The organism is Paenalcaligenes sp. GW821-LYS-B07-1 (assembly GCF_058803365.1).
Map to the genome: position 1 here is coordinate 2800181 of NZ_CM179516.1, position 115343 is coordinate 2915523.

Genomic DNA, 115343 nt, shown 5'->3' on the forward strand with positions numbered 1-115343 from the left:
TTCGCCACCATAGCTTTCACACGTGGCAGCAGATGCCTCCTGCGCTTCAAAACCGTAGCGAGACCAGAAAGGCGTAGAGCCTTGCACAGCAATCAAACTCACTGATGCAACATTCATTCGCTGCACGTTGTCCATCACATGCTGCACCAATAGATTCGCCACTCCTTTGCCTCGGGCTAAAGGAGAAATCGCTAAATCATGTAAATGCCAACTTTTGATCGGTAAGCCCGCTTGCAGGTTTTCGTGCAAACCTGGAGGCTCTTCGGTATGCCAAGGATGATTCAGCAAATAGCCCAATATCGTATTGTGATCATCTACGCACACCACGTTGTGCTGCGGTGCAGATGCCCATTTGCTGCGTAGTACCGCTTCATCCTCAAGGATATCTGCTGCATACGACTGAGCTTGAATGCGCAAAATATCAGCCCAGTTAGCAGATTCTATGATTTGAATCCTCATAAAACACTCTTCATCAACAACAAAACATGCTGCCTAAACGCAGCCTTACTAGCGATGATGACGTCTTTTATGCTTGTTGTGGTTGTGTTTATGCCAACCGTTGTCGTGTCTATGCCCATGACGCCCCGCACGACGATCTCGATGTGACTCAGACGTTACTACATTACCAAGCAGGCCGCCCGCAGCGGCTGCACCCAATGTAACGCCTGCATCACCATCGGACAGCACAGCACCTACGGCAGCTCCTAGCCCAGCCCCGATCACCGTATTGGCGGTTTTATTAGAGACTGCCAATGCCGGTGTCGCCAACGCCAGCGCCAAACCACCAACCATCATCAACCGTGTACACATTCTCATACTACTTCTGCTCCGTCTACGCACCTGCTGTACCAACTACTACACAGGTGGCAACCGTAGCATGAAGCCCCAAACTCACTATTGCCATTTGAAACAAATCGAATCCAAACGTGTAAATTAAAAAGAAAAACACAGTGCTCAACAGCAGCACACTACCCCTATAGCCCGTAGCCATTACTACCCTCTGATACCAATAGGATACTTCTCTCAACGGTGATAGAGATAGAATGCTAGGCATTCGATATAAGAAGGAATTTCTGTGCTCACACAGCCCACTCGTTCTACGTCTAAAAATGTATCGCAAGCGTTAATTTTGATTGTTGAAGACGAACACGAAATCGCTATCATTTTAGAGGCCTACCTCGAACGCTGTGGCTTACGTACTGCCCACGCCCCTGATAGCCATAGCGCACTGACGCTACATCAAAGCCTAAAGCCTGACCTCATTTTGCTAGATATACAGTTACCCGGCATGGATGGCTGGCAAGTACTGAATGAAATACGTCATAAAAACGATACGCCTACCATCATGCTGACCGCGTTGGATCAGGATGTGGATAAGTTAATGGGGTTGCGCATCGGTGCTGATGACTACATCGTCAAACCCTTTAATCCCGCTGAAGTCGTTGCACGGGTGCAAGCGGTACTGCGCCGTACGCGTGTGCAAACGGTAGACACCCGACAAGTCATACGTGTGGGCGACTTCCAAATTGATCAGGAAAGCCACGAAGCCTGTGTGTTTAAAGATGGGCAAGCCATCACCCTAGATATCACCCTGACTGAATTCAAGCTATTGGAATGCATGATGCGCACACCCAATCGCGCTTTTTCTCGCAGTGAATTGTTAGAAGCCTGCTTGCCTGAGGGAGATTCATTAGAGCGCACCGTAGACAGCCACATCAGCAAGCTGCGCAAGAAAATCGAACAATTAGGTATAGAAGGCGTGCCAGCCAGTGTACGTGGCATAGGCTATAGATTTGGAAATCGCTCATGAGCCAGCGCTTTGGCCTGCGTCGCCTTGCCATCCTCTCGCTGAGTCTACTGGTATTTTGCGTACTCTTACTGTGCTTTGTAGGCTCTTATGTGTTCTACAGCATACTGGCGATCTTTTCGCCAGACAGCATAGACGAAGACACCATGTTTACCAGCGTAGACTTGGCTTGGTTAGGAGCGATCTTCATCATCACTCTAACCAGCGCGACGCTTATTGCCATCAAGCTGTCACGACGTATTTTGTCCCCGCTGGAGTCGGTCATACAAAGCCTGCGCCAAGTAGCCGAGGGCAATCTGCATGTACGTGCCATTTCCAGCAAGAACTCCCCCAATGAAACCTCGCAATTGGTGGATGACTTTAACTCCATGGCCGAGCGCTTAGAGTCCATGGAAACACAGCGCTCATTTTGGAATGCTGCCATTGCGCACGAATTACGTACCCCTGTTACGATTCTGCGGGGACGCTTGCAGGGCCTGACCGACGGAGTATTCACACCTGATGCAACCTTGTTTCAAGGGCTGCTACACCAAGTTGAGGGGCTAAACAGGTTGATTGAAGACTTGCGTATCCTGAGTCTGAAAGAAAGCGGCCGTTTAGAGCTAGACCTCTTTCCTGTCAGTTTAAGTGACGATATAGAGTCAGTAGTACAAATGTTCAAACCCACGCTTGAAGCCAGGGGCTTTAGCGTACAAACCCATTATGAGAATACCAGCGACGTACGGTGCGACCCTGTGCGCATTCGTCAGGCATTAATAGCCTTACTTGAGAACGTACAAAAACACGCCCTACCTGGCGAGGTAGTGGTCAGTGCCTACGCGACTGACTACCAATGCTGCATCAGCGTGGCAGACAGCGGTCCAGGTATAGAACCCGATCAAGCCTTGCACATTTTTGATGCATTTCATCGTGTGGAACCTTCCCGCGCACGCCATAGTGGTGGCACAGGATTAGGGCTGGCGGTAGTCAAAGCTATTGCAGAAGCGCATGGTGGCAAAGCATCCTGCCAAGCCTCGCTCAACCACGGCACCTTGCTGCGTATAGAGTGGCCGCTTTAGCAACATTTCACATGCCAAAAACTAGTGGATTACCCTAGGTTACTGGCGTATCATCGTGCTCTTTCGCACTCAGGCAACGAGTGCAACGACCAGCAAATCGCTCATGACAGCACAGGAACAAGTGTCCTGCGTGCTAAAACTCCATGCCCGAACTGGTCACAATCGTATTTGGTTGTAACAGAAGCCCCCTAAAACACCCTCCAAAAAGCGGCATGCTTATTGGGTGTTATCAGCTAAAAAAACTGTCACTTTAGCTTACACAATAGGGGCAAAGCCGCGACCGAAAACTCCTTTATTCGCCTTCCTTAACGTGTTCAACTGCTACATGGAAGGGAAAGTATTAGGTGAAATGGCCACAGAGTTGCCGCATACAAATCCACTACATATGGTGTATACTCTCATCCGTAAACACTATATATAGATGTATATCTAGTGACCAAGCTTTCCACACAAAAGATGTGCTAACGCGCTGGCCTATTGCTTCCAACGTTCTTTAGGTACACCCGCCTCCTCTGATCGAGGCGACATTTCTTTCTTTTGTGCATCACACAGTCCAAACACATTTTCCAGGTAGCCAAATGAACCAAACCACACAAATGATGGTCACTAAGCGCGATGGACGGGTTGAACCCATCGACCTAGACAAAATTCATCGCGTTATTGACTGGGCCGCCAAAGACCTGAACAACGTATCCGTTTCCCAAGTAGAGCTGCAATCGCACATTCAGTTTTACGATGGCATCCGCACTAACGATATTCACGAAACCATTATTAAGTCAGCGGCAGATTTGATCTCTGAAGAGACGCCCGACTACCAATATTTGGCCGCTCGTTTAGCTATTTTCCACCTACGTAAAATTGCCTATGGCCAGTTTGAGCCGCCTCACCTGTACGATCACGTGAAGCATCTGACTGAAATCGGCAAATACGATCCTCACCTATTGGCTGATTACAGCCGTGAAGAGTTTGATCAGATCAATGACTTCATTGATCACTGGCGCGACATGGATTTCTCCTACGCTGCCGTCAAACAGCTGGAAGGTAAATACTTGGTACAAAACCGAGTCACCAAACAGATCTACGAAAGCCCACAGATGTTGTACGTGCTGGTAGCGATGTGCTTGTTTGCCAAGTACCCTGCCGAGCGCCGTCTGGACTACATCCGTCGCTTCTACGAAGCTATTTCGCTGTTCAAAATCTCGCTGCCTACGCCTATTATGTCTGGCGTACGTACACCTATGCGCCAGTTCAGCTCTTGCGTATTGATCGAGTGCGATGACAGCCTAGACAGCATCAACGCAACCACTAGCGCTATCGTGAAATACGTATCGCAACGTGCTGGTATTGGTATTAATGGTGGCCGCATCCGCGCGCTGGGTAGCGAAATCCGTGGCGGCGAAGCGCAACACACTGGTTGTTTGCCTTTCTTCAAAATGTTCCAAGCGGCCGTTAAATCGTGCTCGCAAGGTGGCGTACGCGGTGGTGCAGCAACGCTGTTCTACCCACTGTGGCACTTGGAAGTTGAATCACTGCTGGTTCTGAAAAACAACCGTGGTATTGAAGAAAACCGTATCCGTCACTTGGATTACGGCGTGCAGATCAACCGTACGCTGTATCAACGCCTGATCAAAAACCAGAACATCACTCTGTTCTCACCGCACGACGTGCCTGATCTGTACGAAGCCTTCTTCGCAGACCAAAACGAATTCGAGCGCTTGTACACCCAATACGAACAAGACAGCTCCATTCGTAAACGCAGCATGCCTGCTGTGGAACTGTTCTCGTTGATGATGCAAGAACGTGCCAGCACCGGCCGTATCTACATTCAGAACGTTGACCACTGCAATACACACAGCCCATTTGATTCCAAAAAAGCACCGGTACGTCAGTCCAACCTGTGCATGGAAATCTTGTTGCCTACCAAACCACTGGAAGACATCAACGATCCAAATGGCGAAATTGCACTGTGCACGCTGTCTGCTTTCAACTTGGGCGCATTGGAATCCTTGGACGAACTGGAAGGCTTGGCCGACCTGATCGTACGCGCTTTGGATGCGCTGCTGGATTACCAAGACTACCCTGTTAAAGCCGCACAAATCTCTACCGAAAAACGCCGTTCATTGGGCGTAGGCGTGATCAACTACGCTTACTACTTAGCGAAGAACAACACACGCTACTCCGATAACAGCGCATTGGGCCTGACACACCGTACGTTTGAAGCTATTCAGTACTACCTGCTTAAAGCGTCTATGCAATTGGCTCAAGAGTTTGGTCCGTGTGAAGCGTTCAACGAAACCAACTACGCAGCTGGTTTGTTGCCTATTGATACCTACAAAAAAGACTTGGATGGCGTCAGTGCCGAAGCTCTGCAATACGACTGGGAAGCACTGCGTGCTGAGATTCTGAAACACGGTCTGCGCAACTCCACACTGACAGCCTTGATGCCTTCGGAAACGTCCAGCCAGATCGCCAATGCCACAAACGGTATTGAGCCTCCACGTGGCGTGGTGTCTGTGAAGCAATCCAAAGACGGTATCTTGCGTCAGGTTGTTCCTGAGCTAGACAGGCTCAAAAACCAGTACGAATTGCTGTGGCAAATGCCTAATAACGATGGCTACCTGCGTTTGGTAGGCATCATGCAGAAGTTTGTAGATCAGTCCATTTCTGCAAACACCAACTACGATCCTCAACGTTTCGCTGACGGTCGAGTTCCGATGCAACAGCTGCTCAAAGACTTGCTGCACGCTTACAAGCTGGGCGTGAAAACGCTGTACTACCACAATACCCGCGATGGAGCAGATGATGCTCAAGGCGTTGCAGCCGAAGACGACTGCGCAAGTGGCGCGTGCAAGATTTGATACTGAGGTACTCCAAAGATGAATGACAGTACTCAACCAAGTACTTATAGTACTTTTTCGCGTAACGACAACGACCAGCTCAAAGAACCTATGTTCTTTGGGCAGCCGGTTAACGTTGCTCGTTACGACCAGCAAAAGTACCCAATTTTTGAAAAACTGATTGAGAAACAACTCTCGTTCTTCTGGCGTCCTGAAGAAGTCGATATCACGCAAGACCGTATCGACTACCAAAAACTGCCAGATCACGAAAAACACATTTTCATCAGCAACCTGAAATACCAAACGCTGCTGGACTCCATTCAAGGGCGTAGCCCCAACATGGCGTTCTTGCCGCTGGTATCGTTGCCTGAGCTGGAAACATGGATTGAAACGTGGGCGTTTTCTGAAACCATTCACTCACGCTCCTACACACACATCATTCGCAACATTGTGAACGACCCTTCCGTCGTTTTCGATGACATCGTACGTAACGAAAACATCAAGCTGCGCGCAGCTGATATCTCGTCCTACTACGATGACCTGATTCGTGATGCCATGTTCTACTCGCAACTGGGTACAGGCAAACACATCATCAACGGTGTAGAGCACGACATTAACCTCTACTCGCTGAAAAAACGCATGTATCTGTGCATCATGAATGTGAACATTCTTGAGGCCATCCGTTTCTACGTGAGTTTTGCGTGTTCCTTCGCGTTTGCCGAGCGCAAACTCATGGAAGGTAACGCCAAAATCATTCGCTTGATCGCACGCGACGAAGCCCTACACCTGACTGGTACTCAGCACATTCTGAACATCATGCGCTCCGGCCAAGATGACCCAGAATTTGCCAAAGTTGCTCAAGATTGCGAACAAGAATGTTTTGATATGTTCAAAGACGCTGCGAACCAAGAAAAGCAATGGGCTGAATATCTGTTCCGTGACGGTTCCATGATCGGCCTGAACAAAGACATTTTGAGCCAGTACGTTGAGTACATCACCAACATCCGTATGGAAGCGGTAGGCTTGAAACCAGCGTTTGAGCGTATCAAAAACAACCCAATCCCTTGGATCAACACCTGGTTGTCTTCGGATACGGTACAAGTTGCACCACAAGAAGTAGAGCTTAGCTCGTACTTGGTGGGTCAGATCAACGCCGAAGTATCGGTAGATGACTTGAGCAATATCGAACTGTGACCACCGTCACCACCAGCAGTACAGTCATCCGTGTCCTAGACGGGGAAAGCTTGCTGGAGGCATTGGAACGCACAGGCCATGAGGTCGAATTCCAATGCCGCAGCGGCTACTGTGGCATGTGCAGAGTTCCGTTAATAGACGGCGAAGTGGATTACCCCGATCCACCGTTGGCTTTCATAGGCCCCTCGGAAATTCTGCCCTGCTGCTGCCGCGTAACCAAAGCGATTACCATAGAGTGCAGAATCACCCGCGTACCCGAGCAATTGCAGTTTGATATGCCCGGTAAGCAGTTGGAACTGCCAGAAGAATAAGAAAAAGCCCTCACAGTTTGTGTAGGGCTTTTTCTTGTGCTGCTACTAAACAGTGCAACCTACTTATCGCAAAAACTCACTTTCCAGCTTACGCATGACGGCGTCGCCTTGTAAGTCCAGAATGTCTTTCACGGTAGGCAGAGTAGCATTCACGTTTTGTATGCCACCATCAGCACGGATTTGGGCAAATACCGAGCGCATGGCTTGCACCGCCGCACGAATGGCATGATTGCCGTAAATCACAATCCCAACTTTCTTCAGATCACGAATGGCCTGCTCCGTTAACTGTGGATAAGCAGTAGGCACCAGCACCAATGGCACTGTGCCTGACCAACCCTCAATGAACTCCACGATCTCGTCCGGCGTTTTCTGCTTAGAATGAATCAAGATGGCATCTGCACCCGCTTCGGCATACGCCTCTGCTCGACGCAAGGCTTCTTCTTGACCCAAGCCGGCAATCAGCGCTTCTACTCGACCTACCACCACAAAGTTAGGGTCGCGTCGCGCCGCACACGCTGCTGCAATCTTTCCTTGGAACTCCTCTATGCGTACTAATTCTTGGCGGCCATCACTGCGTAAGCTCGTGTCTTTGGGGAAGCTTTTATCTTCCATAACAATCGCCGATGCACCTGCTGCTTCGTATTGCGGAATGATATAGCTGACGTTGATGGCATTACCAAAACCAGTATCAATGTCAGCAATCAGTGGGATGGATGTGCGTTGTGCGATAGCGCGCATCATATCCAAATGCTGCCCCATAGATAAGATGTTGGCATCTGGTACAGCAAAGCTGGCAGAAAGCTCGAAACCGCTGCCCCAGATGGCATCAAAACCCGCCTCTTCTGCCAATACAGCCGCCAAGGGATTGTGCGCCGCCATTGCTGTTTGGAAACGGCCTGATGCTAGTGCAGAACGTAGACGTTGGTGTTTAGTAGTAGTCATCATTGGTCTCCTAGAATGACTCGCAGGCTGTTTTAATACGGCTTAGTGCTGCTTCCAAATCAGTGTCTGAAGCGGCATAGGACAAACGTAAGTACCCTGGCAAACCAAAGGCCGAACCCGGCACACCCGCCACGCCTGCTTCACGCAACAAGTACAAGGCGAAATCTTGATCGGTAGCGATCAACTGACCGATGGCATTACGCTGCCCCAATAAGGCTTGGCAATCAATCAACGCATAGAAAGCACCATCAGGTTTCAAGCACGACAAACCCGGTGTTTGCGCTATAGAGTCCAATAGGTTGTCTCGTCTGCGTTGATAGTGGCTGACAAATTTTCCTAAGAAATCCATAGGGCCATCCAACGCAGCAATGGCGGCGTACTGGCTGATGGTGCAGGTGTGCGAGGTCGCCTGTGACTGCACCAAATTCATGGCTTTGATGAGTTCAAGCGGGCCAGCGGCATACCCTACGCGCCAGCCAGTCATCGCAAAGGCTTTGGATACACCGTTAATGGTCAGCGTACGTGCTGCCAAGTCTGGTGCAATAGCAGCAGGGGTAGAAAAGGCAACGTTTTCGTAGCGGATTTTTTCATAAATATCATCCGCCATAATCCACACCTGCGGATGGCGACGTAGCACCTCTGCCAGTGCGTTCAGCTCTTGCTTGGAGTACACCGCGCCACTGGGGTTAGACGGTGAGTTCAGCATCAACCATTTCGTTCTGGGTGTGATGGCCTCTTCCAGCTGTTCTGGGGTGAGCTTAAAGCCCGTATCAGCACCACAGCGCACCAGTATAGGTTTACCGCCCGCCAACACCACCATCTCCGAATACGACACCCATGCGGGTACAGGAATCACAACTTCATCACCTGCTTGCACAGTCGCTTGCAACGCGTTGTACAAGGTTTGCTTGGCCCCGCACCCTACTTGAATCTGGTCTGGGCTATACACCAGCCCATAATCACGTTCGAACTGACGACTCACCGCCTCACGCAGCGCCAGTAATCCGGCGACTTCCGTGTAGTAGGACTTGTTTTCATCAATGGCTTGCTTGGCCGCATCCAACACATGCTGCGGTGGAGCAAAGTCTGGCTCACCTTGGCTTAAGGTAATCACATCACGACCTTCGCGGCGCAATTGATTGGCTAAGCGGGTCATTTCTTTGGTTGCGGACGGTTTGGCTGATAACACCCGTTGGGCAAAAAACCCGTTGTCCTGATAACTGGAACTGTGGTCCATGGGAGTCCTATATTTTTAATCTACAAACAAAACGAGCAAACAATAAGGGGATAAAAATAGTGAGCAGCAAAATAACGCTGTATGCGCTGGCTTGTGCCAATCGCCCACTATCCACCAATTGAAAAATCTCAATGGGCATGGTGTTCATGCCACCGAAGTACAGCACTACTGTTGCCGACAACTCAGAAAGCGTAGTGATCCACATCAGCACTGCCGCCGCCCAAACGGCTGGCATCACTAAGGGCAGCACCACTTTCACAAAACTACGAAACGGTGATACGCCCAAGCTGATAGAGGCCTCTTCAATAGAGGATTTCAGGTTAAACATGGGCCCCATCGCTGCACGCACACTGGTAGGCACACGGCGTAAGAAATACGCCAAGCCCATAATCATCCATGTACCGGTTAGCACTAACCAACCGCTGTTAAAGGCATTAATCAACGCTATACCCAGCACCGTGCCGGCAATGGTCAATGGCAACATGACAACGGCATCCAAACAATGCGTTAACCACGAGCGTCTCTTGGTAATCAGGTACGCCGTCAACACCGAGAACACCACACCGCCAACAGTGGCAATAGTGGCTAGAAATAAAGAGTTGTACAAAGGTTCAGGCGCGCGCATCAACGCGTGTTCCATGTGCTGCCATGTCCACGAGCCATACCGTAAAACTGGCCCCATAGACTTGGTGAACGCCGTAATACACACCACCACAACGGGTACGATGGATACCAGCACCACGCCACACACAAAGATCACAGCCAATGCAGACGGCAGCCCTGAGATGCGGATGGTCAATGGAGTACGGCCAGACTCCATTTGATACTGGCGGCGTTCTACAACGCCCTTTTGCACCATTAGCACCAGCAGGCCCAACACAATTAACACTGTCGCTAAGGTGCTTTGCATTTGCGGGCTACCGCCCATTTCACTCACAAACTCGTTGTAGGTTTTGACGGCTAATACCGGGGTATGTGCCCCCAATAAAGCTGGTACGCCAAAGTCACCAATCACATGCATAAAAACGATTAAGGCACCTGCGCCTATGGCGGGCAGCATCAACGGTTGCGTGACCGTCAACAGCACTTGCAAAGGAGGTCTACCCAAACTGCTAGCGGCCTCTTCCAAAGACCTGTCCATGCTTTTTAAGCCGGCCAAAATAGGCACAAATGCATACACATAGTTGGTGAGCGTCATCACGAAAATCAGCCCCCACCACGAGAACAAGGAAGGCAGTTGCACATCCCATGCGCTTAACCAATTGTTGACTAGGCCCTGTTTACCCAACACCACTATCCATGACGCGGCCACCACCACATCCGGTACAACTAACGTCAACAACGGCAACGCACCAATTAACGCAGCAACCGGGAAAGACAAACGCGCCAACACTACCGCCAACCCACCACCTAGCAACACGCTAGAGCAGGTCACAGCCACGCCTAGAATCAACGTATTGACCAAGGCATCACGGTAAGAAGCTTCAGACCAAAACCGTTGAAACCCATTGAACGACAACTGACCAGCGTCATCTCGCCATGCGTCCATCATCACGCCTAGGATGGGCCACAACAAAAAATAGCCCAACACCACTAGGCTCAATAAGGCCCACGCTAACCAAACAGGATCGCGACGTAACGGGCCTAGCAATGCAGATACCATCATGAGCCCCTTACCAAAACCGCATCGGCGGGTATAGCTAACCACACCTGGTCATGTACTTTCTTGCGCTCGCCATAGGTATGACTCCACGCATTCAGCCACACCTCACCACATGCTGTGCGTACTTTGTAGCGGGTCAACGCACCCAAAAACTCTACCGTCTGTATCTGCCCTGCAATAACCGCCTCTTGCTTGTCTGCAGGCTCTACAAAGCGCAGTTTTTCTGGTCGCACTGCCAAACATAAACCTGGCTCCCACGGCCTAGAATGCTGTGAGTGCAACACACCTGCGCTGCTACTAAAACGCCTGATTTCAGAAACGTTTTTAATCAACTCTTGCTGCAACGGAATGATGTTTGCACCACCTACAAAGTCTGCCGTAAAACGCGTTTCTGGTTGTGCATAAATAGCGTGTGGCGTGCCCACCTGTACGACTTCACCACTGCGCATCACGGCAATATGATCCGAAATAGATAAGGCTTCTTCTTGGTCATGGGTAACAAATACCGTGGTTAACCCAGCCTCTTTTTGTAGCTCACGTACCATGTCGCGAAGTTCTACACGCAGCTTCACATCCAGCGCAGACAACGGTTCATCCAGCAGTAAGATGCTGGGTTTGATCACTAGAGCACGCGCCATCGCGACCCGCTGACGTTGGCCACCAGACAGCTCGGACGGCATACGATCTGCCAAGGTCGCCAAACCCACGCGAGCCAACATTTTCAGTGAAGCTGATTTCGCATCAGACTTGGAATAGCCACGCGCCCATAAGCCATAGCTCACGTTATCCAACACTGATCTATCGGGGAACAGGGCATAGTCCTGAAACACCATCCCTACATTACGTTTATGCGCAGGAATACGGGTAACGTCTTGGTCACCAAAATAAATTTGCCCTGCATCTGGACGCACAAAACCGGCCAGCATCCGCAACAAGGTGGTTTTACCGCACCCAGACGGCCCCAAGAGGGTGAAAAAGGAGCCGCTGGGAATGGTCAACTGCAGTTCGTTGAAAAGCTGCTGCTGACCATAGGACTGCGAGATGGAAGAAAACACTAAGTCCATACTGTCCTCAAGTTAACGCGCAGCAACCAATGCACGCCACTCCGCCAGAAAAGCCTCTCGCTCTTCGCCCATCTTCTGATCGCTCAACTCAAACTGTTTGATACTGCCCAGATCAGGTAAACCCACCACTGCATTCACCGAAATATCGTCGCGTAATGGACGACGAAACGCAGTTTCTAGCACCAGTGTTTGTGCATCTTTAGACGCTAAGTAGTCGTAGAACCTCTTGGCGTCATCACTATTTTTACCGTCCTTAATCAGCGCCATTCCCTCGGGGGACAGGAACGTACCTTCAGTGGGATACATCAACTTTATCTCGTCCATGCCTCCATCTACATATTGATAGGCGGCGTATTCCATCGTGACCCCCACAGGGAACTCACCCAACGCCACTCCTTCATATGCACCCGCTGTAGTACCTACAAACACCGCATTCTGTACTACCTTTTTGTAGATATCTTCACCCATCAGCGCTTTCAAACCGTACAACGCCACATACGAAGAACTGCTGCGCTCGGGGTCTGGAATCACAATTTTGTTTTTCCACTCGGGTTGCGCTAAATCTTCCCAGCTCGTGGGTGCTTTCAAACCATTGAGCTGTTTGTCATTCACCATCAATACGCTGACATGCGTATTGGTGCCTAGCCATAACTGCTCAGGGCCATGAAATGCGGCAGGAATCTGCCCAGCTTCGGCTGTTTGGTAAGACTCGAAATACGGTGCGTATTGCGACAAGGTAGAAAACCCGCCCGACCAGAAAATGTCGCCCAACGGATTTTGTGCCTCTGCCTTAATGCGTTGCATCAACGCGCCGCTACCTGCACGCACGACTGAAACTGAAATATCGGAGTGTTTTTTGGTGAACTCATCAATAACGCGGTTCACTACTTCTACGTTATTAGAGGAGTACAACACAACTTCTCCAGCGTGTGCAGAGCCAAAAGCCCCTGCCATAACCATGAGTAAAACTGATAGCTTGCGTGTGATTTTTTGCATGAAAAACTACCTTTTTCGCAATTGAAACGAGATTTTCATACATGCTATATAGGCTATATGACTAGGAAGTTACATCCCACCTTCACTATGCGCACAGCGCTATCAAGGATGAGTTTTAGTCATGATGAAGGATCTACCGCTCACGGCATTGCGCGTTTTTGTAGTTGTTAACCAATACGGCAGCTTCACCAAAGCAGCCCATGCTTTGGGTATTACACAAAGTGCCGTGAGCAGACACATTGCTCACTTGGAACAAGTGTTCAAAGCCCCTTTATTTTTACGGCAAGGCCCTCGTATAAGCCCTTCCATCATCGGGCAACAATTACATGACAATATCAAAGATGCCATGATGACCATCGAGCTTACGGCCCAACAACTGGCGCAAAAAAGCCAGCATCACAACCGCCTGCAAGTGCGTACATCCACCCCCAGTTTGGCTATGACCGTCATCGTGCCTATGCTAGGTTCGTACACCCAGCAAACTGGTGTACAGATAGACTTAATCACCTCGCTCTCAGCACCCACCATGCAAGACAGCTATGACGTGCTGATTAGTCGAGACCTTCATTTAGAGGGTTGTGAGCATTGGGAACTGCTGCAAGAAGAGTTGGTGTGCGTAGGTAAACAAGAGCAAATTACGATGGTGCAGAATTTGCCACCGGCGCAATGGCCTTTAGTGACATCCAGATCTCGCCCCGATGTGCTCACCCATTGGTCTCTCACCTATGGTGTCAGCCCTGATCAGCTACAGATATGCGCCACCTATGATCATTTGTTCTTTGCTATTTCTGCAGCCATTGCTGGATTGGGGCTATTAGTAGTGCCTAAAGTGCTGGTGTTGGAAGCCTTGGAAAATAACAGCCTACTTATCGCCCCTGTAGACATACATCCGACTGGTGCCTGCTATTCCGCCTACATCAATCATCAAACTCAGCATCTAGACACTGCACGGCATTTTTGTAGATGGCTCAAAGCTAGCCTCAAAGAGCGCAGCGCTACCAATACATAAAAAAGCCCCCCTACCTTGTTTAGGTGAGGGCAGAAATATCTCGTGCAGTAAAAATTACGCGGCAGTGGCTACTGCCTCAAGCGGTGTAGAGGCTACAACCTCTGACGGCTGTTTAGCACTTTGACGGCGCTGGCGCATACGCTCCCACAACTTATCGTGCAGCGGCATTAATGTCACATTGCAAATCGGCTCAACCACAGCCGCCACCCCACCCACCGCTAGCGACCCCGTGAACGCATAGGCCACGGCAAAGGCCACACTCATGTGAAGACATATTTGGCTGGTTTTAAAGGCGATGAGTTGCATGTTCTGCTCCTAAGACAATGATTCTATTTTAATGAGAATAAATCTTATTTGCAGTAAATTATTTTTACTACGCCTATAGGCACAGGCTATGAGCGTAGTTCCTAACAGACACTTTTCGGGCGACATACGGTATGCGCTGCTAAATCAACCACTTAACATTGCATTAAATATTTCAAACTTAAAACAATAAACAGCTGAAGCTATACCACAGCGGCAATATCCAAAGGGTGTAAATAAAAAATAACCAATATCTCTTATTTTCTAAATCAATAATAAAACAATCTCTATATCCATAATAAATTAGAAAATTAATTATTACCTATTAATTTATAGGCATGGATTACGTATAGGCCATTATTTTTTCGCCCTCTACACCGCGCTCGCCTTACACGCCAAACTCTAACCTACAAGCCCATCTTCCCTAGAAAATCGCTAGGCTTAGATCATCACACTGTGACTTACAGACTGAAATCATCAACAATTGTGAATCTGTAATTCAAAAAATCTGATTTAACAAAAATAATTGCTAAACCTGTCGCCGCGGCCAATACTCCTGATCCCTTATCACCCGTAAAATTTAAGTAATTATTGTGGGTTTATATTGCGCTATTCTCCCACCCAAATATGGCGTAATCCTTACGGAGCGTAGTAAATGGCTGTAGATACGGTTTTAGTAAACAATGTTTCAGGTAATGCTTGGGTGCGCCAAGCTGACGGTTCTCTGCTGGCCTTGCGTGCTGGAATGCGTGTCCCTGTAAACGCTGAAGTGGTCACAGACAGTGGTGCAAATGTACAACTACAAGCAGATGGCATGCCACCGTTGATGGTGGGTGAAAACCGTCAACTCCAAGTAACAAACGATCTCTTCAATGATGATGTGGACCCCAGCGGTCAAACCATAGCAGCACAAGTAGACCCAGACATTGCACGTGTACTCGCGGCAGTACAAGCAGGTAAAGATCCTTTTGAACAATTAAACCCCACTGCCGCCGTGACTAGCGGCGGTGGCGATGGTGCAGGCGGTAGCAGCTTCACACGCTTGATGAGCGTCGTAGAAAGCACTTCTCCGTTAGCATTGGCCTATCCTAAACCCATCACACCAGCCGGCGAACTGCCGCGCATGGGTGGCTATGGTCGTGCAGACGGCACCGATAACGCCGAAGAGCCTACTGCTCCTACCGCACCAACGCTCAAAGTCACCATCAACAAAGATGGCACCGTAAGCTTTAACTTTAGCGAGAAACCTGCAGGCTTCGACGCGACAGACGTACACGTCTCAAACGGCGGCCGCATTGAAAATCTGCGCCCAGACCCAACCGACCCAACCAAATGGGTGGCCGATTTAATCGTGCCAGACAACTACGAAGGCGATATCGTAGTGCGCGTGCCTGATGGCAGCTACACCAACGAAGCTGGCGTACCCGGCTTAGGCGATCAAGACACCACGACGGTAGACACCTTAGCACCAGAAGCGGACATCACCATTGATGTGATCGCTGGTGACGATGTGATCAACAAGGCGGAGTCTGAAAAAGACGTGACCATCACTGGTACCGTTGGCAAAGACGTTAAAGCCGGCGACACCGTGACTGTGACCGTGAACGGCAAAGACTACACGACCACGGTAAACACCGACGGCCAAACCTGGAACGTAGATGTTCCGGGTGCTGAACTTGCCAAAGACACTAACGTTCACGCTAAAGTCGACACCAAAGACGATGCGGGTAACACAGCCTCGGCTGAAACCGACCGCGGCTACAGCGTTAACACCACAGAGCTTGAAGCTGAAATCACCATCGACACCATTGCTGGTGACGACGTGATCAACAAAGCTGAGTCTGAATCTGATGTGACCATCACTGGTACCGTCGGCAAAGACGTTAAAGCGGGTGACACCGTCACCGTAACCGTTAACGGTAAAGACTACACCACTACCGTTAACACCGATGGCAAAACCTGGACCGTAGACGTTCCGGGTGCTGAGCTCGCGAAAGACAGCAACGTTCACGCTAAAGTCGACACCGAAGACGACGCTGGTAACACAGCCTCGGCTGAAACCGACCGTGGTTACAACGTGAAAACAGGCTTGCCTGAAGCCGAGATCACCATCGACACCATTGCTGGTGACGACGTGATCAACAAAGCTGAGTCTGAGTCGGATGTAACCATCACTGGTACCGTCGGCAAAGACGTTAAAGCGGGCGACACTGTCACCGTGACTGTGAACGGTAAAGATTACACAACCACAGTAAACGCTGATGGCAAAACTTGGAATGTAGATGTTCCGGGTGCTGAACTCGCCAAAGACACCAACGTTCACGCTAAAGTCGAGACTGAAGACGCAGCGGGCAACACTGCATCGGCCGAAAACGACCGCGGCTACAGCGTTAACACCACAGAGCTTGAAGCTGAGATCTCCATCGACACCATTGCTGGTGACGATGTAATCAACAAAGCCGAGTCTGAAAAAGATGTGACCATCACTGGTACTGTTGGTAAAGACGTTAAAGCGGGCGACACCGTGACTGTGACAGTGAACGGCAAAGACTACACCACCACCGTTAACACCGACGGCAAAACCTGGAACGTAGACGTTCCGGGTGCTGAGCTGGCCAAAGACACCAACGTTCACGCCAAAGTCGATACCAAAGACGACGCTGGTAACACAGCCTCGGCTGAAACCGACCGCGGCTACAGCGTTAACTCGGCAGAGCTTGAAGCTGAAATCACCATCGACACCATTGCTGGTGACGACGTGATCAACAAAGCTGAGTCTGAATCTGATGTGACCATCACTGGTACCGTCGGTAAAGACGTTAAAGCGGGCGACACTGTCACCGTGACTGTGAACGGTAAAGACTACACCACCACCGTGAACACCGACGGTAAAACCTGGAACGTAAACGTTCCAGGCGCTGAACTCGCTAAAGACAGCAACGTTCACGCTAAAGTCGACACCGAAGACGATGCGGGTAACACAGCCTCTGCGGAAGCCGACCGTGGTTACGACGTGAAAACAGGCTTGCCTGAAGCCGAGATCACCATCGACACCATTGCTGGCGATGACGTGATCAACAAAGCCGAGTCTGAATCTGATGTAACCATCACCGGTACCGTGGGCAAAGACGTTAAAGCTGGTGACACCGTGACTGTGACGGTCAACGGTAAAGACTACACCACCACCGTTAACTCCGATGGCCAAACCTGGACTGTAGATGTTCCCGGTGCTGAGTTGGCCAAAGACACCAACGTTCACGCCAAAGTCGATACCAAAGACGACGCTGGTAACACAGCCTCGGCTGAAACCGACCGCGGCTACAGCGTTAACACCACAGAGCTTGAAGCTGAAATCACCATCGACACCATTGCTGGTGACGACGTGATCAACAAAGCTGAGTCTGAATCTGATGTGACCATCACTGGTACCGTCGGTAAAGACGTTAAAGCGGGCGACACTGTCACCGTGACTGTGAACGGCAAAGACTACACCACCACCGTGAACACCGACGGTAAAACCTGGAACGTAAACGTTCCAGGCGCTGAACTCGCTAAAGACAGCAACGTTCACGCTAAAGTCGACACCGAAGACGATGCGGGTAACACAGCCTCTGCGGAAGCCGACCGTGGTTACGACGTGAAAACAGGCTTGCCTGAAGCCGAGATCACCATCGACACCATTGCTGGCGATGACGTGATCAACAAAGCCGAGTCTGAATCTGATGTAACCATCACCGGTACCGTGGGCAAAGACGTTAAAGCTGGTGACACCGTGACTGTGACGGTCAACGGTAAAGACTACACCACCACCGTTAACTCCGATGGCCAAACCTGGACTGTAGATGTTCCCGGTGCTGAGTTGGCCAAAGACTCTAACGTTCATGCCAAGGTCGAGACCGAAGACGACGCTGGTAACACGGCTTCCGCGGAAACCGATCGTGGCTACGACGTAAAAACCGACCTGCCCGAAGCCGAGATCACCATCGACACCATCGCTGGTGACGACGTCATTGACCAAACCGAATCTGAGTCCGAAATAGAGATTACCGGTACCGTAGGTAAAGATGTCAAAGCGGGCGACACCGTGACTGTGACCGTGAACGGCAAGGACTACACCACCACGGTTAACAGCGACAACAAAACATGGGGTGTTAAGGTGCCAGGCTCAGAGTTGGCCCAAGACACCAATGTACACGCCAAAGTCGAGACCGAAGACGCAGCGGGCAATACTGCCTCGGCTGAAAAAGATCGTCCATACACTATTGATATGGACACGGGTGGCGAAGTAGGCTGCAACGGTAACGTAGTCTGCAGCACTAACTACCTAGGCTACAGCAAGAACCCTGATGCAGACCCAGATGGCAGCTTGAACCCAAGCAAAGACGTAGGCTTGGACAATTACATGGAGTTCTTGGTCACGCTCAACAAGATTGAAGAGCGCAATGGCGAACACTTTGTGGCCGGTAAGGACGGTAAACCTGTCTTCACACAGAAACTTCTGGGCGGCGAGCATGAGTACATCAAAATCTCCTTGCACGCATCCGACAAGATTTTTGGTAACGCCCAAAATGAACTCAACCGCACAGGCGTTGAAACCGAGACCGATGTTACAGTCAGTGGCGCCTCTCGTTCAAATGCCATTAACGATGGCGAATACCCTGAGCTGATTCAAGGCGTAGGCGATAAAAGCAATGAGGTTTATGTGCGCGTTGACGTTTGGAATCAATACGCCGACAAGGGCCTCAATGTAAACGTCAACCACGATGGCGGTAAATACTTCGAGGAAACCGAGTGGAAACTGGGCGCACGCTACGAGCCTGACATCAACAATCCTCAAAAAGATGAGGATGGCAACGTCAAGTACCCACTGGATAACCACCCAGCCAATGGTGCTGAGTTGGATAATGGTAACCGCGTCATGGAAGGCAATCACGATTCGCAGTACGCCTTCTCTGAAACCGTTAACCTGAAACCTGTGGCCATAGAGATGTCTAGCGTCGACATCAGCCTGACTCACGTTGACGTGGTAGAAGACAAGAAAATTGAGATCCCCATCAAGGATGGTACCGTTATCATCCCCGGCGATCACAGTGGCATTGACAGCAACGGACTCAAAATCAGCACCGTTGTACCAGGCTCGTTCGTCAGCCAAGGCTCTGAGCTTATTTACGCAAAGGGTATACACCATGTAGGGTCTATTGATGGCCGCTATGAAGGTGCAGCAGGTAAAGGCTTTAACTACTTGGTACTGGAAGGCGATCCTAGTCGTTACCAATTCTCAGACGTAGACTTCAAATCACCCAAAACAGATACGGCTTGGGATATGAAGTTTTACGGTGGCCGCGTTACAGACACCCAAGGCCAAGAAGGCTTAAATACAACCACCTTCAATCACATTAAAGGCATCATCTTTACCGACGGTACTGTGATCGAAGACGGTACCATCACCAAATACGGCTCTTCCTTTATGGAGTATGACTTTACGTTGGCCGCCGTATTGGGTGACGACGTTGGCACAGACACTGGAGTATTCCTGTCGTTCACAGGGCTGACACTGGAGCAGATCAGCAAACTGTCCATCAGCAAAGATGGCCAAGAGTTGCAGTGGGAAAAACAAGATGGCAAGGTGTTTATCCCTAATGCTTCCGGTGAGGACTTGGAAGGCATCAACATTCATGTAGTAGTGCCTAAAGCGGATCAACCTACCGACTGGTCTATTTCGGCTGAGTTGCAGGCTAAGGATGGTAATGGCGATCCTATTGCCTCTGACAGTGCCTCTACTACCGATGCGCTGGCACAAGCCCTGTCTCTGTCTCATGAACAACTGGATGAACTGTCTCCAGCTCACTTGTTGCACGAAGAAGATGCGTTGGGGCTGTTCCTGTCTAACCATGCTGAACACGACAACGCCTCGCAACAAAGCGAGCCGTTCAGCCTGAACCATGATGAGAGCGATGCAGCAAACCGCCTCAATTTGGCAGATATTCTGGGCACACCTAAAGGCGTGGAAGGTTTAGAACCCACCACAGCCCCAGGGGATGTACAGCGCACTGCTGAGACAGTTTCTCAGGATCAAGACAAAGGTCGCGCTGCAGAAACAGGATTGCACGATGACGATCAACCTAGCTTGATGCAAGAGTTAGGCAGACGTTTGATGGATGAAGGCCAAAAATTGAATAATCCGGATCTCTAATCCGTTTTAGTCATGCGTAAAAAAGCCCCCACTCTCCAAAAAAGAGTGAGGGCTTTTTGTTCTATGCTCAAACGCCCTGCACCGCACGACGCCGTACACCACCTAACCACACTAGACTCAAACCTCCTGCGGCTAACACCGCACCCGCCAACGGCACGGCCATATAGCCCAAACCTTGCTCGATCACGACGCCACCCAACATTGCCCCTACTGCATTACCCAAGTTAAAAGCACCCACGTTCACTGACGAAGCTAAACCTGGCGCCTGTGCAGCTGCCTGCATGACTCGCATTTGTACTGGTGGCACGATACCAAAGGCAGCAGCACCCCACACCACCAAACTAATGCCAGCACCAATTTTTGTTGTCATCATGAAAGGCATCACTATCATGATGATAGTCAGCGCGGCAAGAATCAGTTTGGCTGCACCATCCAGAGACCAATCAGCCAACTTCCCACCTATGCTATTGCCTAGGGTGAAACCAATACCAATTAACACCAGAGCAAAAGCCACAAAACTTGGTTCTGCATGAGTGATCTCAGCCAATACAGGTGCCACATAGGTGTACAAGGTGAACATCGCGCCGGCACCCAACACGGTAGTACCCATGGCCAATAACACCTCGGGACGACTCAACACCTTCAGCTCACGGCGAACATCAGGGCGCTGACCAGGCTCGCCTTTGGGTAAGGCCAACCACAGCGCGACGATAGTGATTAAGCCCAGCGCAGCCGTACCACCAAAAGCAGCACGCCAACCCACCTGCTGACCAATCCATGTAGCAGCAGGTACTCCGCCCACATTCGCAATAGTCAGGCCCATGAACATCGTAGCAATTGCACTGGCCTGTTTATCTTTAGGCACCACACTAGCCGCCACTACAGCACCTATGCCAAAAAAGGCGCCGTGGTTCAAACTGGTGATCAAACGCGATAACAGTAACGTTGTATAAGTAGGGGCGAAAGCCGATAGCAAGTTCCCTACGGTGAATAGCACCATCAATGCCATCAACGCACCACGTTTCCCGAAGCGGCTAAATAGCAAGGTCATAACCGGTGCACCCACCATCACACCAATGGCGTAGGCTGAAACCAGCATACCGGCAGTAGGAATACTGACTTGCACTCCATCAGCGATCACGGGCAACAGGCCCATGGGGGTAAACTCGGTAGTACCGATAGCAAATGCACCGATGGCGAGAGCAAGTAAAGCAAGAGACATGATGACAATCCAATGTGTTTTTTCCAATGGAGTAGATTGTCTCAAGTTAATATTTGCAGATTAAGCCGTACACCTAGGAAATACTATTGAATTTTTCTCAATAATAAATCGTGCTATTAACGCATGAAAAAGCCCCTAGTCTTGGATAAAACATCCAAAACCCAAACGCAAAAAAGCCCTTGATTGCTCAAGGGCTTTTTAAATTCTGGCGGACAGGGGGGGATTCGAACCCCCGATACGCTATAAACGTATACACGCTTTCCAGGCGTGCGCCTTCAACCACTCGGCCACCTGTCCTATCTGTTACTGCTAAGCCTGCTATTATAGCTAAGATTACTAAAAAAGCAAACCTTCCTGTAAAGTATTCCAACGTTGAGTATCACGTAGCAATAAACGTACATCTTTTCCTAGTCGTTGCGCATCGCAGAACTCAAAACGCTGCGCCAAGCTCAATTGCTGCAGCTCAGGCAAAGCGACTATAGGCTGCCCTGGCCCCAACAAAGTGGGTGCCACGTAACTGAGAATTTGGTCCACACGACCGGTTTGCAGCATGGCACCACTAAAGAGCCCACCCGCTTCCACATGCACTTCATTAATGGCTTGCTCATCAATGAAGGCCATCACCTCGGTTAAGTCGGCATGGCCTGAGGCATTCTGCCCTACCTGAATCACCTGAGCGTTTTTATCAGCAAGCTGTTTAGTCTTGACCGTATCGTTGCTCGTGGTGAAGACCCAAACCGGATCACCATTCAGCAAGTTCGCATCAACGGGCAAGCGTAGATGTGTATCGACGACGGCACGAATGGGCTGCCTAGGTGTTTCTATACCCCGCACATTCAGGAGGGGGTTATCAGCCAATACCGTGCCAATGCCTGTTAGCACCACACACGATCTCGCGCGCCATTGATGTCCATCCTGCCTAGCTTCTGACCCGGTAATCCACTGCGACTGCCCATTTAGCAAGGCACTGCGACCATCCAAAGAGCCAGCTAACTTCAACCATAACCATGCTTGCTTACGCAGCATACGGGATACAAAACCGGGGTTTTGTTCTAGCGCTGCCTCAGCACAAACGCCTGTTTGGACAGGAATATTGGCTTCTTGCAAAGCACGTATACCACGGCCTGCCACCAATGGGTTTGGGTCTAGTAAGGCAACCACCACACGCTGTGGCTTAGCCTGGATTAAGGCTTGTACGCACGGTGGGGTACGACCATAATGACTGCAAGGTTCAAGCGTGACATACACCGTACAACGCGATAGATCTATCTGCCGCTCACGCGCTTGCGCCAACGCCATGACTTCAGCGTGCGGGCCACCCGCTTGCTGCGTAGCCCCTGCAGCCACCACTTGACCATCTTGAACAATGACGCAACCCACACGAGGGTTGGGCGAGGTCAAATGCATGACGGATTGCGCTTGAGCCAGTGCCTGCTGCATCCACTTCACGTCATCCACACTGCTCACCGGTATGCCTTTATTCTGGGGAATGGTTCACCGGGCCATCCTGCATTTCTTGGATAGTCCGCATGAATTCATGAATATCATTAAAACTTTTATAGACGGAAGCAAAGCGCACATAGCCCACTTGGTCTAGTTGCTTCAGCTCGTCCATGGCCAGATCGCCTATATGTTCAGTAGAGATTTCTCGCTCGCCACTGACCATCAAGCGTTCTACTATGCGACGCACAGCAGCGTCTACATCGGCACTGGCGACAGAACGCTTGCGCAATGCCAGATCTAAGCTGGCACGCAAGCGTTTGTCATCAAATTCCATACGGCTGCCATCACGCTTGACCACCGCAGGCATCAACAACTCCATGCGCTCGTATGTGGTGAAGCGACGATCGCAGGCCGCGCAACGGCGACGGCGTCGAATAGAATCGCCTTCTTCTGATACGCGAGAGTCTACGACCTGGGTATCGCTATTTCCACAAAACGGACATTTCATCGTTTAAAAAGGCCCCTTACGGGGCCAGTAGTGATATTACTTAGCACTATACACTGGGAAACGCGCCGTGAGTTCATTGACTCGTTGGCGAACTGCCTCAATGTTGGCTGCATCATGCGGATTATCCAACACATCTGCAATCAGGTTAGCCGTCAACTCAGCTTCAGCTTCTTTAAAGCCACGAGTTGTCATTGCAGGCGCACCCAGACGAATACCGCTGGTCACGAATGGAGACTCAGGGTCGTTAGGGATGGCGTTTTTGTTCACAGTAATGTGCGCTTCGCCCAATACGCGCTCAGCATCTTTACCGTTAATGCCTTTAGCACGCAGATCCACCAACATAACGTGGCTTTCTGTACGGGAAGACACAATACGCAGACCACGTTTAACCAAAGTTTTGGCCATTACGTCAGCATTTTTCACGACTTGTGCAGCGTATTCTTTGAAGCTAGGCTCCAGAGCTTCTTTGAAAGCAACGGCTTTAGCAGCAATCACGTGCATCAAAGGACCGCCCTGGATACCGGGGAAGATCGCAGAGTTAATGGCTTTTTCGTGCTCAGCTTTCATCATAATCACGCCACCACGAGGACCACGCAAAGATTTGTGCGTAGTAGTGGTTACGAAGTCAGCATGAGGTACTGGGTTAGGGTATGCGCCACCAGCAACCAGACCAGCGTAGTGAGCGATATCTACCATGAACAATGCACCGTTTTCGTGTGCAATGCGAGCCATACGTTCGAAGTCGATACGCAGGGAGTAAGCAGAAGCACCACCAACGATCAATTTAGGCTTGTGCTCTTTAGCCAAAGCTTCCAACTGGTCGTAGTCCAGTTCTTCTTTTTCGTTCAAACCGTAAGGAATGAAGTTGTACAGTTTGCCAGATGCGTTCACTGGGGAACCGTGGGTCAAGTGACCGCCTTCAGCCAAGCTCATGCCTAACACGGTGTCACCGGGTTTCAGCACAGCCATGTACACGCCTTGGTTAGCTTGAGAGCCGGAGTTAGGCTGTACGTTAGCAGCTTCTGCACCGAACAATTCTTTCAGACGCTCTATAGCCAAGCGCTCAACTACGTCCACGTACTCACAACCGCCATAGTAACGACGACCGGGATAGCCCTCTGCATACTTGTTAGTCAGTTGGGTACCCTGCGCCTGCATCACTGCAGGGCTAGCGTAGTTTTCCGAAGCAATCAGCTCAATATGCTGTTCTTGGCGGGTGTCTTCTTTCTGGATAGCATCCCAAAGAGCGGGGTCTACAATATCCAGCGTACGTGAACGATCAAACATGAGAGATCCTAAAAAATAAGGAAACTAAAATGAAGCTGTCATTTTAGCGCCTAAGCGTTGCCTAGGGCTGAAATAAGGCAAAGGTGGCACTCAAACCAACAACCTTCTTCAAAAAAAAGACAGTTGTGTGAAAGAGTGCCACCCTTTAGGTGAATATTTTTCAACCTGTTTTTTCAAAACTGCTTATAACAGTTTCTCATTCAAGGTGTAGGTACCCGTCAAACTGGCTTGCGCCAGAATGTGGCCTTGCATCACTGCCTTGGCCTCTGCCCCACCAAATTTGCCTTCCAATGGAAGCTCTTCCAGATCCAGCGCATAAATGGTGAAGGTATAACGGTGCTGCAAAGCGTCGTTCCACGGTGGACACGGGCCATCGTAACCAAAGTAATCTCCGCTCATGTCACGATCATGTGCAAAAAACTTACTGTAGTCATTCAAGCCTTGGCGTGTACCGCTAGGCGCTAATGGGCCCGCTTTGCCTCGTGGGGTAACCCGATCCGAATACACCCCTTCGGCGATTTCACGAACATCGGCAGGAATATCCACCAATACCCAGTGATAGAAATCAACTCGCGGCGTATCGGCTGCTACCTCTTTGCCCAACTGGTTTACATCATCCAGCACAGCAGGCACATCATGGTCTACACACAATACAACGAAAGAGCGGGTTCCTTCTGGAACATCCTCCCAGGCCAGATGCGGGTTGGCATTACCTGCCAATGCCACTTTTGTTGTGGCATCTGCTCGGCCAAAAGCCAAACGCTCTGGGATCACAGCCTGATCAGTAAAAGAGTCACTGCGTAACTTCATAATCCGCCCTCACAAACAGTCAAGAGACACTTACACGGGCAAAACGTCGCTTGCCCACTTGCAGCACATACGTACCGGCAGCAAGTTCTAAGGCCTTATCTTCAACCTTCACACCATCAATGCGAACACCACCTTGCTCAATGCTGCGGTTCGCTTCGCTATTTGATGGAACCAGTCCTGCTTCGCGCAATAGTTTTACTATACCAATTGGCGCACCATTTACGCTAACTTCTGGCATGTTCTCGGGGATTTCACCATGACGAAAACGTGCGTCAAAATCGCGTAAAGCGTCTTCAGCGGCTTGGGCCGAATGGAAACGTGTAATGATCTCTTGCGCCAGTGCCACTTTAATGTCGCGTGGGTTTGCACCCTGCTCCACACTGGCTTTCAATGCATTGATGTCTGCCATGCTCTTGAAGGACAGCAGCTCGTAGTACATCCACATCAAGGTATCAGACACAGACATGATCTTACCGAACATGGAATCTGCATTTTCAGTGATACCGATGTAGTTGCCTTTGGACTTGGACATTTTTTCTACGCCGTCCAAACCTACCAGCAACGGCATAGTCAGAATACACTGCTGTTCTTGACCATATTCTTTTTGCAGCTCACGACCCACCAGTAAGTTAAATTTCTGATCTGTCCCCCCCAGCTCTAGATCAGCTTTCAACATCACGGAATCATAGCCCTGCAGCAAAGGATACAAGAACTCGTGTACTGAAATAGGTGTGTGTGACTGGAAGCGTTTGGTGAAATCGTCACGCTCCATCATACGAGCCACGGTATAACGTGACGCCAGTTGAATCATGCCGCGAGAACCCAGCTGATCACACCACTCAGAGTTATATCGCACTTCCATGCGACTCTCGTCCAGGATCAGTTTTGCCTGATCGTAATAAGTCTGCGCATTTGACTTGACCTGCTCTGGGGTCAGTGGCGGACGAGTAGAGTTGCGACCACTAGGGTCACCAATAGTGGAAGTGAAATCACCAATCAGGAAAATGACGGTATGACCTAGGTCTTGCAGCTGACGCATTTTGTTCAGCACTACGGTGTGACCCAAGTGAATATCAGGGGCGGTAGGATCCAAGCCCAGCTTGATACGCAGAGGTTTGCCAGATGCTTGGCTACGCGCCAACTTCTTAGCAAACTCAGCTTCTACAATGAGTTCGTCACAGCCACGTTTGGCAATATCAAGTGCAGCTTGCACTTCTGGAGTAATAGTAAATTCGGGGGAGGACATAATCTGCCTAATTTTTTCTCGAAAAAACTCGATAAATTGAGTCAAATGCGCTAGGATACTAGTGTTTATCAGATCATCACGAATGATCAGTGTAAACCCCCATATCTTAACAGAACGCTAATCAGCTTCGCTACGAAGAATAATTTAACGTTCTGACTCCCTGCTACGTTACTTGCATTGCTAGGCTGTATGCCCTGCGACAGGACATATTTTCTGCAATGCCAACCGCTAGGTTTTGCTTCAATGCTAGAAAAAGAGATCAACGGAACCACCACCGCCACCGTCCGCAGCAAACGCACAACCAGCACCGCACGTCTGATACAAAAAGGCCTGTTAGTACTTGCCCTTGGCATGTTCGCAGGCGCCGCTGCTATTGCTGTTAACCCGTCTTCAGGTGATGACAGCAAACCAGTGCTTTATCAGGCTCGCACTACGCTGGACTTGCCTTTTTCTGTTGAGTCACTGGATAGCAGCTTCTCCGACCCCTTTATTCAGGAAACCCGTATACGTCGTGGCGACACACTGGCCTCGGTGTTGCAACGCCTGAATATTCGTGAAGAAGGCCTGCAACAATTCCTGACGCATGACAAAGATGCGCGCTCAATTTACAAGCTGTACCCAGGTCGCACTGTACGTGCCGCTCTGGACGAAAACAATCAACTGCAATCGCTAAGCTATTTCCACACCCCTTCCAGCACAGAAAATGGCAAACCTGCCTCACGCTGGTTAGAGGTTCGCACTAACGGCGAAGGGGGATTTGTAGCAAGCGAGGAAGTCTCTGTCGCTTCCCCAAACATACAAATCGCTGAGGCCGAAATTCGCACCTCGCTTTTTGGTGCTACCGATACCGCTGGCATTCCTGACAGTATTGCTTTGCAGATTCCTGAAATCTTGGGCAGTAAAGTAGACTTCATTAAAGATTTACGCACCGGCGATAAACTGCGCGTCATCTACGAAACCTACAACCTAAATGGTCAACAAGTAGGTTCTGGACGTATTTTGGCCCTGGAATTTGAGAACCAAGGTAAAACGCATGAAGCCCTGTGGTTTAGTGAATCCAACTCCAGCAACGGCGGCAGCTATTACGATGCCGACGGCCAAAACTTGCAAGGACAAGGTTCTTTCTTACGCAACGCGCTGAAATTCACACGTATCAGCTCCACCTTTGGTGGCCGCCGCCACCCAATCAGCGGTAAATGGCGTGGCCATAAAGGCGTAGATTACGCAGCACCAAGCGGTACACCTATTCATGCTACAGCTGATGGCGTTGTAGAGTTTGTAGGCGTACAGAACGGTTACGGTAACGTCATCATTCTGAAACACCACAGTAACTACAGCACCCTGTACGCTCACCAAAGCCGTTTTGCCCAAGGCTTACGCAAAGGTGATCGCGTAGAGCAAGGCCAATTGATTGGCTACGTAGGCTCCACAGGTTGGTCCACTGGCCCGCACTTGCACTACGAGTTCCGTGTAGATGGCACCCCTGTGGATCCATTAGCGATAGACTTACCAGTCGCTCGAAAACTGGAACCCGTTCGACTGCAAGCCTTCCAAAACCAAGTAAGCCAGTACAAAACACAACTGGCTTTATTACAAAGCCGCCAAGAACTGCTTGCCGCCAACAGCAACTAACTCTCACTACACTAACGGCACCGATAGCGGTGCCGTTTTTTTATGACCATGTCGCAACCAGAACTGTATATAGGCTTAATGTCCGGCACGAGCACCGATGGCGTAGATGCTGTATTGGCTCGCTTTGATAACAACCAAACACCCGTGATTGTGGATGCTGCTTCGTGCGAGCTTCCGCCATCGTTACGGCAACAGTTGCTAGACTTAAACCGGCCTGGCGATAACGAACTGGAACGCGCCAATCTAGCCGCCATTGAATTAACACACTGTTATGCCAGCGTGTGCCACCGCTTGCTAGAACAACAAAATCTAGCAGCCAGCTCGGTGCGTGCGATTGGTGCTCATGGTCAAACCATACGCCACCGTCCTGAACTAGGCTTCACCATTCAGTTAAATGCCCCTGCCCTGCTAGCTGAGTTAACCAACATTGCTGTTATTGCCGATTTCCGTAGCCGCGACATTGCTGCAGGCGGACAAGGCGCACCGTTAGTTCCCCGTGTTCACCACGGACTTTTTTCAAGCGATCATCCCCGCGTCATTTTGAACTTAGGCGGCATCGCCAACATTAGCATTTTGCACCCCAACCAACCGCTACGCGGTTTTGACACAGGGCCTGCCAGCATGCTAATGGATTACTGGATAGGCAAGCATCACGGCCTGCCCTATGATGCCTCTGGCGCGTGGGCCAGCAGCGGCAAGGTGATCCCTACTCTGTTAGATACCATGCTTGCTGAGCCTTGGTTTAATCTTGCCCCACCCAAATCTACGGGACGCGACCTATTCCATGCAAACTGGCTAGAACACCATATAGCGCAACAAACCCCAAACGCTAGCCCTGAAGATATTCAAGCCACCTTATTGGAACTTACCGCCCAAAGCGTAAGCCAAGCCATACAGCGCTATGCTGCGGGCACAGAAGAAGTCATAGTCTGTGGTGGTGGTGCATTCAATCACGCGTTATTACTGCGTATTACACAACTCATAGGCGTTCCTGTACACAGCACCGATGTGCTGGGATTACATCCCCAGCATGTGGAAGCGTTGGCTTTTGCGTGGCTTGCTCATGCCCATATGCACGGCATCAAAGCAAATGCCCCGGCGGTTACCGGGGCACATCATGCGGTAATGCTTGGAGCGTACTACCCTGCCTAATTGGTGGGGTTTTACGCCGTACAGCGTTTATACCGAGAAGGAAGATCCGCAACCACAGGTGGTGGATGCGTTAGGGTTACGAATAACGAATTGAGCACCGTCAATATCGTCTTTGTAATCGATTTCAGCTCCAACTAGATATTGGAAGCTCATAGGGTCGATCAGCAGTTGCACGCCGCTTTTATCGATGGTGGTGTCATCATCGTTCACCACATCATCAAACGTAAAGCCATACTGAAAGCCGGAACAACCACCGCCCTGCACGAATACGCGCAGTTTCAAATCGGGGTTACCTTCTTCCAATAACAGCTCACGTACCTTTTCCACTGCTGAATCACTAAACAGCAACGGAGCAGGAGGCGCCTGCAAATCAATAGTTTCGGTAAGGGTACTCATACAATACTCCAGCAATGACCTTTGTCATCTATTTTAAGCTTTTACGATTCGCTTGTCGCCTCTGTGGTATTCAGCTCCACTTTACGGGAAGCTCGCACCGTTTTTCCTTCCAGAATACTCATGGTTAATGCCTGAATATGGAAGTCATCGGGTAATACCAACCAGCCTTGCTCTCTATTAAACTGCTCGAAGTTCAGGGGAAATTGGTTCTTCCCAGCTGTGACTGCAGCGTTAGCGGTGTCCAGCTCTTGACCTTCTGCCAATTCTGCCGTGGCTTCTTCAAGCGTAATAGAAACAGGCTCACCGTTTTGCAGCCCTTCTGCAGTAAAGTACATCGTACCTTCAAAGGGCTTTCCGTTCACCATGCTACGTTGCAACAATACCTTATAACGTAGCAAAGGTCCCATCATTTCCACATCAAATGCCCGGATACTGATGGTACCTTGAGGCCCTGGCGGCAATAGCGTTTCGTAAAACGCCAGTTGCTCACCCAAGCGGCTTTTTTCCAACTGCATCTTTTGCAGTTCGCCTTCCAAGCCTTTAATCGTGCCTTGCTCTACCTGCAACTGCCCTCGCAGCCTATCTGCCTCTAACTGCTCTTGTGACAACCGCTGCTGCAACTGCTGCATCGCCACTTGGGATGCGTAGTCTTGAGTAGTAGAAGGCTCTGGCAGTACCCAGTCGTCTATTGCCATCCCGCCAGCCACGCCTAATAAGAGCGCGAAACACCAGGAAAGGATACGACCAAAACCACCAGAACGAGGGGCGTGTAATGAGGGAGGGACTGATTCTTGCATAGTCTACAGACCGTTTTTCATAGCACAAGTTCCCTGCCCCTGCTGCATCAAGGCAGAATAGCAACCAGCTCCAAACCGGTAGATTCTGGCAAATCAAACATCACGTTCATGTTTTGCACAGCCTGACCCGCAGCGCCTTTTACCAAGTTATCTTGCACAACTAAGATAATCAATTGATCACCATTACCTGGTCGTTGCACAGCAATACGCACATTATTCGAGGCTTTAACAGTGCGCGTTTCTGGCAAGCGGCCAGCAGGCAACACATCAATAAAGCGCTCGTTGGCATAACGCTGTTCGTACAAGGCTTGGAAATCAGTATCCAATGCTTCAGGCAAAATACGTGCGTAAATCGTAGAGAACATACCACGAATCATAGGCACCAAGTGAGGCACAAATGTCAGCCCTACTTCGGAACCATAAATAGTTTGCAAGTGCTCGGAAATCTCTGGGTGATGTCGGTGACCTGCTACGCCATATGCCTTGAAGTTATCGCTGGCTTCGGAAAACAAGTTAGCTTGCGAGGCTGTACGCCCTGCACCCGACACACCAGATTTACAGTCCGCAATAATGCGTGATGTATCAATCAGTTTTTTACCGCCTTCCAACACAGGCAACAAACCTGTGAGCACTGTCACAGGGTAGCAACCAGGGTTACCGATGATTTTTGCCGAACGGATTTTCTCGCGGTTCAGCTCAACCAAACCGTACACAGACTCGTCTTTAAGCAGATCTGGGCACTCGTGTGGCATTTTGTACCACTGTTGGAACACGTCTGTATTTTGAATACGGAAGTCTGCTGCCAAGTCGATGACTTTTACACCGTGCTCTAGCAACTTACGGGCTTCCTTCATGGCTACACCGTGCGGCGTAGCAAAGAATACCACATCGCATTTTTCCAGTTGTGCAGCATCTGGCGTTTGAAACACCACATCAATATGGCCACGCAAGTTCGGGAACATGTCAGCCACAGGCATGCCATCTTCTTGGCGCGATGTTACCGCAACTACTTCTGCGTTAGGGTGCAGCGCGAGCAATCGCAGCAATTCAACCCCTGTGTAACCCGTTGCCCCAACAATCCCTACTTTAATACGTGTCGCCGTATCGGATGCAGCCATATCACTAACCCTGAAAAATGCGTAAAAGACAATGAACTATTATGCAGTAAATTGAAGCCTAATAAGGCAAAGCGCCCTCAAAGAGCTCAGCGCTGTTGCCATACAACAAAACCCCGGCATAACCGGGGTTTTGTTGAGGTGGGCATAGCAAGCCATGCCCAAGCCATAAACAAGATTAGCGTTTGCTGAACTGTTTACGACGACGTGCTTTGTGGAAACCAACTTTCTTACGCTCAACTTCACGTGCATCACGTGTTACCAAGCCAGCTTGTTTCAGCGTTGTTTTCAACGTTTCGTCAAAGTTGATCAATGCACGTGTCAGACCGTGGCGCACTGCACCAGCTTGGCCACTGTTACCGCCACCGTGTACGTTCACTTTGATGTCAAAGCTTTCCAGGTGGTTTGTCAGTACCAAAGGTTGACGAACGATCATGCGACCTGTTTCACGAGCGAAGTACTCGTCTACAGGTTTGCCATTGACCACAATAGCGCCGGAGCCTTTTTTGATGAATACGCGAGCTACCGAAGATTTGCGGCGGCCTGTACCGTAGTTCCAATTACCGATCATGATCTGTCCTTAGATTTCCAGCGGTTTAGGTTGCTGAGCAGTATGTGGGTGCTCTGCACCAGCATATACCTTCAGTTTTTTGGCCATGGCGTAACCCAGAGGACCTTTTGGCAGCATGCCTTTAACCGCTTTCTCCATAGCACGACCGGGGAAACGCTCTTGCATGGTTTCGAAATTAGTTTCGCTAATACCGCCCACGTAACCGGAGTGACGGTAGTATTTTTTGTCCTGAGCTTTGTTACCCGTTACACGGATATCAGCTGCGTTGATGATGATGATGTAATCACCGGTATCAACGTGAGGAGTGTATTCAGGTTTGTGTTTGCCACGTAGGCGACGTGCGACTTCGCTGGCCACACGACCCAGGACTTTGTCCTTGGCATCGATCACAAACCACTCACGGCGAACTTCCAGCGGCTTAGCCACGAAGGTTTTCATGATGGTTCCTAAGTATAAAAGGTCGCAAAATAACTTTTGCAACAGTGCTGCTTTCCACCCTAGCCAAGACGTTATTATTCGCCCGTGCCAAAAGCAGATAAGCCAAAGCAGAAGATGTTAACACAAAAAAGCCCCAAAAGCATAGACTTAAGGGGCTTTTTGCCGTATCAACGCAACGCTAATTAGGAGCGTCGGCGATTTGCCAGGGCCATACCTAAGTAGTTATCGTAAGCGCCTTCAGCTACGCGGAACCAAGGCACCAGCTCATCACGGAAGGCCATGTAGTTGTCGTAAATTTTCTTGAAGCCTGCGTTTTGGTCGCAGAATTCTTTGTACACAACTTGAGAAGCCTCGAACGATGCATCCATTACGTCACGTGGGAAGGCTTTCAGTACAGCACCTGAAGCGATCAAACGACGCAATGCACCTGGACCTTGTGTGTCGTATGTGGTCAGCATTTTACCGCTGGCTGCACGGGCACAAATCGCGATGATATCTTGGTAGTGCTTAGGCAAGGAAGCCAACGCATCTTGGTTGATGTACAGGGATACCTGTGCGGAACCTTCCCACCAACCGGGGTAGTAATAGTATTTAGCTACTTTATGGAAGCCCAGTTTTTCGTCGTCCACTGGACCTACGAATTCCACAGCATCCAATGTACCTTTTTCCAAGGATGGGTAAATATCACCTGGAGGTACTTGCTGAGGCACCACACCCAAACGCGCCAATACTTCGCCAGCAAAACCCGCTGTACGCATTTTCAGACCTTTAAGGTCTTCTACGGAGTTGATTTCCTTACGGTACCAACCGCCCATTTGCGTGCCTGTGTTACCTAAAGGGAAGTTCACGATATTACGTGTAGCAAACAGCTCACGCATCAACTTCATCCCGTCGCCTTCGTACATCCAGGCTTCCATTTGACGTGCGTTCAGGCCAAATGGCACCGCAGTATCAAACGAGAAAGCAGGATCTTTACCGTAGAAGTAGTAAGACGCAGTTTGACCTGCTTCTACCGTACCGTTACCCACCGCATCCATTACTTCAAAGCCGGGAACAATTTCACCAGCTGGGTACAGACGGATCTGGAAGTTGCCTTCAGTCGCCTCTTCTACCATTTTAGTAAACAACTGGGCAGTGCCGAACAATGCTGGCAGTGAAGGCCCATAAGTGGAAGTCATCTTCCAGTTAATTTTTGGATTGCTTTGTGCAATCGCTGGTGCGGCAAAGGCTGCTGTAGTCCCTGCAACGGCCCCTACACCCGCTTTCTTCAGAAATGAGCGACGCTCCATGTTTGCTTTCTCCTTGGCGTTCTTAGCATAGGCAAGTGTCTACTGAGCACACCTGCCGATTCGGTGATAATACACTGTCTTAAAACTCTCTGTGCAACCACACCGCACTTTATTGCACAGACATGACGAGTATCATGCGTTAACTGCCCGCAATCGCCATTTTGCTGATTAATACAGAGCCTGTAGCCTTGGAGCCTTTATCAAACACATCGGCACCCACCGCCACAATGTCCTTAAACATCTGCTGCAAGTTTCCGGCAATAGTGATTTCTTCTACGGCATGTTTAATTTCGCCGTTTTCTACCCAGTAGCCAAACGCACCACGTGAGTAATCGCCCGTCACGTAGTTAATGCCCTGACCGATTAGCTCAGTCACCAGCAATCCCGTGCCGAGTTTACGCAGCATCTCTTTAAAGTCGTCTTCAGGACGTGTTTGACTAGAGATCAGCGACAAGTTGTGTGATCCACCCGCATTACCGGTAGTAGTCATACCCAATTTGCGAGCAGTGTAGGTAGACAAGAAGTAGCCTTTGAGCTCGCCTTTGCTGATGATCTTACGACGTTGTGGTGTCACGCCTTCGCTATCAAACGGGGAACTACCAAACGCACCCAAGCGGTACGGATCTTCAATCACACTTAAATGTTTAGCAAAAATATCTTTGCCCAGTGCATCGACCAAGAAAGACGTTTTTCTATACAGCGCACCACCACTGGCTGCCTGCACCAACGACCCCAACAAACCCACCGCTACAGGCGCTTCAAACAGCACAGGGTAGTGACCAGTTTTGATTGCTCGTGCCGACAACCTAGACATAGTACGGTCTGCCGCGTACTCACCTACTGACTCTGGGCTTGCCAAACGGCTGGCACAACGTGCAGAGGTATACCAGTAATCGCGCTGCATGTTGTCGCCACGACCCGCAATAGGCAACACCGACAAGCTGTGACGACTATAAGGATAGCCGCCCATAAAACCTTTGCTGTTCGCCAATACAAAGTGGCCTTCCGAGCTATTGACGGAAGCACCTTCACTGTTGGTAATAATGGGGCTACGTTCCAGTGCCGCGATTTCAGCGCGCAATGCTAAACGTCGTGCTTCCTCTGCATCCACCATCCAAGGCGAATACAGTTGCAAGTCTGGGTACTCCATGGCCAACAGTTTTTTCTCTGGCAACCCAGAGGACTCATCGGTAGCCGTGTGACGCGCAATATGCCATGCAGCCTCTACCGTTTCTTGAATGGCTTTAGTCGCAAAATCCGAAGTGGAGGCCGAGCCACGTCGCTGTCCATCAAACACTGTGATGGTCAAGCCACGATCTCTAGTCTGCTCTACGGTTTCCAGATCTCTGTTGCGTACAGACACCGAGAGCCCTTTGCTTTCGGAAACCTCTACAGCCGCATCAGAAGCACCGCGTTTCTTCGCGTATTTCAACGCCTCTTCAGCCAATTCGGCGAAGTGCGACTGATTTTCCACAATGGGCAAACTGGAAATTGTTGATGTGGTCATTGATACTCTTTCCGCTCAGGCGGTTATGATAGCCAATTAATGAATAACTCTTTGCTCTATTATGTCTGATCCTACTCTGGAACCCGATGAAAACGGCTACTATGGCCCCAGCAAATCCCAAGTCAAACGCGAAATGCATGAACTGGTGGATCTTGGCAAGGAGCTTATCACGCTGCCGGATAGCAAGCTACGTCAACTAGACCTTGGCGAGAAACTGCATGCTGCCATTAAAGAGGCACAACGCATCAGTACCGCACGCGAAGGCAAACGACGCCAAATCCTTTACGTAGGTAAGCTGTTACGCCAAGTCGACGCTGATGCCATACGCCATCAGTTGGACATCTGGACCAACGGTTCCAAGGAGCAGGCACGTTCCATGCATAAACTGGAAGCATTACGCGACCTACTCATGCGTGATGATAATGCCTTAACCGAGTTCTTGAACACCTACGGCCAAGATCAGGCGCAAGAATTGCGTACGCTCATACGTCAAGCACGTAAAGAAGCTGAGCAAAACGCCGTGCTACCAGAAGGCAAAGAACCTTCTCGCAAACACTTCCGTAGCCTGTTTCAAGCCATCAAATCCATCGTTGCGTAACTGGAGCCGTTATGACCCCTTTACTTGAGTGCATTGAAATCGAAACCGCCCCCAATCCAGAGTTTTCTGTCATCTGGTTGCATGGGTTAGGTGCTGATGGCAACGATTTCGCACCCGTCATTCCTGAACTGCATCTGCCCAAGCATTTGGCAATACGCTTTATTTTTCCTCATGCCCCAGTACAGCCAGTCACCATTAATGGTGGAATGAGCATGCGCTCTTGGTACGACATCTATACCTCTGACTTGGTACGCCATGAAGATGAAGGTGGTCTACGTGCATCACAAAGCTCGGTACAAGATTTGATTGCGCGTGAAAATGCACGCGACATCCCTACAGAACGCATCGTACTGGCTGGTTTTTCACAAGGCTGTGCCATGACGCTGCAAACAGGCTTACGCCTAGAAGAGTCTTTGGCTGGCATGATTTGTTTGTCTGGCTACCTGCCTCTGATAGACAAAGTGGACAAAGAACGCCACAAAGCCAACCAAGACACCCCCATTTTCATGGGGCACGGCACACAAGACCCGGTCGTGCTGATTGACCGAGCACTGCAATCGCGTCAACGTTTGCAGGAGTTGGGCTATCACGTGGAGTGGCACAGCTACCCCATGATGCCGCACTCGGTATGTGCCGAAGAGCTGGCTGACATCAGCAACTTCCTGCAACGCGTACTAGTGAAGTAACGCGTCACAATTGGGGGGCTAGGCCACAGGCCAACCGCCCCCTAATGCCCTATACAAATCCATCACCGCCCACAAACGGGCTGCCTTGTGCTGAATCACGACATCACGCGCTTGGTACCATTGCCGCTGCGTTTCTAACACGCTTTGCGCTGTTTCTGCTCCAGCCTCATAACGTTGCTGCGCCAACTGCATTGCCTCGGATGCCAACAGCACGATTTCTTGCTGCACCGCCTCTTGCTTCGCCAACCCAGCCACAGCCTCCAGCGCTACCTCTACTTCCACAAAAGCCTGCACAATAGACTGCTGATACAGCATCAATAATTCTTGCTGCTTCGCTTGTGCCAACGTATACCCTGCCTCTAAACGACCAGCATTAAAGATAGGAGCCAACAAATTGGCAGCCGCGTTATACAAAGGATTACGCAATACATCACTCAAGCTACCAGCCGAGCCCCCCGCATACAGCGACAGATTGAGCTGCGGCAACATGGCAGCTCTAGCGACGTGTACATCAGCTTTGGCAGCCTGTAACTCAGCCTCGGCAGCCAGCAGATCAGGCCGGCGTACCAACAACTGTGATGGAACACCACTCTCCACCGTAGGCACAGGAACCCGCTCTAAGCTGCTCGCGATACCCGCCCCAGACGCCCCTAAGTTACCTGTCCAAATCTGTAATCTAGATTGTGCTTGATGCTGCTGCTGAGTCAGCATTTCCACCTGCTGACGTTGCTCCGCCCACAGTTGCTGTTGCCTGACCACGGCTAACTTATCCTCAGCACCTGCTTCAGAACGATGCGTCATCCATTGCAGTAACTCATACGCTACTGCTTGATTCTGCTGTGCGATCTGCAAGCGTTCATTCAGGCTCAGTACGTCCACCCATGCTTTGGCAGCCTCAGTGCTGACTCTAAGTTGCGTGGCCTGCAACAATGCCCGCTGCCTCACCAACCTGCTCGTGGCTGCATCACTGCCAGCTTGCACGCCACCCCACAAGTCCACCTCATAGGCGGCCCGCACACCAGCACCGAATCGCCCCCCAGCATAATTCGCATCGCCACCTAAGCGCCCTTCTCTGGAGGTAGATAGCTCTAGCTTCACGTCTGGCCACAAGGCGGCACCCGCACTTTGGGCTTGCGCCTCGGCCTGTCGTATACGTGCTGCGGCAGCTTCCACATCCCAGTTTTGGGTTTGCACTTGCCGCAACAGCGACAACAGCTCAGGGCTTTGGAAGCTTTGCCACCACGCTGCACTAGGCAACTCGCCGGTCTGCCCCTCAGGTATCGGCGTGCTTTGCCAGGCCGTGGGCAAGCTGACGGTTTTCTCTGCCTCATCCGCAGGCAGGGCTGCGCACCCTGCTAGCCACAACGACCCCAGCATTACATAGACTGTCTTCATGTTTTACTCACCTGCCAATGCCACCACAGGATCCATTCTGGCAGCGGTACGTGCCGGCATAAATCCAAATACCAGCCCCGTTATCACGGCGCACCCAAAAGCCCCCACAATGGCACTAACAGAAAACACCATGTCCATGCCCACCAAGGCCAAGCCAATGCCCAGTAACGCTGCCAATGCAATGCCGGTCATACCGCCACTCACCGTCAGCACCATGGACTCCGTCAGAAACTGACGCAAAATATCGCGCTGTCTTGCCCCTGTTGCCATGCGTATACCAATTTCTCTCGTACGCTCTTTGACGGACATCAGCATGACGTTCATCACACCTATGCCCCCCACCAACAACGATACGGCGGCAATTAAGCCCAACATGATGGTCATGCTACGACGTGTGGACGCTTCTGCCTGCAAACGAGCAGCGGCATTCCCTATGCTGAAATCCTCTCGGTCACCATGCCTAGCCATCAATAAATCATGCACCGACCGCTCTGCTTCAAACACTACATCAGACGATGCCGCTTCCATCACTACATAGTCAGGCTGCGTCTGCGCTTGATACACACGAGCTCGCCCTGCCTGATAGGGAATGAACACCATATCGTCATAACTTTGCGCACCTGAATCTGCGCCCCGCTCTTCCATCACGCCAATGACTTCAAAAGGCGAATTGCCAATGAGCAATAGCTCACCCACCGGGCTTTTATCCTCAAAAAACCGTTTACGCATGGCAGCCCCTAGCACCACGACGGGAGCCAAGCTTTTATCTTCTTGGGCGGTGTAATAACGCCCCTCAGCCACACGCCAATGGTGCATGCTGGGCATTTCCTCGTTAGCGGCAAACACATACACCTGCAAACTCACGTTCGCAAAGCGCACGGTAATAGGATCGCCAATCACCGGCATTACTCTGCTAATTTCTGGCAAGGTACGTACCGCATCTAAATCTTCATCGCTAAGTATGCCGCGTGGTCCACCCGTCACTGGCTTAGTACCGCTCATGTACATGATGGTGGTACCCATGGTGCCCATTTGCGCCATCACCCGTTGTCGTGCCCCTTCGCCCACCGCCATCATCACAATCACCGATGCCACACCAATGATGATGCCCAGCAAGGTCAGCAAGGTACGTGCTCTATTCACGCGCATGGTACGCCATGCGGCTCGTAATGCCTCGCGTAACTCTTCGCCCTGTACGGCACGTTCAGTGGGCTGCGCAGTAGGTTCCCAAAAGTTGGCTAACGCATCAGGCGTAGGCGCTTGGGACTGTACAGCTCTGCCCGAGTCACCCACGATTTGGCCATCACGTATTTCGATGACACGCCTTGCTTGTGCTGCTACCGACCTATCATGCGTAATCAGAATGATGGTGTGCCCGGCATCCGCCAACTCGTGGAATAAGGCCATCACCTCTTTGCCACTTTGCGAATCTAGCGCACCAGTGGGTTCATCGGCCAAAATAATATGGCCGCCATTCATTAAGGCCCTAGCGATAGACACACGTTGCTGCTGACCGCCAGACAGTTGGTGTGGCCTGTTTGCCTGCCTTTCTGCCAAACCCAAACGCTCTAATAACGCACTGGCTCTAGCATTACGCTGTTCGGTAGGCGTACCGGCATACACAGCCGGCACTTCTACGTTTTCCCGAGCGCTTTCGGTAGGAATCAGATGGTAGCCCTGAAAGACAAAACCAAAGGCTTCTCGGCGTAAACGTGCTAAGGAGTCCGCATCTAAACGCGCAACGTCTTTACCTTGGAAAAAATAATCACCACTACTGGGGCTATCTAAGCACCCCAGTATGTGCATCAAGGTGGACTTCCCCGAACCAGATTGCCCCACAATAGCTACGAACTCGCCCGCGTGTATGCTCAGGTCTATACCATGCAGCACCTCAACTACGGGTGCCCCATCTTGCCCACCATACTGTTTACGAATAGCCTTCAGCTCAATGAGCGGCGTGACGGCTTCTACCATTGCAGCCAGCTCCAGCTTTGCTCTGGCTCATTTTCTCGCAATACGATTTGGGTGCCTTCACTTAAGCCATCTAGCACTTCCACCAAATGGCGGTTGCGCACCCCTACTGTCACATCTTGCCTAACGGGTTTATCGTTAGCCGCCATGCGCCATACCCATGGCTGGCCTGCATCACGCTGTAATGCCACAATCGGTATGCTCAATACGTTATCAGCCTGCAAGACAGTGAAGGTCACTTGCGCCGTCATTTGAGACATCAAGGCTGCATCGGCGTTATCCACATCAAACAGCACTGTATAGGTCACTGCCTTGTCGGATTTGGCTTCAGCCCCTTCGGTAGCTGCCTGTGGCGGTGCAGGTAACACCTGACGCACTTTGCCATGCCAACGTCGCGGCTCTTCCTCTATCCCCAGCGTCGTAAAAGACACGGCTTGCCCTGGCTGCACCTGCCGCACATCGGCCTCGGACACATCCGTCCATACCGTCATCACCGATAAATCGGCAATACGCAAGATATCTGGTGTTTGGTAGGTAGCGTTCAAGGTTTGGCCTTCGCGTGCTTTCACGCTCACTACCGTACCCGACATAGGCGCATAAATACGGGTGTAACCCAACCGCGTTTCCTCGGCACGCTGACTGGCTTCACTTTGCGCAATTTGCGCGCGCAAGTGTTCTACCTTTGCTGCGGTAACCGATAGCTCGGCTTGTGCTTGTTGCAGCGACTCTTCCCGCGTCGCCCCTACCTTATGCAAACGCTGTTCACGCGCCAGCATTTGGCGTGCTAACAAATTCTTGGCTTGTTGCTCTTGCAGTTGCGCCTCTAAACCTCGTAACGCTGCTCTGCCGGCATCCACCACAGCTTGCTGCACGCTAGGATCAATTTCCACTAACAATTGGCCCTGCTCTACTTTGTCCCCAGGCTGCACGGGCAGATGCATAATCTGCCCGGACACCTGAGCACCTACATCCACATACTGGCTGGGTTGTAGCGTGCCAATGGCATTTACGGTGATCGCAATATCGGCGCGTTGTGCCACAGTGGTTTCCACCTGTTGTGCCGCCGAAGATTGCCACCCTATATAGCCCCCACCTGCCACCAGCAACACTGGCGCAGCAAACAACATGCGCTTGCACCAGCGCCCACATCTCCCAGCTTTCTGCATTTAGCCGCCTTGCAAATCAATACGTACGATGCTGTCTTGTGCGTCTTGGCGCCATGCAGGATGATCCTTGCCATGTGGCACTTTCACGGTCACATAAGCTGTCTGGCCATTGGCTGACAAGGCAACGCTATTAGGATGCACGGGCAAATCCACACGACGGTTCACACTGTAGTTGGTGCCATCAATCACTGTCAGGCTACCTGTGCCGGCAGGACTGCCACGAGACACACCGCGGTTAGTGGCTAGAATTTCATTACGCTGTTCGCTGTAGGCTATATCCAGCAAACCTTCACCCACAGGAACAATCTGCACCACTTTGCCATTGCCCAAATCAAACACATACACCGAACCTGTGTTGGCATCGGCAGCAAACAAGCGCTGGTTTTTCTCATCAATCGCTATGTTCACAAAGAAGTGCTTGGACTCTTTAGGATTGGTGCTGGTGGTATCACCTGTGGATAACGTATTAACGATCTCACCACTTTCTGGGTTGATCACCACCACTTCATTTAGCCCACCCTGGCCTACGTACAAGCGATTATTTGCACGATCAAATGCGGCACCTGCTGGCCATGGACCATTGGTCTCTACGGTGTGAAGCACGCTATTTGTAGCGCCATCTACAATCCACACTTTGCCTTCACTATCTGGGCTAGTCACAAAGATCTGATTGCGCTGAGCATCCACCACCACTTTACGTGTATGCGGCGCAGACACTTGGCCTTTGCCATCCACGACACGCTCACCCAATTGGATCATGCCTTTCACAGCACCGCTCTTCGCATCCACAACTGTCAGCGAACCATCCAAGGTGTTGCCCACATATAAGGTGTTCAGAGTGGGGTTAACGCCCAATGCAAACGAACGACGTGGCAACTGAATACTCTGCACGATTTGCAAGCTACGTGGATCCAGTCTGTGCACCACGCCACCAGAGTTAGGCTCGAATGCAGGCACAGCAGCAACAAACACGCTATCCACACTTGGGGACACCGCGACTTCATACGCACCAGCAATGGTGTCTTGACGTAGCATAGGTACGCTAGACAACTGCTCAATAACAGTCTGTTGACGCGCTTCAGGCACGCTTTGGCAACCTGCCAACACGCCCATAGAAGCCAGCACTACTGTTGCTACCAATGTTTTTTTGAATGTCATCATCAGTACTTCCTTAGAGAAACATGATTTGGTCGTTAGAAACGGTGGCTAAGCGACAGCATGAAGGCGCGCGGCTGGCCGTAATAACTATTGCCGGTACGCGTTCTATAGCGCTTATCCAAAACGTTGTTGATATTCAGTCCTACTGTGGTGGATTTTGTCACGTCATAGCGCGCCATCAAATCCACAACCGCATATGATTTTTGTTCAGACTCTACTTTCTTACCATTGACGGTTAGGTCACTGTAAATACGGCTTTGCCAACGCAGACCACCACCCAGCGTCAAACCATCACCCACACCGTCTACCCTATAGGTAGTAAATAGCTTAAAAGTGTTGCGCGGCAAGTTAGTGTTTAAACGCTCACCGGCACGGTCTTTTGTGCTATTTTGCGCAAAGCTAGCGGCCAGTTCCCAACTGGGGGTCACCATACCAGCTACCTCCACCTCAAAACCACGGGTACGTGTACCCGACTTCCCTTCATAGGCTTGTGAGCCATCGGGTGCTTTCTGGTCAATGAGAGCTACGGCCTTGTTGTCTTCCTTAACTTGGTACACCGCACCCGACACATTCAGGCGCTCATCAAAGAAGCTACCTTTTAAACCCACCTCATAGCTCTCGCCAGATAAGGGATCAATGTAGGAACCATCTACTTTCTTGTAGTCTTGGGGGGTGAAGATGGTGGTGTAACTGGTGTAGGCCGTCCAGTTATCTGACAAATCGTAGGTTAGGCCAAAGTACGGCACCAACTCATATTCGGTACGACGCAATGACGTACCTGATTGCGTGGCATAGCTATAACTGCCTGTAGTACGGCGCCAATCCACATAACGGGTACCTGCAATAATCGAGAAACGCTCTGTAGGGCGCAACCGTATAGACGCATACGCCCCGAGGTTCTTCTCGTTCATTGAGTGCGTGCCAACTGATGGGTTGTCAGGCATACCAGGACTGCTGCCATCCCATGTAAACAAATCATCAATACGGTAGTCCCACCCTGGAATATTCCAATTAGTGTAAGACGGTGACTTGTTCGTTGAGTACGACCACGCCAAGCCCATTGCCACTTCGTTTTCACGACCAAACATATCGAAGCTGCCTTTAACAGCCACATCCACCGAATCTTGCTTAGGTTTGTACTCCCAGCGAGTAGTCCAAATACCACCACCTGCGCCAGTGACTGGATCAGGGTTGCCGCGCCCCGCATAGCCCAAGAACTCGTCAGAGTCAGTCCAAACCCTAGACGCGTTCACACGCAAAGACCACTTATCTGAAAGTTGATGCTCTAGCTCACCAAACAAGGTAGTGCTACGTCGCTCTGAGTATGCCCACTCAGCGGCAGCTGACTGTGAACGCCCCCAGCTTAACGGATTACCATGACTATCAAAGGCAGGTAAACCACTGTCAGACTGACCACGCAAATCGTGACGTTGATGGCTAATACCACCGCGAATCACCGTATTCTCACCCACATCGGCTTCAAGCACACCATAGAACACTTTACGCTTGGCATTAAAGCGCTCAACGTAGGCATTGGTATCTTGCGCCACGGCGATCATACGGCCACGCACAGAACCAGACTCATTCAACGGCGACGAGATATCGAACATACCACGCCTATTAGCCCATGAGCCCCAATCTAGCTGCACTTCTGTACGGAACTCATCCAACGGGCGTTTGCGCACCATATTGATCGCACCGCCAGGGTTCCCCATACCATTCATTAAACCTGTAGCACCACGCACCACTTCCACACGGTCATACAAGCTCATGTCTTGTGTTAAGAACATGTTGTTGTAGTTAGAAACCATGCGCACGCCATCCACCATGATGGTGTTGACCGCAAAGCCCCTCGCATAAATAGTTCGGTCTGAGCCCCCCATACCTGACTCAGACAACGTCAAACCTGCCGTATTTTTAGCCACGTCTTCCAGCTGCATCAGATTCTGATCTTTCATGCGCTGATTGGTCATCACACTAATAGACTGTGGTGTTTCGCGTAGCGATAAATCCAATGCCGACGACAATGCACTATCGCCGGTCGCCGTGTAGGCGCCGCTGTCTTCTGTCGTGGAATCCGTACGCCCTTTTACTACCACGGCGCCTAATTGAGTAGGACTTTGCGGCGTGCGCGACAATGACACCTGACTACCATCGCGACTAAACCCTATGCCAGTGCCAGCCAATAAACGCTGCAACGCTTGGTCTGGAGTTAACACACCGGATACCGCCGGAGCCTGTAGCCCACGCACGGTTTCGGGTAAATAGAAAATCTGTAGCGACGCCTGTTCACCTAACTGTATTAAGGCTTCACTTAAGGATTGTGCTGGCAAATTAATCTGCACGGGTGTGGTCTGCGCCTGTACTGTACCGGCCACTGCAGGCAAGCCCAACAATGCTGCCGTTAAGCACACCTCCCGTCCCACCTGCCCCAACTTACTTGACCGTTTTATCCAACCCTGAATTATTGTATGTTGCGTGTTCATTGCACCCGTTCCAGACATCATGTAGTAGTGACTGCATTCATCGCTACCCTCTTGATGGGGTATGCAGTGTCATTACTAAGACGCTGTAACGAGAATTATTCCGCAATGATTCTCATTATTAAATAGTAACTAAATGTATCAATACTGTAGAGATTTAGCTAAAACCTCGAATAACCGCGCATCATCCGCTTGGGCAATATTGAAGCGCAGGAAGTCTTCAGCTTGGTGTGATTGGCTAAATGCATTGCCCGGGGCCAGCACCACATCGTGCTGCAAACAATAGCGTGCCATGCGTGTAGCATCAGCACCTTCCGGCAGCCTACACCACACGAAGATTCCCGCTTGAGGCACTAGCCATGGCTCAATCCCCAGCTTACGTAAACGTGGTAATAAACGCTCTAACGCCTGCGCTAGTCGGGTACGCACTGTTTCCATATGACGTCTATAGCCACTGCCGGTTAGCACATGCAAGGTGACTTCTGCTGCCAGCCTACCGCCCCCAAAACTGGTGGCTATACGTAAATCAGTCAGCCCACTGATCCATTCTGGCTTGGCCGCAATGTAACCACACCGTAATGCGGCAGATAAGGTCTTAGAAAAACTGCCTATGTGTATCACCCTATCCAACCCATCAAACGCTGCTAAACGCGGAGCGGACTGCCATTCGAAATCGGCAAACAGGTCATCTTCCACAATGGTCAAATTGGCATGCTCAGCCAACTGCAAAATACGGTGTGCGGTGACCGACGACAATACGCTGCCCGTAGGGTTATGAATACCGGAATTCGTAATGTACAGACGCGGTTTGTGCTGCTCTATGATCTGTTTGAACACCGCTACATCAGGCCCTTGCGGGGTATAGGGCACCCCCACCACATTGACCCGGTGCGCACGTAGCAAGGCATGAAAATTAAAATAGCAGGGGTCATCCACTACTACAGTATCACCCGCTTCCAACAGAAAACGGCAAATCAAATCGATGGCTTGTGTGCTGGAATCCACCAGCATGACCTGCTCTGGTGTGGCCTCAATACTTAAGCCTGCCATGCGGCGCGCCAAAACTTGTCTAAGCGCAGGCAACCCCTGAGGCGTACCGTAATCCACCAAATTACTAGTCTCACCTCTGGCCATATACCGTAACGCACGCCGCATCCCTTCTTCGTACATCCACGAAGGCGGTAGCCACCCACAACCCGGTTTCAGTGTGGTGGCATTGGTCTCCAACGACTGACTGGATAACCACAATGGGTCTATCTCCCTATCCAACCTAGGGCCCAATTCTGAAAGATCTAACGGCGCAATCACACCCGCCACATAAAACCCCGACCCCGCCCTAGCTTTGACCACGCCTTCGGCCACCAAACGCTCATACGCCTCTACAACTGTAGAAACAGAACAGCTCATGGCTTTGGCTTGTGCGCGTACAGAAGGCAGTCTAGAGCCTGGCACATACTGGCGTGCGGCAATACGACTACGCACAGCTTGCATCACGATTTCGATGCGACTGGGAGTTTTAGTAGTAGTGTTCATGCATCTACTGTACTGCCAAATTAACCAGTACAGTTATTAAAAACCGTACTGTTCCGTATATGGAGTAGTAGCGCTACCACATGGTTTACTGTATTCCTATCCCTGAGGAGTACGTATGAACACATCCACCCGTGGCTGGGTCAATGGCTTAATTGGCGTTGTCATTTTTGCTGGCTCCATGCCCGCCACACGCGTTGCCGTTGTTGATATCCCGCCGTTATTTTTGACGGGTATTCGTGGCTGTATTGCTGCTGCCTTAGCCATACTCTTGTTAGTCACATTCAAGCAACCGCGCCCCGTCCGCTCTGACCTGATATCTCTGATCATCACAGCAATAGGTGTGGTACTGGGCTTTCCTTTGTTTTCTGCCTTAGCGCTGCAATATATTAGTGCAGCCCATGCCTTAGTGTTTGTTGGATTGCTGCCCATGTGTACCGCTATTTTTGGCGTATTACGTGGCGGCGAACAGCCACACCCAGCTTTCTGGCTATTCTCTCTCTTAGGCAGTATTTCGGTGATTAGCTATGCAGCATTAGGTGGTATCGCCATGTCCATCGAGGGCGATTTGCTGATGTTGGCAGCCGTTGTGGTATGTGGTTTGGGCTATGCTGAAGGCGCTAAATTGTCACGCCGTTTGGGTGGTTGGCAGGTCATTAGTTGGGCGTTAGTCATCTCACTGCCTTTAATGCTGCCACTCGCTGTGTTTTACTGGCCCGACAACCTCAGTGACGTATCAACCACCGCTTGGATTGGCTTGTGGTATGTATCTATTTTCAGCATGCTGGTGGGCTTTATCTTCTGGTACAAGGGCTTAGCACTGGGCGGCATTGCTGCCGTAGGCCAATTGCAGTTGTTGCAACCTTTTATGGGCTTAGGTTTGGCTGCTGTTCTGCTGCACGAGCAAGTCAGCACCGCCATGATTGTGGCTACCTGTGGCGCTGTATTCTGCGTAGCGCTTGCTAAACGCTACGCCTAAGCGCTAGCTAGCCACCAAGAGGCAAGAGAAATACCCCTTGCTCCGGTACGCGCACAACGCTGACCGGAGCAATTTTGGGCAAAATATCCAAAATCGCATCTGGGTTTTCTACACTCACTGTACCCGACACCCGCATACGTCCTAATGCTTTGTCTTGTACCTGTATGGGCTGCGCCATATACCTATTCAACTCGCGCACCACTTCTGACAACGCATTGTCTTGGAAAACCAACCTGCCACGCTGCCACGCTAATACACTTTCCACAGCGACTTGTTGTGGATTACCTATAGCGGTTGCAGATGCAGCAACCGTATAACCAGCCGATAACCGCACCCCAGTTGAACCTGTAGAGGTGCTAGGAAACACCTCCACTACACCCTCGCGCACCACCACAGAGGTTTGACTACGCTCTTGGCGCACACTGAACTGTGTGCCTACAACGTGCACATCCAACTCGGTACTACGCACAGTAAAAGGTCTATGCACATCGGGCAGCACGCTGAATAATGCTTCGCCACGCACAAACTGTATGTCTCGTCGGTCAGCATAGTAAGCAATAGCCACTTCGGAATCTGTGTTCAACACAATCTTGGAACCATCCGGCAGCATCACTTCACGCCGTTGCCCTTTGGCAGATGCCACTACATCAGTGAACAACGGTTGAGCCGGCCACACCAAGGGTAAAACCGCCCCCACACTTAGCATTGCCAATGCACCACCGCCCCACCCCAGTACACGACGACGGGTCTGCTTTTTAGCATGCTGTTCGTTATGGCGTAACCAGCGGTGCATGGCCATTTTAGGCAATGCATCGGCCAGTTTCCAAGAAGCTTCCAACGCCTGATACGCCGCTTCATGCTCGGGATACTGCTCACGCCACTGATCCCGTTCTTGGCGCTGCTCAGCACTGAGTGAGCCCAAACAGGTACGCGTGAACCAATCTAGGGCTTGTTCCTGGATGTCTTCCTGCGAGAGCGGACTGTGCTTAACGATGCGGTCCATAGTCCTGCAATTGGTGTTGGATGTGGCGCAATGCCCGTTTCATATGCTTTTCTACAGCGCTAGGCGTTAATTCCAAACGTCTGGCGACCTCTTCTTGTGTGTAACCCTCTATCTTATTCCATAGAAAGACTTGCTGACACTTCAGGGGTAAATCTTGTAGCGCTTCGCACAGTGCATCCAACAACTCTGTGGTCTGCAGCGACATATCCACATCCCCGGTTTGGGGGTGCTCGTGCTCCAACAACGAGTCTAATGAGGTCTGCTCGTGACGAGACTGTCTACGGATTTCGCTAACCAACTGATTCTGTGCCGCCCTAAACAAATAGGCTTTGGGATCTTGAATACTGTCACGCTGATCCGCCAACACGCGCATGATGGCATCTTGGGCAGCATCCTCAGCATCGTGCTTCAACGCATTGTTTTTCACCCAAGACCCCAACAGGTCGGTGTAATACGATAACCAGCCTTTGACTGACAAAGGACGGCTATGCATGGCAGGAAACAGGCAACATGAGAAACTTAAAAACAGACAATCACATCAACAATAATAACAATAATTCTCATTATTAATTTGTGATTAGGGAATCGTGCAAAAAATGACACACTCCCTACATCGTTTTTACTAGACTTATTTATCCCCACAGCCTGTGTATAAGCTTGAGGAAAAGCCGTGCGCTCCTTGCCATACACTAGCAAACTCAAGCCTTCACAAGGTGCTGAGCAAAGAATAGCCAGCTAGTTCTACCGCACAGCCATCAGCGCTTAAACACGCTATTTAGGAGGCCGACGCTGCCCCATACTTCTGGGCTAATTCAATAAAGGCTCGCATAGCTGCCGACTGATATGCCCCTTTACGCTGCATCAAGATGGCACGTCGTCTAGGTGGTGTAGGATCTAAACCTATGGCTACCAAATGCTCATCGTTCATCGCAATAGCGGCTGGCAGTAAGGTAGCAAGCCCTGTACGCCGTACGATTTCCATCACAGCATTCAGCGAGTTGGACTCCATCTGTACATGCAGCTCTAGTTCATGCTGCTGACAGTAGCGATCAATTTGTCTACGTGTCGCGAACTCAGGTGTTAACAGCACCAATGACTGCTCTATTAACGTACCTCGTTCTACCATGCGTTGATCAGCAAGCGGATGCGTCACACTCACAGCCAATGCTAATGTCTCTACCAATAATGGGTGCGATTCAACTGCGCTAGACGTAGGTTTATCAAACGCAATACCTATGTCTAACTCATCTTTCACCAGTTGAGTTTCCACGTGCTCTTGCAGCATTTCACGAATCATCAAGGTCACGTTGGGGTAGCGTCGATGAAAAGACTCTACCAATGGGCCAATCAAATACGAAGCAAAGGTGGGCGCCATCGCAATACGCAGCGACCCTCTACTTAAATCGCTAACATCGTGTACTGCACGTCGCCCTTCCTCTAAGTCTTGCATGGCTTGGCGGGCAAATCGCGCATAGACCTCACCCGCATCGGTAAGCTTGACCTGCCTATTGCTACGATCCAGAAGTTGCGCCCCCAAACTTTCTTCAAGCTGCCGTATTTGCTGCGACAGCGCGGGCTGTGACACGTGTAAAGCATTGGCTGCACGCGTAAAACTTCCATACTGCACTACTGCTAGAAAATAAGTCACATGGCGTAAGATCATCGCTATTCCATAAGTAATAATTATAGAACTTATCAGAAATCAGTATTTTACCTTATAAATAAGACGGGTTAAGCTTCAGCTATATTGTTCGTATAACCATAATAGTTGCCATGAAAGAAATCATTGAGGGCTTTCTCAAGTTTCAAAAAGAGGCCTACCCAAAACGTGCCGGTCTGTTCAAAGACTTGGCCCATCAGCAAAATCCCCGTGCTTTGTTTATTTCCTGTTCTGATAGCCGTTTGGTGCCAGAACTGGTCACTCAGCGCGAACCCGGTGATCTGTTTGTGATCCGAAACGCCGGTAATATTGTGCCTTCCTACGGCCCAGAACCAGGCGGCGTCACGGCCTCGGTAGAGTACGCTGTTGCAGCACTGAAAGTATCTGATGTCGTGATCTGTGGTCACTCTGACTGCGGTGCGATGACTGCCATTGCTAACTGCCAGTGCTTGGAACACATGCCTGCTGTTGAACACTGGCTGCGCTATGCTGACTCGGCCCGTTTGGTCAACGAAGCTAAACAACACAAAAGCGATCGCGAGCGTGTAGCCTCTATGGTGCGCGAAAACGTCATTGCCCAGTTAGCCAACATTCAAACGCACCCCTCTGTACGTCTTGCCATTGCTGAGGGTAGACTAACCCTACATGGTTGGATCTACGATATTGAAACCGGCTCTATAGACGCCTATGATGGGTTGTCCATGAAATTTGTGCCGCTGGCTGATAATGTAGATACGCGCGTTGCACCGTTGCAGCGCCCAGCAGCCTAAACGAGTAGTCCCTGGGGCCAAGAGCGAAGCAGAGTCCGCGCTTGGCCCCTTTTATATTCTGTACCCTACCCTACACCTACTTCTCGTCATACTCGCTCGTTGTTATGCGCTGGGAAATGTAAGGTGAATTGAGTCTCTGCTTCTGTACTACTTACCATGACATCGCCACCATGCATTTGCATGATGGACTTCACTATTGCCAGACCTAATCCACCGGAATCATCGGGTCTAGAACGCGACGCATCACAACGATAAAAGCGATCAAACAATCGAGGCAAATGCTGGCTATCTATACGCGCCCCTTGATTGCTCACTATCACATCCACACCGTTATCACTGACCACCGAGCGCAGCACAACCTCACTATCTGGCTCGCCATAACGAATGGCATTAGCAAGCAAGTTCGCTATTGCACGACGCACTAATAGCGTATCGGCATAAAGCACGCCCTTTGCCTGTGACGCTATACGCATTCCACGCTCTTGCGCCATACCTTCAAAATAAGCAGCAAGCTGTTGCGATAAGCTAAACAGATCCACCTGCTCACGCTTCAACACCGTATCTTGCTTTTCCGCCCTAGCCAGAAACAGCATGTTATCTATCATCCGCGATAATCGCTCGTACTCCTCTTGCTGCGAATCCAAGAGTTGCTCGTAACCCTCCAAGGTAGGTAATTGGGACAAGGCCAGTTGATTCTGAATCATGAGCGTATTGAGTGGCGTACGCATTTCATGCGCTAAGTCCTCAGAAAACTGCGAGAGCCTGGCATAGCCCTCTTCTAGCCGTGACAACATCAGATTCAATGCTACTGTCAGGGCTTGTAATTCGTGAGGCTGACTACGTTCATCCAATCTTAACTTGAGATCGCGTGGGCCTATAGCCGCTGCGCGAGCACTCAAATAGTGCAAGGGTTTTAGCCCTCGGCGCGCCACCTCCCAGCCCACCACAAAAGTTAACAACACCCCAACCAGCCACGCTGTTATCAGGTTATGGCTATATGCAGCCATCATACTGTTGCGTTCTGTTAGAACTTTGCCTGCAATCACAAACACACGTTTATCACCCTCGCCTACTTCTGCCCATGCCATGCGTGCGGGCTTTGGCATCAATGCCGTAAACAACATAGGTGCAGTCAATGTACTGGGTGCTGGCATGGTGGCATTGGCCGGATTCACTTCAATCAACACCGTAGCATCGGCATCTACTATCCACAGCAAGTTCTCTTTATTGCCCATCATGTTGTCGTACAGTTCAGGCTGACTTTTTAATGACTCTATATTCTGATTGTCGTTGAGGATGGCGGTGATTCTTTCTACACGTCCTAGCAAAGATTGATCATCGCGATGCGACACTTCGCTTTCTAGCGAGCTATACACGTAGGTTCCCATCAATGCGAACAAGACCGCACTGATCAGCGAAAACAGTATCGCCAACCTTAACCGTAAGCTGATATTCCTTTTCGCGCGCTCAATTCTCATCTTCTATCCTGTAGCCCATGCCGCGCACTGTCTGAATCAGTTTGGGTTCGAAATCATCATCTATCTTGGCTCGCAAACGGCGTATGGCTACATCTACCACGTTCGTATCGCTATCAAAATTCATGTCCCACACCTGAGAAGCAATCTGGCTGCGGGACATCACTTCACCTTTGTGCTGCAACAATAGGAGCAATAGCGCGAACTCTTTATTGGTCAGATCAATACGTTGCCCACCTCTGATCGCTCGACGCTTTAAGACATCAACCTCTAAATCTGCCAACGTAAAAAGCTCTTGCTGGCGTATCGGCTGTCGGCGCAATAATGTACGCACACGTGCCAGCAGCTCCGCGTACGAGAAGGGCTTAATCAAATAGTCGTCTGCGCCTAACTCTAAGCCCTTCACCCTGTCCTCCACCGCATCTCGTGCTGTCAAAAACAACACAGGAACCTGACTGGACTCACGCAGCCTACTGATAACGCCCCAACCATCCAGCCCAGGCAGCATCACATCCAGAATCAACAAATCGAAATCAGTCGCGCGTGCCATAAATAGCCCGTCAATACCATCGTGAGCAACGTCCACCTGATACCCAGACTCTACAAGCCCTTTTTTCAGGTACTGTGCAGATTTGATTTCATCTTCGACAATTAAGATTTTCATAGTTCATTATGTAAGGTCTTTGGCTGATTCTACTGAAGTTAAGATCAGAAATTACATACATTACAAAACTGTAATGCCCACGCAATCCTTAGGTTATGCACAATAAGGACAATGACCCTTATCCTATAAATACAGAACACCACTGTTTTACTCTGGGACTCGGCAATGAAAAAACGCAACGTCACCCCCTTGTTTACGCAACCTTTACCTAGTGAGATCACGCCTCCAGAGGTAGTTGCCAACCGTCGTAACATACTCAAACTACTCGCAGCAGGTGCCGCTACCCCTGCGTTAGCTTACTGGGCCATGCGTGATGCCAAAGCAAGCATGGTGTCATCCTCCGATGCTCGCCAACTGCTTAGCGGCTCGCCCAGCAGCGTAGCCGGTGCCAGATTGGATGACGCACTGACCCCCTATGACGACGCTACCACCTACAACAATTACTATGAGTTTGGCTTAGACAAAAGGGACCCTGCTGAAAATGCTGGTGCCATGCCTATCAGACCGTGGAGTGTCAACATAGAAGGCTTGGTACATAAACCTGGCGTCTGGTCCTTAGAAGACTTGCTTGGGCTGTCGGCAATGGAAGAACGCATCTACAGACTACGCTGCGTGGAGGCCTGGAGCATGGTTATCCCATGGGTAGGCTATTCACTTGCCGAACTCATCAAACAAGTAGAGCCTATGGGCAATGCCAAGTATGTAGAGTTTGTTACCATGGCCGATCCACAAACCATGCCCGGGCTACGCAGCGGGGTATTGGATTGGCCCTATACCGAAGGGCTACGCATGGATGAAGCCATGCACCCACTAACGATGCTGGCCTTTGGTATGTACGGTGAAGTATTGCCCAATCAAAACGGTGCACCAGTACGGTTAGTCGTACCGTGGAAATACGGTTTCAAAAGTGCCAAAAGCCTAGTGAGCATACGCTTCGTAGAAGAAATGCCTGCTACCGCATGGAACAAAGCAGCCCAACACGAGTACGGCTTTTACTCCAACGTGAACCCCGACGTACCACACCGTCGATGGAGCCAAAGCACTGAGCGCGTGATTGGCCAAGGGGGGATATTCTCACCCAAACGCAAAACCCAACTGTTTAACGGTTATGCCGAACAAGTAGGCCAGTTGTACGCCGGAATGGATTTAAAGCGTAATTTCTGATGAATGTCACTAGCGTAAACCGAGCACTGCTGCACAGCATCACAAAACCCATCATCTGGCTCCTGTGCTTAGCACCTGCCACATGGTTAGTCTATGGTCTTTTTGCTAACACCCTAGGGCCCAACCCCGCTGAAGCGTTGATTCGCGGCACCGGCGATTGGGCACTGCGCATGCTGTGTCTAGCCTTAGCCATCACTCCTATGCGACAGATATTCAACCTGTACGCACTGGCAAAAATCCGTAGGTTAATTGGGCTATTTGCCTTCTTTTATGTAGTGCTACATGCTGTGTGTTATGCCTGGTTCGACATGTACTGGCAATGGGCAGATATCTGGCAAGACATACTACAACGTCCCTTTATCTTAGTAGGCATACTCACATTCTGTGTGCTGTTGCTCATGACCTTAACCTCCCCAAAAGCTGTACTCAAAGCCATGGGGGCCAAAAATTGGCAGCGGCTGCATCGCTGCATACACCTTGCGGCATGGTTAGCGTTGTTGCATTTCTATTGGATGCGACTGGGTAAGAACAACCTCAATGAAGTTTTTATCTACGTGGCTATAGTCGTAGCACTGCAGGGTTGGCGTGTGTATAAATACACTCGTCCTACACCTCGTCAACAAAAGACTGCCTAAATATATTGCAGCACACAACGCGGATTTTCTACCACATACCCATTTACATACACATCGTATGTAAATATGATCTTAAACATACGTAATGTATGTATAGATCATCTGGAATTTAAGTATGACCTCCGCACCACTTGCACAATCCCCTGCCACCACATCCTCACAGTGGTTAGCTGTCATCGCTGTAGCACTGGCCACTTTCTCCGTCGTCACGACTGAAATGCTGCCAGTAGGCTTACTCACCGTTATCGCTAACGACTTACACACCACTACTGGAACAGCTGGCTTAATGATTTCTTTGCCAGCCTTATTAGCCGCCCTCTTTGCGCCTGCCGCGGTGATCGCTGCGGGAAACATTGATCGACGCACTATACTCAGTGCTTTATTGGGCTTGTTAGCACTGGCTAATCTCGCCTCGGCACTTGCTCCTTCGCTAAGCTGGATGCTCGCTGCTCGTATCGCTGTCGGGTTTTGCATGGGTGGGATCTGGGCTATAGCGGGCGGCTTGGCAATACGCCTAGTCCCAGTACCCACCGTAGGAGTAGCCACCTCACTCATTTTTGGTGGCGTAGCCGCCGCCTCTGTGTTGGGCGTACCACTGGGCGCATTAATCGGTGATTTTGCAGGATGGCGCTGGGCCTTTGGCTTCATGGCAGGCTTTAGTATTTTGGTACTGATCTTGCAATGCATCGCTCTTCCTGCATTGCCCGTAGCTCATTCTGTCACGCTATCTCAGTTCACCACACAGTTGCGCAATCAGTCTCTGCTCGTTGGCTTATTGCTCACGCTACTGATGGTAGCCGGTCACTTTATGACCTTTACCTTCGTGCGCCCACTCTTGCTATCACTATCAGGTTTTTCTACGGAATGGATTAGCGCTCTACTGTTTGCCTACGGCATGGCCGGTATTGTGGGTAACTTTGTAGCTGGCACTATCGCTGCCACACGTACACGCTTGATACTGAGCAGCATCGCGCTAGGCTTGGCGCTTCTGCCTTTATTCTTTCTGTGGCTGGGAAACAATCAACTAGGTGGTGCGAGTTTACTGATTGTGTGGGGCATTATTTATGGTGGCGTATCTGTCAGCCTCATGACATGGGTGATGCACGCCGCACCCAAATCCATAGAGGTTGCCACGGCCTTATATGTAGGCATATTTAATATAGGTATTGCATCTGGCTCGTGGGCAGGAGGTCAACTGGTTGATGGCCTAGGCTTACACAGCATATTGTGGGTGGCCAGCCTACTTGCCAGCGCAGCGTTCATCCTGACTTTGGCATTGCCTATTTTGAGTAACAATCCACCTAATAACACAAAGAAAGCATGACAAGAACCACATATTTTTGATAAGCACTTGCCTAAACACATAAGTAATCACTAATATGTTTTCATGATTGAAAATGATATTTTTAAGGCACTGGCCGACCCTACACGCAGAGCCATCTTCGAAAAACTCGCTACAGGCAGCATGAATGCGAGTGCCTTACGTATTGGCATGGATATTAGCCAATCTGCCATGTCACAACATCTGGCGGTATTACGTAAGGCCAGCCTAGTGCGGGAAGAAAAACAAGGGCGCTTTGTGAATTACGAAGTAAACCCAGAAGGCTTAGCACAACTGGCCAACTGGTTTACCAAGTACCACTCTTATTGGCCAGCGCGAGTTGAGGCCTTGCAAGCATTACTCAAGGATATGGATCAATGAGTGACATCACTACCGAGAGCACCGATGACAAGTTGATATTTGAGTTCCAACTTGAGGCACCACCCGAGAAAGTCTGGCGGGCCATCAGTATTCCCGAATTTCGTGAGCAATGGCTGCCCAGTGATGTTTTGATTGATAGCGCTCCCATCCTCATCGTGCAAAATGAAGAACTGCATTACCGTATGCGTAATGATGAGTTTCCACTACTAGAAAGCGTCGTTATTTTCCAAGTGATGCCACACGAAGCAAATAAAAGCATCCTACGAATCACGCACAAAGTCTCCACCATAGCCACTACACAGTGCTCACGTGCAGCTAATGACGCATCACCATACCTAGCGCTCGCTGCCTAGTTATCTCGCAAAATAGAATACGAATAAGGAACCGCCATGCGTGAAACCATGCAACTTATTCCCACGGTCATAGAGCAATCAGGTCGTGGTGAACGCTCTTTTGATATCTACTCACGGTTACTACGTGACCGCATCATTTTTCTAAATGGTGAAGTCAATGACAACGTGTCTGCTCTTCTGTGTGCGCAGCTACTATTTCTAGAGTCCGAAAACCCTGAAAAGCCCATACATCTCTACATCAACTCACCAGGTGGTATGGTGACTAGCGGTCTGGCTATTTATGACACCATGCAATTTATCTCTGCGCCGGTGTATACCTTATGTATGGGTACCGCCCGCTCTATGGGGTCGTTCCTATTAATGGCTGGTGAACCCGGTTACCGCATGTCACTACCCAATGCCAGCATACTAGTTCACCAGCCGTCAGGAGGCGCGCAAGGCCAAGCCTCTGACATTCTCATTCACGCCGAAGAAATTCAGAAAACCAAACAGCGCATGACTAGGCTATATGCAGAACATTGCGGTCTCAGCTACGCCGAGGTAGAAACTGCGTTAGATAGAGATCGCTTTTTAACAGCAGAAGAAGCCCTAGAATGGGGCTTAATTGATGGTGTTTTGGATAAACGAAAAATGGCTGCCTAATACCATTACCTCTGACAACACACCACTGCCTGAATTAGATTTTAGGCAAAACAAAAGGGGCATACAGCCCCTTTGTCTTTGATGACGGCAAAGCGCCTTGTGATCACGCTTACACGTTAAACAAGAAGTTCAGCACGTCGCCATCTTTCACGATGTATTCTTTACCTTCAGCGCGCATCTTGCCGGCTTCTTTAGCACCTTGCTCGCCTTTGAACTGAATGAAATCATCGTAAGCAATAGTTTGCGCACGAATAAAACCACGCTCAAAATCAGTGTGAATCACGCCAGCCGCTTGGGGAGCAGTAGCGCCCACAGGCACTGTCCATGCACGTACTTCTTTCACACCTGCAGTGAAGTATGTTTGCAAACCCAGCAATTTGTAGCCAGCACGAATCACACGATTCAAACCAGCCTCTTCCATACCCATATCTTCCAAGAAAGCGGCTTTATCTTCGTCGTCCAACTGGGCGATTTCAGCTTCCACGGCAGCACATACCGCTACAACTGGAGATTTTTCTTTCTCAGCGTATTCGCGTACTTTGTCCAAGAATGGGTTGTTCTCAAAACCGTCTTCTTTGACGTTCGCTACGTACATAGCTGGCTTAGCAGTAATGAAACAGAACTGCTTCAAATCAACCAATTCAGCTTCATCAAAATCCAATGCGCGTACTGGTGTGCCTTGGCCCAACGCTTCAATGATGCGCTCTAGTGATTTGCACAAACGAATCGCATCTTTATCACCGGAGCGTGCGGTACGACTATTACGTTGCAATGCACGTTCAGCACTAGCTAAGTCGGCTAATGCCAATTCAGTGTGGATCACTTCCAAGTCGTTCAGTGGGTCGATTTTACCGGCCACGTGAACCACGTTCTCGTCTTCGAAACAACGCACCACGTGCACGATAGCATCCGTTTCACGGATATTGGCCAAGAACTGGTTGCCCAGACCTTCACCCTCGGATGCACCAGCTACCAAACCCGCGATATCCACGAACTCTACCACTGCAGGCAAAATGCGCTCAGGGTTAACGATTTTAGCCAGCTCACCCAAACGAGCATCCGGCACTTCCACAATCCCTACGTTAGGCTCGATCGTGCAGAACGGATAGTTTTCTGCAGCAATACCAGCTTTGGTAAGGGCGTTGAACAGAGTAGATTTACCTACGTTGGGCAAGCCAACAATGCCGCATTGAAGTGACATGACGTTTCCGAAAACAAGAGAAATTAAAAGGAGTATTGTAGCGGCTTAGAGGCCATTTCCGAGCATTTACAACATTTGCTCTGGCAAAGTACTGACAATGATCCAAACCAGTAGCAACGGGCCACTATTAAAAATGGCATGCAATGCCATAGAGGCAGCAATACCGCGTCGTACGCGCAACCACGCCAACACCAATCCGGTGACCAACTGTGGCAGTACCAATAGCGGTAACAGCAACCATGGTCCATTACCAAAATTGAAATTATAAAGATGCAAACACGCAAAAGCGATGGTTGCTAAGTACATCACCCACGCGAAGTAGCGCACATACAAACGCGCAAACTTTATGGGCATAGGCTGTTTACCACTAAGTCGTTGCATCCACAAACGCCAGCCTGTAGCCGTTGTAGCACTGGCGCGCAGTGACGCATTACTCCACGCAGGTTGCATCAAGAGCAACACCAATAAGGCGACTAAGGCAATGCTGTACCACACAGGACCACTAAACAAACACGTTACTACTATAGGTCCTAACCAAACAAACTGTAGTGGCCTACGTAAACCGTACCTAAAGACTAATTCTTCTACGATGGGAGCCCAGATCAGGGCCTGCAACCACGGAAGATTAGTGATATCCAAACGATGTTGCGCACCTGTAGCCCCAGCCACCGATGCCGCCAAGGGGCCAAACAACGCCATGTTGATCGCCCACAAACACACAGCCCAACATAACAAACGCTTAAACGTTGCCGCGGCAAACCAATCCACTTGCACCGCATTACCTGTTCTACGAATCACATGACGACGACTCAGCGTTGGCCGTCTTAAGAAGGCAAAGAAATCCTTCAGCTCATCACGAAAACGCACAGGTTTGACTCTCATTAGGGACGGTTCTCACTATGCAGTTTAGCGGTTGCTATATCCATTTTCCCAGCCAGGATGTCGGGCAAAATAGCATCGCATCGATACAGCACATCCTCAATTTGAGACAACTCTTCTTTACGCGGTGCATTCAATACAAAGCCAGCCACCTGTTGAGCCAAGCCCAATGTGCGTGGGTGTCCTATACCTATACGCAAACGCCAATAATCTGGCGTTCCAAACACTTGGTGTATATCACGCAAACCATTGTGTCCAGCGTGGCCACCTGCAAACTTCATTTTTACTTGACCTGGTAATAGGTCTAGCTCATCGTGCACGACCAACACTTGGTCTGGCGTGAGCTTATAAAAGCGCATTAACGGACCTGCCGCCTGACCTGAACGGTTCATGTACGTCATAGGTTTAGCGATGATCACTGCCTCGCCCTCAAACCTACCTTTTGCTACCCATGCATTAAAGTTTTTTTCTAGCGTGAATGAAGCATGTAGTTGTTGCGCCCAGCGGTCAGCCAGCCAAAAGCCCGCGTTATGGCGAGTTGCTTCATATTCTGGGCCGGGATTTCCCAAACCAATAATCAAACGTATTGCTTTAGACATTGTTTATAGGCCTACAACAAACTAACTAGATCAACAAAAACAAACCCCCGACAGAATTTCTGGCAGGGGTTTTGTACTGCAATAGATCGTGGAGATCTAAGGACAGACTTAAGCTTCTTCGGAGGACTCGCCTTCTTCGCCTTCGTCTTCAGCCTTAGCACCGCCAACAGCCAAAGCTGCTGCCAATACTGGATCTTCTTCAGTACCTGCGTACTCAACACCAGCTGGCAATGTGATTTGGCTCAGCAACATGTTAGCGTTTTCGCCCATTTCACCCAAATCTACTGTGATTTCAGTAGGCAGGTTTTTTGGCAAGCAAGTGATTTCCAGGTCAACAGCAACGTGGCTGATAACTTGGCTGTGCAGTTTAACTGCTGGGGATGCATCACCGTTCAAGTAGTTCAGTGGTACACGTGTAGTGATTTTCTCGCCAGCCATAACGCGCTGGAAATCAACGTGCATAACTTGCTGTTTGTATGGGTGCCATTGCACAGCACGTACCAGTACGTCTTGAGTTTTACCGTCCAGTTCCATTGTCAAAATGGAAGCGTGGAAAGCAGGTTTGTTCAAGTCGTGGTAAATCTGGTTGTGGTCCAGAGCAATTACTTGTGGCTCAGCGTTACCACCGTATACAACGGCAGGCACCTGACCAGCGCGACGCAGGCGGCGGCTCGCACCCGAACCCTGTACGCTACGCGAGGAAGCAGCAAATTTCATGTGAGACTCCAATATGGCCATAAGGCCGATTCAAAGACGTCGTTCAGACGTCGACAATTAGGGCTGCCGCGACCAGCAACCCTAGAAAATCAATCTACAAACAGTGAGCTAACCGACTCAGCGTTATAAATACGCATCATTGTTTCGCCCAGCAAAGGCGCACAGGACAACTGGCGGATTTTGCTGCATTCACGTGCTGCGGCGGACAGAGGAATCGTGTCAGTAACTACCAGTTCGTTCAACTGGGAGTTGCTAATACGCTCAATGGCTTCACCAGACAACACAGGGTGTGTGCAGTATGCGTATACGGCGCCAGCACCACGCTCTTTCAGAGCTTCGGCAGCTTTACACAGCGTACCGGCTGTATCAACCATGTCATCCATGATCAAACATGTACGACCGTTTACATCACCAATGATATTCATCACTTCGGACACGTTGGCACGAGGACGGCGTTTATCGATAATCGCCAGATCAGCTTCCAACTGTTTAGCCAAGGCTCGAGCACGTACCACACCACCGATATCAGGAGACACCACTACCAAGTCTTGGTAGTTACAGCGCCAGATATCACCCAACAAAATGGGGGATGCGTAGATGTTATCTACGGGGATATCGAAGAAACCTTGAATTTGGTCAGCGTGCAGATCCATGGTCATGACTCGATCTACACCAACCACTTGCAGCATGTTTGCTACGACTTTGGCGGTAATAGATACACGCGCAGAACGAGGACGTCGGTCTTGGCGGGCATAACCAAAATAAGGGATTGCTGCTGTAATGCGGCCTGCGGAAGCACGGCGTAGTGCATCCACCATCACCATGATTTCCATCAGATTGTCGTTTGTAGGCGCGCAGGTGGGCTGAAGCACGAAAACGTCACGACCACGCACATTTTCATTGATTTCAACCATCACTTCCCCGTCGGAGAAGCGACCCACTGTCATTTTGCCCAGAGACATATCCAAATGATTGACAACGTCTACAGCCAAACGAGGGTTGGCTGTCCCAGTGAAAATCATGAAGCGGTCGTTTGCCATGAGATGTGCTGTGTAGGTGATGCAAACAAAAAAGCAAAGCTGTTGGCCGCAGCCCTTCGGGTACGACACAACAGCTTTACGATTTCAGGTTTTAACCTGAGTGATTTGGCTGGGGAAGAAGGATTCGAACCTTCGCATGCTGGAATCAAAATCCAGTGCCTTAACCAGCTTGGCGATTCCCCAAATTCTATTTTAACCAGGAGTATAACGGGTGATAATCAAGCCCTTGGCATAACCATTGACCTTTTACCAGCAACTTCCTGTCATGTGTCAGGTTTAGTAGTTTACCGCTAATTCTTCTGTTTTGACTAGTGGCAGTGGTGAAATTGTTATACTGCACAAAAACACACGAACCAGAGCCTGTCATTCTAACATGTAAATTATTGTTTCGCAAGACCCTGATTACTGCATCTAACGCCACATGTTTTTTACATGCGATGGGCTCCATGTCGTTTCTCCCAAAAAGCAAAGAAGAAGTTTCTTTTTCACTTTCATTATGGGAAGCAACTTGCCATCCATCAAAGAACGTAATTATTACACTCTTAGAATTACGTGTCAACCCTTTGTCGGCAAAAATTTCCGCAGTACTCACAAATGCATTAGGTTGCACCACTGTGTACCAAGCTGGGGGCAGCGTCACGGCCCGCAATTGCTCGCCTATGCCTGTAGCAAACGCATTTTGCCCAAACACAAACACAGGGACATCAGCTCCTAACTGCACAGCCAAGCGCATGAGCTGCACCCGATTCAAACCAGTTTCCCATAGCTTGTTCAGGGCTATCAATGTACTGGCAGCATCGCTAGAGCCACCACCCAAGCCACCACCGGCGGGAATACGTTTAACACAGTCTAGCTCTACACCGTACGAGGTACCTGTAGCTTGCTGCAATAAACGCGCAGCTCTCACCATTAAGTCATCTTCCGCAGCCAAGCCGCTTAAGGTTTCTTGGGCTCGTACGATTTGACCATCGTTACGTCGTTCAAAATTCAACGTATCTTGAAGGTCAATAAACCTAAATACAGTTTCTAGCTTATGGTAGCCGTCTAGCCTGCGCCCAACCAAGTGCAAAAACAGGTTGAGCTTAGCTGGTGCAGGTACATCGTATAACGCTTTGCCCATGATATTTACCTGTCTACCACCAAGCGCACACTGATATCACGCTGAGCATCGTTGCGATTCAATTGCAGTAGGCGTGGTCCAGTTTGGTCGTAACGCTGCAGACGCACACGCCAGCCATCCTGCACAAAAGCCTCAGGCCGACCTTCAGCATCACGCTCAGCTGTCATACTAGTTTGCCCTTGCAACCACGCACGTAAATACGCGACTGGGATAGGGCTGCCCAACAACTGCTCTACCAATTCATCAGGCCCTGTTGCATATTCCATGCTGCCATCAGTACGCTGCAAACTAGCACCTTGAGGCATGACCAGCACTCGTGCCAATACTGTACCCATAGGGTTGGTCAAATCTATCTGCAAAATGCCTTGTTGATCTAACCATGTAAAGCCGCCCTGCACTGCTTGGCGCTCACCTGCAAACTCTTGCATGGTGACGGCAAACCTCCCACTGCGCTCAAATGATTGAGCCAGGGCTACCTCACCGCCCCCATCAGAAGATGATGGTAACGGTGTCGCACATGCACTCAATAACGCGGCAAGTGCCACCCATGCCAAATGTCGCCAAGAGCGGAAAAAAGAAAATACAACGTTCATGATGAATTAAGGCAGTGTAACGCCCAAGCGTTTCAAAGTATTGAGCAAAGCTTCATTCGTAGGATCGTGCGCCAAGGCCTCTGCCCAAACCTGTTTAGCCTGTTCTGGACGACCATCCACCCAGTACACCTCACCCAAATGTGCCGCTACATCAGCGGAAGGCATGAGCGCATAAGAACGCTCTAGGTATTCGGCCGCAGCTTGGTAATCGCCCACACGGAACAAGTACCAACCCACACTATCCAAAATATAAGGATTGTTTGGCTCAAGCTCCATGGCTTGTTCTAGCAAATCTTGCGCTTCATCCAGATTACGATTCTGATCCGCCAGGGTGTAGCCCAACGAGTTATAAGCATTAGCCTCAGAAGGCTCTAGCTCTATTACTTCACGCATAAGTTTTTCAAATTCAGGATAACGCCCTTGGCGTTCGTACAGCATTGCCAAGTCGTACTTGATCTCGGCAGTATCCGGTAATTCTTTATTGGCGCGCTCCAACACCGTTGTTGCCGTATCGGTACGGCCTGCTTCACGGTAAATAGATGCACGAGTCAGTGCCACCACGGCTTGTTCTTGGCGATCCTGTGTACCCAATGCATCTAGAGTGCGCTGCGCTTTTTTCAGATCACCCGATCGCGCTTCCAATACAGCACGGTGTACACGCGACTGGAATCGCAGCATTGGCTCTTCAATAAGATCTAGCTGTCTGATAGCTTCTGCATAATCTTTGCGCTCTTCTGCAATGCGTACCAACAACAAACGCGCATCGGAAATGCCTGCCAATGCATCGCTTACGCCATCATTCACACTACGTCTACGTTGGCTTTGTACACTGATGAACTCATTCAGCCCTTCTATAGCCTCATCATAACGTTGAGCACGCAACAGCACTTCTGCCTTGGTGTACAGCAAATCAAAATCTTCAGGGTTGCGAGCCTGCATGCTATCAATCAAGGCCAACGCCTCGTTGAATTTACGGTGATCCACAAACCGGCTGATCAGCAACAGCTGCAATTTACGCATATCTGGATTGCGTTGAACGACTGCTGAAGCTTCTTTTAGTGCGGTTTCTACATCCACGTGCAAACCGTACTCCAACACACGCTGTGCAGCGGCTTCGGAATCAGGAGAGCGTTCTAGTGCTTGTCTCGCCTCGTACAACGCACGCGCTGGACGCTGCGCTGCCCATGCCACATCCGACAACGCCAAATGCGATACCGTTAATTGACGTAGATCGGGTGGAATGGCTTCTTCTAAGACTTCCAACGCCAAGCGTGGATCCACCATGCGTGCTGACAAAGACATTGCCTGAATAATGGCCTGCTCTTTGTTTTTAGCGCTATCAATACGCTGACGCAATGCTTGCGCCATGCCTCTGGTGTTACCGGCAGAGGCTTCCAGCGCCAATACCGTGGCTTTAGCTTCTGGATTTTCGGGCGCTAAACTGTTCCACTCACGTGCTGCACGCAGCGCACGAGACTGGTTGTAATCAATCATAGAGAGCTGAAAGGACTTTTCAGCAAAACGGGGATCTAAAGTGTCTCTGGCCAAATCTAGAAAAGTTTGGCTCGCTGTATCAAAATCACCTGATTGTGCCGCTACTTCTGCCACCAAGACTCTATACATGATGTCAGCACTCAGGCTGACTTCTGGCAACTCTCCACTGCGCAAGTAAATATGCTCAACCTGCTGCTCGGGTGCGAGCGGGTTTGGAGCGGCATGAAGCAGCCCCGAATAAAGAGGAGCAAGCAAAAAGGAGCCAAATACTAAGGAATACAGATTCATCCAGAAAAACCGTCGCAAAAGCGCGTAAGATTAAGCAGTCAGATGGCTTATTGAGGCCGCCCCGTTCACCAAATGTTAGCACCCCACTATGCCTGAATTGCCAGAAGTTGAAACAACTCGTCGCGGAATTGCGACGGTTATGACTGGCCATACGCTACGTACTTTGATCGTACACGAACCTAGAATGCGTTGGCCAATTCCCGAAGAATTGCCCGAACTTGTACATGAACAACCTGTGCTGGCCTGTGGTAGGCGCGGCAAGTACTTGTTAATACAGTTTCCCCACGGCACGCAGCTTATTCACTTGGGTATGTCTGGTTCGCTGCGCCGTGTGGCCTTAGACGCTCCACGTTTAAAACATGACCATGTGGAGTGGTTGTTCGACGAGTCCAGATTCCTGTTACATGACCCTAGACGCTTCGGTTCTGTGTTATGGCACCCAGCTCAAAATGGCGATGTGCTTCAACACCCTTTGTTACAAAAACTAGGCGTAGAGCCCCTAGGAGATGACTTCACTCCTGCTATGCTATTTGCCCATTTGCAGAAACGTAAGCTCGCCATTAAGCCCACACTACTTAGCGGGCAGATTGTCGTTGGCGTAGGCAATATCTATGCGTCAGAGTCTCTCTATAAAGCAGGCATACACCCTGAAGCACCTGCCAATACCATTTCTAAGCCTCGAGTTGCCAAACTGCATACTGCTATTGTTCAAACCTTGAGTGATGCCTTGGCATCTGGCGGCAGCACCCTTAAAGATTACGTAAATGCTAGCGGTACGCCCGGTGCGTATTTCGAACTGCACTCCAAGGTGTATGACAAAGAAGGCAAGCCCTGCCCTCAATGCCAAAAGCCCATATTACGTCTAGTACAAAGTCAGCGAGCGACCTACTTTTGTAGTCGCTGCCAACGCCGTTAACGCTCTTGCAATACCTTGCCTGGATTCATCACACCATTGGGATCCAAGGCTTGTTTGATTTTATGCATCAGTGCCAACTCTACGGGATCTTTATAGTGTGGCAGTAGATCCCGCTTAAGCTGACCTATACCATGTTCTGCACTAATAGAACCATGGAAAGCATGCACGCTGCCGTGCACTAGTTCATAGATAGCCTGCTGTTTGCTTAGTAGCTCATCTTCGTCATACGCCGTGCCACGCGCTACGTTGTAATGCAAATTACCATCACCCAAGTGCCCAAAGATCACGTGCTCTACACCAGGAAACTGTTGCTGCAGCATGGCGTTGGTTTTTTCTACAAAGGCTGGAATAGACGATACCGGGATGGACACATCGTGCTTCACACTTTTGCCAAAGCTTTTCTCTGACAATGGAATGCTTTCACGCAAATGCCACAGCGCTTTGCTTTGTGCCACGCTTTCAGCAATCACCGCATCTTGCACAATACCGGCTTCAATAGCATCACTCAGCACCACCTCAAAACGTTCACGCGCATGCGCTTCGCTTTCGTTATCAGACAACTCTAACAAGGCAAACCACGGAGATTGAGAGCCTTCCTCGTCAAAGGGTAAGCGTTGCTCAGGATAGCAACGTATAACACCATCTAAGCAGTTTTGACGCATCACCTCGAACCCGGTCAGGCTAGCCCCAAAACCCGCTCTGGCTAGAGACAGCATTTTTACAGCATCCTCCAACGAGGCCAATGTCAGCATCGCTGTACATTGCGCCACAGGAAGTGGATAGAGCTTTAGGGATGCGGCGGTAATAATACCCAACGTCCCTTCACTACCTATGAACAAGTCACGCAAATCATAGCCAGTATTGTCTTTACGTAGTCCACGCAAACCATGCCAAATCTGGCCGTCTGCACACACCACCTCTACACCTAAACACAGCTCACGCGTATTACCGTAACGCAGCACCTGGGTACCACCAGCATTAGTGGCCAGATTACCGCCAATGGTGCAACTACCTTCCGCAGCCAAGCTTAACGGAAATAACCTACCCGCTTGCTGTGCTGCTTCTTGTACATTTTGCAGAATGCAGCCTGCCTCTACGATCATGGTGTCATTATCGGTATCCACATGGCGAATACGATTCAAACGGGTCAGCGACAACACTATTTGGCGTCCACGGTGATCGGGTGTTGCGCCTCCACATAAGCCCGTATTACCACCTTGCGGCACGATACTGAACCCATGCTCTACACACCACCGTACAACCTTAGCGACTTCCTCGGTGCTGCCTGGACGTACTACTGCCTCTGCCTCGCCGGAGTAACGTTCTCTCCAGTCGGTCAAAAACGGGGCCATCGCGTCGCCCGTCAACACATTATCCGCATCTAATAAAGACCGTAAGCTAGCCAACTCTGCCATGCAATGCCTCTAAAAAAACCAAAGCTGTGTTTATCTGTTTCATAGCATACTCCCATGAGCGATAATAAGGGGTTAATCATTGCCTTTCATGAGGATTTTCATGACCTCCACACTTTTGCCTGATGCCGTTTTCAAGGCCTACGACATACGGGGAACCATCCCTGTACAACTCAATGCCACCTTTGCTCACTTACTGGGGCAAGCATTGGGGACAGAAGCACTGAAAAACGGTGTTGAAAGCGTTGTCGTTGGCTATGATGGCCGACACAGCAGCCCTGAATTGGCCAAAGCCTTGCACGCTGGTATCAATAGCGTAGGGGCAAACAGTATTGATCTGGGTCTAGTTCCTACACCTCTGGTGTACTACGCCGCCCACGTACTAAAAACAGGTACAGGCGTTGCCATTACAGGTAGCCATAATCCGCCAGAGTACAACGGCTTCAAGATGATGATGGCTGGCCGTACACTGCACGGCGAAGACATCCAACAACTCAAGCATGCTATGCAAGCTGGTTTTACCCCAGCCGCCACTCCCGGTGAGTGCACACAGCAAAGTTTGCTGGATCAATACATAGAAGAAATTCATAACAGCGTACGTTTGGTACGCCCCATGAAAGTCGCCGTTGACTGCGGCAACGGTGCCGCTGCCATCGTGGCTGAAGCCTTGTTCCAGTCTCTAGGCTGCAAAGTAGACATGTTGTACGGTGAGGTAGACGGCGATTTCCCTAACCATCACCCCGATCCCGCAGACCCCGCCAACCTAGCAGACCTGATCCATCACGTAGAAAACAGTGATTGCGAACTGGGTCTTGCCTTTGATGGCGACGGCGACCGCTTAGGCGTAGTCACCAAATCTGGCGAAATCATTTGGCCTGATCGTCAACTGGTGCTGTTTGCTCGCGATATTTTGCAACGTGAACCTGGTGCATCCATTATTTATGATGTGAAATGCAGCCGCCACGTTGGTCTAGAAGTTGGCAAAGCAGGTGGTACTCCGCTGATGTGGCAAACTGGTCACTCACTGATTAAAGCCAAACTTGCTGAAACTGGTGCCCCTCTGGCTGGCGAAATGAGTGGCCACATTTTCTTTAAAGAGCGTTGGTATGGCTTTGATGATGGCCTGTACACCGGTGCCCGTTTATTAGAAATTTTGGCACGTAGCCATGAGCCATCAGAAACACTGGAAGGCTTGCCACAAGACTTGTCCACACCAGAGCTAAAGCTACCTATGAACGAGGGCGAACCGCATGAGTTTGTTGCTCAACTACAGCAATCTGATGCCTTTGAAACCGCTCAAGAGCGCATCACCATTGATGGTATTCGTGCCGAATATGAAGATGGCTTTGGCTTGGCTCGCGCCTCCAACACAACACCAGTAGTAGTGCTACGTTTTGAAGCGCAAAACGAAGAAGCACTAGTACGTATTCAAAATGAGTTCCGTACTGCTATTCAACGTCTGCGCCCTGATCTAGCTTTACCCTTCTAAGCGCTGAGGACTAGGGGCTGGCTGCTCTGTTGGCACGGCCCCTAATGCTTTATAGACCTCTAGGTGTTGCAGCACAATTTTGTGTACATCAAACACCTCTTCTGCCAGTTGCCTACCCGCTTGCCCCATTTGTTGACGCAAGGCTTTATCTTGCGCCAAAGCTTGCACCGCCAACCATAAGGCTTTGGCATCTTGTACGGGCACTAACACGCCACTCACACCGGGCTCGATAGCATCTCTACAACCTGCCACGTCGGTAGTCACCACTGGAATCCCTGCTGCTGCCGCTTCCACCAAGGATTTAGGCAAGCCCTCACGATAGGACGGCAACACAGCAATGTGACTTTGTGCGTACAACGTGGGGATATCAGAACGCTCACCCAGCCACTGCACAATACCCTGATCGTGCCATTGCTGCATTTGCTCTTTACTAACACTAGCAGGATTACCCGCATCTGGGCCGCCCGCAATACACCACACGATGGCGTCATCGGCCTCACCGCTTAGGCGCGCCGCTTCCACGTACTCGCGCACCCCTTTATCATTCAGCAGCCTTGCTACCATCAACACCTGAACAGGTGGTTCTGGTGGGCTAGGGTGTGGCGGGAATTTCTGCAATTCCACACCAGAACCACGAATCATCACTACCTGACTTTGGCGTACCACTTTGGCCTGCAATAAGACGTCTCTATCACTGGCGTTCTGGAAAATTACCCTGCTGTTCTTATGCCCCAACGCCACGCGGTACAACATGATGGCTAATTTACGTACCAGACCAGCTTGCTCGTTAATGAACACATACCCCAGCCCCGACACCGCCGCCACAAAAGCAGGCACTCTGGCCAGTCTAGCTGCGATACCACCATAAATAACAGGCTTGATAGTTACAGCATGCACCACTGCTGGTTTTACCTTGCGAAACAGCTTGTACAACACATGCAGAGTTTGCAGCTCTTGTAATGGATTCTTGCCGCTACGGCTCATCGGTAACACATGATGAGTGAAACCCAAGGCACGTATTTGCTGTACCGCCTCACCCGCCATTGTCGCGACGTGCACCGCATACCCCTGCCGCTTCGCCTCCATCGCAATCTGAGCACGGTGCGACAAAAAGAACGCTGGGTTATTCACCACCATCAAAAGTCGACATTCAGCTTCTACTTTTGGCGCACCATCTTGCCACAATGTGACGTAACGCTGCACCATTTTGTCTAAGCCAAACTGCTGCACGCGCAACAAGGCTTGGTCGCGTTGTTTTTGTCGTTCAGACGAATGCACATCACCCAGCACTTGGTTAATGCCTTGTGCCAACGCTTTGGCATTACGAGGAGGCACAACCACACCGGTTCCTGCCAAAATACTGGCGGCATCCCCCACATCCGTGACCACGCAACTTACGCCTGCAGCCATGGCTTCGCACACCACATTAGGAAAACCTTCTGCTTGGCTAGACAACACATGAATATCTAACGCCGCCATAATGGCGGGAATATCGTCCCTACGCCCTAATAGCAGTACCTTATCCACCAAACCATGTTGCTCTAGCAACGCCATAACATTGACGTTATCAGCGCTTAACCCCTCGCCCACCAATACACAGCGTGCTTCGGGAAAGCTCTTTACCACTTGTGCAAAAGCGGCCAGTAAATTGGCATGATCTTTGAGTGGGTTCCATCTAGCAATAGCACCGATCACTGGCTGATCTAACGATAGCCCTAGCTCATGGCGCATTTGCTCACGCGTACCTTCTGGCACTTTCCAACGTCGCAAATCATAGCCATTAGGGATCACTACCATCCTGTCGGCGTCATAACCCCATGCTTGATGACGTTGAGCAGCATTTTCTGCACACGCCACAATCGCCGTAGGAATACGGGCAGAAAACTTGGCACACACCCACGCTACTACTCGGGACTTAGGGCTACCTTTGTGCAGGTTTTCACCCGAGTTACGTATGCCCCATACGATACGCTTCACGCCCGCACTACGTGCTGCCATTCCACCTATCAGATCAGCATGGTACATCCACGTTTGCACCACATCGGGGCGCAAGGTTTTCAGCAAATTACGCAGTTTAAAAAAACCCGGAATCAGCCCTAGCACACCGCCCATCTGCAAGCAGTACACCGTGATGCCTGCCTGACGCAACCGCTCACCGTAAATATCTTCACCGCCCATGGAAATCACGATGTGTTTCACATTAGGATTAGGAGACGTCACCAAACGGAACAGTACGGCTTCTGCACCGCCCTGCCCTAGACCAGAAATAATATGTACAACGACTAAAGGGTGTGTAGCGTCTTGGTTCATAGCACTACTCTTTTTGCATAACCTGTTTGAATACCTGATCCCACTGCTTCAAGACTACGTCCAGTGCATAACGATCACGTACGGATTGCGCTGCGCGTTGCCCTAATGCACCACGCAAACGCCTGTCATCCATTAACTCTGCTAACGCTTGTGCCATAGCGGCTTTATTACCTACTGGCACTAATCGTGCATCTTTGCCTTGCTGCGAAATATCGGCTGGGCCACTAGGACAATCAGTAGTCACGCATGGCAAGCCCAACGCCATCGCCTCTAGCAAAGCATTAGGGAAACCTTCGTACCGTGAACTCAATACAAAAATCTGCGAATGCGCTAATTCATGCCAGGGGTATTCAGTACGACCAGGAAGATGAATACGATCTTTCAAACCCACTAGCTCGGCTTGTCGCTCTAGCTCTACACGCTGTGGGCCTTCACCGTGTATGTATAAATGCCAATCAGGGCGCTGTTCAGCTACGTCCGCAAAAGCATTAATTAACAGTGAAAAACCTTTGGCTGGCACGAGCCTACCTAACGCATCAATGCGCGCAGGCGTTTCTTTTTCTACAGATTCCTGGCGCTGAATATGCCAAATATCATTGGGCAATGGGTTGGGGATAGCAACCACAGCAGGCAGACGTTGCACCATAGTACGCAAGGCTTTTTCAGCATCGGAAGTTTGCACGCATACGGCAGACGCATTGCCATAGTATCTACGTCGCAACCAGCCTAATACACGCCCCACGTTGGTAGCGTGTGCCGGATTAGTACGCTCGCACACCACTACAGGCACATTCAACCCGCGCAAACTCAGCAACGTAGCCACATTTACGTTAGTCAAAAAACTCAACACTACGTCAGGTTTTTCTTGGCGCACCACACGGCGCATTCCCAACCATTTACGTAGCACACTGGGCACCGGCAACACGGGCAAATGCTGCTTTAGCCAATGCACCCGTACGTTGTCATTAATGGGATAAAAACTACGAGAAGAGCCCAAATGGGTGGGCACTAACACCACCTCATCACCACGCGCTGCCCACGCATTGACTAACGTGGCTGCTACTCGTTCAGCCCCGCCAGCATTCATTGCGCCCACAAAAAAAAGTATTTTCACTCTTACACCCGTAGAGTTCTCAACGTTTGGTTCGCGTTGGTGCCTTCAGCAATTGCTCCCATTGTGCCATGATCCTAGCCGCTGAAAAACGATCACGCACATCCACAGCACGGCGCGAAAATGCCACGCGCTTCAACGGGTGCGCCATCATGTCGGAGAGGTGTGCGGCCAAAGCTTCTGGGTCTTCAACAGGTTGCACCAAGACACCATCCAAGTCGGCTCGAATGATTTCGCGTGGGCCGGTATCACAGTCAAAAGCAACAGCGGGCAAACCGCATGCCATGGCTTCCAACAAGGTGTTAGACAACCCCTCGGTGCGAGAGCTCAGCACATACAAATCAGAGGCTTCGTACCACTCACGTATGTTGCCTGCCCTACCTACTAAAGAAATACGCTGCCCCATATGCAAACTATCAATCTGTGCTTGCAAAGCCTCACGCTCAGCACCTTCACCAACGATAGCCAAATCCCAATGAGGGAAATATTTGGCCAGCAGAGAAAAAGCCTGAATCAGTACATCAAAGCCTTTCACTGGATGCAGTCGCCCTACTGCCAATAACCGCTGCCTACCTTCACGATCAGGTGGCGTAATCACTGGTTGCGCATCTGGCAACGGCCAGCGCACTGAGTTAGGAATAATCACCACATTTGAGCCGGGTACGTTTTTCTGTATCCAGCTAGCTGTGCCTGAGGTTAGCGCCACAACAGCCTCTGCACGCGGGTAGGCCCACCGACGCAGCTTCTGCCACACTTCGGGCAGCTTCTGATAAGGCGGATGCGTATGCTCCGACACAATTACTTTGCACGGCAACTTCTTGGCGGCGGCAACCGCCAATACAGATGACGTCGTCATCATGCCCAGCACACAGTCTGGTTTTTGTTTACGGAAAATTCGGCGTAATTTACGTATGCGTTTCCAGTTGGCCAAGGCACCACGCCAACCGCCACCAGAATCACCTGCTGTGCCCAACACAAAGCGCTGCACACTATCCGGCAGGCTATACACATCCGACTCGCGCGTACTTTGCGTCACCAAGGACACTTTGTGCCCAAGCTTCTGCCAGTATGTGGCTAGATCCACCGCCACTCGTTCTGCACCACCCCCGCCTAGGGAGTGGATGACAATCATTATATGCATCATGCGATCAGAAATAGGTCACAGAAATTTTAGTTAGTAGTCGCTTTTACGGGGCGACTGGCCACCAGAAAATAGCATACAAATGAGCTGGTATACATCAAACTGGTGGCCAGCATAATACCCTGTACGCCTAAGCGCGGAGCTAGGGTTAAGGTCAATATGGCCTTCACCACAAAATTTAATACAGCAATGCTGGCCATCAATCGGTAACGCTGCTGACTGGCCAGCAACTGCACTAAGACTAGAACGCCAAAATAAAATGGCAACTGCATCACGCCCCAGCGTAATACTTCAGCCACTTTAGCGGTATCTGCAGCCGTAAAAGCACCACGTTCATACAGTAATGCTATACCCCACGGCGCCACCACCCATGCTACCAACGCCACTACCAAACCCGCTAGCACCATCAACAATGACCAACGCAAGGCCATTGCTCGTGCTCGTTGCGTATCGCCTTGGCTAATAATGTCAGCCAATACTGGTAATGCTGCACGACCTACCGAGGCTGCACCCACCCCCAGCATTAAGGAGATAAAACGGTTGGCATAGCCAAATGTCGCGTTGGCATTACCGCCCAATTGTGCCGCAGCATACTGATCCACTGGGCCCACAAAGCTCATGGCCACCTGACCAATCAGCATGATGGTGGCAGCTTGCATTAATGCAGGCCATTGTTCGGCCTGCCAACCCCATTGCGGACGTACCGAGATTTGGTCGGCTCGTTGCGCCAAGATATGCAGCCATACGCACTGCACTATATAGCCTAGCAACGTACCCCATAGCAGTGGCCCTGCCATAGCACCCGGCGGTGCCAGCAGTACCCAAATTAGTATAGAAAACGCTGGCACACTGTCCAGCAATGTATTGATGTGGCGCTCTCTGGCGCGCAGTCGTGCCGCACTAAGACCAATCAATAGCGTAAACAAAGCCGCTGGTGCAAATGCATGAATAAGCTCCATGCTCATGGCTTTGGTACCGGCATTTAAGCCCGTACCCATGATTTGCATCACCCACGGCCAGCAAAACCAGAGTAACGTCGCCAATACCACGCCCAAGAGCATCGTGCTGGTTAACAGCTCACCTAGGAATCGTTGACGTTGTGCATCCGACTGATTACGTGAACGCACCAGTACGGGAATCAGCACTACCGACATGGCACCCACTAGCGTAACGGGTAGCCAGTTCGCCATCACCATCGTGAATTGGTAGGCATCCACCACATCACTGATACCGTAGCGATACGCCACGGCCATTTCTTTTAATGCACCTGCAAACTTACCGAGCAGCAAAAAGACCGCCACGCGCATTGCCCCTCTGGCAATGCGGTGGTGGTCTGTATGCATTGCGCTCCAGCGCTGCCACAACCGTTTAAATATCACCCCAAGAACCGCAAGTACCAGGGCATAGCTTGTGCTAACCCTTGCTGGATCGTGAAGGCAGGTGCGTAGCCCAGCAAACGGCCTGCTTTAGAAATATCCGCTTGAGAATGGCGTACATCGCCTGGACGGAAGTCGCCGTGTACTGCATCCAGGGTGTAATCCACACCATTGGCTTTCAACTCGGCTTTCAGATAACCAAACAGTTCATTCAGCGTAGTTCTGCCACTCACAGCAACGTTGTACACCTGAGCACGTGCCTCACCTTCGGCCAACGCCGCCAAAATATTGGCTTGGATAACGTTATCGATATAGCAGAAATCACGGCTGGTTTCGCCGTCACCATTAATGGTGACAACGTCGCCTGCAACCATAGTGGCAATCCAACGAGGGATCACCGCCGCGTAGGCACCGTTAGGATCTTGTCGGCGGCCAAACACGTTGAAATAACGCAAGCCCACACTGCTGAAACCGTAAGCACGGTTAAACACATCAGCATAAAGCTCGTTCACGTATTTGGTCACAGCGTATGGCGACAATGGCTTACCAATGGTGTCTTCCACTTTAGGCAAACCAGGATGATCGCCATAGGTAGAGCTGGAGGCGGCGTACACATAACCTTTTACGCCAGCATCACGCGCTGCCACCATCATGTTTAAGGCACCGCTGATGTTCACCTCGTTGGTGGTCAGTGGGTCATTTAATGAACGAGGCACAGAACCCAATGCGGCTTGATGCAACACGTAATCTACGCCTTTGCACACTTGCTGGCAGGTTTCTGGGTGACGAATATCACCTTCAATGAAACGGAAACGTGCCCAGTTTTCTGGGCCCACGTTTTGCTGCACGCTATCCAAATTGTGCTGGTGCCCGGTAGCAAAGTTATCCAAACCCACTACCTTTTGTCCGTGCTGCAACAAGGCTTCCAATAGGTTGGAACCAATAAACCCAGCACACCCCGTCACCAACCACGTACGTGGTTGGGCTTCTAAGGTCTGCCATGCTTTTTGCAATGCTTCACTCATGATGTGCTCTTTGCCTTATAGACGCAGATCGGACGCGTCTAGTGGAAGTACATATTTCAAGTCGTACAGTACATGATCGGCTTTACCCAAGGCACGCAAACGTGCTGCGCCCATTTCCACGAACTGTTTATGGGCCACAGCGATGATCACGCCATCATACTGTCCATCATCCAGCTTGCTTACTACGTCAACACCGTATTCACGGTGAGCTTCGTCGGCTTCCACCCAAGGATCATATACATCAACGTTCACATCGTACTGAGCCAGTTCGCGAACAATATCCACCACACGTGTATTACGCAGGTCTGGACAATTTTCTTTAAATGTCAGCCCCAACAGCAATACGCGCGAACCTTGCACTTGGATACGTTTTTTGGTCATTGCTTTGACCAACTGGGATGCCACATACGCACCCATGGAGTCATTCAAACGTCTACCAGCCAAAATCACTTCGGGGTGATAGCCGATAGATTGCGCTTTGTGCGTGAGATAGTAAGGATCCACACCGATACAGTGTCCACCCACCAGACCAGGTCTGAAAGGCAAGAAGTTCCATTTAGTACCCGCCGCCTCCAATACTGCTTGCGTATCAATACCCAGCTTGTTGAAAATCAGCGCCAATTCGTTGATCAACGCGATGTTGACGTCACGCTGCGTATTTTCAATCACTTTGGCGGCTTCAGCCACGCGAATAGACGCTGCTTTATGCGTACCAGCAGTAATAATTTCGCTGTACAAGCTATCCACCAGATCAGCCACTTCAGGTGTGGAACCGGACGTTACTTTGCGGATGCTAGGCAAACGGTGAACTTTGTCACCGGGGTTAATACGTTCTGGGCTGTAGCCCGCGTAAAAATCCTCGTTGAAACGCAGGCCGGAAACCTGTTCCAGCACAGGCACACACACCTCTTCGGTAGCGCCTGGATACACCGTGGACTCATACACCACGATATCGCCTTTTTTCAGCACTTTCCCAATGGTTTCGCTGGCGCGTACCAAGGGGGTTAAATCCGGCTGTTTGTAATCATCAATAGGGGTAGGCACCGTCACAATGAACACATTGGCCTCAGACAATTGAGCTGTCTCATGAGTGAAGCGCAAATGAGAGGCTTGTTTCAGCTCCTCGGGTTCTACCTCTAGAGTGTGGTCTTGGCCGGCACTCAATTCAGAGATACGTGTAGTGTTGATATCAAAACCGATAACTGGACGTTTTTTGCCAAACTCAACAGCCAGTGGCAACCCCACGTAACCCAGTCCGATCACAGCGAGTTTAATGTCCTTCACTTGCAAAATGCTCTCCCCTGAGGATCAATAATCAATACACATTTGTCATTCTACTGCTGTCGTTCGCGACGCGCGCGTCTAACCGATGGCAGCAATAACCAAGCCGGTCTACGCCAATGTACCAGTCGAGCATACAGCCAGACATAACTACAGGCAAAGGCCAGAATACTAAGCGCTAACACCCACGTGTTGTCCCACCAAATGGTGGCAGGAATCAACCCCACCAATGCAATACCCCACAAATACGGTGAAGCCATGGCATTAGACATAGGTGGCACATGACGACGCCCAGAGGCCACTACGCTCACTCGCACCATTCTGCGGAAAATCAGCTGGTGCAAGTGCAACGCATCAGGCCTGTCCACAGGCACACCACGTTTAAACTTTCGACGCCAAATCGTGAATAAGGTTTCAAATACGGGATAAAACAATACGGCCAGCGCATAGAAAGGCGATACGGTGGGGTTGCGAATCACCAGTTGTACAGCCAGCTCGGCCAACATAAAGCCTAAGAAATACGCACCGCCATCCCCAAGGAACACACGTCCAAAAGGAAAGTTCCACGCCAAAAAGCCTAACGTAGCTGAGGCTAGTGCGGCAGCAATCAGGAAAATGGGATAGTCGCCCACTTGCCAAGCGACTAGCGATAAAGAAATGGCCATCAGGATGGCGATCATGCCAGCCAGACCATTAATACCGTCAATAATATTGAGAGCGTGCGTACAGCCGCCCACCGCAATCATGGTAAATAGCAGGGAAATAGGCCAGAAGTCTAGGATCCAGTCTACCCAGAACACGCCCACACGAGATACGCCGCCTAACAGCCACCATGCAATGGCAGCCGAGGCAAAAGCAGCTAGCAGCCGCTTCATGGAACCCACATCTTTGGTGATATCTTCTACCAAACCCGCTACAAACACCGGCATGGCAGCCACAAACAATACAGGCCACAACCAGCCCAAGGTCATGTGAGCAGGCCCCAGCACGAGCAGCCCAGCTAACGTGCCTGCCAAAATGGCCAGCCCACCTACCCGCGGCGTAGGACGCAAATGCGTTGCCTGCGGTTTGCTCATGTCGCTATCGCCAGTCAGTTTTCCATGCCAGCGTTCGGACATCACAATTAGCCCACCCACTAGGAATGCTACGGCGCAAATCGATAGCATTGTTAGCGGATCCCATACTTGCAGCGAGCTCACTTCTATTTCCCTCGGGAATCTATGCTAGGGACGTCATCATACCGCGCTTTACTATGCACAAGCAGTGCTGTCCTGAACATTCTTTGCATTTAATGCCCCGCCACATTCCCCCAACAAACGCCGCAACCAGCGATGGCTGGGAGAGTGCTGATGGCGCTCATGCCAAAGCTGGTAAAAACGCATAGGGGGAAACTCTACCGGGGCCTCTAAAATGGTTAACGGCAGTAAACGTGCATAATACTCCGCAAAGTGGCGGGAGGTGGTGAAAACCAGATCAGTATTCTGTAACAAATAGGGAGCAACTGAAAAAGATTGCACCATCACGCTTTCCTCTCGGCGCACGCGTAAGGTGGCCAAGGTCGCATCGATCACACCTCGCTGATTAATGGCATACGGCAAAGGCACTACATGCCTGGCTTTAACGTAGTCATCTAAACTTAACCCCGCCTTTCTGCGCGCCAACGGATGGCTATTTGCCATCAAGCACACGATTTCGTCCTCTAACAGCATGGATAAGTGCATGCGATCGGGCGGCTCTGGCCAGTTGCCAATCACGATATCCAACTCACCTTCAGCCAGTGCACGCTCGAAATCAGATTGCGCATCCAAGGTATGCAGACTCAATCTGGCTTCGGGGGCTTCTCGGCGCAAGCATTCCACAACCCTACTAACAAACACGGGTGCCAAATAATCGGGAGAGCCTATATGAAATTCATTTTTGCTGGTTTTAGGATCGAAGTTCTCCGAGACATTCACCATGCATTCGATTTCAGACAACGCCCCTTTAGCGTGCGCCAAGAGCGACAATGCCCGCTCTGTGGGGACCATCCCCCCTTTTTCGCGTACTAAGAGTGGGTCGCCAATAATGTCGCGCAGCCGTTTCAATGCCGCACTCACTGCGGGTTGTGACTGATTCAATTTAAATGCTGTACGCGATACGCTGCGCTCAGAAATCAACAAACAAAACACGCGTAACAAATAGGTATCCAGCGGATTATCATCGCGCTTGGTAGCCATTACTGCCTCCTCCTACATATATGACTATCAGCCAGACCACACTACGATCAGTCAAGATAATCGGTGACGTATATATGTTATACGTTTTATTCTATTTCAAACGAAAGCAAAATACTTAAACTGTTATGACGCTATACAATAAAGTCTTATACAGGGATCTACCGCCATGACTGCATACGCCCACCCTGAGCATGCTATCACTCAGTTATCGCACCAATCACAGGCTGAATTCATTGCCAGCTTGGATGGTATTTTCGAGCACTCTCCATGGGTAGCTGAACGCACTTGGGAGAAACGTCCGTTCGCTGATGTAGATGCCTTGCATCAAGCCATGTGCGATGTGATGCTCAACGCCCCCAAGTCAGAACAACTCGCATTGATCTTGGCTCACCCGGAGTTAGCGGGTAAAGAAGCCGAGGCAGGCACCCTCACCAAAGAATCCACTGGCGAACAACGTGGCGCCGGTTTAGACCAATGCACCGCGGAAGAGTTAGTACGCCTACGCAGTCTGAATGCACGATACAAAGAAAAATTTGCGTTCCCCTTCATCGTTGCGGTGAAAGGCATGTCACGTCACCAAATCATGGATTCCGTGGAAGAGCGTCTGCAAAATAACGAAGAACAAGAGTTTCTGCGCTGCTTGACCGAAATCGGCAAAATTGCCGGCTTCAGACTACACGCTCGCTTTGGCGAAGAATAACTTCTGCGCGCGCCACTATCCTGCCTTGCCAAAACGCACTGGGCCTGTCACTGTATGTTGCAGGCCCTCGCTTTTGCCCCCTGCTTAGCTTCACTCTAGGATCACATCATGACCCTTACTTTACGCTTAGAAAAACTGGATCGTGACACGTTTGCCCCTTTTGGCGACGTGATTGAGGCCTCTGATAAAGCCCAACACTTTTCCATTAACGAAGGCAACACCGAACGCTATCACGACTTGGCCAATATTGAGCCCGGCCCTGACGGCAAAGCCATTGTGTCTATCTTCCGTGGCCAGCCTCGTACCCTGCCGTTTACCGTGACCATGATGGAACGCCACCCCAAAGGCAGCCAAGCCTTCATCCCGTTGTCAGGCTTACCTTATCTAGTCGTCGTGGCTGAAGCTGGCCCTACACCTGAAGTCAAAGACCTGCGCTTATTCCTCGCCCAAGGCAATCAAGGCGTGAACTACGCTACTGGCGTATGGCATCACCCGTTGCTGGGCTTAGATGAGGTGGTAGACTTCCTGGTGATTGACCGTAAAGGCCCCGGCGATAACTGTGATGTGATCACGTTGGCTGAGCCTGCACTGATCGCTGCGCCCTAAGAAAGTTAAGCCGTTACGATACAAAGGCGTGTGCATAGCACACGCTTTTCGTCGTTGAGTCTTCAGCAGCAAACCGTTATCCTGCGTACTTGTGACCTTGATAGGAGTCATCATGCCTGCCATTACGATACGCGTGCCTGCTGAGCTAGACACCCAGACCAAACACGAGCTGGCACAGGCTTACACAGCCGCTGCCTGCCGTGTCTTTGATTGCCCACCCAAGGCAGTGTATGTGCGTATTGAAGAGGTGGCGCGCCACAATTGGCTATCTTCCGCCCCTTCAACAACGCAGTCAGAGCAGCCTTAGCGCATAGGCGGTACTTCGCCTTCCCAATAGCCTGGCTGGTTGTACACCACACGCAAATAGTCGATAAATGCACGCACTTTGGCGGGTAAATAACGCTGCTGCTGGTACACCGCTTGTATGTCATAGCTAGGCAAAGAGTAGTCATCCAACACAGTCACTAACTCACCACGCTTAAGCTCGGCTTGAATTTCCCACGTTGAACGCCAGCCAATACCCCAGCCTTGTTTGACCCAGCCGTAGAGCAGCTCACCATCGTTGCAGTCCAAATCGCCATCTACGCGCACCGCAAATGGCCTACCATCGCGCATAAAGGACCAACCGCGCTGCTGTCCACCCTGCAAGTTAAACGCCAAGCAGTTATGTCGTGCTAAGTCTTCTGGCACTCTAGGCACACCATAACGCTCAAAATACTCGGGCGTACCGCACACTACGCGACGATTCGGGAACAAACGCACCGCCACATAGTTGGGATCCGTCACCTCACCAATACGCAAGGCCATGTCGTAACCTTCGCGCACCAAATCCACCACGCTATCCGTGAAGTTGAAAGATAACTTCAGCTCTGGGTAACGCTTGCGGAAGTTAATGACGTGTGGCGCCACATGCTGACGACCAAATGCTGCTGGTGCAGACACCACCAAGTGTCCTCGCACCACTGTACGCTGTGCGCTGATGCTGGCTTCTGCCGCATCAAAATCTTTAAGCAGTTGACGACTTTGCTCTAGAAACTGCTCCCCCAAATCGGTAAGCGTCAATCCACGCGTAGAGCGGTGCATCAAGCGCACGCCCAAACGTTTTTCTAGAGCATCCAGCCTACGCCCCATCACCACGGGCGTCACGCCTTCAATGATGGACGCGGCGGCAAAGCTCCCTTTCTCTGCCACCAAAACAAAACTTCGAATTTCCGTATATCGACTCATTCAATACTCCTAGTATCGGCAGAAGCAATATTATCACCTCTTTTAAGCGATGACAGCCATACCTATCATAACTAAAACTATCGTTTACACATAGAACCAACAAAAGGAGATCACTATGGCCAGAATGCGTGCCGTTGACGCCGCCGCCGCCGTTCTGCGTGCAGAAGGCATCAGTACAGTCTTTGGCGTACCAGGCGCCGCCATCAATCCGTTTTATTCTGCAATGAAGAAAAACGGTGGCTTCGAGCACATTCTGGCTCGACACGTAGAAGGCGCTTCTCACATGGCTGAGGGCTACACACGTGCTGCTCCTGGAAATATTGGTGTATGTATTGGTACGTCTGGCCCAGCCGGTACCGACATGATTACAGGTCTGTACTCTGCTTCCGCAGACTCCATTCCTATGCTGTGCATTACAGGCCAAGCGCCACGTGCACGGTTGTACAAAGAAGACTTCCAAGCTGTAGATATCGAGTCTATCGCTAAGCCTGTGACCAAATGGGCTGTGACGGTACGTGAGCCAGCGCTGGTACCTTTTGTGTTCCAACAAGCCTTCCACATCATGCGCTCTGGTCGCCCCGGCCCTGTGCTGATCGACCTGCCTATTGATGTGCAGATGGCTGAGATCGAATTCGATATAGACACCTACCAGCCATTAGAGGTGTACAAACCAGCCGCTACACGTGCTCAAGCCGAAAAAGCGCTGGAAATGCTGAACAGTTCTGAGCGTCCATTGATCGTAGCAGGTGGCGGTATCATCAACGCTAACGCCAGCGACAAACTGCAAGAGTTTGCCGAGCTGACCGGTATTCCTGTGGTACCTACATTAATGGGCTGGGGCACTATTGCTGATGACCACCCGTTGATGGCTGGTATGGCTGGTTTGCAAACCTCACACCGCTACGGTAACGCTACTGTACTGGCCTCTGACTTTGTGATTGGTATTGGTAACCGTTGGGCTAACCGTCACACTGGCTCGGTAGAGGAATACACCAAAGGCCGTCGATTCATTCACATTGATATTGAACCCACTCAGATTGGCCGCGTATTTGGCCCTGACTTCGGTATTGTGTCTGACGCAGGCGCCGCGCTGGAACAACTGTTAGCCGTTGCTAAAGAAATGAAAGCAGCCGGCAAACTCAAAGACCGCTCCGCATGGGCTGCTGAGTGCCAAGAGCGCAAAGCCACCATGCAGCGCAAGACACACTTTGATGTGGTACCAATGAAACCGCAGCGTGTGTACGAAGAAATGAACCATGCTTTCGGCCGTGACACGCGTTACGTCACTACTATTGGTTTGTCGCAAATTGCTGCTGCACAGTTCTTGCATGTGTACGAGCCACGCCACTGGATCAACTGCGGTCAAGCTGGCCCATTGGGTTGGACTATCCCTGCTGCTCTGGGTACAGTTGCTGCATTGCCAGGTAAAGAAGTAGTGGCTATTTCGGGTGACTACGACTTCCAATTCATGATCGAAGAATTGGCCGTGGGCGCGCAATTCGGCCTACCCTATATTCACGTGCTGGTGAATAACGCCTACCTGGGTCTGATCCGCCAAGCACAGCGCGGCTTCGAGATGGACTACTGCGTACAGTTGGCCTTCGATAACATTAACGCCCCCGAAACTGAAGGTTACGGCGTGGATCACGTTGCTGTAGCAGAAGGCTTGGGCGTGAAAGCCATCCGCGTACGCAAACCAGAAGACATTCAACCAGCTTTTGCTCAAGCCCGCGCTTGGATGAAAGAATTCAAAGTGCCTGTGGTCATTGAACTGATTCTGGAACGTGTCACCAATATCGCTATGGGCACCGAGCTGCATAACGTCAACGAATTTGAAGCCTTGGCTGAATCTTCTGCTGACGCGCCTACCGCTATTCTGCCCATTCAATAAATACGTTTTACATCGGAGACCCTCATGCCAAAATTTGCTGCCAACCTGACCATGCTTTTCAACGAAGTGGACTTTCTAGACCGCTTTCAAGCAGCTGCTCAGGCAGGCTTCAACGCCGTGGAATATCTGTTCCCCTACGATTTTGATAAGCAACAGCTGGCAGACTTGTTGAAACAACATGGCTTGACGCAAGTTCTGCATAACCTGCCCGCAGGAAACTGGGCGGCAGGAGAGCGAGGCATTGCCTGCTTGCCGGATCGCGTAAACGAGTTCAAAGAGGGCGTAGCACGTGCCATTGAGTACGCCACTGCGCTGAACTGCAAACAAGTGAACTGCTTGGCTGGCTTAGTACCTGCTGGTTTGGACAAAGCCGTCGCCCACAAAACCTTTGTGGAAAACTTGCGCTACGCCGCCGCAGAACTGAAAGCCGCCAACATTCGTTTGCTGATCGAGCCTATCAACAGCTTTGATATGCCTGGCTTCTTCCTGAACTACACCGCTCAAGCCGCGGCCATTCTGGACGAAGTAGGTTCTGACAACTTATTCATTCAGTACGACATCTACCACGCACAACGCATGGAAGGCGAACTGGCGAACACCATCAAAGCCCATCAGTCCCGCATTGCCCACATCCAGTTGGCAGACAACCCTGGCCGTAATGAGCCAGGCACAGGCGAGATCAACTACCCCTGGTTGTTCCGCTATCTGGATCAAATTGGCTATGACGGCTGGGTAGGTTGCGAATATAAACCAGCAGGTGTTACCACCGATGGTTTGGGCTGGATCAAAGCTCTGACGAACTAATAGCACGTACTACAAGAATTTTTAAGGAGAATACTATGGCCAAGATTGGTTTTATTGGTTTGGGCATCATGGGCACACCCATGGCTATCAACCTACTCAAAGGTGGACACGAGCTGTATACCTACACTCGTGGTACTACCCCTGACAGCATTCCTGAAGCTGGTGCTACCGTATGCGCAAACGCTACCGAAGTCGCACAGAAAGCAGACATCATCATCACCATGGTGCCAGACACACCACACGTTGAAGACGTACTGTTTGGTGAAAACGGTGTTGCCGCAGGTTTGAGCGCCGGCAAAATCGTGGTGGATATGAGTTCCATCTCCCCCGTAGCAACTAAAGAGTTTGCTAAACGCATTACTGAATTGGGCGCTGAGTACCTAGACGCTCCGGTATCTGGCGGTGAAGTAGGTGCTAAAGCTGCATCCTTGACCATCATGGTGGGCGGTAAGCAAGCTACTTTTGACCAAGTAAAACCACTGTTTGAGCTGATGGGTAAAAACATCACTCTGGTAGGAGGTTATGGCGACGGCCAAATCACTAAAGTTGCTAACCAGATCATCGTTGCGCTGAACATTGAAGCAGTAGGCGAAGCCTTGTTGTTGGCAGCCAAAGCTGGCGCTAACCCAGCCAAAGTTCGTGAAGCGTTGATGGGTGGTTTCGCAAACTCTCGCGTACTGGAAGTACACGGTGAGCGCATGGTGAAACGCACTTTTGATCCAGGTTTCCGCATTGAACTGCACCAGAAAGACCTGAATTTGGCACTGACTACAGCACGTCAATTGGGCGTGGCATTGCCAAATACTGCGTCTGCACAAGAGCTGTTCAACACATGTTCTGCTCACGGTGGTGGCGCATGGGATCACTCTGCTATCGTGCGCGCGCTGGAGATCATGGCAAACTACGAAATCGGCCAATAATCCTCTTTCGCTGCATTGAGGAAGGTGGGTGTCATACCCACCTTTTTCATCCGCGCCCAACTGGGATTACGGTCTTTTCTACTTGTCATATACCTAGCACTAACAAAGGAACAAGCCCCATGACCACCACACCACGCGAACTTCTACAGAACATGTTTACCGCTGCAGTTCGTGCTGCATTGCCTGAAGCCTGCATTCCCCCCTTTCTCCCTGCCGCCCCCAAAGGCCGCACTATTGTGATTGGTGCGGGTAAAGCATCGGCAGAAATGGCGAGAGCACTGGAAAAGCATTGGCCCGGTAAGCTAGAAGGCGTTGTGGTCACACGTTATGGCTATGCTGTTCCATGTGAACATATTCGTATTCTGGAAGCTGCTCACCCGGTTCCCGACGAGGCAGGGTTACAGGCCGCTAAAACGTTGCTGGAAACCGTGAGCAACCTGACTGAAGACGATCTGGTGATTTGTTTGATCTCGGGTGGTGGTTCATCGTTACTACCTTTGCCCGGCCCCGGTATTTCGCTGGAAGACAAACAACACATCAACCGTGAGTTGCTGCGCTCTGGTGCCAACATCACCGAAATGAACTGCGTGCGCCGTCACCTCTCCCTCATTAAAGGGGGCCGTTTGGCTGCTGCATGCTACCCCGCCAAAGTCGTGAATCTGCTGATTTCAGATGTACCAGGCGATAACCCAATTGATATCGCCTCTGGCCCTACCGTGCCAGACCCCACCACCTGCGCAGAAGCATTAGAAATCGTACGTCGCTACGGTATCAAACTGCCTGAGGGCGCGCGCCGCTTTTTAGAGTCTGGCGAGGGTGAAAGCATCAAAGTAGACGATCCCCGACTTGCACATGTCACTACGCACTTGATCGCCACACCACAATTAGCGCTACAAGCCGCGGCCAAAGTCGCTCAAGACGCTGGTGTAACTCCAGTATTACTGGGCGACAGCATTGAAGGCGAAGCCCGTGATGTGGGCAAAGTCATGGCTGGCATTGCGCTCAGCGTACGTGCCCACAACCAACCTGTAGCCGCTCCTTGCGTGTTGCTGTCTGGCGGTGAAACCACCGTCACGATCAAGGGTACAGGTCGAGGCGGCCGTAATGTGGAGTTCTTACTTTCTACCGCCATCGCATTGAATGGTGCCGAAGAGGTCTACGGCCTTGCCGGCGATACCGATGGCGTTGATGGACAAGAGGAAATTGCAGGCGCAGTCTGCACCCCTGATACACTAGCACGAGCTTGGAAACTAGGAATACGTCCACGCGATAGTTTGGACAACAACGATGGGCACGGTTTTTTTGAAGCGCTTGGCGATTCTGTGATTACCGGCCCTACCCTGACTAACGTCAACGATTTCCGAGCCATACTAATTCTTTAACTTTTGCTAAGAGAGTATCTGTCCATGAAAACCGTTCAACAACTGACACTGGATGACCTGAAACGTATTGCTCAGGCCGCTGAACAAAAAGCTCAAGAAAACCAGTGGAAAGTCAGTATCGCTATTTGTGATGCTGGTGGTCACCTACTTTGGCTGCAACGCCTTGATGGCGCTCCAGTTATGAGTGCCACCATTGCACCCGATAAAGCCCGCGCCAGTGCTCTGAGTGGCAAACCCACCAAAGCATTGGAAGATATGGTCAACGGCGGTCGTGTTGCTGCTTTGGCTATGCCTATCAAACCTCTAGAAGGTGCCGAGCCCATCATTGTTGATGGCAATGTTATCGGTGCGGTAGGTGTATCCGGCGTAGCAGCGGCTGACGATGCCCGCATCGCTCTTGCAGGCGTAAACGCCCTGTAATTTTCATCAAAGGATCCATCATGAGACGTCAACGACGTGCACGCATTCTCGCTACACTAGGGCCAGCCAGTTCTACACCGGAAAAAATCCGTGAGCTGTTTGAAGCTGGTGCGGATGTTTTCCGCTTAAATTTCAGCCACGGTACCCATGAGGATCACGCAGCCCGACTGCGTATCATCCGTGAACTAGAAATGAACAGCGGTCGCACTATTGGCGTCCTGATGGATCTACAAGGCCCCAAACTCCGTGTTGGTGCCATGGCAGGCGGCAAAGTCATGCTAGAGAAGGGCCAAAAATTCCGCCTCGATCTAGATACTAGCGAGGGCGATAGCACTCGCGCTTGCCTGCCTCACCCCGAAATTTTTGCTGCACTGGAAAACGGCACCGACTTGTTGCTGGACGATGGCAAACTGCGCTTACGCGTAGATAGCTTCGGCCCTAACTTCGCAGAAACCACCGTCATGGTGGGTGGCGCATTGTCGGATCGCAAAGGCGTGAACGTTCCCGGTGTGGTACTACCTATCTCCCCACTGACCGAAAAAGACCTTAAAGATTTGGAATTCGGTTTGTCGTTGGGTGTAGATTGGGTGGCGCTGTCTTTTGTACAACGCCCTAGCGACATCGAAGAAGCACGCAAACTGATTGGTAACCGTGCTTGGATTATGTCCAAACTGGAAAAACCAGCAGCACTAGATCATTTGGATGAAATCATCCGCCTAAGCGATGGCGTGATGGTTGCCCGTGGTGACTTGGGCGTTGAAGTACCTCCACAATCCGTACCGGTACTGCAACGTAGAATCGTGAAAAAAGCCCGTGCGCATGGCCGTCCTGTGGTGGTCGCAACGCAGATGCTGGAATCCATGATCACATCACCTGTACCTACACGAGCTGAAGCCTCTGACGTGGCAACCGCGATTTACTCTGGCGCTGATGCCGTGATGCTGTCTGCTGAATCCGCTTCCGGTCAATTCCCACAAGCTGCTGTACAAATTATGGATAGCATTATTCAGGAAGTGGAGCACGACCCCGAATGGCGTAAAGGTTTGGATGACAACCACAGCAATCCAGACGAAAACACACCCGATGCTATCTGCTGTGCATTACGCCGTGTCACGGATATCTTGTCACCAGCGACGACTATTGCTTACACCACCAGCGGTTTCAGTGCCCTGCGTGCGAGCCGTGAACGTCCACATGCAGCCATCATGGCCTTGACGCCTAGCCTGCACACTGCACGTCGCTTAGCATTAGCGTGGGGTGTACACCCTGTACCCTTTGAACACGTATCTGACGTCACGCAAATGGTGCACCACGCCACACGCATTGCACAGCGTTACGAGTTCGCCAGAGTCGGTGATACCGTTGTGATTATTGCTGGCCTGCCCTTCGGGCATAGCGGCAGTACCAACTTGCTGCACGTTGCAACGATTACTGAGTAATGCGCTGCAATGTCATCACAAATGGGGCTGAGTCACATCAGCCCCCATTTTTTGCACAAAAAAAAGCCCGAGATCTGTAGATCTCGGGCAAATCCACCAAAGGAGGAGGGTGGAGGAGACAACCGGGGCATGTAGGGCTACTAAGGATTTACCTGAGCCTAGAACGTTAGGGTTATTACTCTTGCGTTCTGTTCTACATCCATTTGTTATTAGTGTATACCCTAGTTTTGTGCATTGCAAGAAGAACGCACATTTCCCACCACTTTGTAGTAAAAATGCGGCACCGCAACATTTACCTAAATATAGTACGCCGTGCCCGTCATTACCTTAGACATACAACGCATGGCAAAACGTACAGGCCCAGGCAATGCTACGGCCCCATTGGCCTCGGCACTCATTCTATGCCCTGCTTCGTCTTTGAGCATCTGCTCCAAAATAGGACGACTGCGGTTATCTTCGGCAGGTAGCTGTTGTAAGTGGCTATCCAAATGCTGCTCTACTTGACGCTCAGTTTCAGCCATAAAACCCAAGTTGTACGGCGCTCCTGCTTTGCTGGCAATTACCCCCAAGCCAAACGATGCAACATACCAAAAAGGGTTAAAGATACTAGGTCTATTGTTCAGCTCTTTTAAACGCTCGTCACACCACACTAAGTGATCTACTTCCTCTACTGCCGCCTCGCGCAACAACTGACGCAAAGACTCTTGCTCACTTAATAAAGCCTGCCCTCTATACAAAGCCTGAGCACACACTTCACCCACATGATTGACGCGCATCAACCCTGCGACGTGACGTGTTTGCTGTGCATCCAAGGCGCCATCCGTGTCGGTTTTCTTACCCGCTGGATTAGGACGTGATGCTTGAGCTGATCGGCTTAGTACCGACAAAGCAGCATTCAATTCACCCATCATGTTGTCTAAGAAGGTGTTTTGACGAATTAAAGGCTTATGGGCTGGACGTGCAGAGTGGTGCGCCACCAACGCCTGCTCTGTATTAACAAGCTTTTCTGTCATATTTATATATCCTCAAACGCATTACGCGAATAGCACCAATCTTAACACTGCCCTGCTACGCTGCTTTGCATAACCCATACACCCGTCATCTATTTACCTACGCCGTTCGCACCCATATACGTGCCTGACGGACAGCGTCTGAAACGGTACAATAACCAGCCAGCAGGCAGGCAATACTGCCAGAAGACTTTCGGAGATTTCACACATGGAATGCACAATCAACTGGGGTGGCCCAGAAGGTATGCTTTTTGTTGCTACTACTGGTAGCGGTCACGTTACTGCCATGGATGGCGCTCCTGAAGGTGGTGGTCACAATTTGGCCCCCAGACCTATGGAAATGCTGTTGGCAGGTACAGGTGGCTGTGCAGCCTATGATGTAGTGCTCATCCTGAAACGAGGTCGCCACGATATTCAAGGCTGCCAAGTCAAACTGGCAGCCGAACGTGCTGCCACCGATCCTAAAGTGTTCGAACGTATCCACTTCACCTTTATTGTGAGTGGCAAAGGCCTGACTGAAGCAGCTGTAGAGCGTGCTGTTAAGCTATCTCACGAGAAGTACTGCTCAGCATCGGCGATGTTGGCTAAAACAGCCGAGATCACCCACTCCTTTGAGATTCGCGAAGTCTAATCGCTATGGCCACTAATCAATACGAACAACTGATGCGTCATGTGTATGAGCATGGCACCGAGAAAGCCGACCGCACAGGCACTGGCACACGCTCGGTATTTGGCCATCAAATGCGCTTTGACCTGCAACAAGGCTTCCCGATGGTCACCACCAAGAAACTGCACACCCGCAGTATCTTCATTGAACTGCTGTGGTTCTTGCGTGGCGACTCTAACATTGCTTGGCTTAAAGAAAACAACGTCAGCATTTGGGACGAATGGGCAGACGCCGATGGTAATCTGGGCCCTGTGTACGGTGTGCAGTGGCGCTCTTGGCCCACCCCAGACGGCGGACATATTGACCAGATCAGCCAAGTGGTAGACCAAATTCGCAACAACCCCGATTCCCGTCGTCTGATTGTATCGGCATGGAACGTGGCAGAAATCTCTAACATGGCGCTGCCTCCGTGCCATGCATTCTTCCAGTTCTACGTGGCTGATGGCAAACTCTCTTGCCAGTTGTACCAACGCAGTGCCGATATTTTCTTGGGTGTACCGTTCAACATTGCTAGTTACGCTTTGCTGACACACATGGTGGCTCAACAATGTGACCTAGACGTAGGTGATTTCATCTGGACAGGCGGTGACTGCCACTTGTACAGCAACCACTACGAGCAAGTAGAACTACAACTGTCACGCGAGCCTCGCGCCTACCCAAAACTGAATATCAAACGCAAACCAGCGTCGATTTTTGACTATCAATTGGATGATTTCGAAATCGTTGATTACGATCCACATCCACACATTAAGGCACCGGTAGCCGTATGAGTTCTGTACGCCCCCACATCCGCATGGTGGTTGCCTATGCGCGTAACCGCAGCATAGGTATGGACAATCAGTTGCCATGGCGACTGCCTGCCGATTTGGCACACTTTAAAAAGCTCACGCTAGGCCTGCCTATTATCATGGGTAGAAAAACCTGGGAAAGCTTGGGCCGCCCGCTTCCTGGCCGTCCTAACCTGGTGATTAGCCGTAATGCTACCTACATGGCTGATGGCGCCAGTGTGCACAGCAGTCTAGATGCAGCCTTGGCTGCCTGCCAAGACACTGAAGACTGCTGCATTATTGGTGGCGAACAGATTTTCACCCAAGGTCTGGACGTTGCCGACGACATCTATGCCACCGAAGTACAAGCCGAGGTAGCGGGTGACACTTTCTTTCCCGAACTAGACCCAGCTGTGTGGCAAGAGGTTTCACGTAGCCCGCAGCCAGAAGAAAACGGCTACCGCTACGACTTCGTGCATTACACCCGCAAGCGTTAACAAACTCGCTGCGCCCTACTTTTTTGCGAACGCCTACGTTAGCTGCTGCACACCAGGGATATGTTGCATACAAAAAACCCCTACGCTGCGATAACGCAACGTAGGGGTTTTTATTGGTAGCGTGACTAACCGCTGACTACACCGTTAGCACCACCGGCATCCTATATTGAGCCGTCTACCAGCTCAACACAGCCGTACTACTTAGTTATCGTCTTTCACTGCATCGTACTCATCCGCATTTAGCAGACTCTGCACATCTGCCATGTTTTGCGGACGCAGTTTAAAGATCCAGCTTTGGTATGGCTCGGTATTCAACAGCTCAGGCTGATCAGACAGCGCTGTGTTGAATTCCACCACTTCACCCGCTACAGGCGCATAAATATCCGATGCGGCTTTAACCGACTCCACCACACCCGCTGTATCACCAGCCGACAAAGTTTTACCCGTAGCAAAATCACCCACAAACACCAAATCACCCAGCTGCTCTTGGGCGTGATCGGTAATACCTACCTGCAATAGGCCGTTGTCTTCCAATACCCATTCGTGGGTAGGCGCATACTTGCGATCTCCAGGCAGATTCATGCTGTTCCCTTTTCTCTATAGTAGTATTTATGCGGCATACTTTAGGTCACGCAGTTGGCTGTAGTGCTCGCCCACACGCCACGCCTGATGCCCAAGCCCACTGAAAATTATAGCCGCCTAACCAACCCGTGACATCCACGGCTTCACCAATAAAATACAACCCCGGCACAGAACGTACCTGCAGACTGCGCTGATCCAGCATGGCGGTGTCTACACCACCGCGCATCACTTCTGCTTTTTTGTAGCCAGCCGTACCTGAAGGCAGTAGCTCCCAGCGATGTATAGAAGCGGCTAATTGCCTTAATACCTTATCGGGCACATCAGCCACACGTTGCTGCAACAACCCCTCAGGCAACTGTGGGTGTGCTGGCAACCAATGCTCTACCAATCGCTTGGGCCAATGCTGGCTCAATAAATTACCTACTTGCTGCTTACCGCCTGACTTGGCTTCCAACAACAGCGCTTCCATATTTGTATCAGGTGCCAAATCAATGGCTAAGGCTTCGCCTGGTTCCCAGTAGCTGGAGATTTGCAAAATACCAGGGCCTGATAAGCCTCTGTGAGTAAATAGCAAATCTTCATCAAACTTCATTCTAGGCTTAGCTACAGCAGGCACACTCAGGCGCACAGGCGACGACATGCCGCTCAGCGTCACAAAGGGCTGCCACTCACCACCATCGAACTGCAACGGCACCAACGCTGGTCTAGGTTCTATTACTTTCAGATCAAATTGGCGGGCCAATTTTAAAGCGAAGTCAGTAGCCCCCAACTGTGGAATCGCCATACCACCCGTTGCAATCACCACTTGCTTAGCCGCAATTGTGCCGTGACTAGAACGTATAGCAAACCCATTTTCCTGTTGATCTATGGCATCTACTGTACACGGCATGCGCCAAGACACCAGCCCTTTCTCGCACTCTTGGCGCAGCATCTGGATAATGTCTTCCGCTGAGTCGTCGCAGAAAAGCTGGCCCTTATGCTTTTCGTGCCAGGCAATTCCGTACTCTTTGAGCAACCGCAGAAAGTCTTGGGGAGTATAGGCGGATAGCGCCGACCTACAGAAATGCGGATTCTTAGAAATATAGTTGGCTGGTGTAGTGCCCACGTTGGTGAAGTTACAGCGTCCACCTCCCGAGATACGGATTTTTTCACCCAGCTTGGTGGCGTGGTCAATTAAGACCACACGCAACCCACGCTGACCAGCCACACTGGCCGCCATCATGCCGGCAGCACCGGCACCGATGACGGCTACATCATAAACAAGAGCAGCCATTAATACTCGCGAATGCAATCCACGTAATAACGGGAATTGCCGTTCTCGTCAGTATCTTGAGCCAACCCATGTACATACGTTTCAAAGCCAGGGAACTGGGCATTGAATTCACGTGCGAACTTCAGGTAGTCCACAATCATGCGGTTGAAACGCTCGCCAGGGATCAACAGAGGAATACCGGGTGGGTACGGTGTCAACAATACACCGGTCACACGACCTTCCAACTCGTCAATACCTACACGCTCTACTTCACGGTGGGCCATTTTGGCGTAGGCATCTGATGGCTTCATGGCAGGAACCATGTCACTCAAGTACACCTCAGTAGTCAAACGTGCCAGGTCGTACTTGCGGTACACCTCGTGAATGTGCTGACACAAATCACGTAGACCAAAACGCTCGTAGCGTGGATGCTCTTTGCAGAAGTCGGGCAGAATACGCCACAACGGTTGGTTTCGATCGTAGTCGTCTTTGAACTGCTGCAAAGCGGTCAACAACGTGTTCCAACGGCCTTTGGTAATGCCGATAGTGAACAAGATGAAGAAGGAGTACAAGCCGGTTTTTTCCACTACCACGCCGTGCTCAGCCAAGTATTTGGATACCAATGCCGCAGGAATACCCGTATCAGCAAACGTACCGGAAATATCCAGGCCTGGAGTCACAACAGTAGCTTTGATTGGATCCAGCATATTGAAGCCATCAGCCAAATCACCAAAACCGTGCCATTCGTCATCAGACGCCAGCAACCAGTCTTCGCGTGTACCAATGTCTTCGCTCACCAGATGGTCAGGACCCCATACTTTGAACCACCACTCATCATCACCGTACTCGGCATCCACTTTACGCATGGCGCGGCGGAAGTCCAGAGCTTCTTTGATGCTTTCCTCTACCAGAGCAGTACCGCCGGGAGGTTCCATCATGGCAGCAGCCACATCGCACGAAGCAATAATGGCGTACTGTGGCGATGTGGATGTGTGCATCAGATACGCTTCGTTAAACACGTTGCGATCCAATGGACGGTCTTCCGCATCTTGTACCGTAATTTGCGACGCTTGCGACAAACCAGCCAACAGCTTGTGGGTGGAGTGCGTAGCGTAAATCATAGTGTCTTTGCTACGTGGACGGCCCGGGCCAATTGCGTGCATATCACGATAGAACTCGTGAAACGCCGCGTGCGGCAACCATGCTTCGTCAAAGTGCAAAGTATCCAGCGTAGAACCCAAGGTCTCTTTGATCATCTCTACGTTGTAGATCACGCCGTCATACGTACTTTGTGTCAGAGTCAAAATACGTGGGCGTTTGTCAGCAACGAGGCTTGCAAAAGGGTTAGCTTCGATTTTGCGCTGAATGTTCTCTGGGTGGAACTCTTCCAGAGGAATAGGACCAATAATCCCTAAGTGGTTACGCGTTGGGCGCAAGAACACAGGGATAGCACCCGTCATGGTGATCGCGTGCAAAATGGATTTGTGACAGTTACGGTCTACCACCACGATGTCATTGTTGGCCACGTTCGCGTGCCACACAATTTTGTTAGAAGTAGAAGTACCGTTGGTCACAAAAAAGCAGTGATCCGCATGGAAAATACGGGCGGCATTACGCTCGGCTTCGGCCACAGGCCCCGTGTGATCCAACAACTGGCCCAATTCGTCTACCGCATTACACACGTCGGCACGCAGCATGTTTTCACCAAAGAACTGGTGGAACATTTGACCTACAGGGCTTTTCAAGAACGCCACACCGCCAGAGTGACCGGGGCAATGCCAGGAGTACGAACCATCAGAGGCGTACTTCACCAGTTCACGGAAAAACGGTGGTGCTAAGCTATCCAGATACGCACGAGCTTCACGGATAATGTGGCGCGCTACGAATTCTGGCGTATCTTCGAACATGTGGATGAAACCATGCAGCTCGCGCAAGATATCGTTAGGGATATGCTGCGAAGTACGTGTTTCACCGTACAAATAAATAGGGATATCTTCATTGCGAAAACGCAATTCGCCAATGAATTCCCGCAAATTCTGAATGACTGCTGCGACGTCTTCCCGCGAGTCCACACTGAACTCTTCGTCATCAATGGAGAGAATAAATGCGCTAGCACGACTCTGCTGCTGCGCAAAAGAACTAAGGTCACCATAACTGGTGACCCCTAACACTTCCACCCCTTCGGCCTCTATGGCATCGGCTAATGCTCGAATGCCCAGGCCGGAGGCGTTTTCGGAACGATAATCTTCGTCAATAATGACGATAGGAAAACGAAATTTCATGCCACAGCTCCTAAGTGCGAGGCAGGGTTACACCACGCTGACCTTGGTATTTACCACCACGGTCTTTGTACGACACTTCACAAACTTGATCGCCACCTACGAAGAGCATCTGTGCACAACCCTCACCTGCGTAAATTTTGGCAGGCAACGGTGTGGTGTTAGAAAACTCTAAAGTGACGTGACCTTCCCACTCGGGTTCCAGTGGTGTGACGTTAACGATGATACCGCAACGTGCATACGTGCTTTTGCCCAAGCAGATGGTCAATACATCACGGGGAATACGGAAATACTCCACGGTACGAGCTAATGCAAAAGAGTTCGGCGGAATAATGCATACATCACCCACAAAATCCACAAACGAACCCTCGTCAAAGTTTTTAGGGTCCACGATGGTGGAGTTAATGTTGGTGAAAATCTTGAACTCGTTGGCACAACGCACGTCGTAACCATAACTACTAGTACCGTAGCTTACAATTTTCTCGCCATTTATCGCACGCACTTGGCCTGCTTCAAACGGCTCAATCATGCCATGTTGTTCAGCTTGTTCACGAATCCAACGATCACTTTTAATACTCATATTTCCCTCTATGATGTAAGGCGCTATTTTATGCTGTTACAGCACAAATGCAGCATCACAACATGAATAACCTTTAATCCGTGGAAGAGAACCAACGGTACACCAACGCCAAGCCGTTCACCGTACCCACATTCAGTTCTGCTGTCAGTCTGCGTGTGAGCTGGTAACTGGCTCTACCTACCGTTCCGGTGTCGGACAGTGCCTGCTGCAAACTCAAGGTAATGTTAGACCCTATCTGTTTACTGATCTGCAAGAACTGGCGCTCCATATCGGTGGTACCACTATCAATGCCACCAATGGTGCTCTCTACCGGCAAAATACTACCCGCACTGCCTAGCTCACCGGACTTCATGGTGACTTCATCAACACCGAACTTACGGTAGAACGGCTCACCCGTATCGTCACCGCCAATAAATGAAGCCCCTACCGAGAACAACAGCGCCAAATCGCTGCCGTTATCATCGGTACCATGACCGAACAACAACCACGACAGCTTCTCTACGTTATCTACATCTGGGTACGATACCAAATCAATACGTGGTTTACGTGCAGTACCCACCACTTTAACACCCGCCTGCACAGCCAAACCTGTACGTAAGGCTTCTATATCCAAAATAGGATTAGTGATGTCGCCTTGGAAGGTGATAGAACCTCGGCGCAACTGCAAGCGCTGACCGTATTGTTCGATTGCACCACCACGCGTACGCAGCGCACCAAAACCATTCAGCTGGCCATCGAACATACTGACTCGCAGTTGCCCTACCAAACCTGAGTTCACCCCATAGCCGGTCAGGTAGAAACGTGGCCCCAAATCGACTTCCACGTTCATACTGAGATCTGTCGTACTTGGCGGAGGCTGATCTTCTATAGTTTGCCCCGCTCGCAGCACCACGATATCGCCATCAATAGTAGGAATGCCGCCCAGCATATCTAGGTTAAACCAACCCGCATCTACCACGACCTTCCCGGTAAGCGCGATTTGCGGCATCACCAAATTGGCCTCGATATTACCACTCACCATCGCATATCGGTCCGCACGCTGCAAGATAGGGTAGCGGAACAGCTCTGTCAGGAATTTACCCGTAGAGTTTTCCAGATCCCACTCACCAGAGACCTTCAAAAAGCCGCCCTTCGCTTCTGGATTTTCACTAATCCAAGTTGCTGTACGCCACTCTTTAGGCTCTACACGCAGTACCGCTGGGAAATACAACTGATCCAGAATAAAACGCTGGTCATCAATACGTGCATCTAAACTACCATCCAGCAGACGAATACCATCGTCCAGACGTGTTACGCGCAGTTCTCGGCCTTGGATTTGACCTTGGCTGGAGAAATACCCAGATGGACGCATTTCCATGTCCAACTTCGCATTTAAGCGGCCACGCAATTCCATGGCATCGCCCAGAATTAAGTTCGTCCACCCCAAGTCTGCCACATTAGCTTCTACCGATGCTTTGACCAAATCGGAGTCACGCAAGTGAAAACCTTGTTCTGGTGTGAAGCGCAATAACGCATTCACATCCCCTAGCACTTCACCCATCTTGCTAGTTTTAATTGCTAACTTAGCCTGCACACGACTATCGCTACCGGTAGGTACCAAATTCACTTGCAAGCCTAATTCTGTCAGCCCCAATGGGAAGGAGGGCTCGGCAGGGATCATAATGTCGCCCGCCAAGTGGCGCACAGAAATTTGACCACCCAATGCACCTTGGAAACGGATGTTCCAATCAGCCTCCATGCGCAAATCATCTAGCCTATTGGTTTGGCTGCTGGCGCGCATGTCTTTCACGCCACCACGCTGCTCTGACTCTTTATCCAAGCCTAATTTTGTCTGCAACACTTTCAACCGTGCTGGAGAAATAGAAAACGGCTCTAAACCACCAGCGGTTTGCCAGTTCTCACCATCTACGGCGGACAACTGGTGCACCAGCGTCACCCACGGTTGATCATTCAGGAAACTTTGTATGCGCGTGGCCTCAGCCTTGAATTGCAACGGCTGTTCGCCCTCGGGTAGCTGCAAGAACAATGGCCATTTGCTCAGCGTTTGTATACCAAACCCCGAGTGATTTACTTTCAAACGCTCTACTGCAGCACGCCACTGTATGGGTTGATCTGCAACGTAGTTCAAGTTGCCATCCAGCGCCACATCTACGTCTACAGGCCCTTGCCCTAGCTCTTGTCCGGAAGCATCGCCACCTAAGTCGTACTTAGCTTTCAATGCCAAACTGTGTTGAACAATGCCGCCTTTAATCTGACCTTGAACGGTGGCCGCCCCCACACTACTTAAACTAGCCAATATTTGCTCTGCCGCAGGCAAAGCCACATCCAGAGTCAAGACATCTGTAGTCTTACCAAAACCACCTGCCAAGGTGACGGTATTACGACCCAAACTCAGTTGTATATCGCTATTCACCAGTTGGTAGCCAGCCCATTCAGGCATGCCGCTAGGTGCAGTACTCGCTTGTGCCTCTACTGCCACCTTGCCACGCAACGGTTGACCATTCCAACGCGATCCCTCATGCACTGCTAAATTTAACTTGGCATTATCCAACTGCATTTCTGGCTGGAAACGCACATCGTAATCGGCATCTAAGCTCAACAAAGCTGGTAACGATGCATCTGCCAATAAGGCGGCCACGTCTAGATTTTTACTGTGCACCGTGCCTTGTATGCGATCTGTACCATTGTCATCAGACCAATCCAACTTAGCCTGCAACTCGGTCTCACTGCCTATTTGCAAACTGACTAGCGCTTGGCGTAATGGCATGGCTGCTTCAGGCAGCAAATCGGCAGCAGCCTCAAGGCTTACGCCTTGTCCTTTACCATCCACATTCACGTTCAGACCTTGCAACGAGCCCTCTAGCCCTGCTTGCAACTCAAACTCACACGCCACCGCGTCAGCAGACTCTGTTGTAGGCGTTTTACCAGCCAAGCCCGGCAAGTATTGCTGAGCACAAATCACGGCATCGTGCTGTTCGGTGCTTGCTTTCACACTCAAAGCGGCCTGTACAGGCCAAGGCGCTGCCAGTTTTTCGCTACGTGCCTGCAACTGAATAGCAGCATGAATCTGCTCGTAAATCACATCCAGACTACGCACCGACACGCTGGCCTGCCCACCCTCTAAACTGGCAGCCGCTGTCAAACCACCCACAGTAATGGGCAGCTCTATACCATCTTGTTTGAAATCCAAGGTGCCTAACGCCAACTGATCTACCTGAATATTCACAGGCAAGCTGGGCATTTCAAATGGCGCATCTGATGGCGGTTCAGGCTCTGCGTCGGGTAGCGTTTCTAACGCCACCGCCAAATCACCTACCGATAATTCACGCACATGTACTTTGCGTTGTAGCAAAGCAGGCCATAACACCTGCAGCTTGGCATCCCGTGCAGCAACTTTAGTGCCCGGGATATTGATGTCCAAACTGTCTATTTGCACACCATCCCACAGCGAACCACGCACCCCACGTACTTCACCATCAACAAAAGACACCGCTGTACGTAACAGCCATTGCGTTCCTGGTTGTGATGCCACGGCCCAATACAGGAACCCGCAAATCATCAACAGCAACATCACTACGATGGGGCCTACCCAAAAAACCAAACGCCACCAGAAGGATTTTTTGCTTCGCTTGCTCAAAACGCGATCCCCAGCGCAAAGTGTAGACGTAGTTTGTGGTCACGCTGGCCATACGCCAGGTCCACATAAATAGGGCCTGCTGGTGTACGAACCGCAGCACCCAAACCGTAACCCAAGTAGGCTTTCATAGCACCAAAGGACTCTGCCGCATCACCCACATCCACAAACGCGGTCATACCAAACATACTGGTGAAGTAGTGCGTATATTCAACACTGGCCAATGCTAACGCCGGTGCCCCCACTGTGGCATCACCCTGCTTCAGACCAATACTTTGATAGCTATAACCACGAATGCTACGTGCGCCCCCGGTACGGAAACCAAAATCAGGCGGCACGTACTCGGTATCTTTCCAGACCTTGCCTACCTCTCCTCGTATGGTTAGCACGTCATTATTGCCAACAGGCCACCATTGCTGAGCTCGCAAGCTTGAGCGATAAAAGGGCTTCTTATTCTTTAAACTCACACCAGTAGCGAGATTCAAGTCTAGCAAGTTACCGGATGTGGGGTCATACAGACTATCCACATCACGACGCAACCACTGCCATGTGCCTATGACCGAAGGCGTTTTAAAACGGCCCACACCGTCAATACGGTTTTCATCCCACGAACCGATCAGGCTCCACTGCACTTTGTAGTCCACACCTGCTCGGCTTTTATGCTCATGGCTCAGCTTCCAACCACCCGCCAAGCGTGTAGTTTCCAGACCTTGAATGTCTTCGTGTTGAACCAGAACCCCTAGGCTATTCTGATAACCGCCAATGGTAGGAGGCAGGTAAACGTCAGTAAAGAAACGCTGACGATCTTTATCCACCCCAATCCCGGTTTCTGTCCACACGGGCAAACCAAACACTACGTTCTGTCGGTATAGCCCTTCCGCACGTACACCGTGATCACTGTCTGCACCTAATGAGCCCGTGAAACGGCGCGCTGGCGCTTCGGTCACTCGAATACTCACTGGGATTTCCACTTCACCATCGGCACGTACCCGCTGGTTAGGCGAGGTATCGTCCATGGTGACAAAAGCCCCCATAAAGAAACTGGTGTTTTGTAGTGCTTGCTGCCACTCGTCAAGCTTATCTTGATCGTAAGGATCGCCTGGGGTGTACCGCACATAACGTTGAATTAGACTTTCAGGCACACGCTTCAAACCCGAGGTATAGAGTTGCCCCATACGTACTCTAGGCCCACTGCGTATAGCCAACTCTAGATCGGCCTTACCCTCTTCGGCATGTACCACTGCACGTGTTTGTTCATAACGTGCGAAATAGAAATCTTTGCTTTTCACGCCCAGCAACAAATCTTGCTTTGCGCTAGACCATTTATTGTTGAGGAATACATCCCCTACTTTCAGCGGCAAGTCGGCACGCAAACCCTCTACCCGCACCGCAAATTCAGGCTGGTTAATTTGTCCGCTGAGTTTGATATCTACCTTGTCCACTAGGGTACGCACACCCGGTTGGATCAAGATATCCCATGTCTCTTGCTCGCCGATTTCACCAATCTCCACCGTCACAATGGAATCGTAATAGCCTTGCGTTTGCAAAGCAGAGACCGTGGCGTCATGCGCCCTGCGGCGCAGACGTGAAATCTCAGATAGATCCTGGTCTTCTGCTAGGCGGGTAATGGCCTCCACGGCACCATGGATAACGCGTAATGCTTCGGGGCCTACGCCACCAGGATCAATCACTACCTCAGGCACCATTGCGGCGCTTACGCTCTGACTACATGCCAGAGCGAGCATCCATCCCGCCGTGCGTACACCCATAAAAACCCGCCTGTACCAGAATTATCTTACAAAGCTCGGGGCACGACCTTTGGACGTTGCGCCGACGTATCCACAGGCAGTACCGCGACATTAGCAGCCACACGGCTAGCGATTTCATGATAAATCGCCGCTTCTCTACTTTGTGGCGCTGCCAAAACGGTAGGTAAACCCGAGTCAGTTTGCTCCCGAATACTCATTGCCAAAGGCAGCGCCCCCAGCCAGGGTACATTGTACTGACTTGCCATATCACGGCCACCATGTTTACCAAAAATTGCTTCTTCGTGACCGCACTGGCTACACACGTGCACCGACATGTTTTCAACCACACCCAACACTGGCACATCTACCTTTTGAAACATCTTCAACCCTTTACGGGCATCGATCAGCGCCATGTCTTGTGGTGTGGTCACGACGACCGCTGCCGTCAGTGGCACTTTCTGTGACAAGGTCAGTGCGATGTCACCCGTACCCGGAGGCATATCGATGATCAGGTAATCCAAATCTTCCCACGCCGTTTGCGTCAACAACTGCAACAACGCTTGGGTGACCATAGGACCACGCCAGATTGCCGGCGCATCGTCATCAATCAAAAAACCAATAGAATTTGCCTGCAACCCATGGCCAATCATCGGCTTCATCAGGTTCTCAGGCGTCATTTGCGGCTTGCCGCTTAAACCCAACATAGTAGGTACGCTAGGGCCGTAAATATCCGCATCCAGCAACCCTACGCGTGCGCCTTGCATATGCAGCGCCAACGCCAAGTTCACCGAAGTCGTACTTTTACCCACACCGCCCTTACCAGAGGCCACTGCAATAATATTGCGCACATTGCCCATAGGTCGTAGGTCGGGTTGCACTGCGTGTGTCAGCACTTTCAGCCCCAGAGTAAGTTTGCCCAACGTTACTCCTACGCTTTGCAATGCCGGAACCAAGCGTTCCTTGAACTGTTCTTGACCACTACTGTCTGTGGTGTAACCCAAGTTCAATGCAATATCTGCCACCTGCCCATTCAGCGTGACACAGCAACTTTCAGGGCTAACTTCCAGTTTTTTACGTGTATAGGGATCCGTTACGTTACGTAACGCATTCACCACATCAACTGTGTTTACATTCATTTAATCATCATCCTGCACAGATACGTGCTAACACTACAACAACCGCCACCGTAAAAATAGCGGAACGAGGGAATTTTTTGCATCAAAAGCTGTCATACTTAATGCTATGAATACATTTACTCAAATACTCCGAGCTGTACTATTCGCAATGCTGACTGTCATAGGCATGATTATGGCGGTTATTTTCATGGCGTCTACAGCCTTAGCCATTGCCATCCTATACATAGTTGCGCGTATTAGTGGCCGACCATTTGGTATTCGCTCTTACTGGCAAAACCGCCGCCGTCCAAACCCTGCTCAAGCTTTCCAAGAGCGACAGCAAAACAAGGCGCGACCACCCAAGCCAGAAAACGTCAGCGACATAGAGATGCGCGAACTCAACTAGCAGATTTTTACCACAGCATCTGCTATCCTTTCTGGGCTCCCCTCAGCAGCATGAGGGTATACCCTTCTTTAACCCTAGATAAAGCATATGTCACGCACGATTTTCGTTACTACGGCCCTACCCTACGCCAATGGTTCTTTTCACATCGGCCATATCATGGAATACATCCAAGCCGATATCTGGGTCCGGTCAATGCGAATGTCGGGCCACACAGTGCACTTCGTAGGGGCTGATGATGCGCACGGCGCACCAATCATGCTTAAAGCTGAAGCCGAAGGCATTACGCCTGACCAGCTTGTTGAGCGTATTGCATCTGAGCGCCCTCACTACCTAAACGGGTTTCATATCAAATTTGATCACTGGCACCGTACCAACTCGCCAGAGAACAAAGAGCTTTCACAAAGCATCTATAAAGAGCTAAAGGCTGCTGGTTTCATTGAAACCCGCACCATTGAACAGTTCTATGACCCAGTCAAAGGTATGTTCCTGCCTGATCGCTACATCAAAGGTGAATGCCCTTCATGTAGAGCTAAAGATCAGTACGGTGACTCCTGTGAAGTATGTAGTTCGGTGTACTCCCCTACTGATCTGATCAACCCATACTCCACACTGACTAATGCTACGCCTGTAATGCGTAGTTCAGAACACTTTTTCTTCCGTCTGTCCGACCCTAAATGTGTGGCCTTCTTGAAAGAATGGACCACCGGTGTAGACCGTCACGGCAACCCACGCCTGCAATCCGAAGTACTGGGTAAAACCCGTGAGTGGTTAGGTAAAGATGACGACGGCGAAAGCAATCTGAATGACTGGGACATCTCGCGTGATGAGCCCTACTTCGGCACGCCTATTCCTGATGCACCCGGCAAATACTTCTACGTATGGCTGGATGCACCTGTAGGTTACTTGGCCTCTCTGAAATCCTACTGCGAAGTCAAAGGCATGGACTTTGACACATTGATGGACCCCAATGGTGACACCGAACAGGTGCACTTCATTGGTAAAGACATCGTGTACTTCCACGCCTTGTTCTGGCCTGCCATGTTGAAATTCTCTGGCCGTAAAACACCAGACTCCTTGAACGTGCACGGTTTCATTACCGTTAGCGGCGAGAAAATGTCCAAGAGCCGTGGTACAGGTATTTCGCCACTGCGTTACTTGGATATAGGCATGGACGCCGAGTGGATGCGTTATTACATCGCCGCCAAGCTGAACTCTCACGTTGAAGACATGGACTTCAACCCAGATGATTTTATCGCACGTGTAAACAGCGACTTGGTGGGCAAATACGTCAACATTGCTAGCCGTGCCGCGAGCTTCATTAGTAAGCACTTTGATGGCCAACTAGCTTACGTGGGTGACACAGCTGAAATGCAAGCCAACTTCGCTGCAGTGGCCGATACCATTCGTGCTGACCTAGAGCGTCGTGAATACGGTCGTGCTGTGCGTCAAATCATGGCTTTGGCTGACCAAATCAACCAAGCCTTTGATAACGCCAAGCCATGGTTGTTGGCCAAAGGTATTGCTGAAGCATCTGCAGAGCAAAAAGCAGAACTGCAAGACATCTGCTCACGCGCTTTGGCTGGTTTCAAAGCCTTGTCCGTAATGCTGTCCCCAATCTTGCCGCAGTTGAGCCAAAAAGTGGCCCGCGAACTGCTGGAAATGGACCGCGACTTCGTGTGGACCGACGCCGCCGAACTGCCTACACGTATTGCCGCATTCAAGCACTTGCTGCAACGCGTAGAGCCCACCAAACTGGACGAACTATTAGCCCCTCCTGAGGCGCCAATCGTAGAGCCAGGCGGTGAAGTCATTGCTGACACCATTGATATCAAAGATTTCGGCAAAATCGATCTGCGCGTAGCCAAGATTGTGAACTGCACCGAAGTAGAAGGCTCTGACAAACTGCTGTGCCTAACTCTGGACTTGGACGAAGGCCGCCACCGCCAGATTTTCTCCGGCATTAAGTCCGCCTATAAACCTGAAGATCTGATTGGCAAGCTAACCGTGGTAGTGGCTAACTTAGCCCCTAGAAAAATGCGTTTTGGCGTGTCCGAAGGCATGGTATTAGCAGCCAGCCACAATGACAGCAACGTGAACAACGGTCTGTTTATTCTGGAACCACACAGTGGCGCCACACCAGGTATGCGCATCAGCTAATTTCTGCTGATACCTACACCGCTTAAGGGGGAAAGCATACCGCTTTCCCCCTTATTTTTTAACTGCCCACCACCGCGCTACGCTACGTAAAGAAACCCCTGCAACACCTACAACTTCGTACAATAGAACCTTATCTATTACTTCAGTGCCGCATCACCATGAATCTACGTTTTCTAGAAACGTTTATCTGGATCGCCAAGCTAGGTAGCTTTAAAGCCGCCGCCAATAAGCTACACCTAACTCAAGCCGCCATCTCTAGTCGCATTGCTTCGCTGGAAAGCGACTTAGAACAACAACTCTTTGAGCGCGGCAAACGCGGTTTACTGTTAACGTCTGCAGGGCAGAAGCTACTGGGCTACTCCAAACAAATGCTGCACTTAGAGCAAGAGTTGCTTAAAGAGCTGAAAGCGCCGGTTACCGTGCGTGGCCGTGTCAGACTAGGTATTATTGATTCTGTGGTGCACACATGGTTTACCTCGTTTATCAGCACCCTACACGAACACCATCCTGAAATCGAAATCGAGCTGACGGTGGAGTCCAGCATGCGTTTGCATGACCTGCTCAAACGCGGACTGATAGATGTGGCCTTGCAAACCGACCCTATTCTTGCTGAGGGAGTGCATAACGCCCCTGTAGGCACCATGAAAATGGGCTGGATTATTGCTTGTACTCAGTTGCCCCAGCAACCAGTTAAACTGGCCGACATTCTGCAAAACAGTTCTATAGTCACCTTCCCCAGACACTCTCAGCCGCATTTACTGCTGCTGAACATCCTGGAACAAGAAGGCTTACAGCACACCAAAATTCACCACGTGTCTTCTATTGCGGCAAGTATGTACTTATTGGAAGCTGGAATTGGTGTGGGAGCTGTACCGCTGGCGGCGTATCGTAGCGGCTTTTTAGAAGGGCGTTTTTGTGAACTGAAGTGTGATATCAGCTTACCTGATATGAGCTTGGTCGCCAGTTGGCGTCCTGATGTGATTGCATCGCTCACCAATACCATTGTGAACGCTGCAATGCAGGAAATGCGCCGCTTTGCGGAGCTAAATCCTGCAGACTCTAAAGCCAGTTTAGATGCTAGCGTGTGGCTAAGCAGTTAAGACGTACCGGGTACGTCTTACTCTAGACGTACGCCTTCGTGCAGCGCAGCGATGCCGGCTGTCAGATTGAAATACTGCACACGCTCCAAACCCACAGAACGCATCATTTCAGCCAAGGTATCTTGGTCGGGGTGCATACGAATGGATTCTGCCAAGTAGCGATAGCTTTCTGCATCGTTCGCCACAACCTGACCTACTTTAGGCAGGATGTTAAACGAGTACCAGTCGTAGGCTTTTTCTAGTGGCTTAGCAATGCGCGAGAACTCCAACACCAACAGCTTGCCACCGGGTTTCAACACACGACGCATCTCAGCCAAGGCTTTGTCTTTGTGCGTCATGTTACGTAAGCCAAAAGCCACCGTCACACGGTCAAAGTAGCCAGATGGGAAAGGCAGGAATTCGGCATCACAGACCGCAACGGGTAACACCAACCCGTTATCCAACATACGATCGCGGCCAACCCCCAACATAGAGCTGTTGATATCCGTTAACCATACTTCGCCAGATGGGCCTGCTTTTTTGGCCAATGCTTTGGCAATATCACCTGTACCCCCAGCGATATCCAGTACTTTCATCCCCGGGCGCACATCAGCTCTGCCCACCGTAAAATGCTTCCATATACGGTGCAAGCCGCCAGACATCAAATCGTTCATGACGTCGTACTTAGTGGCTACAGAGTGAAATACCTCGGCAACGCGTGAAGCCTTTTCAGCTTCGCGTACCGTCTGAAATCCGAAATGCGTAGTGCTTTCGTTTGGAGGGGTTTGGTGATTTTTTTCCATGATGCGTATCGTACCTCAAAAAGCGCTTCTGGCGTTACTTCGCCACCAAGAAAAGCCGTAAAAAACCATTCACTTCATAGACTCCGGTTTTCGTCACAAACCTGAAATATAGACGCCATATCATATGGGCTATGATCCACGTTATATGCGTGCAAACCACTGTTTGGAATGAAGAGTATGAGTACGACTATTCTTGTTGTTGAAGATGAGCCGGCGATCCAAGAACTGATTGCTGTTAACTTGAGTTTTGCAGGCCACAAAGTGTTGCGTGCAGCCGATGCTGAGCAAGCACAGATCCTGATTAATGCCGAGTTACCTGACTTGATTTTACTGGATTGGATGCTGCCTGGCGCATCCGGTATCAGCTTGGCCCGCAAGCTACGTACGGATGAACGTTCCCGTGAAATTCCTGTTATCATGCTCACCGCAAAAGGTGCCGAGCTGGATAAGGTAGAAGGACTGGAAGCTGGGGCGGATGACTACATCACCAAGCCCTTTTCCCCCAAAGAACTCTTGGCCCGCATCAAAGCTGTACTGCGCCGTCGCGCCCCTCAGCTTACCGATGACCTGATCCAAATAGGCTCTCTGCAACTGGACCCTGCCACACACCGCGTAACAGGTAGTGAGCAGGTACTAAATATCGGACCTACAGAGTTTAGACTGCTGCACTTCTTCATGACTCATACTGAACGCGTTTTCTCTCGCACCCAGTTGCTGGATCAAGTATGGGGTGACCACGTGTTTGTGGAAGAGCGCACCGTAGACGTACATATACGTCGCCTGCGTAAAGCACTGGAACCTAGCGGTCACGATGCACACATTGAAACCGTACGTGGTGCTGGCTACCGCTTTTCTGCAGTGCTTCCCGCCAGCTCCGGCAAATCATGAACAAAACGCTTTATTCCATTGCTGCTTGGGCCATCTTGGCCGTGTTATTAGGCTCTTGGCTAGGCAGCACCATAGGCTGGGCTGTGTTTGCCCTAGGCCTGCTGTTGATGGTGTTAATCAGCGGCATGCAATTACAAAAAATACGAGGTTGGGTGCGCGCTTTGCATCAACCTCCTCCAGTCTCTATTGGGCCATGGGATGAAATTCTCGCTCCGGTCTATAGGCAGCTCAAAGCTGACCGTGAGCAAATCGCGTCGCTGAATCGTGGCATCGAAGCCATTATGCTCGCGGCAGAAGCCCTGCCTGATGGTGCGATCACCTTAGATGAAAGCATGGGGCTGCAATGGTGCAACCAAACTGCCGCAGAGCATCTAGGCTTGAACCTAGAGACCGACATGCACCACAGTATTTTCAATATTCTGCGTGCACCGGAATTCACGCAATATGTGAATCAGAATAAATGGGATAGCCCGCTGTTGCTACATACCGAGCAAGCTGGCTTAGATAAATCTCTGCTCATACAGCTTAGCCCGTATGGATTTGGACAGTTCTTGATGGTGACCCGTGACGTCACCCAAGTAGAAAAACTGGAAACCACCCGCAAAGACTTCGTCGCTAATGTATCGCATGAGTTGCGCACACCGCTGACCGTACTGTTTGGTTTCTTAGAAACCTTACGCGAACACCCTGCCGACAGTTTCAGCGTAGAGCAACGAGAGCGTTACGAACAAATGATGTTCGAACAAGCGCAGCATATGCAGGCTATTGTGGCAGATTTGCTTACCCTATCTACGTTGGAATCCTCCCCTCCTACAGAAGGCAGGCCAGTACGTGTTAGCTTGATTATTCAACACGCCTTGGAACAAGCCAAAGCGCTTTCCAACGGGCAACACCAATTCGTCGAAAACATTGACCCAGCCTTATGCATTGTGGGCTCTGAAAATGAATTGACCTCGGCCATTTCCAACCTGCTGACTAACGCTATTCGCTACACCCCTAAAGATGGCACGATCACTGTCAGTTGGTACAGCACTGAAGACGGCGGTGCCTGTTATTCAGTACAAGACACCGGCATAGGCATTGCCCCACAAGACATTCCTCGCCTAACCGAGCGCTTCTACCGTGCCGACAAAGGCCGCTCCAGAGCCACTGGTGGCACAGGCTTAGGCTTAGCCATCACACGCCACGTAGCCATGCGTCACAACGCCGAACTGTTGATTCAAAGCCAGTTTGGTACGGGAAGCATGTTCACGCTACGGTTTGCCCCGTTACGGGTCCGTACCCTATAAAAAAATGCACCCACTAGGGTGCATTTTTCGTTGTGCCGTATAGACGCGACTCTTACAAAAACATCTTGTACACAGGATTGTGCGTCTCACGCCAGTGCGGATAACCCAACGTGTTCACAAACTCTTTGAACGCTTGTTTATCGGCTGGTGGTACCTGCAAGCCCACCAAAATACGACCGTAGTCATCACCTTGGTTACGGTAGTGGAACAGGCTGATATTCCAGTTAGGGTTCATGCTGCTCAAGAAACGACGCAATGCACCAGGACGCTCTGGGAATTCAAAACGGTACAGTTCTTCATGCTCAGCCAATGGTGATCTGCCACCCACCATATAACGAATGTGGGTTTTAGCCATTTCGTTATCAGTCAGATTTAAGGTTGGGAAACCTTTGCGCACAAAGTGATTTTCCAGCTTGGCAATATCGGCTTCTGATTGAATCTGCAAACCCACAAACACATGGGCTTCTTTAGCGTCAGAGATACGGTAGTTGAACTCAGTCACGGAGCGATCACCCAATGACTCGGTCAAACGACGGAAACTACCCTGCTCTTCAGGCAAACTCAATACAAAGACGGCTTCACGCGCCAACCCCACGTCTGCACGCTCTGCTACAAAGCGCAGACGGTCGAAGTTCATGTTCGCGCCAGAGGTAATGGCAATCAGCGTTTTGTTTTTCAGCTTATGCTCTTGCGCATAGCGTTTCAAACCTGCCAAGCCCAATGCACCTGCTGGTTCCAACACGCTGCGTGTTTCTTGGAACACATCTTTGATACTCGCACAGATGGCATCAGTATCTACCAACACGAAATCATCCACGTATTCACGGGCGATACGGAAGGTTTCCTGACCTACTTGTTTCACAGCGGTACCGTCTGAGAACAAACCCACGTCTGTCAGGTTCAGTCTGCGGTTCGCTTTGACGCTACGCGCCATCGCAGCGGAGTCTTCTGTCTGTACACCAATAATTTTGATTTCAGGACGCAATTGCTTGATGTAAGCCGCCACACCCGAAATCAAACCACCACCACCAATAGGCACAAATACGGCATCTATAGGACCTGGGTGTTGATGCAGAATTTCCATACCAATAGTGCCCTGCCCCGCGATCACATAAGGATCATCAAAGGGGTGCACAAAGGTGAGCTTCTCTTTCTTTTCCAGCTCTTGCGCATGCGCGTAAGCATCAGAATAGCTTTCGCCTGCCAGCACAACCTCACCACCGAAACGTCGCACGCCATCGATTTTTAATTGTGGGGTGGTCTCAGGCATCACAATCACAGCACGTGTGCCCAAACGTTTGGCTGAGTACGCTACGCCTTGCGCATGGTTACCCGCCGAGGCCGCAATCACGCCACGCTTCAACTCTGCAGGGGTAAGGTGAGCCATTTTGTTGTACGCACCGCGCAACTTGAAGCTGAACACATCCAGCTGGTCTTCTCGCTTGAGCAAAATTCGGTTGTTCAACCGCGCCGATGCCAAAGGGGCATGCTCAAGTGGTGTTTCCCGCACCACGTCATAGACTCTAGAAGTTAGAATGCGTTTAAGATAGTCGTTGGACATAATACTGACTGCCGAAACCCCGCGACAGATATAAAAATAGAGAAGAAGAAAAAAAGGATAACATAGAGTGCCATAAAATCAGCGCCCGTGGCACGCTATATACAAGGTACTCATTCCCCTATGGAAGCATGGCTACAAACATCCATCAACTGGTTGCTACAAACTTTGGCTTTGCCCGAGATAGGACTGACAGCCATTTTCATGGTCAGTTTTGTTTCAGCAACACTGTTGCCACTGGGCTCTGAACCCGCTGTTTTTGCTTACGTCACAGTTTCACCCCATATGTTTTGGCCTGCAGTGGTCATTGCTACTATCGGCAATACCTTGGGCGGCGTAGTCAGTTACTGGATGGGGTCTGGCGCACACCGTGCCTACGAGGCGTGGAAAGAAAGCCACCCACAAGCCGATGACGACGAAGAGCAGCACAATGCACGCACAGGTCGCTGGCATCAAACCGTACAAAGCTGGTTAGATAAACTAGGGCCTCCGGCACTATTGTTGTCATGGTTACCTGTGGTTGGTGATCCCTTATGTAGCGTCGCTGGTTGGTTACGTTTACCGTTAGGCCCATGCATCGCGTACATGGCTATAGGTAAATGTTTACGCTACATCATCATGACCACCTTCTTGCTGTGGGTGTTTCCTATGCTGGGCTGGGGTGATCTATCGTTACCGCAGTCATAATAAAGGCAGCTGTAACCGCAGCATCTTTGCTCTATGCGCATAAGCTGTTCACCCTGTGAGCCTTTTTTCTACTTGGGCTGAACTGACAGTAAAGAATGGTAAAGCAGCCACAGTTTGACCCGTTTTAGCCCCTAGAACTGTCAAACCACACACTTAGCCAAGCCGAACACCAACGAATGAATTAAACTAAGACGTTCAGTCAATCCTTGTTCGCCTTGTAGGCCACACCAGATTTTATGAACGCCCCCATCGCCAGCCAGTATCTTGCCGCCCATTCCTCCACGGTGCTCAATACACGCCTGCGTGAAATCCCCTACAACTACACTTCTTACTCCGATCGCGAAATTGTTTTGCGTCTACTCGGGGATGAAGCATGGGAAAAACTCAGCGAGCTACGTTCCGAACGCCGTACAGGCCGTTCTGCCAAGATGCTGTTTGAGGTGCTAGGCGACATCTGGGTAGTACGCCGCAATCCCTACTTGCAAGACGACCTGCTGCACAACCCAAAACGTTTGCACCAGTTGATCGAAGCCTTGCAACACCGCTTGAACGAAATCGACAAGCGTCGTGATGTAGACGTTGCTGAACGCGACCAGAAAGTACAATTTTTGCTGCACAGCGCTAAAGCCGCTGTCACCGCCTTTGAAAACGAATTCACCACGATGCGCGACCTACGTCAGCGCACGGTGAAACGTCTAGGCGCCATCACGGCGGCTGACAACATCAAGTTTGATGGTTTGTCTCGCGTTTCTCACGTGACCGACGCCACCGACTGGCGTGTGGAGTACCCCTTTGTTGTACTGACCCCAGACCACGAAGCTGAAATGGCCGCGTTGGTACGTGCCTGTATGGAATTGGGTCTGACCATCATCCCTAGGGGGGGTGGCACTGGCTACACCGGTGGTGCTATTCCGCTTAGCCCTCGCTCTGCGGTGATCAATACCGAGAAACTAGAAGCTCTGGGCCCTGTTGAAGCCATCGCCATGCCCGGTCTAGACACACCTGTACACACGATTTTGTCCGGTGCTGGTGTAGTGACCCGCCGTGTGGCCGATGCCGCTACGGCAGCAGGCCGTGTATTTGCGGTTGATCCTACCTCTATTGATGCCTCCTGTGTGGGTGGTAACGTTGCCATGAACGCCGGCGGTAAAAAAGCCGTGCTCTGGGGTACTGCGCTGGACAACCTCGCTTGGTGGCGCATGGTAGACCCAGAAGGCAACTGGCTGGAAGTCACCCGCGTTAATCACAATCTGGGCAAAATCCACGAAGTAGACGAAGCGGTTTTCGATCTGCAATGGTTTGATGGTGCTTTTGCACCCGGCGCTAAACTGCTACGCAGCGAAACCCTGCGTATCAAAGGCCAGTCTTTCCGTAAAGTGGGTTTGGGTAAAGACGTTACTGACAAGTTCTTGTCCGGCTTGCCCGGTGTGCAAAAAGAAGGCTGTGATGGCCTGATTACCTCTGCACGCTGGATTCTGCACCGTATGCCTGAACACACTCGTACCGTCTGTATGGAGTTCTTCGGCAGCGCACGTAATGCTGTGCCTTCCATCGTGGAAGTGAAGCACTACCTAGACACCGACGGTAAAGAGCGTGGTGCATTATTGGCGGGCTTGGAACACTTGGATGAACGTTATCTGCGTGCGGTAGGCTATGCCACCAAGAGTAAGCGCGGTGTACTGCCCAAGATGGTTCTGATTGGCGACATCGTGGGTGATGATGCCGATGCTGTTGCTCACGCTGCTAGCGAAGTAGTACGTATTGCCAACAGTCGTCACGGTGAAGGTTTCGTTGCTGTTAGCCCCGAAGCCCGTAAGCGCTTCTGGCTGGACCGCTCCCGTACTGCGGCCATTGCCCGTCACACTAACGCGTTCAAAATCAACGAAGACGTGGTGATTCCACTCAACCGCATGGGCGAGTACACCGACGAAATCGAACGCATCAACATTGAGCTGTCCACACGCAACAAACTGCGTTTGCTGGATTCGCTAGAAGAATTCCTGCAAGGTGATTTGCCTATAGGCAAACTGGCTGACCCAGCCGATGCAGATCACACACGCGAAGAAGTGCTGGAAAACCGTAGGCACGATGCCTTGGCTACCCTACAATCCGTGCGTGAACGCTGGAGCTGGATGCTGCAAAACCTGGATGCACCTGTTGCCGAGCAACTGGATACCTTGCGTACCCACGGCTTGGAAGCGGTGATCCCTGCCTTGCAAGAGCGTATTGCCGCTCAACCCGATGCACGCATTGTAGAAATGCTGCAAGACCACACACTACGTATTTCGTGGAAAACCGAAGTGCGCTCGCGTTTGGAAGAACACTTCCCCGGCGCAGACTGTGCAGCGGTATTGGCAGAACTACAAGCCATTCACGACAAGGTATTGAAAAGCCGTGTGTTTGTCGCTTTGCACATGCACGCCGGTGACGGTAACGTGCACACCAACATTCCGGTCAACTCTGATGACTACGGCATGTTGCAAGAGGCCAATGAAACCGTAGAGCGCATCATGCAAATCGCCCGCCGTCTGGATGGTGTGATTTCTGGTGAGCACGGTATTGGCCTGACTAAGTACGAGTTCTTAACACAAGAAGAACTGCAACCTTTCCAAGATTACAAACGTCGTATCGACCCGCAAAACCACTTCAACGCTGGCAAACTAATGCCCGGTGCTGATTTGAGTCGC

100 protein-coding genes and 2 tRNA genes (2 of these 102 running past the window's edge) are annotated in these 115343 nt (G+C 50.6%); 40 read left to right on the top strand and 62 right to left on the bottom strand.

What is annotated here, in order from left to right:
* Nucleotides 1–459, bottom strand: partial view of a GNAT family N-acetyltransferase gene (locus AC3QL0_RS13530; protein ID WP_493008947.1) — the 5' portion only. The gene continues 30 nt to the left of window position 1, outside the view; only the first 459 of its 489 coding nucleotides appear in the window; the start codon lies at nucleotides 457–459; the stop codon falls past the left edge of the window.
* Between the two features lie 48 nt (nucleotides 460–507).
* Nucleotides 508–816, bottom strand: coding sequence for a glycine zipper 2TM domain-containing protein (locus AC3QL0_RS13535; RefSeq protein WP_493008948.1), 309 nt, complete (start codon nucleotides 814–816; stop codon nucleotides 508–510).
* A gap of 259 nt (nucleotides 817–1075) precedes the next feature.
* On the opposite strand from AC3QL0_RS13535, the gene AC3QL0_RS13540 reads away from it, so the two are divergent.
* The 5 genes from AC3QL0_RS13540 (at nucleotide 1076) to yfaE (ending at nucleotide 7207) form a co-directional block, all read left to right on the top strand.
* A complete protein-coding gene (locus AC3QL0_RS13540; protein ID WP_493008949.1) occupies nucleotides 1076–1810 on the top strand; it encodes a response regulator in 735 nt (244 codons plus the stop codon).
* Nucleotides 1807–2865 (top strand): ATP-binding protein, encoded by a 1059-nt coding sequence (locus AC3QL0_RS13545; protein WP_493008950.1) that lies wholly within the window; start codon nucleotides 1807–1809, stop codon nucleotides 2863–2865. Before AC3QL0_RS13540 ends, AC3QL0_RS13545 begins: the two co-directional genes overlap by 4 nt.
* 596 nt (nucleotides 2866–3461) lie before the next feature.
* Complete coding sequence (nrdA, locus tag AC3QL0_RS13550) at nucleotides 3462–5723, top strand: class 1a ribonucleoside-diphosphate reductase subunit alpha (protein ID WP_430223714.1); 2262 nt, start codon at nucleotides 3462–3464, stop codon at nucleotides 5721–5723.
* Between the two features lie 18 nt (nucleotides 5724–5741).
* Entirely contained in the window at nucleotides 5742–6896 is a 1155-nt protein-coding gene (gene nrdB, locus AC3QL0_RS13555) for a class Ia ribonucleoside-diphosphate reductase subunit beta (RefSeq protein ID WP_493008951.1), read from the top strand.
* Nucleotides 6893–7207, top strand: a complete 315-nt coding sequence (yfaE, locus tag AC3QL0_RS13560; RefSeq protein WP_430220810.1) for a class I ribonucleotide reductase maintenance protein YfaE — start codon at nucleotides 6893–6895, stop codon at nucleotides 7205–7207. Before nrdB ends, yfaE begins: the two co-directional genes overlap by 4 nt.
* Before the next feature lie 63 nt (nucleotides 7208–7270).
* Here yfaE and AC3QL0_RS13565 read toward each other — a convergent pair whose 3' ends face one another.
* From AC3QL0_RS13565 to AC3QL0_RS13585, 5 genes are read right to left on the bottom strand one after another with little or no spacing between them, the layout of a single operon-like run.
* Nucleotides 7271–8149, bottom strand: a complete 879-nt coding sequence (locus AC3QL0_RS13565; protein ID WP_493010998.1) for a phosphonopyruvate hydrolase — start codon at nucleotides 8147–8149, stop codon at nucleotides 7271–7273.
* A 10-nt stretch (nucleotides 8150–8159) separates the two neighbouring features.
* On the bottom strand, nucleotides 8160–9386 hold the full coding sequence (locus tag AC3QL0_RS13570; protein WP_493008952.1) for a pyridoxal phosphate-dependent aminotransferase: 1227 nt from the start codon (nucleotides 9384–9386) through the stop codon (nucleotides 8160–8162).
* A gap of 7 nt (nucleotides 9387–9393) precedes the next feature.
* Nucleotides 9394–11052, bottom strand: a complete 1659-nt coding sequence (locus AC3QL0_RS13575) for an ABC transporter permease (RefSeq protein WP_493008953.1) — start codon at nucleotides 11050–11052, stop codon at nucleotides 9394–9396.
* On the bottom strand, nucleotides 11049–12113 hold the full coding sequence (locus AC3QL0_RS13580) for an ABC transporter ATP-binding protein (protein WP_493008954.1): 1065 nt from the start codon (nucleotides 12111–12113) through the stop codon (nucleotides 11049–11051). Before AC3QL0_RS13580 ends, AC3QL0_RS13575 begins: the two co-directional genes overlap by 4 nt.
* Nucleotides 12114–12125: 12 nt before the next feature.
* On the bottom strand, nucleotides 12126–13109 hold the full coding sequence (locus AC3QL0_RS13585) for an ABC transporter substrate-binding protein (protein ID WP_493008955.1): 984 nt from the start codon (nucleotides 13107–13109) through the stop codon (nucleotides 12126–12128).
* Between the two features lie 121 nt (nucleotides 13110–13230).
* On the opposite strand from AC3QL0_RS13585, the gene AC3QL0_RS13590 reads away from it, so the two are divergent.
* Entirely contained in the window at nucleotides 13231–14118 is an 888-nt protein-coding gene (locus tag AC3QL0_RS13590) for a LysR family transcriptional regulator (RefSeq protein WP_493008956.1), read from the top strand.
* A 54-nt stretch (nucleotides 14119–14172) separates the two neighbouring features.
* Here the strand turns inward: AC3QL0_RS13590 and AC3QL0_RS13595 are convergent, their stop codons facing one another.
* Nucleotides 14173–14424, bottom strand: a complete 252-nt coding sequence (locus AC3QL0_RS13595; RefSeq protein ID WP_493008957.1) for a DUF2061 domain-containing protein — start codon at nucleotides 14422–14424, stop codon at nucleotides 14173–14175.
* Nucleotides 14425–15076: 652 nt separating this feature from the next.
* Between AC3QL0_RS13595 and AC3QL0_RS13600 the strand changes: the two genes are divergently transcribed.
* Nucleotides 15077–20614, top strand: coding sequence for a retention module-containing protein (locus tag AC3QL0_RS13600; protein WP_493008958.1), 5538 nt, complete (start codon nucleotides 15077–15079; stop codon nucleotides 20612–20614).
* 67 nt (nucleotides 20615–20681) lie between these two features.
* Here AC3QL0_RS13600 and AC3QL0_RS13605 read toward each other — a convergent pair whose 3' ends face one another.
* The 7 genes from AC3QL0_RS13605 to tyrS all read right to left on the bottom strand — a co-directional run bounded on the left by AC3QL0_RS13605 (nucleotide 20682) and on the right by tyrS (nucleotide 27130).
* The gene (locus AC3QL0_RS13605; protein WP_493008959.1) at nucleotides 20682–21836 is read right to left on the bottom strand and encodes an MFS transporter; all 1155 of its coding nucleotides are present in this window, start codon (nucleotides 21834–21836) and stop codon (nucleotides 20682–20684) included.
* A 206-nt stretch (nucleotides 21837–22042) separates the two neighbouring features.
* Nucleotides 22043–22133 (bottom strand) — tRNA-Ser (locus tag AC3QL0_RS13610).
* Between the two features lie 39 nt (nucleotides 22134–22172).
* Complete coding sequence (gene ribD / locus AC3QL0_RS13615; protein WP_493008960.1) at nucleotides 22173–23303, bottom strand: bifunctional diaminohydroxyphosphoribosylaminopyrimidine deaminase/5-amino-6-(5-phosphoribosylamino)uracil reductase RibD; 1131 nt, start codon at nucleotides 23301–23303, stop codon at nucleotides 22173–22175.
* 10 nt (nucleotides 23304–23313) lie between these two features.
* Nucleotides 23314–23787, bottom strand: coding sequence for a transcriptional regulator NrdR (gene nrdR, locus AC3QL0_RS13620; RefSeq protein WP_135863710.1), 474 nt, complete (start codon nucleotides 23785–23787; stop codon nucleotides 23314–23316).
* A 36-nt stretch (nucleotides 23788–23823) separates the two neighbouring features.
* Nucleotides 23824–25074, bottom strand: a complete 1251-nt coding sequence (gene glyA / locus AC3QL0_RS13625; RefSeq protein ID WP_493008961.1) for a serine hydroxymethyltransferase — start codon at nucleotides 25072–25074, stop codon at nucleotides 23824–23826.
* A 183-nt stretch (nucleotides 25075–25257) separates the two neighbouring features.
* Entirely contained in the window at nucleotides 25258–25884 is a 627-nt protein-coding gene (locus AC3QL0_RS13630) for a YbhB/YbcL family Raf kinase inhibitor-like protein (protein ID WP_493008962.1), read from the bottom strand.
* Nucleotides 25885–25903: 19 nt separating this feature from the next.
* Entirely contained in the window at nucleotides 25904–27130 is a 1227-nt protein-coding gene (gene tyrS, locus AC3QL0_RS13635) for a tyrosine--tRNA ligase (protein WP_493008963.1), read from the bottom strand.
* Nucleotides 27131–27373: 243 nt separating this feature from the next.
* On the opposite strand from tyrS, the gene AC3QL0_RS13640 reads away from it, so the two are divergent.
* A complete protein-coding gene (locus tag AC3QL0_RS13640; protein WP_493008964.1) occupies nucleotides 27374–28762 on the top strand; it encodes a M23 family metallopeptidase in 1389 nt (462 codons plus the stop codon).
* 48 nt (nucleotides 28763–28810) lie between these two features.
* Entirely contained in the window at nucleotides 28811–29914 is a 1104-nt protein-coding gene (locus AC3QL0_RS13645) for an anhydro-N-acetylmuramic acid kinase (protein ID WP_493010999.1), read from the top strand.
* Between the two features lie 27 nt (nucleotides 29915–29941).
* On the opposite strand, the gene erpA is transcribed toward AC3QL0_RS13645, so the two are convergent.
* The 7 genes from erpA to pmbA form a co-directional block, all read right to left on the bottom strand.
* Nucleotides 29942–30310 (bottom strand): iron-sulfur cluster insertion protein ErpA, encoded by a 369-nt coding sequence (gene erpA, locus AC3QL0_RS13650; protein ID WP_166407291.1) that lies wholly within the window; start codon nucleotides 30308–30310, stop codon nucleotides 29942–29944.
* Between the two features lie 41 nt (nucleotides 30311–30351).
* On the bottom strand, nucleotides 30352–31107 hold the full coding sequence (locus tag AC3QL0_RS13655) for a DUF6776 family protein (RefSeq protein WP_493008965.1): 756 nt from the start codon (nucleotides 31105–31107) through the stop codon (nucleotides 30352–30354).
* Nucleotides 31108–31154: 47 nt separating this feature from the next.
* Nucleotides 31155–32225, bottom strand: coding sequence for an N-acetyl-gamma-glutamyl-phosphate reductase (gene argC / locus AC3QL0_RS13660; RefSeq protein WP_493008966.1), 1071 nt, complete (start codon nucleotides 32223–32225; stop codon nucleotides 31155–31157).
* A gap of 175 nt (nucleotides 32226–32400) precedes the next feature.
* Nucleotides 32401–32793 carry a 30S ribosomal protein S9 gene (gene rpsI / locus AC3QL0_RS13665; RefSeq protein ID WP_135863725.1) on the bottom strand — a complete coding sequence of 131 codons (393 nt, stop codon included), beginning with the start codon at nucleotides 32791–32793 and terminating at the stop codon, nucleotides 32401–32403.
* Nucleotides 32794–32802: 9 nt separating this feature from the next.
* On the bottom strand, nucleotides 32803–33231 hold the full coding sequence (gene rplM, locus AC3QL0_RS13670) for a 50S ribosomal protein L13 (protein ID WP_166407294.1): 429 nt from the start codon (nucleotides 33229–33231) through the stop codon (nucleotides 32803–32805).
* A gap of 182 nt (nucleotides 33232–33413) precedes the next feature.
* Nucleotides 33414–34520 carry a TRAP transporter substrate-binding protein gene (locus tag AC3QL0_RS13675; RefSeq protein WP_493008967.1) on the bottom strand — a complete coding sequence of 369 codons (1107 nt, stop codon included), beginning with the start codon at nucleotides 34518–34520 and terminating at the stop codon, nucleotides 33414–33416.
* Between the two features lie 139 nt (nucleotides 34521–34659).
* Nucleotides 34660–36027, bottom strand: coding sequence for a metalloprotease PmbA (pmbA, locus tag AC3QL0_RS13680; protein ID WP_493008968.1), 1368 nt, complete (start codon nucleotides 36025–36027; stop codon nucleotides 34660–34662).
* Between the two features lie 61 nt (nucleotides 36028–36088).
* On the opposite strand from pmbA, the gene yjgA reads away from it, so the two are divergent.
* Together yjgA and AC3QL0_RS13690 are read left to right on the top strand one after the other, a co-directional pair.
* Nucleotides 36089–36625 carry a ribosome biogenesis factor YjgA gene (gene yjgA, locus AC3QL0_RS13685; protein WP_135863733.1) on the top strand — a complete coding sequence of 179 codons (537 nt, stop codon included), beginning with the start codon at nucleotides 36089–36091 and terminating at the stop codon, nucleotides 36623–36625.
* 11 nt (nucleotides 36626–36636) lie between these two features.
* On the top strand, nucleotides 36637–37311 hold the full coding sequence (locus AC3QL0_RS13690) for an alpha/beta hydrolase (protein ID WP_493008969.1): 675 nt from the start codon (nucleotides 36637–36639) through the stop codon (nucleotides 37309–37311).
* Between the two features lie 18 nt (nucleotides 37312–37329).
* Here AC3QL0_RS13690 and AC3QL0_RS13695 read toward each other — a convergent pair whose 3' ends face one another.
* The 6 genes from AC3QL0_RS13695 to AC3QL0_RS13720 form a co-directional block, all read right to left on the bottom strand.
* Nucleotides 37330–38706, bottom strand: a complete 1377-nt coding sequence (locus AC3QL0_RS13695; protein ID WP_493008970.1) for an efflux transporter outer membrane subunit — start codon at nucleotides 38704–38706, stop codon at nucleotides 37330–37332.
* Between the two features lie 3 nt (nucleotides 38707–38709).
* Entirely contained in the window at nucleotides 38710–40680 is a 1971-nt protein-coding gene (locus AC3QL0_RS13700) for an ABC transporter permease (RefSeq protein ID WP_493008971.1), read from the bottom strand.
* Entirely contained in the window at nucleotides 40674–41804 is a 1131-nt protein-coding gene (locus tag AC3QL0_RS13705) for an efflux RND transporter periplasmic adaptor subunit (RefSeq protein WP_493008972.1), read from the bottom strand. The genes AC3QL0_RS13700 and AC3QL0_RS13705 overlap by 7 nt, the downstream gene beginning before the upstream one ends.
* Nucleotides 41805–41843: 39 nt before the next feature.
* Entirely contained in the window at nucleotides 41844–43004 is a 1161-nt protein-coding gene (locus AC3QL0_RS13710) for a YncE family protein (protein ID WP_493008973.1), read from the bottom strand.
* Nucleotides 43005–43036: 32 nt separating this feature from the next.
* A complete protein-coding gene (locus AC3QL0_RS13715; RefSeq protein WP_493008974.1) occupies nucleotides 43037–45487 on the bottom strand; it encodes a TonB-dependent siderophore receptor in 2451 nt (816 codons plus the stop codon).
* 138 nt (nucleotides 45488–45625) lie between these two features.
* Nucleotides 45626–47017 (bottom strand): aminotransferase-like domain-containing protein, encoded by a 1392-nt coding sequence (locus AC3QL0_RS13720; RefSeq protein ID WP_493008975.1) that lies wholly within the window; start codon nucleotides 47015–47017, stop codon nucleotides 45626–45628.
* Between the two features lie 115 nt (nucleotides 47018–47132).
* Between AC3QL0_RS13720 and AC3QL0_RS13725 the strand changes: the two genes are divergently transcribed.
* Nucleotides 47133–47993, top strand: a complete 861-nt coding sequence (locus tag AC3QL0_RS13725) for a DMT family transporter (RefSeq protein WP_493008976.1) — start codon at nucleotides 47133–47135, stop codon at nucleotides 47991–47993.
* 7 nt (nucleotides 47994–48000) lie between these two features.
* Here AC3QL0_RS13725 and AC3QL0_RS13730 read toward each other — a convergent pair whose 3' ends face one another.
* From AC3QL0_RS13730 to cynR, 3 genes are all read right to left on the bottom strand, one after another.
* On the bottom strand, nucleotides 48001–48996 hold the full coding sequence (locus tag AC3QL0_RS13730; RefSeq protein ID WP_493008977.1) for a FecR family protein: 996 nt from the start codon (nucleotides 48994–48996) through the stop codon (nucleotides 48001–48003).
* Entirely contained in the window at nucleotides 48980–49489 is a 510-nt protein-coding gene (locus AC3QL0_RS13735; RefSeq protein WP_493008978.1) for an RNA polymerase sigma factor, read from the bottom strand. Before AC3QL0_RS13735 ends, AC3QL0_RS13730 begins: the two co-directional genes overlap by 17 nt.
* Before the next feature lie 282 nt (nucleotides 49490–49771).
* Entirely contained in the window at nucleotides 49772–50659 is an 888-nt protein-coding gene (gene cynR, locus AC3QL0_RS13740) for a transcriptional regulator CynR (RefSeq protein ID WP_493008979.1), read from the bottom strand.
* 110 nt (nucleotides 50660–50769) lie between these two features.
* On the opposite strand from cynR, the gene AC3QL0_RS13745 reads away from it, so the two are divergent.
* Nucleotides 50770–51426 carry a carbonic anhydrase gene (locus AC3QL0_RS13745; RefSeq protein WP_135866410.1) on the top strand — a complete coding sequence of 219 codons (657 nt, stop codon included), beginning with the start codon at nucleotides 50770–50772 and terminating at the stop codon, nucleotides 51424–51426.
* An 86-nt stretch (nucleotides 51427–51512) separates the two neighbouring features.
* Here the strand turns inward: AC3QL0_RS13745 and AC3QL0_RS13750 are convergent, their stop codons facing one another.
* Both AC3QL0_RS13750 and AC3QL0_RS13755 read right to left on the bottom strand, forming a co-directional pair.
* Nucleotides 51513–52904, bottom strand: coding sequence for a heavy metal sensor histidine kinase (locus tag AC3QL0_RS13750; protein ID WP_493008980.1), 1392 nt, complete (start codon nucleotides 52902–52904; stop codon nucleotides 51513–51515).
* On the bottom strand, nucleotides 52894–53565 hold the full coding sequence (locus AC3QL0_RS13755) for a heavy metal response regulator transcription factor (protein ID WP_493008981.1): 672 nt from the start codon (nucleotides 53563–53565) through the stop codon (nucleotides 52894–52896). Before AC3QL0_RS13755 ends, AC3QL0_RS13750 begins: the two co-directional genes overlap by 11 nt.
* A 165-nt stretch (nucleotides 53566–53730) precedes the next feature.
* Between AC3QL0_RS13755 and msrP the strand changes: the two genes are divergently transcribed.
* From msrP to AC3QL0_RS13785, 6 genes are all read left to right on the top strand, one after another.
* Nucleotides 53731–54729 (top strand): protein-methionine-sulfoxide reductase catalytic subunit MsrP, encoded by a 999-nt coding sequence (msrP, locus tag AC3QL0_RS13760; protein WP_493008982.1) that lies wholly within the window; start codon nucleotides 53731–53733, stop codon nucleotides 54727–54729.
* A complete protein-coding gene (gene msrQ, locus AC3QL0_RS13765) occupies nucleotides 54729–55364 on the top strand; it encodes a protein-methionine-sulfoxide reductase heme-binding subunit MsrQ (protein WP_493008983.1) in 636 nt (211 codons plus the stop codon). Before msrP ends, msrQ begins: the two co-directional genes overlap by 1 nt.
* A gap of 115 nt (nucleotides 55365–55479) precedes the next feature.
* The gene (locus AC3QL0_RS13770; protein WP_493008984.1) at nucleotides 55480–56688 is read left to right on the top strand and encodes an MFS transporter; all 1209 of its coding nucleotides are present in this window, start codon (nucleotides 55480–55482) and stop codon (nucleotides 56686–56688) included.
* A gap of 63 nt (nucleotides 56689–56751) precedes the next feature.
* On the top strand, nucleotides 56752–57066 hold the full coding sequence (locus tag AC3QL0_RS13775) for an ArsR/SmtB family transcription factor (RefSeq protein ID WP_493008986.1): 315 nt from the start codon (nucleotides 56752–56754) through the stop codon (nucleotides 57064–57066).
* Nucleotides 57063–57419 carry an SRPBCC family protein gene (locus AC3QL0_RS13780; RefSeq protein WP_493008987.1) on the top strand — a complete coding sequence of 119 codons (357 nt, stop codon included), beginning with the start codon at nucleotides 57063–57065 and terminating at the stop codon, nucleotides 57417–57419. Before AC3QL0_RS13775 ends, AC3QL0_RS13780 begins: the two co-directional genes overlap by 4 nt.
* 36 nt (nucleotides 57420–57455) lie before the next feature.
* Nucleotides 57456–58061 (top strand): ATP-dependent Clp protease proteolytic subunit, encoded by a 606-nt coding sequence (locus AC3QL0_RS13785; RefSeq protein ID WP_493008988.1) that lies wholly within the window; start codon nucleotides 57456–57458, stop codon nucleotides 58059–58061.
* A gap of 109 nt (nucleotides 58062–58170) precedes the next feature.
* Here AC3QL0_RS13785 and ychF read toward each other — a convergent pair whose 3' ends face one another.
* The 9 genes from ychF to AC3QL0_RS13830 all read right to left on the bottom strand — a co-directional run bounded on the left by ychF (nucleotide 58171) and on the right by AC3QL0_RS13830 (nucleotide 65992).
* A complete protein-coding gene (gene ychF, locus AC3QL0_RS13790) occupies nucleotides 58171–59262 on the bottom strand; it encodes a redox-regulated ATPase YchF (RefSeq protein ID WP_493008989.1) in 1092 nt (363 codons plus the stop codon).
* Between the two features lie 66 nt (nucleotides 59263–59328).
* On the bottom strand, nucleotides 59329–60144 hold the full coding sequence (locus tag AC3QL0_RS13795; protein ID WP_493008990.1) for a CPBP family glutamic-type intramembrane protease: 816 nt from the start codon (nucleotides 60142–60144) through the stop codon (nucleotides 59329–59331).
* Nucleotides 60144–60740 carry an aminoacyl-tRNA hydrolase gene (gene pth, locus AC3QL0_RS13800; protein ID WP_493008991.1) on the bottom strand — a complete coding sequence of 199 codons (597 nt, stop codon included), beginning with the start codon at nucleotides 60738–60740 and terminating at the stop codon, nucleotides 60144–60146. Before pth ends, AC3QL0_RS13795 begins: the two co-directional genes overlap by 1 nt.
* A gap of 108 nt (nucleotides 60741–60848) precedes the next feature.
* Nucleotides 60849–61457, bottom strand: a complete 609-nt coding sequence (locus AC3QL0_RS13805; RefSeq protein ID WP_493008992.1) for a 50S ribosomal protein L25/general stress protein Ctc — start codon at nucleotides 61455–61457, stop codon at nucleotides 60849–60851.
* Nucleotides 61458–61546: 89 nt separating this feature from the next.
* Nucleotides 61547–62497: a ribose-phosphate pyrophosphokinase gene (locus AC3QL0_RS13810; protein WP_166407318.1), complete on the bottom strand. Its 951-nt coding sequence runs from the start codon at nucleotides 62495–62497 to the stop codon at nucleotides 61547–61549.
* Between the two features lie 106 nt (nucleotides 62498–62603).
* Nucleotides 62604–62680 (bottom strand) — tRNA-Gln (locus tag AC3QL0_RS13815).
* Nucleotides 62681–62684: 4 nt separating this feature from the next.
* Nucleotides 62685–63617: a 4-(cytidine 5'-diphospho)-2-C-methyl-D-erythritol kinase gene (gene ispE / locus AC3QL0_RS13820; RefSeq protein ID WP_493008993.1), complete on the bottom strand. Its 933-nt coding sequence runs from the start codon at nucleotides 63615–63617 to the stop codon at nucleotides 62685–62687.
* 5 nt (nucleotides 63618–63622) lie between these two features.
* Complete coding sequence (locus AC3QL0_RS13825) at nucleotides 63623–64210, bottom strand: outer membrane lipoprotein LolB (protein ID WP_493008994.1); 588 nt, start codon at nucleotides 64208–64210, stop codon at nucleotides 63623–63625.
* 6 nt (nucleotides 64211–64216) lie between these two features.
* Nucleotides 64217–65992 carry a tetratricopeptide repeat protein gene (locus tag AC3QL0_RS13830; RefSeq protein WP_493008995.1) on the bottom strand — a complete coding sequence of 592 codons (1776 nt, stop codon included), beginning with the start codon at nucleotides 65990–65992 and terminating at the stop codon, nucleotides 64217–64219.
* Between the two features lie 88 nt (nucleotides 65993–66080).
* Here AC3QL0_RS13830 and mutM point away from each other — a divergent pair, with 88 nt between their 5' ends.
* Nucleotides 66081–66908 carry a bifunctional DNA-formamidopyrimidine glycosylase/DNA-(apurinic or apyrimidinic site) lyase gene (mutM, locus tag AC3QL0_RS13835; protein WP_493008996.1) on the top strand — a complete coding sequence of 276 codons (828 nt, stop codon included), beginning with the start codon at nucleotides 66081–66083 and terminating at the stop codon, nucleotides 66906–66908.
* Here the strand turns inward: mutM and AC3QL0_RS13840 are convergent.
* Nucleotides 66905–68323 (bottom strand): FAD-binding oxidoreductase, encoded by a 1419-nt coding sequence (locus AC3QL0_RS13840; RefSeq protein WP_493008997.1) that lies wholly within the window; start codon nucleotides 68321–68323, stop codon nucleotides 66905–66907. The two genes, mutM and AC3QL0_RS13840, sit on opposite strands and share 4 nt — an antisense overlap.
* 100 nt (nucleotides 68324–68423) lie before the next feature.
* Between AC3QL0_RS13840 and AC3QL0_RS13845 the strand changes: the two genes are divergently transcribed.
* A complete protein-coding gene (locus tag AC3QL0_RS13845) occupies nucleotides 68424–69809 on the top strand; it encodes a phosphomannomutase/phosphoglucomutase (RefSeq protein WP_493008998.1) in 1386 nt (461 codons plus the stop codon).
* Here the strand turns inward: AC3QL0_RS13845 and AC3QL0_RS13850 are convergent.
* The 8 genes from AC3QL0_RS13850 to AC3QL0_RS13885 form a co-directional block, all read right to left on the bottom strand.
* On the bottom strand, nucleotides 69798–72119 hold the full coding sequence (locus AC3QL0_RS13850) for a glycosyltransferase (protein WP_493008999.1): 2322 nt from the start codon (nucleotides 72117–72119) through the stop codon (nucleotides 69798–69800). The two genes, AC3QL0_RS13845 and AC3QL0_RS13850, sit on opposite strands and share 12 nt — an antisense overlap.
* Before the next feature lie 4 nt (nucleotides 72120–72123).
* Nucleotides 72124–73233 carry a glycosyltransferase family 4 protein gene (locus AC3QL0_RS13855; RefSeq protein ID WP_493009000.1) on the bottom strand — a complete coding sequence of 370 codons (1110 nt, stop codon included), beginning with the start codon at nucleotides 73231–73233 and terminating at the stop codon, nucleotides 72124–72126.
* 19 nt (nucleotides 73234–73252) lie between these two features.
* Nucleotides 73253–74362, bottom strand: coding sequence for a glycosyltransferase family 4 protein (locus AC3QL0_RS13860; protein ID WP_493009001.1), 1110 nt, complete (start codon nucleotides 74360–74362; stop codon nucleotides 73253–73255).
* 38 nt (nucleotides 74363–74400) lie between these two features.
* Nucleotides 74401–75714, bottom strand: a complete 1314-nt coding sequence (gene murJ / locus AC3QL0_RS13865) for a murein biosynthesis integral membrane protein MurJ (RefSeq protein ID WP_493009002.1) — start codon at nucleotides 75712–75714, stop codon at nucleotides 74401–74403.
* A gap of 32 nt (nucleotides 75715–75746) precedes the next feature.
* Nucleotides 75747–76772, bottom strand: coding sequence for an SDR family oxidoreductase (locus AC3QL0_RS13870; protein ID WP_493009003.1), 1026 nt, complete (start codon nucleotides 76770–76772; stop codon nucleotides 75747–75749).
* Nucleotides 76773–76787: 15 nt separating this feature from the next.
* Complete coding sequence (gene tviB, locus AC3QL0_RS13875; RefSeq protein ID WP_493009004.1) at nucleotides 76788–78062, bottom strand: Vi polysaccharide biosynthesis UDP-N-acetylglucosamine C-6 dehydrogenase TviB; 1275 nt, start codon at nucleotides 78060–78062, stop codon at nucleotides 76788–76790.
* 44 nt (nucleotides 78063–78106) lie between these two features.
* Nucleotides 78107–79219, bottom strand: coding sequence for an MraY family glycosyltransferase (locus AC3QL0_RS13880; RefSeq protein WP_493011000.1), 1113 nt, complete (start codon nucleotides 79217–79219; stop codon nucleotides 78107–78109).
* Between the two features lie 84 nt (nucleotides 79220–79303).
* Nucleotides 79304–80269, bottom strand: coding sequence for a LysR family transcriptional regulator (locus tag AC3QL0_RS13885; protein WP_493009005.1), 966 nt, complete (start codon nucleotides 80267–80269; stop codon nucleotides 79304–79306).
* 166 nt (nucleotides 80270–80435) lie between these two features.
* Here AC3QL0_RS13885 and uraD point away from each other — a divergent pair, with 166 nt between their 5' ends.
* From uraD to AC3QL0_RS13900, 3 genes are all read left to right on the top strand, one after another.
* Nucleotides 80436–80969 carry a 2-oxo-4-hydroxy-4-carboxy-5-ureidoimidazoline decarboxylase gene (uraD, locus tag AC3QL0_RS13890; RefSeq protein ID WP_135862426.1) on the top strand — a complete coding sequence of 178 codons (534 nt, stop codon included), beginning with the start codon at nucleotides 80436–80438 and terminating at the stop codon, nucleotides 80967–80969.
* 108 nt (nucleotides 80970–81077) lie between these two features.
* Complete coding sequence (locus AC3QL0_RS13895; protein WP_493009006.1) at nucleotides 81078–81575, top strand: ureidoglycolate lyase; 498 nt, start codon at nucleotides 81078–81080, stop codon at nucleotides 81573–81575.
* A 112-nt stretch (nucleotides 81576–81687) separates the two neighbouring features.
* Nucleotides 81688–81882: a tautomerase family protein gene (locus AC3QL0_RS13900; RefSeq protein ID WP_493009007.1), complete on the top strand. Its 195-nt coding sequence runs from the start codon at nucleotides 81688–81690 to the stop codon at nucleotides 81880–81882.
* On the opposite strand, the gene AC3QL0_RS13905 is transcribed toward AC3QL0_RS13900, so the two are convergent.
* Nucleotides 81879–82802, bottom strand: coding sequence for a LysR family transcriptional regulator (locus AC3QL0_RS13905; RefSeq protein WP_493009008.1), 924 nt, complete (start codon nucleotides 82800–82802; stop codon nucleotides 81879–81881). The genes AC3QL0_RS13900 and AC3QL0_RS13905 overlap by 4 nt on opposite strands.
* A 115-nt stretch (nucleotides 82803–82917) precedes the next feature.
* Between AC3QL0_RS13905 and gcl the strand changes: the two genes are divergently transcribed.
* The 6 genes from gcl (at nucleotide 82918) to pyk (ending at nucleotide 89658) form a co-directional block, all read left to right on the top strand.
* Nucleotides 82918–84693: a glyoxylate carboligase gene (gene gcl, locus AC3QL0_RS13910; RefSeq protein WP_493009009.1), complete on the top strand. Its 1776-nt coding sequence runs from the start codon at nucleotides 82918–82920 to the stop codon at nucleotides 84691–84693.
* Nucleotides 84694–84717: 24 nt separating this feature from the next.
* On the top strand, nucleotides 84718–85497 hold the full coding sequence (gene hyi, locus AC3QL0_RS13915) for a hydroxypyruvate isomerase (protein ID WP_493009010.1): 780 nt from the start codon (nucleotides 84718–84720) through the stop codon (nucleotides 85495–85497).
* Between the two features lie 35 nt (nucleotides 85498–85532).
* Entirely contained in the window at nucleotides 85533–86417 is an 885-nt protein-coding gene (glxR, locus tag AC3QL0_RS13920; RefSeq protein WP_493009011.1) for a 2-hydroxy-3-oxopropionate reductase, read from the top strand.
* 119 nt (nucleotides 86418–86536) lie between these two features.
* Complete coding sequence (locus AC3QL0_RS13925) at nucleotides 86537–87799, top strand: glycerate kinase type-2 family protein (RefSeq protein ID WP_493009012.1); 1263 nt, start codon at nucleotides 86537–86539, stop codon at nucleotides 87797–87799.
* Nucleotides 87800–87823: 24 nt separating this feature from the next.
* The gene (locus tag AC3QL0_RS13930; protein ID WP_135865005.1) at nucleotides 87824–88219 is read left to right on the top strand and encodes a GlcG/HbpS family heme-binding protein; all 396 of its coding nucleotides are present in this window, start codon (nucleotides 87824–87826) and stop codon (nucleotides 88217–88219) included.
* 20 nt (nucleotides 88220–88239) lie between these two features.
* Nucleotides 88240–89658 (top strand): pyruvate kinase, encoded by a 1419-nt coding sequence (gene pyk, locus AC3QL0_RS13935; RefSeq protein WP_493009013.1) that lies wholly within the window; start codon nucleotides 88240–88242, stop codon nucleotides 89656–89658.
* A 296-nt stretch (nucleotides 89659–89954) separates the two neighbouring features.
* Here the strand turns inward: pyk and coq7 are convergent, their stop codons facing one another.
* Nucleotides 89955–90569, bottom strand: coding sequence for a 2-polyprenyl-3-methyl-6-methoxy-1,4-benzoquinone monooxygenase (coq7, locus tag AC3QL0_RS13940; protein ID WP_493011001.1), 615 nt, complete (start codon nucleotides 90567–90569; stop codon nucleotides 89955–89957).
* 307 nt (nucleotides 90570–90876) lie between these two features.
* Here coq7 and AC3QL0_RS13945 point away from each other — a divergent pair, with 307 nt between their 5' ends.
* The 3 genes from AC3QL0_RS13945 to AC3QL0_RS13955 are packed head-to-tail and all read left to right on the top strand — an operon-like array spanning nucleotide 90877 to nucleotide 92599.
* Nucleotides 90877–91299, top strand: a complete 423-nt coding sequence (locus AC3QL0_RS13945) for an OsmC family protein (RefSeq protein WP_493009014.1) — start codon at nucleotides 90877–90879, stop codon at nucleotides 91297–91299.
* Nucleotides 91300–91304: 5 nt separating this feature from the next.
* A complete protein-coding gene (locus tag AC3QL0_RS13950) occupies nucleotides 91305–92105 on the top strand; it encodes a thymidylate synthase (RefSeq protein ID WP_493009015.1) in 801 nt (266 codons plus the stop codon).
* Nucleotides 92102–92599 (top strand): dihydrofolate reductase, encoded by a 498-nt coding sequence (locus AC3QL0_RS13955; protein ID WP_493009016.1) that lies wholly within the window; start codon nucleotides 92102–92104, stop codon nucleotides 92597–92599. Before AC3QL0_RS13950 ends, AC3QL0_RS13955 begins: the two co-directional genes overlap by 4 nt.
* A gap of 201 nt (nucleotides 92600–92800) precedes the next feature.
* Here the strand turns inward: AC3QL0_RS13955 and gcvH are convergent, their stop codons facing one another.
* The 7 genes from gcvH to apbC form a co-directional block, all read right to left on the bottom strand.
* Nucleotides 92801–93181 carry a glycine cleavage system protein GcvH gene (gene gcvH / locus AC3QL0_RS13960; RefSeq protein ID WP_493009017.1) on the bottom strand — a complete coding sequence of 127 codons (381 nt, stop codon included), beginning with the start codon at nucleotides 93179–93181 and terminating at the stop codon, nucleotides 92801–92803.
* A gap of 46 nt (nucleotides 93182–93227) precedes the next feature.
* Nucleotides 93228–94454: a BaiN/RdsA family NAD(P)/FAD-dependent oxidoreductase gene (locus AC3QL0_RS13965; RefSeq protein WP_493009018.1), complete on the bottom strand. Its 1227-nt coding sequence runs from the start codon at nucleotides 94452–94454 to the stop codon at nucleotides 93228–93230.
* Nucleotides 94454–96715: an Orn/Lys/Arg family decarboxylase gene (locus AC3QL0_RS13970; protein ID WP_493009019.1), complete on the bottom strand. Its 2262-nt coding sequence runs from the start codon at nucleotides 96713–96715 to the stop codon at nucleotides 94454–94456. Before AC3QL0_RS13970 ends, AC3QL0_RS13965 begins: the two co-directional genes overlap by 1 nt.
* 10 nt (nucleotides 96716–96725) lie before the next feature.
* Nucleotides 96726–97292 carry a dCTP deaminase gene (dcd, locus tag AC3QL0_RS13975; RefSeq protein ID WP_493009020.1) on the bottom strand — a complete coding sequence of 189 codons (567 nt, stop codon included), beginning with the start codon at nucleotides 97290–97292 and terminating at the stop codon, nucleotides 96726–96728.
* Between the two features lie 73 nt (nucleotides 97293–97365).
* Entirely contained in the window at nucleotides 97366–100929 is a 3564-nt protein-coding gene (locus AC3QL0_RS13980; protein WP_493009021.1) for a translocation/assembly module TamB domain-containing protein, read from the bottom strand.
* Nucleotides 100926–102695, bottom strand: coding sequence for an autotransporter assembly complex protein TamA (locus tag AC3QL0_RS13985; protein ID WP_493009022.1), 1770 nt, complete (start codon nucleotides 102693–102695; stop codon nucleotides 100926–100928). The genes AC3QL0_RS13980 and AC3QL0_RS13985 overlap by 4 nt, the downstream gene beginning before the upstream one ends.
* Before the next feature lie 26 nt (nucleotides 102696–102721).
* A complete protein-coding gene (gene apbC / locus AC3QL0_RS13990) occupies nucleotides 102722–103810 on the bottom strand; it encodes an iron-sulfur cluster carrier protein ApbC (protein ID WP_493009023.1) in 1089 nt (362 codons plus the stop codon).
* Between the two features lie 106 nt (nucleotides 103811–103916).
* Here apbC and AC3QL0_RS13995 point away from each other — a divergent pair, with 106 nt between their 5' ends.
* From AC3QL0_RS13995 to AC3QL0_RS14005, 3 genes are all read left to right on the top strand, one after another.
* Complete coding sequence (locus tag AC3QL0_RS13995; protein WP_493009024.1) at nucleotides 103917–104195, top strand: hypothetical protein; 279 nt, start codon at nucleotides 103917–103919, stop codon at nucleotides 104193–104195.
* An 87-nt stretch (nucleotides 104196–104282) separates the two neighbouring features.
* Nucleotides 104283–106352, top strand: a complete 2070-nt coding sequence (metG, locus tag AC3QL0_RS14000) for a methionine--tRNA ligase (protein WP_493009025.1) — start codon at nucleotides 104283–104285, stop codon at nucleotides 106350–106352.
* A 158-nt stretch (nucleotides 106353–106510) separates the two neighbouring features.
* Nucleotides 106511–107452: a LysR family transcriptional regulator gene (locus AC3QL0_RS14005; protein ID WP_493009026.1), complete on the top strand. Its 942-nt coding sequence runs from the start codon at nucleotides 106511–106513 to the stop codon at nucleotides 107450–107452.
* Nucleotides 107453–107469: 17 nt separating this feature from the next.
* Here AC3QL0_RS14005 and ubiE read toward each other — a convergent pair whose 3' ends face one another.
* On the bottom strand, nucleotides 107470–108234 hold the full coding sequence (ubiE, locus tag AC3QL0_RS14010) for a bifunctional demethylmenaquinone methyltransferase/2-methoxy-6-polyprenyl-1,4-benzoquinol methylase UbiE (RefSeq protein WP_135863193.1): 765 nt from the start codon (nucleotides 108232–108234) through the stop codon (nucleotides 107470–107472).
* 177 nt (nucleotides 108235–108411) lie between these two features.
* On the opposite strand from ubiE, the gene phoB reads away from it, so the two are divergent.
* The gene (phoB, locus tag AC3QL0_RS14015; protein WP_493009027.1) at nucleotides 108412–109122 is read left to right on the top strand and encodes a phosphate regulon transcriptional regulator PhoB; all 711 of its coding nucleotides are present in this window, start codon (nucleotides 108412–108414) and stop codon (nucleotides 109120–109122) included.
* On the top strand, nucleotides 109119–110411 hold the full coding sequence (gene phoR, locus AC3QL0_RS14020) for a phosphate regulon sensor histidine kinase PhoR (protein ID WP_493009028.1): 1293 nt from the start codon (nucleotides 109119–109121) through the stop codon (nucleotides 110409–110411). Before phoB ends, phoR begins: the two co-directional genes overlap by 4 nt.
* Nucleotides 110412–110463: 52 nt before the next feature.
* Here the strand turns inward: phoR and ilvA are convergent, their stop codons facing one another.
* Nucleotides 110464–111972 carry a threonine ammonia-lyase, biosynthetic gene (ilvA, locus tag AC3QL0_RS14025; RefSeq protein ID WP_493009029.1) on the bottom strand — a complete coding sequence of 503 codons (1509 nt, stop codon included), beginning with the start codon at nucleotides 111970–111972 and terminating at the stop codon, nucleotides 110464–110466.
* Between the two features lie 120 nt (nucleotides 111973–112092).
* On the opposite strand from ilvA, the gene AC3QL0_RS14030 reads away from it, so the two are divergent.
* Together AC3QL0_RS14030 and AC3QL0_RS14035 are read left to right on the top strand one after the other, a co-directional pair.
* Nucleotides 112093–112656, top strand: coding sequence for a YqaA family protein (locus tag AC3QL0_RS14030; RefSeq protein WP_493011002.1), 564 nt, complete (start codon nucleotides 112093–112095; stop codon nucleotides 112654–112656).
* 236 nt (nucleotides 112657–112892) lie between these two features.
* A protein-coding gene (locus tag AC3QL0_RS14035; protein WP_493009030.1) for a DUF3683 domain-containing protein crosses the window boundary here: on the top strand, nucleotides 112893–115343 show its 5' portion. Its footprint extends 1485 nt past the window's final position; only the first 2451 of its 3936 coding nucleotides appear in the window; the start codon lies at nucleotides 112893–112895; the stop codon falls past the right edge of the window.

What these genes read in the sequence shown, in the direction of transcription:
- AC3QL0_RS13535 (WP_493008948.1), bottom strand. Translation starts at nt 816, where the DNA reads ATGAGAATGTGTACACGGTTGATGATGGTTGGTGGTTTGGCGCTGGCG.
- AC3QL0_RS13545 (WP_493008950.1), top strand. Translation starts at nt 1,807, where the DNA reads ATGAGCCAGCGCTTTGGCCTGCGTCGCCTTGCCATCCTCTCGCTGAGT.
- nrdA (WP_430223714.1), top strand. Translation starts at nt 3,462, where the DNA reads ATGATGGTCACTAAGCGCGATGGACGGGTTGAACCCATCGACCTAGAC.
- nrdB (WP_493008951.1), top strand. Translation starts at nt 5,742, where the DNA reads ATGAATGACAGTACTCAACCAAGTACTTATAGTACTTTTTCGCGTAAC.
- AC3QL0_RS13565 (WP_493010998.1), bottom strand. Translation starts at nt 8,149, where the DNA reads ATGACTACTACTAAACACCAACGTCTACGTTCTGCACTAGCATCAGGC.
- AC3QL0_RS13570 (WP_493008952.1), bottom strand. Translation starts at nt 9,386, where the DNA reads ATGGACCACAGTTCCAGTTATCAGGACAACGGGTTTTTTGCCCAACGG.
- AC3QL0_RS13575 (WP_493008953.1), bottom strand. Translation starts at nt 11,052, where the DNA reads ATGATGGTATCTGCATTGCTAGGCCCGTTACGTCGCGATCCTGTTTGG.
- AC3QL0_RS13580 (WP_493008954.1), bottom strand. Translation starts at nt 12,113, where the DNA reads ATGGACTTAGTGTTTTCTTCCATCTCGCAGTCCTATGGTCAGCAGCAG.
- AC3QL0_RS13585 (WP_493008955.1), bottom strand. Translation starts at nt 13,109, where the DNA reads ATGCAAAAAATCACACGCAAGCTATCAGTTTTACTCATGGTTATGGCA.
- AC3QL0_RS13590 (WP_493008956.1), top strand. Translation starts at nt 13,231, where the DNA reads ATGATGAAGGATCTACCGCTCACGGCATTGCGCGTTTTTGTAGTTGTT.
- AC3QL0_RS13595 (WP_493008957.1), bottom strand. Translation starts at nt 14,424, where the DNA reads ATGCAACTCATCGCCTTTAAAACCAGCCAAATATGTCTTCACATGAGT.
- AC3QL0_RS13600 (WP_493008958.1), top strand. Translation starts at nt 15,077, where the DNA reads ATGGCTGTAGATACGGTTTTAGTAAACAATGTTTCAGGTAATGCTTGG.
- AC3QL0_RS13605 (WP_493008959.1), bottom strand. Translation starts at nt 21,836, where the DNA reads ATGTCTCTTGCTTTACTTGCTCTCGCCATCGGTGCATTTGCTATCGGT.
- nrdR (WP_135863710.1), bottom strand. Translation starts at nt 23,787, where the DNA reads ATGAAATGTCCGTTTTGTGGAAATAGCGATACCCAGGTCGTAGACTCT.
- glyA (WP_493008961.1), bottom strand. Translation starts at nt 25,074, where the DNA reads ATGTTTGATCGTTCACGTACGCTGGATATTGTAGACCCCGCTCTTTGG.
- AC3QL0_RS13630 (WP_493008962.1), bottom strand. Translation starts at nt 25,884, where the DNA reads ATGAAGTTACGCAGTGACTCTTTTACTGATCAGGCTGTGATCCCAGAG.
- tyrS (WP_493008963.1), bottom strand. Translation starts at nt 27,130, where the DNA reads ATGTCCTCCCCCGAATTTACTATTACTCCAGAAGTGCAAGCTGCACTT.
- AC3QL0_RS13640 (WP_493008964.1), top strand. Translation starts at nt 27,374, where the DNA reads ATGCTAGAAAAAGAGATCAACGGAACCACCACCGCCACCGTCCGCAGC.
- AC3QL0_RS13645 (WP_493010999.1), top strand. Translation starts at nt 28,811, where the DNA reads ATGTCGCAACCAGAACTGTATATAGGCTTAATGTCCGGCACGAGCACC.
- erpA (WP_166407291.1), bottom strand. Translation starts at nt 30,310, where the DNA reads ATGAGTACCCTTACCGAAACTATTGATTTGCAGGCGCCTCCTGCTCCG.
- AC3QL0_RS13655 (WP_493008965.1), bottom strand. Translation starts at nt 31,107, where the DNA reads ATGCAAGAATCAGTCCCTCCCTCATTACACGCCCCTCGTTCTGGTGGT.
- argC (WP_493008966.1), bottom strand. Translation starts at nt 32,225, where the DNA reads ATGGCTGCATCCGATACGGCGACACGTATTAAAGTAGGGATTGTTGGG.
- rpsI (WP_135863725.1), bottom strand. Translation starts at nt 32,793, where the DNA reads ATGATCGGTAATTGGAACTACGGTACAGGCCGCCGCAAATCTTCGGTA.
- rplM (WP_166407294.1), bottom strand. Translation starts at nt 33,231, where the DNA reads ATGAAAACCTTCGTGGCTAAGCCGCTGGAAGTTCGCCGTGAGTGGTTT.
- AC3QL0_RS13675 (WP_493008967.1), bottom strand. Translation starts at nt 34,520, where the DNA reads ATGGAGCGTCGCTCATTTCTGAAGAAAGCGGGTGTAGGGGCCGTTGCA.
- pmbA (WP_493008968.1), bottom strand. Translation starts at nt 36,027, where the DNA reads ATGACCACATCAACAATTTCCAGTTTGCCCATTGTGGAAAATCAGTCG.
- yjgA (WP_135863733.1), top strand. Translation starts at nt 36,089, where the DNA reads ATGTCTGATCCTACTCTGGAACCCGATGAAAACGGCTACTATGGCCCC.
- AC3QL0_RS13690 (WP_493008969.1), top strand. Translation starts at nt 36,637, where the DNA reads ATGACCCCTTTACTTGAGTGCATTGAAATCGAAACCGCCCCCAATCCA.
- AC3QL0_RS13695 (WP_493008970.1), bottom strand. Translation starts at nt 38,706, where the DNA reads ATGAAGACAGTCTATGTAATGCTGGGGTCGTTGTGGCTAGCAGGGTGC.
- AC3QL0_RS13700 (WP_493008971.1), bottom strand. Translation starts at nt 40,680, where the DNA reads ATGGTAGAAGCCGTCACGCCGCTCATTGAGCTGAAGGCTATTCGTAAA.
- AC3QL0_RS13705 (WP_493008972.1), bottom strand. Translation starts at nt 41,804, where the DNA reads ATGTTGTTTGCTGCGCCAGTGTTGCTGGTGGCAGGTGGGGGCTATATA.
- AC3QL0_RS13710 (WP_493008973.1), bottom strand. Translation starts at nt 43,004, where the DNA reads ATGATGACATTCAAAAAAACATTGGTAGCAACAGTAGTGCTGGCTTCT.
- AC3QL0_RS13715 (WP_493008974.1), bottom strand. Translation starts at nt 45,487, where the DNA reads ATGAACACGCAACATACAATAATTCAGGGTTGGATAAAACGGTCAAGT.
- AC3QL0_RS13720 (WP_493008975.1), bottom strand. Translation starts at nt 47,017, where the DNA reads ATGAACACTACTACTAAAACTCCCAGTCGCATCGAAATCGTGATGCAA.
- AC3QL0_RS13725 (WP_493008976.1), top strand. Translation starts at nt 47,133, where the DNA reads ATGAACACATCCACCCGTGGCTGGGTCAATGGCTTAATTGGCGTTGTC.
- AC3QL0_RS13730 (WP_493008977.1), bottom strand. Translation starts at nt 48,996, where the DNA reads ATGGACCGCATCGTTAAGCACAGTCCGCTCTCGCAGGAAGACATCCAG.
- AC3QL0_RS13735 (WP_493008978.1), bottom strand. Translation starts at nt 49,489, where the DNA reads ATGCATAGCCGTCCTTTGTCAGTCAAAGGCTGGTTATCGTATTACACC.
- cynR (WP_493008979.1), bottom strand. Translation starts at nt 50,659, where the DNA reads ATGATCTTACGCCATGTGACTTATTTTCTAGCAGTAGTGCAGTATGGA.
- AC3QL0_RS13745 (WP_135866410.1), top strand. Translation starts at nt 50,770, where the DNA reads ATGAAAGAAATCATTGAGGGCTTTCTCAAGTTTCAAAAAGAGGCCTAC.
- AC3QL0_RS13750 (WP_493008980.1), bottom strand. Translation starts at nt 52,904, where the DNA reads ATGAGAATTGAGCGCGCGAAAAGGAATATCAGCTTACGGTTAAGGTTG.
- AC3QL0_RS13755 (WP_493008981.1), bottom strand. Translation starts at nt 53,565, where the DNA reads ATGAAAATCTTAATTGTCGAAGATGAAATCAAATCTGCACAGTACCTG.
- msrP (WP_493008982.1), top strand. Translation starts at nt 53,731, where the DNA reads ATGAAAAAACGCAACGTCACCCCCTTGTTTACGCAACCTTTACCTAGT.
- msrQ (WP_493008983.1), top strand. Translation starts at nt 54,729, where the DNA reads ATGAATGTCACTAGCGTAAACCGAGCACTGCTGCACAGCATCACAAAA.
- AC3QL0_RS13770 (WP_493008984.1), top strand. Translation starts at nt 55,480, where the DNA reads ATGACCTCCGCACCACTTGCACAATCCCCTGCCACCACATCCTCACAG.
- AC3QL0_RS13775 (WP_493008986.1), top strand. Translation starts at nt 56,752, where the DNA reads ATGATTGAAAATGATATTTTTAAGGCACTGGCCGACCCTACACGCAGA.
- AC3QL0_RS13780 (WP_493008987.1), top strand. Translation starts at nt 57,063, where the DNA reads ATGAGTGACATCACTACCGAGAGCACCGATGACAAGTTGATATTTGAG.
- AC3QL0_RS13785 (WP_493008988.1), top strand. Translation starts at nt 57,456, where the DNA reads ATGCGTGAAACCATGCAACTTATTCCCACGGTCATAGAGCAATCAGGT.
- ychF (WP_493008989.1), bottom strand. Translation starts at nt 59,262, where the DNA reads ATGTCACTTCAATGCGGCATTGTTGGCTTGCCCAACGTAGGTAAATCT.
- AC3QL0_RS13795 (WP_493008990.1), bottom strand. Translation starts at nt 60,144, where the DNA reads ATGAGAGTCAAACCTGTGCGTTTTCGTGATGAGCTGAAGGATTTCTTT.
- pth (WP_493008991.1), bottom strand. Translation starts at nt 60,740, where the DNA reads ATGTCTAAAGCAATACGTTTGATTATTGGTTTGGGAAATCCCGGCCCA.
- AC3QL0_RS13805 (WP_493008992.1), bottom strand. Translation starts at nt 61,457, where the DNA reads ATGAAATTTGCTGCTTCCTCGCGTAGCGTACAGGGTTCGGGTGCGAGC.
- AC3QL0_RS13810 (WP_166407318.1), bottom strand. Translation starts at nt 62,497, where the DNA reads ATGGCAAACGACCGCTTCATGATTTTCACTGGGACAGCCAACCCTCGT.
- ispE (WP_493008993.1), bottom strand. Translation starts at nt 63,617, where the DNA reads ATGGGCAAAGCGTTATACGATGTACCTGCACCAGCTAAGCTCAACCTG.
- AC3QL0_RS13825 (WP_493008994.1), bottom strand. Translation starts at nt 64,210, where the DNA reads ATGAACGTTGTATTTTCTTTTTTCCGCTCTTGGCGACATTTGGCATGG.
- AC3QL0_RS13830 (WP_493008995.1), bottom strand. Translation starts at nt 65,992, where the DNA reads ATGAATCTGTATTCCTTAGTATTTGGCTCCTTTTTGCTTGCTCCTCTT.
- mutM (WP_493008996.1), top strand. Translation starts at nt 66,081, where the DNA reads ATGCCTGAATTGCCAGAAGTTGAAACAACTCGTCGCGGAATTGCGACG.
- AC3QL0_RS13840 (WP_493008997.1), bottom strand. Translation starts at nt 68,323, where the DNA reads ATGGCAGAGTTGGCTAGCTTACGGTCTTTATTAGATGCGGATAATGTG.
- AC3QL0_RS13845 (WP_493008998.1), top strand. Translation starts at nt 68,424, where the DNA reads ATGACCTCCACACTTTTGCCTGATGCCGTTTTCAAGGCCTACGACATA.
- AC3QL0_RS13850 (WP_493008999.1), bottom strand. Translation starts at nt 72,119, where the DNA reads ATGAACCAAGACGCTACACACCCTTTAGTCGTTGTACATATTATTTCT.
- AC3QL0_RS13860 (WP_493009001.1), bottom strand. Translation starts at nt 74,362, where the DNA reads ATGATTGTCATCCACTCCCTAGGCGGGGGTGGTGCAGAACGAGTGGCG.
- murJ (WP_493009002.1), bottom strand. Translation starts at nt 75,714, where the DNA reads ATGCATACAGACCACCACCGCATTGCCAGAGGGGCAATGCGCGTGGCG.
- AC3QL0_RS13870 (WP_493009003.1), bottom strand. Translation starts at nt 76,772, where the DNA reads ATGAGTGAAGCATTGCAAAAAGCATGGCAGACCTTAGAAGCCCAACCA.
- AC3QL0_RS13880 (WP_493011000.1), bottom strand. Translation starts at nt 79,219, where the DNA reads ATGCTATCGATTTGCGCCGTAGCATTCCTAGTGGGTGGGCTAATTGTG.
- AC3QL0_RS13885 (WP_493009005.1), bottom strand. Translation starts at nt 80,269, where the DNA reads ATGGCTACCAAGCGCGATGATAATCCGCTGGATACCTATTTGTTACGC.
- uraD (WP_135862426.1), top strand. Translation starts at nt 80,436, where the DNA reads ATGACTGCATACGCCCACCCTGAGCATGCTATCACTCAGTTATCGCAC.
- AC3QL0_RS13895 (WP_493009006.1), top strand. Translation starts at nt 81,078, where the DNA reads ATGACCCTTACTTTACGCTTAGAAAAACTGGATCGTGACACGTTTGCC.
- AC3QL0_RS13900 (WP_493009007.1), top strand. Translation starts at nt 81,688, where the DNA reads ATGCCTGCCATTACGATACGCGTGCCTGCTGAGCTAGACACCCAGACC.
- AC3QL0_RS13905 (WP_493009008.1), bottom strand. Translation starts at nt 82,802, where the DNA reads ATGAGTCGATATACGGAAATTCGAAGTTTTGTTTTGGTGGCAGAGAAA.
- gcl (WP_493009009.1), top strand. Translation starts at nt 82,918, where the DNA reads ATGGCCAGAATGCGTGCCGTTGACGCCGCCGCCGCCGTTCTGCGTGCA.
- hyi (WP_493009010.1), top strand. Translation starts at nt 84,718, where the DNA reads ATGCCAAAATTTGCTGCCAACCTGACCATGCTTTTCAACGAAGTGGAC.
- glxR (WP_493009011.1), top strand. Translation starts at nt 85,533, where the DNA reads ATGGCCAAGATTGGTTTTATTGGTTTGGGCATCATGGGCACACCCATG.
- AC3QL0_RS13925 (WP_493009012.1), top strand. Translation starts at nt 86,537, where the DNA reads ATGACCACCACACCACGCGAACTTCTACAGAACATGTTTACCGCTGCA.
- AC3QL0_RS13930 (WP_135865005.1), top strand. Translation starts at nt 87,824, where the DNA reads ATGAAAACCGTTCAACAACTGACACTGGATGACCTGAAACGTATTGCT.
- pyk (WP_493009013.1), top strand. Translation starts at nt 88,240, where the DNA reads ATGAGACGTCAACGACGTGCACGCATTCTCGCTACACTAGGGCCAGCC.
- coq7 (WP_493011001.1), bottom strand. Translation starts at nt 90,569, where the DNA reads ATGATGGGTGAATTGAATGCTGCTTTGTCGGTACTAAGCCGATCAGCT.
- AC3QL0_RS13945 (WP_493009014.1), top strand. Translation starts at nt 90,877, where the DNA reads ATGGAATGCACAATCAACTGGGGTGGCCCAGAAGGTATGCTTTTTGTT.
- AC3QL0_RS13950 (WP_493009015.1), top strand. Translation starts at nt 91,305, where the DNA reads ATGGCCACTAATCAATACGAACAACTGATGCGTCATGTGTATGAGCAT.
- AC3QL0_RS13955 (WP_493009016.1), top strand. Translation starts at nt 92,102, where the DNA reads ATGAGTTCTGTACGCCCCCACATCCGCATGGTGGTTGCCTATGCGCGT.
- gcvH (WP_493009017.1), bottom strand. Translation starts at nt 93,181, where the DNA reads ATGAATCTGCCTGGAGATCGCAAGTATGCGCCTACCCACGAATGGGTA.
- AC3QL0_RS13965 (WP_493009018.1), bottom strand. Translation starts at nt 94,454, where the DNA reads ATGGCTGCTCTTGTTTATGATGTAGCCGTCATCGGTGCCGGTGCTGCC.
- AC3QL0_RS13970 (WP_493009019.1), bottom strand. Translation starts at nt 96,715, where the DNA reads ATGAAATTTCGTTTTCCTATCGTCATTATTGACGAAGATTATCGTTCC.
- dcd (WP_493009020.1), bottom strand. Translation starts at nt 97,292, where the DNA reads ATGAGTATTAAAAGTGATCGTTGGATTCGTGAACAAGCTGAACAACAT.
- AC3QL0_RS13985 (WP_493009022.1), bottom strand. Translation starts at nt 102,695, where the DNA reads ATGGGTGTACGCACGGCGGGATGGATGCTCGCTCTGGCATGTAGTCAG.
- apbC (WP_493009023.1), bottom strand. Translation starts at nt 103,810, where the DNA reads ATGAATGTAAACACAGTTGATGTGGTGAATGCGTTACGTAACGTAACG.
- AC3QL0_RS13995 (WP_493009024.1), top strand. Translation starts at nt 103,917, where the DNA reads ATGAATACATTTACTCAAATACTCCGAGCTGTACTATTCGCAATGCTG.
- metG (WP_493009025.1), top strand. Translation starts at nt 104,283, where the DNA reads ATGTCACGCACGATTTTCGTTACTACGGCCCTACCCTACGCCAATGGT.
- AC3QL0_RS14005 (WP_493009026.1), top strand. Translation starts at nt 106,511, where the DNA reads ATGAATCTACGTTTTCTAGAAACGTTTATCTGGATCGCCAAGCTAGGT.
- ubiE (WP_135863193.1), bottom strand. Translation starts at nt 108,234, where the DNA reads ATGGAAAAAAATCACCAAACCCCTCCAAACGAAAGCACTACGCATTTC.
- phoB (WP_493009027.1), top strand. Translation starts at nt 108,412, where the DNA reads ATGAGTACGACTATTCTTGTTGTTGAAGATGAGCCGGCGATCCAAGAA.
- phoR (WP_493009028.1), top strand. Translation starts at nt 109,119, where the DNA reads ATGAACAAAACGCTTTATTCCATTGCTGCTTGGGCCATCTTGGCCGTG.
- ilvA (WP_493009029.1), bottom strand. Translation starts at nt 111,972, where the DNA reads ATGTCCAACGACTATCTTAAACGCATTCTAACTTCTAGAGTCTATGAC.
- AC3QL0_RS14030 (WP_493011002.1), top strand. Translation starts at nt 112,093, where the DNA reads ATGGAAGCATGGCTACAAACATCCATCAACTGGTTGCTACAAACTTTG.